Genomic DNA, 115343 nt, shown 5'->3' with positions numbered 1-115343 from the left:
CGGCCGGTGGCGACAGCCTCACGGCCGGTGGCGACAGCCTCACGGCCGGTGGCGACAGCCTCACGGCCGGGGACGACAGCCTCACGGCCGGGGGCGATGGCCTCGCGGCCGGTGGGATCGGTCATCGGTGGCGTCGCTCAGAGCTGACCGGTGGCCTCACGCCACTTGCGTTCCTTCTGGATCCACTCGTTGTCCTGCGGGAACTCGTCGATGGTGGTGACCCGGCGAATCTCGGTCTTGAAGCCCGGACCCGTCATCGGCGACCGCTTGGCCCATTCGATGGCTTCCTGCTTGGAGGCCACATTCAGAATGTAGAAGCCGCCGAACAGCTCCTTGGTCTCGCCGTACGGGCCGTCGGTGATCACGGGCGTCTCGGACGAGAAGTCGATGACCACGCCCTCGGCCGGATCGTCCAGGCCCTCGGCGGCAAGCAGTACGCCGGCACGGATCATCTCGTCGTTGTAGGCGCCGACGCTGTTGATGACCTCGTTGAAGTCCGCGGTCATCATGCTCCCCAGCGCCTCGTCGGTGGCCCGGAAAATCAGCATGTACTTCATCGCTCTGTCTCCTCATGTCGACGGGTCACTCTCGGACCCTTTCATCACAAGGTCGAATGGGGAAGGACGCGGATCGACACGGCCGGTGAAGTTTTTCGGAGAATTTTTTTCCCGGACCCGAACGGCCCGGAAACGCCGGAAGCCGGCTCGCCCGCAGGCGAACCGGCTCCCAGTTCGAAAAGTGTTGCCGGAAGGCAGGACTCAGAAGTCCATGCCGCCCATGCCACCGGTCGGGTCGCCCGCGGGGGCGGCCTTCTCCGGCTTGTCGGCGACAACGGCCTCGGTGGTGAGGAACAGCGCGGCGATGGACGCGGCGTTCTGCAGCGCCGAGCGGGTGACCTTGACCGGGTCGGCAACGCCGGCGGCCAGCAGGTCCTCGTACTCGTTGGTCGCGGCGTTCAGGCCGTGGCCGTCGGGCAGGTTGGTGACCTTCTCGGCGACAACGCCGGGCTCCAGGCCCGCGTTGAAGGCGATCTGCTTCAGCGGCGCGGACAGCGCGACGCGAACGATGTTCGCGCCGGTGGCCTCGTCACCGGTCAGGGACAGCTCGTCCAGGGCCGGAGCCGACTGCAGCAGGGCCACGCCACCACCGGCGACGATGCCCTCTTCAACGGCGGCCTTGGCGTTGCGCACGGCATCTTCGATGCGGTGCTTGCGCTCCTTGAGCTCGACCTCGGTGGCGGCACCGGCCTTGATGACCGCGACGCCGCCGGCCAGCTTGGCCAGCCGCTCCTGCAGCTTCTCACGGTCGTAGTCCGAATCCGAGTTCTCGATCTCGGTGCGGATCTGCGCCACGCGGCCCTTGATGGCCTCCGGGTCGCCCGCGCCCTCGACGATGGTGGTCTCGTCCTTGGTGATGACGACCTTGCGGGCCTGGCCCAGCAGCTCGATGCCGGCGGTCTCCAGGGAGAGGCCGACCTCTTCGCTGATGACCTCGCCACCGGTGAGGATGGCGATATCGGCCAGCATGGCCTTGCGACGGTCACCGAAGCCCGGCGCCTTGACGGCGATGGACTTGAAGGTGCCACGGATCTTGTTCACGACCAGGGTCGAAAGCGCTTCGCCCTCAACGTCTTCGGCGATGATCAGCAGCGGCTTGCCGGCCTGGATGACCTTCTCCAGCAGCGGCAGCAGGTCCTTGACGGTCGAGATCTTCGAGCCGACGAGCAGGATGTAGGGATCCTCCAGGGAGGCTTCCTGACGCTCCGGGTCGGTGACGAAGTAGCCCGAGATGTAGCCCTTGTCGAAGCGCATACCCTCGGTCAGCTCCAGCTGGAGCCCGAAGGTGTTGCTCTCCTCGACGGTGATGACACCTTCCTTGCCGACCTTGTCCATGGCCTCGGCGATGAGCTCACCGATGGACGAGTCGCCAGCCGAGATACCGGCGGTAGCGGCGATCTGCTCCTTGGTCTCGACCTCCTTGGCGGTGGCGAGGAGGCGAACGGTGACGGCCTCGACGGCCTTCTCGATGCCACGCTTGAGACCCAGCGGGTTCGCACCGGCCGCGACATTGCGCAGGCCTTCGCGTACCAGCGCCTGGGCGAGCACGGTGGCGGTGGTGGTGCCGTCGCCAGCGACGTCGTCCGTCTTCTTGGCAACTTCCTTGACGAGCTCCGCGCCGATCTTCTCGTACGGATCCTCGAGCTCGATTTCCTTGGCGATGGAGACACCATCGTTGGTGATGGTGGGGGCGCCCCACTTCTTCTCCAGCACGACGTTGCGGCCCTTCGGGCCCAGCGTCACCTTGACAGCGTCGGCCAGGGCGTTCAGACCCCGCTCGAGACCGCGGCGAGCCTCTTCGTCGTACGCAATTGTCTTGGCCATTGCGTTGAGATCCTCCAGATCAGGGGATTGACACGATCTGGCCAGGCGCGGTGCCCGCGACGGACGACCTTGTTGGGCCTCACCGTCCCGACCTAGCACTCACAGGTCAGGAGTGCCAAAGCCATTTCTAGCACTCACACCCGGCGAGTGCAAGGTCGGGGAGGGCGCTGACGCTAGGTCTCGGGGGCTTCGCCCCCGAACCCCCTTAACGCACCAGGCGGTCGTCGACGCGTAGGAGCAGTGCGATCAGGGCGTCGGTGCGGCGTTCCTCGGGGGTGCGCGGCTCGCCCTGATCGATGGTGACGAGTTCGGCGTCGTTCAGCAGGAGTTCGGCTTCGATGCGCATGATGGCCCGGACGAAGGCCGGGGCGATGTCCGGTGGGAGGTCGCCGTTGACGATGGTGCCACCGTCGGGAGCGTCTTCCATGGAGACATAGGAGAGCGCGCGCACCAGGTCGCTGCGCTTTTCCCCGGCAACCAGGTCGGAGATTTCCTCGTCCGCCATACCCACATGGTATCGGGCGAGGCCACTGGGACGGGTGAGGCGGGGTTTATTGCGAGTCTTCGGCGGGAGCGGGCAATGAGGCGAGCAGTTGCGCGAGGTCTTCGGACACGGCCTCCTTCTCCAGACCCAGACCGGACAACACGCCGCTACCGGCCTCCACCTCGAGCAGGGCGAGCAGCAAGTGTTCGGTGCCGACGTAGTTGTGGCCCAGGCGAAGTGCCTCGCGGAAGGTGAGTTCCAGAACCTTCTTGGCCTGAGAATCGAAGGGAATCAACGCCGGAATGGTGTCCGCGCTCGCGGGCAGGGCGGCGGTGGCGACCCGGCGGACGGCGTCGATACTCACGCCCTTTCCCTGAATGACATGCACGGCAAGGGATTCCGGCTCGTGCAGCAGGCCCAGGACGAGGTGTTCGGGGGTGATCTCGGCATTGCTCGAATCGCGGGCTTCCTCCTGTGCGCCGACCACGACCTTGCGGGCGCGCGGGGTGAAGCGGGCGAAACCGGCGCTCGGATCCATGGTCGCGGCGTCGCCCGGGCCCTTCGGGACGAAACGTTTCTGCGCGGCCTGCTTGGTGACACCCATGCTGCCGCCGATATCGGTCCAGGAGGCGCCGGAGCGGCGGGCCTGGTCGACGAAATGGCCGATGAGATGGTCGGCCAGGTCACCGAGGTGACCGGCGAGCACGACCGCGTCGGAGAGCTGCTCCAGGGCGTTGTCGGGGCGGGCTTTCTTGATGCCGTCGATCAGATCGTCGAGGCGGAAGGGATTCGTCATGCGTCAACTGTAGGTTGACCACACAATGGTGGTCAACCTTTGGTTGACGAATATTTCGAGGAATTCAGGGCTGCGCCGCCATGCGGATCGCACCGTTGACGATCTGCTCCTTGACCCAGGCCCCGGTCCGGCCGGTCAGCACCGTGCGAGCCGGGGAATCATCGGCGCGGACGAATTGGACGACCCCGTCGCGGCGGCCCAGGCTGATGCACTGCAGGTGGTAGCGGAAACTCCACGGCGCGGGCGTCTTACCGGCCAGGCGGGCGGTGAGCGCGGTGGCCGCGTACTTCCCGGTGGGCAGCGCGGTGGCGCACGCCATGCGCAGATCGCGCTCGGCGGGACCGGCGACGACCGCGGCATCGCCCGCGACGTAGATCTCCGGATGCGACCGGGAGCGAAGTTCGGCATCGACCAGCACCCGGCCGCGGGCGTCCACCGCCAGACCCGAATCCGCCGCGACCGCGGGAACCGCGAAACCCGTTGTCCAGAGCACCGTTTCGGCGGGCAGCTCGGTGCCGTCGACCAGCTCGAGACCACGCGCGGTGACCGCCGCGACCTTCGCACCGGAATGCACCCGCACCCCGAGCCGATCCAGCACCGCGCGAATGTGCTTGTGCGCCTTGGGCGAAAGCCAGGCCCCCGGCTCCTCGGCGCTGACCAGGAGCACGTCCAGATCCGGGCGGGCCTCGGCCAATTCGGTGGCGGTCTCGATACCGGTGGAGCCGCCGCCGACCACCGCGACACCGCCGGACAGAGCGGGGATGCGCGCCACATCCTCCGGGGTCGCGATCGGATAGGCGTATTCGGTGGCTCCGGGGACCGCGCCGGTATCGGCGTGACTGCCCAGGGCATAGATGAGCGAGTCGTAGGACAGCGACCAATCACCGTCGAGACGCACGACGCACTCCGCGGTGTCGACGGTGCGCACCCGCGCCCGCACGAACTCGATCCCCTTGCGCTCCAGCAGTTCTCCGAGATCCCACCGCGCGATGTCCTGCCCGGCCAGCGCCTGATGCAGCCGCACGCGCTCCACCAGTTCCGGGCGCGCGTCGATGACGGTGACGCGCACGCCCTTCGCCTTCGCCGCCCGGCGGGCCGCCGACAGGCCCGCGTATCCCGCGCCCAGGACGACGATTCGATGTGCTCCGGTCATGAGAGTGGCCCCTTCTCGTGCTGGACCGGCACTTTCGCCGATCCGACACCCTCTAGACCGGATAGGGACGCGATTCCTGACAACTCCGGGATGTGTGCCGCGTCACCGGGGTCAGGCGGTGCGTGAGGTGATGTGGTCGGCGCGCTGGAAGTAGGCCAGTTTGTCGGGGTTGACGACCAGGTGGAGGGCGGACACCCGGTCGTCGGTGATGTCGACGCCGACCACGCCGATGACGGTGTCGGCGGCGCGGGCCACCAGGGCGGGAGCGCCGTTGACATCCTCGGCGGTGAGGGACAGGCCGGGCAGGTCGCGGGAGAGCAGGCCGACCAGGTAGCGAGCCACGCGACCCGCACCAACCACCGCGCGGCGGGCGGCATTGATCTTGTCGCCGCCGTCGGCGACCGAGACGATATCGGCGGTGAACATCGCTTCCAGGGCCGCCACATCACCGGATTGCGCTGCGGTCAGGAACTTTTCGATGAGGGCGTAGGCGTGCGCCGGCGCCGGGTCGAAGCGGGTGCGGTCCTCGCGCACATGCTGGGCGGCGCGACGGTAGAGCTGCTGGGAATTGGCCTCGGACAGCTCCAGCATGTCGGCGATCTCGCGGTGCGCGTAGCCGAAGGCCTCACGCAGGACGAAGACCGCGCGCTCGGCGGGGGTGAGGCGTTCGAGCAGGGTGAGGAAGGCCAGCGAGACCAGCTCGCGCTGCTCCACCGATTCCAGCGGGCCGAGTTCACCCGCACCGGTCGCCACAGGTTCCGGAAGCCACGAGCCGACATAGGTTTCGCGGCGGGCGCGCGCCGAATCCAGTGCGTTGCGGCAGATATTCACCAGGATGGTGGTCAACCAGGCCTCGGGGGAACGGATTTCGGCATTGGCGCTGGTGGCCCAGCGCAGGTAGGTCTCCTGGACGGCGTCCTCGGCCTCGCTCGCGGAGCCGAGCATGCGGTACGCGAGCGCGAACAGCCGCGGCCGGTGCCGCTCGAACTCCACCACTACACCGGCGTCCATCCGCCCACCTGTCCTCGCCCAAACGCACTTGGTCCGGGACATTACGCCTGCGCGAAAACCGAACGGTGGTGACTGTCCACACCCGGCCGCCCCGCAATGCGGGACGCACCGCTCATCGGTGCTCCACCGACCGCGATCGACCTGCGCGAATTCCAGACGCGGCAACCGAAGTCAGCAACCTCGAGATCGATCGAGAGACGGCACGAATATGGCCGTCAGGAGTCGACCGACTCGGCTCGAGGCAGGTTCGCGCCGGAGTTACTTGGCCGCTCCGATCGCGTTGGCGACCGGGGTATCGGTGTAGGCCTGGGCCAGGCAGGCGAGTTTGGCGGTGCCGAGGGCGACATTGGGGCTACCGTCGAATTTGCCGCCCGGGTTGGCGGCGAGGACCTGCTGGATGACCTGCTTCTCGGTGTCGCCGTCCAGGTTCCGGAATTCGCCGCAGGTGGTCTTCGCGCCATTGGGGGCGGTGGTCTGTTTGACCGCGGCGGTGCTCGCGGGAGCCGCGGTGGGCGGCTCGACCGGGGCGGCGGCCGGGGTGGAGGCTATCGGGGCGGCGGATTTGACCGCGGCGGAGGTGGACGTTTCCTTGCGTAGCTCGCTCGCGTCGGTGGACTTGTCCGATCCACACCCGGTGAGGCCGAGTACCAGCGCGCCCGCGGCGAGGGCGACGATCGCAATCTGTTTCATAACCCTTTTCCGAGACCGTTCGCGCACCGGTCCGGCCCGGCGCTCGCAGCAGAGTACCCGGACACGGCGGTGCGGCGCACCGGGGTGCGAGACAATCCGGCAGCATCGGCGATAGCCGTCACGTATCGTCATTACGAGGCGAAATGAGACGAATTACCTTCAACCAGAGGAGGTCTCATGCCCGCACCGAAAACCCCCATCATCTTCGTGCACGGTCTGTGGATGCATAGCGACAGCTGGACCCCGTGGCTCGAATACTTCGACCGCGCGGGATTCGCGACCGTCGCACCCGGCTGGCCCGGCGACGGACCCGATCCGGAGGCCACCCGCGCCGATCCGGGCGCACTGGCGAATCGCGGCATCGCCGAGATCACCGACCAGTACGCGAAATACATCGCCGACCTACCCGCACCGCCCATCGTGATCGGCCATTCCTTCGGCGGACTGATCGCGCAGCGACTACTGGCGCAGGGCAGCGCCATCGGCTGTGTCGCCATCGCACCGGCGCAGTTCAAGGGCGTGTACGTGCTGCCGCCCGCGCAATTGCGCAGTGCCGGGCCGATTCTCGCGCAGCCGTGGCTGCGGTCCAAGACCTGGTCGCACACCGCGGACAGCTATCACCGCTTCTTCGCCAATGCGGTACCGCGCGCGGAATCCGATCAGCTGTTCGCGCAGTACGCGATTCCGGCTCCGGTGAAGCCGCTGTTCCAGGCGGCGCTGGCGAACGCCACGCCCAAGTCCGAGGCGAGCGTCGACGTGCTCGCACCGCGCGGTCCGCTGCTGCTGATCGCGGGCACCGAGGATCGCACCGTTCCCGCGGCGATCGTGGAATCGGAATACAAACTCCAGCAGAAGAATTCGGGGATCACCGAGTTCAAGCTGCTGGAGGGGCGGTGCCATTCGATGGCGGCCGACCACGGCTGGCACAGCGTCGCGGATCTGGCGCTGGAATTCCTGACCGAACAGAAACTCGCACCGCAGGAATGAGGCCGCCGCCGAAGTGATGGACAAAGCCCCCGGGAGTTATTGCCTCCCAGGGGCTTTCACATGCGACGGAACTCAGTTCAGGTGGCTCTGCCAGTCCGCGGGCACCCGCTCGCGCGGGCCGGGTACCGTCTGCGCGACCGGATGATGGTGCGGCGCGGCCAATTCCGGCCCGTCACCGTACATATCCTCGGTCTCGTAGTTGTAGAACCAGGTCTCGCCGGGCTCGTAGCTCTGCGCGAACGGATGCCCGCTGCCGGCGGCATGCTTGGAGGCGTGCTGCGAGGGCGAGCTGTCACAGCAGCCAACGTGCCCGCACTGCGCGCACCGGCGCAGGTGCAGCCACCAGCCCGCGTTGGCATCGCATTCCACACATCCGGCGCCGCTCGGCGGTACCCCCGGCTCGATACCCTCGATCTTGTCCGACATCATTGTCCTCCTGTATCAGCTTGCCGGGCTTGCTGTTTCGATGTTCTCGGGCGCGACCGCATCGGATGATCCCTCCAGCGGCAGGCGCACGATGAAGCGGGTATCGCCCGGTTCGGACTCCACCCGGATATCGCCGTGATGCTTGTTCACCACGATGCGGAAGGAGATGTCCAGACCCAGGCCGGTGCCCTCACCGACCGGCTTGGTGGTGAAGAACGGTTCGAAGATGCGGGTGCGGATCTCCAGCGGCACGCCCGGCCCGGTATCGCCGATTTCCACTGCGGCACAGTCACCTTCGCGATAGGTGCGAATGGTGAGCGTACCGTGCCCGGACATCGCCGAGATGGCGTTGTCGATCAGGTTGGTCCACACCTGATTCAGCTCCGCCGCGTAGCAGGGCACCGCGGGCAGGGCGTGGTCGTACTCCTTGACCACCTGGATATCGTCACCGATCTTGCGGCCCAGCATGACCAGTGTGCTGTCCAGCAGGTCGTGGATGTCCACGACCTGGAAGGGCGCGCGATCCATCTGCGAATACTGTTTGGCCGCGTTCACCAGCGTGGAGATGCGGGTGGTGGAGTCCGCGATCTCGTTCATGAGCAGTTCGGTTTCGACGGTGTAGTTGAGCCAGCGGATCGCGCCCTCGAAAACCGCTCCCTCACAACCGGTCAGGGTGCCGTGCACCTTCTCCAACCAGTCGATATCGAATCCGGCCTGCACGAAGGTCGGCGCGATATCCCAGCCGTTGCGGATATCGTGCGCCTCGAGCCAATCGCCGAGTTCGTCCTCGCGGTCGGCGGCCTCCATGGGCGTGAGCGTGGGGGCCTTGGCGACCTGCGCGGCGGCCTCCTCCTGCAATCCGGCCAGTGCGTCCATGGTCGCGGAGTCGAACTTGCCCTGCGACATCATCTTCAGCTTGTGCCGCATCCCGGCCACGCGTTCGCGCAGTGCGGAGGTGGCGCGCACCGCGGCGGCGGCCGGATTGTTCAGCTCATGCGTCAGGCCCGCCGAGAGCGAACCCAGCGCCAGCAGTCGCTCGCGCTGTCCGATGCGCTCATTGGCATTGCGATTGCCGAAGAAGACGCCCTCCAGCAGGTGCACCGCCATCGGGAACCATTCCTGCATCATCTTGGAGAAGACGCCCGCGTCCAGCACGAAGAATTTGGACGGTTTGGTGACGTAGAACGATCCGGCGTAGTGCTGGTCGACCTTGTCACCCATGTACGCGGTCCACGCGCCCGAATAGGACCCGTGATGATCGGTGCGGACGAGTTCGATCTCCTCGCCGCCCGACATCTTGGTCAGCCGGACCTCGCCCTCCATGAGCACGTAGAAGCAGGTGCCCGGATCACCCTCGCGGTACACCAGACCGGGTTCGAAGCGTTCGACGCGGCCGTCCTTGCAGAGCCAGGCCAGCTGTTCGTCGTTCAGCTTCTCGAACAGGAATAGGTCCCGCAGTTCCTCGGGATCGCAGATCAATGACTGTCCCACGGTTCAACTCCTACTGTTTCGCGATCCAGCGGTGCACCAGCATGACGGCCATCGCGCCCTCGCCCACGGCCGATGCCACTCGCTTCGCCGATTCCGACCGTACGTCGCCCGCCACGAAAACTCCGGGAACGCTGGTCTCCAGATGTTGCGGCGACCTGGTCAGTTCCCAGCCCGCGGGCTTGGTGCCGTCGATCATGAGATCGGGTCCGGCGAGTACGTAGCCCTTGTCGTCGCGATGCACCACGCCGTCCAGCCAATCGGTTTCCGGCGCGGCGCCGATGAACAGGAACAAACGCTCGGCGTCGACCTTTTCTTCCACCCCGGTCGCGTTATCGCGCAGCACCAGGCGTTCGAGGTGATCGTCACCGTCGGCGGAGATCACCTCGGTGCGCGCGTGCACCTTGATGTTCGGGATCTGCTCGATCTGCTGAATCAGATAGTGCGACATGGAATCCACCAGCGATTCCGCCCGCACCAGAATGTGCACGGTGCGTGCGTGCCGGGACATGTAGACCGCCGCCTGCCCGGCCGAATTCGCGCCGCCGACAATGTAGATGTCCCGATCGGTGCAATCGGAGGCCTCGGTCATGGCCGAGCCGTAGTAGACGCCGCGACCGGTGAAATCATCCACGCCGGGGGCCGGGTGGTGCCGGTAGTTGACGCCGGTGGCGATGAGCACGCTGTGCGCGGAGATGCTGCCGCCGTCGGCGAATTTCACCACCCGCGCCGAACCGCACGGTTCGAGCGAGACCACTTCGCGCGCGGTGATGAGTTCGGCCCCAAATTTCACGGCCTGCCGCCGGGCGCGATCCGCGAGCTGCGCGCCGGACAAACCGTCCGGGAAGCCGAGGTAGTTCTCGATGCGCGAACTCTGGCCCGCCTGGCCGCCGGTCGCGGTGCGTTCCACCAACACCGTGCGCAGGCCCTCGGACGCGCCGTAGACGGCCGCGCCCAGTCCGGCGGGTCCGCCGCCGACCACGATGAGGTCGTAGAACTCGTCGACGGGCGCGATATTCAGCCCGACCGCCTCGGCCAGCTGCGCGTCGGTGGGCGTGCGCAGCACCTCACCGCCCTGGTTGATGATCACCGGGCAGTCGTCCTCGGTGGCATCGGCGGCGGTGAGCAGGCGCGCGCCCTCGGGCTCGTCGACCTGGTACCAGCGGTAGGGCAACTGGTTGCGCGCCAAGAACTCCCGCACCTCGGAGCAGCGGGCCGACCAGCGGTGCCCGACCACCTTGGTCTCGGTGACGGGCTTGTGGTCATCGCTGCGCCAGGCGTCGAGCAGCGCGTCGATCACCGGGTAGAGCTTCTCCTCCGGCGGATCCCACGGCTTGAGCAGATAGTGATCCAGGTCGACCACATTGATGGCCTCGATGGCGGCATCGGTGTCCGCGTACGCGGTGAGCAGCACCCGCCGCGCGTACGGGTGCAGGTCCATGGCCTGCTCCAGGAATTCGACGCCGTTCATATTCGGCATGCGGTAGTCAGCGATCAAGACCGCGACCGGCTGGCCGCGCAGTTTCAATTCGCGAAGCACCTCGAGCGCGTCCGCGCCCGACTCCGCCCGCAGAATCCGGTAATCGGCCCCGTACCGGCGGCGCAGGTCACGGACCACGGCACGTGAGACGCCCGGGTCGTCGTCCACGCTGAGGATGGCCGGCTTGGCGGCAGCTGGTGAAGTCACCTAACGAGTATGAGCCGCGTTGGCAAGTCGGATCGGTCCTGTATGTCCGCCATGCGCGAACGGTGCCGCCGGGCGGGGCTGCGCTCGAGGGTGCTCACCCGGTCAAATCCGGTGATGCTGAACCAGATCCAGCTCATTGGGGGTGAGCAGTCGTTCCAGTCGTTCTTCCGACTGACCATTCGGTTTGGATCGTCCGGATCGCCGGGGAAGCTGGGAGGCATCGCGCTCATCGGAGGGCAGGAGCGGGACCGTCTCGGCATTTCCGCCGGAGACTCTGGTCTTGCGATGCAGGAGCGAACGCAGTTTCACGGCCGATCACCTCACGTTTCGCATCGGAAGCTGGTGGCCTTGTCTGTTATTTCGTCTATCCCACATTGTGCGCTGCCCATTACATTCGCCAGTACGGCAACACCGGAATGTGATCTAGTTGATTTTCAGTGTTCGGATGGTCGCCCGATGTTCGATTGACCCGATATGTCGGTACAGAACTAGGATTCCCAGTACTGACAGTCACATCTTCTCGGAGGCAGCGTTGCCGAACACTCTCGAAGCCACCATCGACATCGCCGCGGCGCCCGAACAGGTCTGGAACGTCGTCTCCGACCTCAAGCGCATGCCGGAATTCAGCCCCGCGACCGTGCGCATGCAGCCGCTGGGCAAGACCAAGACCGGCACCTGGACCCTCAACCTCAATCGCGACGGGGCCAAGTTCTATCCGACCACCTCGCGCATCGTGCGCTTCGAGCCCAATCGCGCGATCGCCTTCCGGATGAACGAGAACCGCACCATCTGGAGCTTCACCCTGGAGCCCACCGCGGACGGCGGCACCCATCTGGTGCAGCGCCGCGATATCCCCAACGGCGTCAATCCGATCGTGCGCAAGATGATCGACGCGGTGCTCGGCGGGGAACAGGTATTCGAGGCCAATCTCGTCACCGGCATGAACGAAACCCTCGGCAGGATCAAGCAGACCGTCGAGAAGTGATGTGCGTGTTTACCCCTCGACCGCGGGCCTGATGCGTAGGTTCGCGTTATGCGACGACGTATAGGGATCTGCGCCGCGGCCACCGGACTCGCGCTGCTGCTCACCGGATGTGGTTCCGACGGCGACCGTTCGGTGACGGTGGTCGGCAACGGCAAGGTGTCCGGGGTGCCGGACGTGCTCAATGCCGACCTCGGCGCGGAAGTCACCGCCGCCGATGTGTCCACCGCGGTCGACGGGGTGAACGGCAAGGCCAAGGCGATGACCGATGCCATGGTCAACGCCGGGGTCAAGCGCGAGGACGTGAAGACCAGCGAGCTCTCCGTGCAGCCCACCTACGGGCCCGAGGGACGCACCGTAATCGGTTACAAGGCAAGCAATTCCGTGCATATCGCGGTGCGCGATCTGCCCAAGGCCTCGGCCATTCTGGACGCGGCGGTCAAGGCGGGCGGCAATGACACCCGCATCTCCTCGGTGGCGTTCGGGCTCGAGGACAATACGAAACTGCTCTCGGACGCGCGGGCGCGCGCCTTCGACGATGCCAAGGCGCGGGCGCAGCAGTACGCGGATCTGGCCGGGCTGAAATTGAAGAGCGTCAAGACGATCAACGAGGGCAGCAGCGGCGGACCCACCCCGATGCTGCGCCAAGCCGCCCCGAGTGCGGGCGACTTCGCGCTGGAACCGGGCCAGCAGACGGTGACCTTCGATGTCACCGTCGTCTGGGAACTCGGTTAGCTCTCCTGTGTGCTCAGTTCGGCTGGCTCCGCCAATTCGGCAGTGTCACAACCTGTGCCGCGTAGGACAGGCCCGCGCCGAACGCGATGAGCAGGGCGGTGCCGCCGGGTTTGGCATCGCCCTCGCGCAGTAGCGCCTCCATGGCCAGCGGAATCGAGGCGGCCGAGGTGTTGCCGGTCTCCTCGATGTCATTGGCGAGGGCGCAATGGTCCGGCAGGTGCAGCACCCGGGCCATGATCTCGATGATCCGGCCGTTGGCCTGATGCGGGATCATGGCGTCCAGCTCATCGGGCGTCAGGCCCGCGCGGTCGATGGCGTCCCGGCAGACCTTCTCCAAAGAGTGTGCGGCCCAGCGGAATACGGCCGTACCCTCCATGGCGAGATACGGGCGGACGGCATCGAGGCCCTTCGCGTCGATCTCGCGGAAGAAGTCCATCCAGTCCTTGTCCTGGCGGATGGCGTGGTGCTGGGTGCCGTCCGATCCCCAGACCGTCGGCCCGATGGCGGGTTCCTCGGACGCGCCGACGATCACCGCGCCCGCGCCGTCCGCGAACAGGAACGCGGTGCCGCGGTCGGCCGGATTGATGGTGTCGGTGAGCCGCTCCACGCCGATGACCAGGACATTGCGGGCGGTGCCGCCCTTGACCAGGTCCGAGGCCACCGCCACCGCGTGACAGAACCCGGCGCAACCGGCCGAGATGTCGAAGGCGGCAATGCCGTTGAGGCCGAGCTCGGTGGCGATCTGCGGCGCTGCGGCCGGGGTGAGTAGCAGCCAGGTCGAGGTGGCGACGATGACGCAGTCGATCGTGCTCGCGTCGATCTCGGCCGCTTCGATGGCGTCGCGCGCGGCGGCGGCGCTCATGCTGATGATCGTCTCGTCGTCCGAGGCGAATCGGCGGTTTCGGATTCCGGAGCGCGTCCGGATCCACTCGTCACTGGAATCGATCGGCCCGGCGACCTCATCGTTGCTGACGATTCGAGCCGGGCGGTACACGCCGAGCCCGAGCATTGCGGTGTGCTCTACCCCGCTGATCGAGGCAATTCGAGCAGCCATGGTGCATCTCCTATGTACTGCGCGTCGAACATGACCTTCATCGGGTTCCCCACCCCCCGCGGGACGCGAATGCCGCAGACATGAGGCCCCCTCATATTAATCGGAACAGCCTCTCATGGTTGTGCGTTCCCTCACAATTCGCCGACGATGCCGGACCGGTCACCATGGTGTAGGGGACGGAGAACGCGAGTGCTGGGCCACCTTCCCGTATCGTGTGAGCGCGGTGCGCACAACGGGAATATCGCGGTGCGCAACCCACCTACCCGCGCATGAAAGAGGAGCTTGTGGCCCGCCGTCCCACCCCGCCCGGCACTCCCGAAACCACCGGTATCGGCCACGTCGCCGACCTGGTCCGCTCCGCCATTCCGCCGCTGCACCCGGCCGGTCTGCCCTTCGTGGCCGCCCCGCTCGCGGTAGCCGTGCTCGGTTTCCGGCGTAAGTGGGTGCGGCGCACGGGATTGTTCGCGGCCGCGGCGACCGCCACCTTCTTCCGGCATCCACATCGGGTGCCGCCGAATCGCCCCGGCGTGGTCGTCGCACCCGCCGATGGTGAAGTGGCGCTGGTGGATACGGCCGTACCGCCCGCCGAATTGAACCTCGGTGATCAGCCGCTGCCGCGGGTGAGCATCTTCCTGTCGGTGCTGGACGTGCACGTGCAGCGGATGCCGATCTCCGGCAGCATCGACAACATCGTCTACAAGAAGGGCGAGTTCCTCTCCGCGGACCTGCCCGAGGCCAGTGACGCCAATGAGCGCAACTGCATGGTGGTGCTGACCGAGAACGGGCAGCGACTGGTGGTCGTGCAGATCGCCGGACTGCTGGCGCGGCGCATCGTGTGCGAGCCCAAGATCGGCGACAAGCTCTCCATCGGCGAGACCTACGGGCTCATCCGGTTCGGCTCCCGCGTGGACACCTATTTCCCGGCCGGGACCAAACTGCTGGTCGTGCTCGGGCAGCGGACCATCGGCGCGGAAACGGTACTGGCCGAACTGGATTCATGATGGAACAACTCGCGCCGACACCGGCGCTGCGCCGCTCGGCTCGCAATCGCACCGTGCGGCTGCTGCCGAGCATGGTCACCATTCTGGGACTGTGCTCGGGGCTCTCGGCGGTCAAGTTCGCCATGCAGGGTCAGCTCGCCATCGCACTGGCGCTGGTCGGGGCGGCCGCCATCTTCGACATGCTGGACGGGCGCATCGCCCGCATGCTCGACGCCACCACCAAGATGGGCGCGGAACTCGATTCGCTCTCCGATGCCATCGCGTTCGGTGTCGCGCCCGCGCTGGTGCTTTATGTGACCTTCCTGCACGCGGACAGCATCGGCTGGATCGTGGCGCTGATGTTCGCGGTCTGCATGGTGCTGCGCCTGGCCCGCTTCAACACCCTGATGGACGATGACAGCCGCCCGGATTGGCAGCGCGAGTACTTCACCGGTGTGCCCGCGCCCGCGGGCGCGCTGATCGCGCTGCTGCCGATCGCGCTCTCCGAGCAGTTCGGCGATGGCTGGTGGGTGAGCTTCCCGGCCGTGGCGGTGTGGGTGGTGCTGACCGGGCTGCTGTGCGTGAGCACGCTGCCGACGCTGGCGATCAAATCGGTGTCGGTGGCCCCGCGCACCGCGCCGGTACTGCTGGTGCTGGTGGCGCTGGCCGCCGCCCTGTTGGTCACCTACCCGCTGATACTGATGATGGCGCTGGTGGTGCTGTACCTCGGGCATATCCCGTTCGCCGTGCATTCGGCGCGCTGGGTGGCGGCCCGGCCGGAGACCTGGGATCACAAGCCCGCCGAACGCCGGGCGCAGCGACGCGCTCAGCGCCGCAGGCCGATTCGCAGCATCTCCACCGCGCGCCTGCGCCTGCGCCGCCCGGGCGGGCGGCTCTAAAGCCTTCGCCGTCATCCCGGCGCGAGCCCTCTCCGTCATCCCGGCGCGCTTTTGGCCGGGATCCTTCGCCTGAATGGTGTGGATCCCGGCCAAAAGCATGCCGGGATGACGGGGAGGTTATGCCGAGGACGGGTGCTTGCCCGCGCGGTTCCTACACAATGGGTGGCGTGCCCGAACTCTCGTTGACCGCACGACTCAATATTTCCGCCGCCGACGCCCGGAGGGGGTTGGTGCGGCTGCATCCCGAAGCGCTGGCGGCGCTGGGGTTGCGGGAGTGGGATGGGATAGCGCTGATCGGGGCGCGGCGGACGGCCGCGGTGGTCGCCATCGCGCCCGCGGGTACGCCGACCGGGGTCGCGCTGCTCGATGATGTGACGCTGTCGAACGCCGGCGTGCGCGAGGATTCGATGGTCACCGTCGCGCCCGCAACCGTGTTCGGGGCCAGGCAGATCTCGGTGACCGGTTCGACCCTGGCGACCGGATCGATTCCGGAGACCACGCTGCGGCAGGCCCTGCTGGGCAAGGTGGTGACGGTCGGGGACACGGTCTCGCTGCTGCCCCGCGATCTCGGTCCGGGCACCAGCACTTCGGCTGCGGCGCAGGCGCTTTCGCGTGCGTTCGGAATCGCCTGGACCTCGGAGTTGCTGACCGTGACCGCGACCGACCCCTCCCCCGGGCCGGTGAGCGTGCAGCCCAATAGCGCGGTGGTGTGGGGTCCGGGCATCGCGGCGACGGATTCGCCGCGCTCGCTCATGGGCGATACGGCGGCGCAGGCCCCGGATCGCCGCGATCGGCCCGCCGCCCCGAATCGCGCGGCCTCCCCCGCACCGGTGACGGCGGTGGCGGTGGCCGACCTGGCGGGTGTGCAGGCCCAGGCGGCCAAGCTGACCGAATGGCTGAATCTCGCGCTCGATGAGCCGGAGCTGTTGAAAACCCTTGGGGCGTCCTCACATCTGGGTGTGCTGGTGACCGGCCCTGCCGGGGTCGGTAAGACCACCCTCGCGCGCGCGGTGACGGGTTCGCGGCGGCTGGTGGAGTTGGACGGCCCGTCGGTCGGGGCGACCGAGAGCGGTACCCGGCTGCGCGAGGTGAATCTCGCGGTGTCCGATATCTGTTCGGGTGCGGGCGGGGTCCTGCTGATCACCGATATCGACGCACTGCTGCCCGCCACGGCGGAGCCGGTGGCCACCCTGATCCTCGATCAATTGCGCGCGGCGGTGGCGTGCCCGGCGGTGGCCCTGCTCGCGACCACCTCGCATCCCACCGAGGTGGATGCCCGGTTGCGCGGGCCGGAACTGTGCGATCGCGAGGTGTCGCTGCCGCTGCCGACGGCGGCCGTGCGCGCGGCGCTGTTGGAACAGCTGCTGCGCCGGGCGCCAACCGCGGATTTGCAGTTGGACAAAATCGCCGCGCGCACACCGGGTTTCGTGGTGTCCGATCTGGCGGCACTGGTGCGCGAGGCCGCGCTGCGGGCGGCCTCGCGGGCGAGCCGGGAGCATTCGGAACCGATGCTGCGGCAGCAGGATCTCGAGGGCGCGCTGGAGGTGATCCGACCGCTGTCCCGTTCGGGTTCGGAGGAATTGGCCATCGGCTCACTGGGTCTCGATGATGTCGGGGACATGGTGGAGACGAAGCAGGCGCTCACCGAGGCCGTGCTGTGGCCGTTGCGGCATCCGGATTCGTTCGCGCGCCTGGGTATCGATCCGCCGCGCGGTGTGCTGCTGTACGGTCCGCCGGGCTGCGGTAAGACCTTCCTGGTGCGCGCGCTGGCGAGCACCGGCCAATTGAGTGTGCACACCGTCAAGGGCGCCGAGCTGATGGATAAGTGGGTCGGCTCGTCCGAGCGCGCGGTGCGTGAATTGTTCCAGCGCGCACGCGATTCCGCGCCCTCGCTGATCTTCCTGGACGAGGTGGACGCGCTGGCCCCGCGGCGTGGCCAGAACAGCGATTCGGGCGTGACCGATCGGGTGGTGGCGGCGCTGCTCACCGAACTCGACGGCGTGGAGCCATTGCGCGATGTGGTGGTGGTCGGCGCGACGAATCGGCCGGAATTGATCGATCCCGCGCTGACTCGCCCGGGCCGGTTGGAGCGCCTGGTTTTCGTGCCGCCGCCCGATGCCGCGGCGCGCGCGGAAATCCTGCGCACGGCCGCGAAATCGGTGCCGTTGGCGAAAGAGGTGGATCTGCGCAAACTGGCGAAGGATTTGGACGGTTATTCGGCTGCGGATTGTGCGGCGCTGCTGCGGGAATCGGCGTTGTCGGCGATGCGGCGCGATGTGGACGCGGCGGATGTGACCGCGGCGGATGTGGCGGCCGCGCGCGCGGCGGTGCGGCCGTCGCTGGATCCGGTGCAGGTGGAGGCGTTGCGGTTGTTCGCGGCGCAGCGGGCGGCCTCGGGGTAGCTGGAATTATCGGTTTCCAGCAATTAGCGACCACACGGTTTGGTAACTGGATCTTCCACCCGAATTATTAATTAGGCGAGTCGGACTGGTCGGTACGCGATAGCACGGTATTTTCTCCCAGGTGAGGCCGTATCAGGTAGCGACCGAGACGATCACCGCACTGGTCGCGACGACGGTTGCTGGACTTTCACTAGCCATGCCGATCGATTTCGGCTGGACCTCCAATACCTCCGCGCTGCAATTGGATCTGATGGCCTATACGCTGCCGCGCGCCATCGGCGCGGGCGTACTGGTCGCCATGATCTCCGCGGTGCTGATCACCACCCTCGGCAGCATTGTCATCGCCTGGTCCACCGCGCTCGGCGGCCTACTCGCGCTGACCGTGAACCACATCTTCGGGCATGAGAGCCCGCCGGTCGGCGCGCTGTCCACCATGAATTTCATCGACGCGCTGGCGGGCGGATTGGTGCTGGGCGCACTCGGTGCGGCGGTGCTGCATCACCGGTTGCCCGCGTACGGCTGGACCCTCGGCGTCATCACCAGTGTGCTGCTCGGCTCGGTCAGTCCGATCCCGCATCTGGGCGGGGTGCTCAAGGACGGCTCGGGCGACAGCGCCTGGGAGGCGATGGATATGCCACCGCTGTGGATGCTGGAGACCGCGCTGGTGCTGGTCGCCATCGGCACGCTGAGCAATCGCAATCGCAAACCGGCCGAGCGCCCCTCGATCGAATTGCCGCTGGCGCCGATTCTGGCGGGCGTGGTGCTGGTGCTGGTCACGGTGGCCAGTGCGGAGTGGCTGTCCCGGCACGGTGACAGTTTCGCCGGGGTCGGGCTGGCGGTGCTGACCACGGTGGCGACCGCGCTCATCGCGGCCATGCTGCTGCCGGGTCGCGATGGTGAATTGGTGCTGGTGATCGTGGGTTTGGCGGCGGTGGGCTCATCCGCGCTGGCGGCGGAGTTGCCGGCCTGGACCATTCCGGTCGCGGTCGCCATCACGGTGTTCGGCATGTGGTACGGCACCCGCCGGGGTGCGCCGATGACCTGTCTGGTGCTGATTCTGCTGCTCGGGCTGTTCACCGCGATGACCGCGGATTCGGACTGGGCGGTGCTGACGGTCGGCGGTACCGCGGTGCTGGCCTGGCTCACCGGCTACGGATTGACCTCGGCGAACCCGCGTTTCGTGCCGAATCGGGTGCTGGCCACCCTCATCGTGTTCATTCCGTCGGCGGTGCTGGGCCTGCGCGACTACGTGGCGCGCGGGCACTACGCCATGCAGGATTCCAGCCGGGCGGTGGTGTGCACGGTGGTGTCGGAGGACACGTCCGCACCCGCGTGGACGGCGAGCCTGATCGTCATCGGCTGCATCGTGGGCCTGTACGCGCTGCGCCGCAATCGTTCCGGGGCGACCACCGAGGCCGAGGCGAGCGCGGCCGGTACGCCGGTTACGGAACCACCGGGTTCAGCGGCAGCGGGTTGACCGCGGGTTCGGTCGCGAACCAGGTGCGATAGAACAGCGTGACGTATCCGGCGAGCAGGCCCAGGATGACCACTCCGGCGGGTACCGGGTTCTGCGCGATCTCCAGCGACAGATAGCGGTAGCCGAGCAGCAGCAGCGCCACCAGCGCCGCACCGCCCGCGACCAATTGCACGCGGGCGCGATCCCAGCCGCGCTCGGGTTCGCGCAGCGCGGATTCGATGGCCAGGCACAGCACCGCGCCCGCGACCAGATCCGCGCCGTAGTGGTAGCCGAAGCCGAGGGTGGCCGAGAGCGTGGCGATGAGCCAGAAGGTGCCGCCCCAGCGCAGCCAGGTGGGTGCGGGCGCGCCGTCGGCGTCGCGCCGGGAGTGGATGAAGATGGTCAGGGCCCACGCGGTGTGCAGCGACGGCATGCAGTTGCGCGGTGCGAGATTGCCGAACGGGAGCGCGCCGGGGTGAAGATCGATGGGCGGCACCACATTCGGCCAGTAGTCGCCGAGCGCGAAGCCCTTGCCGTCCGCGCCGTAGGCGAAGATGGGGCCGACCACGGGGAAGATCACGTAGAACAGCGGGCCGATGAGCCCGACCACCAGGAAGGTGCGAACCAGGTAGTGCCCCGGCCACTTTCCGGTGGTGACCACGCCGCGCAACTGCCAGATGGTGACGATCATCGCGCCGACGGGCAGTTCGATGTAGACCCAGTGCAGCACGAAACTGGCTATCGGCCCGAGGAATTCGAGCACCTGCCCCATGATCCAGGACGGATTGCCGAGGGCGTGGTCCACCAGCACCACGTGTTCGTCGAGCACCTTGGGCCCGGCCATCATGGTGACCATCAGCCAGACTTCGGCGACCTTGCTGGACAGGGTGAGCAGGATGCCGAGCGCGGCGGCGTGCAGGGCATTGCGCTTGTCCGTGCCCTCCCAGCCGAAGTTCGCGATCAGCACGATGGCGGTGAGCACGATGACCGGGCCGTTGCCCAGGGCCAGCGGTCCGCCGCTGAGAGTGCGCACCACCTGGTAGACGAGGTCGATGCCCGCGGCCGCGCCGACGGCGATGAAGCGCCGCCGCCAATTCAATCCGATGAGGGCCAGGCCCAGTCCGGCCCACGGCACGGTGACCGATTTCGGGGTGCCGGTGTAGTCGGCCCAGAGGCTTTCCAGGGGTCCGAGGAAGTCATTGCGGGCCGCGACGATCTGCAGTGCGATGAGCAGCACCGGGACGGCGGTCAGCAGCGCCGTGAGCTGGAGGCGCCGCGAGGGCAGCCACGAGGTCCGGCGTGCTCCACCCACCGTTTCGGGACGCGGACCGTCGAGCAACACCGGACCATAGTAAACGCCGTGTGAACGCCAGCCCCCGAGCCCGTTGAACACGTGCGGTCATCGCCGCCACACCACTCCCGGTCGGGCCTGGCCAGCGCATACGCCGTTCAACCGGGCGTAACCGAAATCACACCCGCCCGAAACGGAACGGGGCCACGCGAAACCTACTGCGCGAGCTCCTTGACGAGCGAGTCGACGACGCTGACCAGATCGCCCTGATTGGCCGCGGCGACCCGACGCTGCCGCTGATACGAGGCCCCGCGCTTGGGGATGTCGGCGACCAGGGCCAGCTCGTTCTCACAGCCCAGGCTCTTGGCGGTCGGTTCCAGCCGGTTCAGCAGTTCCATCAGGTCGTCGGTGACCAGGCGTTCATTGCTCGCGGCGTCGGTGATGATGATGGCGTCCAGCCCGTAGCGGGCGGCACGCCACTTGTTCTCCTGCACGTGCCAGGGCGGAATGGTCGGCAGCGTCTCGCCCGCTTCGACGCGGCGGTCCAGATCCACGATGAGGCAGTGGATGAGCGCCACGATGGCGGAGAGTTCGGATCGGCTCGGGGTGCCGTCGCAGATCCGGACCTCGATGGTGCCCCATTTGGGTGCGGGCCGGATATCCCAGTGCATGCCGCCGATCTGTTCGAACACACCGGTTTTCATCTGGTCGTGCGCGAAAGCCTCGAACTGCGTCCAGTTTTCGAATTGGAAGGGCAGTCCGGCGGTGGGCAGCTGCTGGAACATGAGCGCGCGATTGCTGGCGTAGCCGGTGTCCACGCCCGCCCACATCGGCGATGAGCTCGATAGCGCGAGCAGGTGCGGATAGGACAGCAGCAGGCTGTTCAGAATGGGAAAGACCTTCTCCGGGTGCGAGATTCCCACGTGCACGTGCACGCCCCAGATCAGCATCTGCCGGCCCCACCACTGGGTGCGCTCGATCAGTTCGTCGTAATGCGGACTGCGCGTGAGCTGTTGGGTGGACCACTGCGCGAACGGATGGGTGCCCGCGCAGAAGAGGTCGACGCCCAGCGGATCGGCGGCACGGCGCACGGCATCCATGGTGGCGTGCAGTTCGTCCACCGCCTCACCGGCGGTGTCGTGTTTACCGGTGACCAGCTCGACGGTATTGCGCAGCAGTTCCTTGGTGATCTGCGGATGGCCGTCCCACGAGCGGAGATCGCCGCACGCCTCGAAAACCGCTGCGGCCGTGTTGGAAAGGTCGCGCGTCTGCTTGTCGACGAGCGCGACCTCCCACTCCACGCCGAGCGTGGGCCGAGGCGAACTGTTGAAGTGGACCTTCGAAATGCCTGCCCCGGCCATGGTTCACCTATGGGTTATGCGATCACGCCGCAGGCGACGCGGGCGCCAGCGTCACCGGTCGCCAGTGTTTCGGCGTCCGGCCCGGCGGCGCCACCGGCCTGGGTGTATCGACTCGGAATATTGCCGAAGTTGTCCGAACCCGCGTGGATGATCAGGGCCTTGCCCTTGAGCTCGTCCAGGGTCACGGAGTCGGTGGTGGTGACCAGCTTGGCCGTACCGTCGTTCTTGACCTCGAGCGAGGTGAGGTCACCGCTGGCCGGATGGGTATTGGCGTCGCCGGCCTGGAAGTGTCCACCGGCGGAGAGGAAGTCACCGGCAGCGCCGCCGGTGGGTGCGACGGAGTTCGGCTCGCACTTGCCGACCTGATGCACGTGCAGCCCGTGGAAGCCCGGCTTGAGGCCGTGCGCCTCGACCGTGACCTCGAGGTGGTTGCCGACCTTGCCGAAGGTGACGGTGCCGACGGTCTGGCCGTTCGAATCCTTCAGCGTGGAGCTGACGGAATCGGTGGGCGGGGTGGTGAGCCCCCCGTGCGCGGCGCCCGCCGGTGCGGGAGAGCTGGTGAAGACCGGCGGGGTCGTCCCCTTGACGTCACTCGATTCCTGGCCGTTCGAGCATCCTGCGATGCCGAAGACCGCGACCGCGAGCACCGGGGTCACAGTCCACCAGGACGGGCGACGAGTTGTGGACGGGGCCATCGGGGAACTCCTTTACGAGTCCGAGTTTACGAAAAGCTGGACGGACATGATTACTACTCGGACAAGATGATGCCAGAGCCGTGACCCACTCCCCCGCAGGGGCTGGCGGGGTGTTCGAGCGCCGTGCGGTTGCCGCCGGCACGCAGGTAATTTGCCCGTGACCCAGCAGGTCAGTTGCCCGTGACTATGACGATGACGCCGGGCGGGCTGTCGATGATGCCACCGAAACGCGGTTCCGCGGAGACGCCGAGCTGCGCGGCGATGGCCTGCGCGGCGGCCTTCTCCCCGGCCGAAGTGCCGTAGTACACAGTGGTTTTCGGGATGACCCCGGAGCCGTAGTTACCGGTCTCGGCGACGTTCCAGCCGTTCGCGACGAGATCACCGGCGGTTTTGGCGGCCAGGCCCGCGACCATGCTGTTGTTGAAAACCCTTACGGGAACGGTCTTGTCGACCGCGCCCGCCGGCGGGGTGGTGGTCACCGGGGGCGGGGTGGTGCCGGGCGGCGTGGTCGCCGGGGCGGCGCTGCTCACCGGCGGCGTGGTCACCACCGGCGGCAATGATGATGAAAGTGCCGGTGCGAGTGTGGTACTCGGCACAGTCGTGGAGGGGCCGGTCGAGGCCGAGGCGTCGGAGGAGTCCGAACTCGACAGCGACATCGCGCCGATTCCGGCGAATACGATGGCCAGCGCGATCAACACCATGGCCAGCGCCCGCAGCGGCGGACCGCCGGACGGCGAATTCGGAGTGCTCACGGCGTGGAGCCTAATCGCTGCATCGACTCGGGGCGGTTCACACCTGGAATCCGAGACGGCGTGCGGCCCTGGTCTTCTGACGACTGGCGCGCAACCGGCGCAGACGCTTCACCAGCATGGGGTCCGCGGCCAGGGCTTCGGGCTTGTCGACGACGGCGTTGAGCACCTGGTAGTAGCGGGTGGCGGAGAGGTCGAACAGCTCCCGGATGGCTTCTTCCTTGGCGCCGGCGTACTTCCACCATTTGCGCTCGAAATCGAGGATGTCGAGTTCGCGGCGCGAGAGGCCGTGTGCGCCATCCTCGCTCATCGCCGTGGTACCGGCCGCGATGTCCGCGCCAACGGAAGGGCCGTCCCCGCTTGCGGAAATGTTCCGGGCCGCTGCGCTGTCCATAGTGCTCCCTCGCCGAGTGGTCACCAGACGAATATGGTGCTTGTGTCCGCCGCCCATTCAACCACGCGGCGCAGACTTCCCGGCGCGTACCGTTCGGCGTGTTTTGGTGAACAAACCCCCGGCGTGTCGGGGTGTTCACAGGTCATTTCAGGAGGCCCGCAACCTCCCGGTAGGGTGTTCTACATGGCTATTCTCCCGATCGTCATCGTCGGCGACCCGGTTCTGCACAACCCGACCGAGAAGGTCGAGCAGACACCCGAGGAACTGGCCGAGTTGATCGCGGACATGTACGAAACCCTCGATGCCGCGCACGGTGTCGGCTTGGCCGCCAATCAGGTCGGCGTCCCGCTGCGGTTGTTCGTCTACGACTGCCCCGACGAGGGCCCGGACGGCAAGATGGTGCGCCGCCGCGGTGCGGTGATCAATCCGGTGCTGGAGACCTCCGCGCTGCCCGAGACCATGCCCGATCCGGATGACGACGAGGAGGGCTGCCTCTCGGTTCCGGGCGAGCAGTTCCCCACCGGGCGCGCCGACTGGGCCCGGGTCACCGGCATCGACGAACACGGCGAACCGGTCGACATCGAGGGCGAGGACTTCTTCGCGCGCATGCTCCAGCACGAGGTCGGCCACCTGGACGGCTTCCTGTACGTGGACGTGCTGATCGGCCGCAACGCGCGCGCCGCCAAGAAGGCCATCAAGCGGAACGGCTGGGGCACACCGGGTTTGAGCTGGATCCCGGGCACCGTCCCGGATCCGTTCGGGCATGACGACTGACCCCCCGACACCCGATCCCACGCTGCCACCACTCGGACGCCGGGTGGTGGTGCGCTATCGGCTGCCCGAGGGTTATCCACAACCGCTCACAGATGTGATCGGTGAACTCGTCGCGACCGATCCCCTCACCGTGCGCACCGGCGACGGCCAGGTGGTGTCGGTGGCGTGGGATCGCGTGGTGGCGTGGAAGGAATTGGGCCCCAGGCCCATTCGGACCAGCGAGATCCGCGCGCTGGAGGCCGCGGCCGCCGACGGCTGGCCCGGGGTGCGGCGCGCCTGGATCGACGGCTGGCTGCTGCGCGCCGGGGACGGTTACACCGGGCGCGCGAACTCGGCTGTGCCGCTGGGCGGTTCGGACGGTCCGGCGCTGACCTCCACCGAGACCGTGCACAAGATCGGCGAGTGGTACACCGCACACGGACTGCCGCTGCAATTGCTGCTGCCGGATCGACTGGCGCTGGTGCCCGCGGGCTGGCGCACCTGGAGCGAAACCCAGGTGCTGGCGGTCGATATCGCGACCATGGTGCTGCCGACCGGTCCGCGCATGGTGCGGATCGCGGATGAACCGGATGGCGCGTGGCTGTCCATGCACCGGCACCGCGGCGGCGACAACGCCATCGGCTCGACGCCGACCGTGGATGTGCTCACCGCCGTGCGCGACGGTGAATTGGGTTTCGCGACACTGGGTTTGCCGTCGCCGCTGGCCATCGGCCGGGCCGCGGTCACCACCGCGCCGGACGGCCGCCGCTGGGTGGGCCTGACCTGTCTGACGGTCGCGGCCGAACATCGCAGGCACGGCCTGGGCGCACTGGTGTGCGCCGAGTTGATCAGATGGGGTCAGGCGCGCGAGGCGACGCACGCGTACGTTCAGGTGGAGGCCGGAAATGAACCGGCGCTGGCGCTGTACCGCGAGCTGGGTTTCATCGACCATCACCGCTACCGCTACGCGGCACCCTGAAATCTCCCGAAAGGCTTTGCTGTGCGTCTCGCGACCTGGAACGTGAATTCGATTCGCTCCCGGCAGGATCGGGTGCTGGCCTGGCTGGATCGCTCGGATATCGATGTGCTGGCCATGCAGGAAACCAAGTGCAAGGACGAGCAGTTCCCGTTCGAGGCGTTCGAGGCCGCCGGGTACGAGGTCGCGCATGTGGGCTACAACCAGTGGAACGGGGTGGCCATCGCCTCGCGCATCGGTCTCGACGATGTCGAGATCGGTTTCCCGGATCAGCCCGGCTTCGATAAGGACGCGGGCGAATCCCTGCTCAGCACACCGGTTGTGGAGGCCCGCGCCATCGGCGCGACCTGCGGCGGCGTGCGGGTGTGGAGCCTGTACGTGCCCAATGGCCGGGCGCTGGAAGACCCGCACTACACCTACAAGCTGGAATGGCTTGCGGCGCTGCGCAATGCGGGCGCCAAATGGCTCACCGAGGATCCGGACGCGCGGATCGCCCTGGTCGGGGACTGGAATATCGCGCCCACCGACGCGGACGTCTGGTCACCGGAGTTCTTCGAGGGCAAGACGCACACCTCGGCTCCCGAGCGTGACGCCTTCGAGGCCATGACCGAGGCGGGTTTCACCGACGTCATGCGGCCGTACCACCCCGGTCCGGGCGTGTACACCTACTGGGATTACACGCAGCTGCGCTTCCCCCGCAAGGAGGGCATGCGCATCGACTTCATCCTCGGCTCACCCGAGCTGTCGTCCCGGGTGAGCGATGCCAACGTGGACCGCGAGGAGCGAAAGGGTAAGGGCGCGAGCGATCACGCGCCCGTCGTCGCCGATATCGCGGACTAGCCCGAACCGGCTAGGCCGGGCGCGTCTTGATGGCGTCCCGGGAGATGAACACGTCATAGCTGCCGCCGGTGGCGATGACGGCATTGCCGTAGGCCGACCGCACGAACGGCTTGGTGTACCAGGTCTGATCCTTCATATCCTTGAAGAAGTCGCCGTCGCCGCCATTGAGGAAGATCTGGTTCTGCTTGGTGGCGATGCCGTCCAGGCGCTGGCCGTAGAGCCGGGTGACCTTGTAGCCGGAGTTGAAGCCGAGCGCGTTCACCCACGGTTCGAGTTCGACGATATTGGCCTGGAGCACCCACATATCGCCCTCCACTTGGTATTTCAGGTGCTGCTCGTCGTGATCCTTGTCCCCGTAGAGGGTGAGGTCGACGTCCATCAGGTGCTCCTGCCCGGCGACGGGCGTGGTCACGATGTGTGCCGCCTTGATCTCACCGGTCAGGCCGAGGAAGGTTTGCAACAGGGTGGTGATCCAAAGGATCACCACCGCAACGAGAATCAGCGAGATCGCGCCCGCGCCGCGCCCGGCGATGACTTTGAAGCCCACCTTGCGTGCCTTGAACAGCGCAGTAATCAACAGGGCGATCGCACCGATCGCGAGCACGGCAATCAGGATCTGAATCCAGCCGAAGGACACCGGGAAGACCATGCGGTAGTTGTACCCGGTAATACCGACACATCACAGCAGGTAGGGCAGAGAAATGGCGTGTTGCGTCGGCGAGTCGTCAAACCCGCCGCAACAACACGCCATTCAGGATTAGAAAGCCGCTTCGTCCAGCTTCATGATGTCGTTGTCCAGGGCCTCGACGACGGCGCGCACGCCCGTGATGAGGGGCAGCTTGTTCTTGGCGAAGAACGATGCCACCGCGACCTTGCCGGTGTAGAAGTTCTTATCCTTCTCCGCCGCACCGGCATCCAGCGCCGCCTGCGCGATGGCGGCGTGCTCCAGCAAACGCCACGCGATGACGAGATCGCCTACGGCGTACAGGAATCGGACCGAACCGAGGCCGACCTTGTACAGCTCCTCCGGATTCTGCTGCGCCGCCATCAGGTACCCGGTGAGCGCGGCCGCCATGGCCTGCACATCGGTGAGGGCGGTGCCGAGGAAGCCGCGCTCGACCTTGAACTGGTCCGGGCCGCCCTCGACGAACTTCTGGATGAGCCCGGCGACGTGCGCCAGCGCCACACCCTTATCGCGAATGATCTTGCGGAAGAAGAAGTCCTGCGCCTGGATGGCGGTGGTGCCCTCGTACAGCGAGTCGATCTTGCAGTCGCGGATGTACTGCTCGATCGGGTAGTCCTGCAGGTAGCCCGAGCCACCGAGGGTCTGTAGCGATTCGGTGAGCGTCTCGTACGCGCGATCGGAGCCGCAGCCCTTCACGATCGGCAGCAGCAGATCGTTGACCCGCTCGGCGGTGTCGGCGTCGATACCGTAATTCGCCTGTGCCACATCGGCGTTCTGGTAGGACGCGCAGTACATGTACAGCGCGCGCAGGCCCTCGGCGTACGCCTTCTGGGTGGCCAGCGAGCGGCGCACGTCCGGGTGGTGGGTGATGGTGACGCGCGGTGCGGCCTTATCGGTCATCTGGGTCAGGTCCGCACCCTGGACGCGCTGCTTGGCGTACTCGAGGGCGTTCAGGTAGCCGGTGGACAACGCGCCGGTGGCCTTGGTGCCCACCATCATTCGCGCGTTCTCGATGACCTTGAACATCTGCGCGATGCCATTGTGCTTATCGCCGACCAGGTAGCCGACGGCCGGGATATCGCCGCCGAAGGTGATCTCACAGGTGGGCGAGGACTTGATGCCCATCTTGTGCTCGACGCCGGTGACCAGCGCGCCGTTCTTCTCGCCGATCGCCATGGTCTCGGGATCGAAGTGGAAGCGCGGCACGATGAACAGCGACAGGCCCTTGGTGCCGGGTCCGGCACCCTCGGGGCGGGCCAGCACCAGGTGGAAGATGTTGTCGGCGGTGTCGCCGACGTCGCCGCCGGAGATGAAGCGCTTCACGCCGTCGATGTGCCAGGTGCCGTCGGCCTGCTGGGTGGCCTTGGTGCGGCCCATACCGACATCGGAGCCGGCGTCGGGCTCGGTGAGCACCATGGTGCCGCCCCAGCGGTTCTCCCAGGCGTGCGCGGCCCAGCGCTGCTGCTGTTCGGTGCCCTCGTCGAAGATCACCTTGTGCATGAGCGGGCCCATGTTGAAGAAGCTGGCCGAGTTGTTGGCGGCCACGATCATTTCCTGGATGCCCCAGATGAGCGCGTTGGGCGCGGGCACGCCGCCCATGTCCTCGGACATGCCGAGACCGGAGTACCCGGCGTCGTTGACCGCGGCGACGGTCTTGCGCAGCAGGTCCGGCACGATGATGGTGTTGTTCGCGGCATCGAATTCGACCGGGGTGCGGTCGCCTTCGACGAAGGATTCGGCGACCGGGCCCTCCGCGAGCCGCAGCACCTCGGTGAGCATGTCGCGGGCGGTCTCGCCGTCGAGATCACCGTAGGCGCCCGTATCGAGCAGCGCCCCGATTCCCAGTACTTCGAACAAGTTGAACTCGATGTCTCGCAGGTTCGCCTTGTAATGGGACACGGGAATGGCCTCCTCGCCTAGGTCTTCTGGATCAGAGCGAAGTTTGCCGTACGGCCGTTCGGCTACGCCACCGTAGCTATGAGTGCCGCCGGTCACGTCTTGCTTTTTCGAGAATTGGTCACCTGATCAGCGGGAACCGGTCGCGAAGCGTCCCCGGCCGGTTCCCTTTGATCTCGGTACAGAGGTTACGCGGTGCCCCGCGCGGCACGGCCGTACAGTGCGCGTGCCTGTTCCGGAGTCACCGTGACCGGGTTGGCCGGGACGCCCGCGGCGATGTGCTCGCGGAGCAGGCGGCCGGTCATGGGGCCCAGGACGCCGTGGGCGACACGGACTTTGAAGCGGTCGCTCTTGAGCATGGCCGTCACCAGCCGGACGGCGCGCGGGTAGGCCTTGTCGAGAATGCCCGGCTGATCGAAGCCGCCGGTCTCGCGCATCCACTTGGGCAGTGACGCGATGGCCGCCGGGGCCACGATGCGGCTGCCGATCCACAGCTTCACGCCCTTGGCGCGCGGGGTGAAGAGCAGGTAGTGCATGCCTTCGCGCGCCCGCTCCGAGGTGCACAGCTTGGGCCGCATCATGGCGAAGTACTCGCGCACTTCATCCCGCGAGGTCGGCACATCGGCGGGCTTGCAGGTCTGCAATTCGGCCGCGGTGACGCAGTCGGCCCAGTACTGCCGCTCCTCCGCCGGGGTCAGTTTGCCCGGCCCGTACATCTCGTAGCATTTGAGCACCGAATGCCAGCCGGTGACGTGGATCCACAGCTGCGAGTCGGGATTGTTTGCGCTGTAACGCTTTCCGCTGATCGGCTCGATGCCGTTCGCCTTCGCGTGCACCTGCATGAGGTGTTCGGACGCCTCGATGCACATGCGGCTGTCGCCGACGGCGGCGATCAGGAAGTACGCGAAGGTGTGGTCGAGCCGCCCGCGCGGATCGCTGTAGATACCGCCGACATCCGCGACCGCGGCGGTGAGCGCCGGATCGAAATGCTCCAGGGTGACCGCCCGCTGGAATCCGATGATCGCGGTCGGTGCGGTCCACACCTTCCAGGTGGGCGAGTCCGGCCCGAAGAAGCCGTAGTCGACCTCCCGGATGGTGCGGGCGGGTGCGTCGAACTGGGGACGCTCGTTCACCGTCATCGTCTGCTCCTTTGCAGCGCTCAGGGGTTCATCTCATACTGCCCTGCGAGGGCTCTGACCTGCTTCAACACGGACTCGAAGCGGGTCGCGTCCGCGATCGGCCGACGGACCAGATCGAGGGCGCGGGTCTGTTGCGCCTTGGTGGCCGACGGCTTGGCGCTCAGCGCGACCGCGTGCTTGGAGAAGTCGCGCACGAAAATGTCGAAGAGCTGATCGAGGACCTCGGAGTCCGCTCCGGCGATATCGGCCTGCTCCAGGATGAGCTGGGCGTACGGGATCATCGTGAAAAGTTCGCCGAGGCCGAAGAGGAAGTCGACATCCGCCTGCTGCGCACGAGTCGGGGTGGCGGCGGCCAGCAGCGTCTGGAGACCGAGGGCCTGCTCCAGGAAGACCGCGACATTCGGGATGTGCGCGAACTTCTCGAAGACCGGACGCCAGTCCGCGAAGCGAATCCGGCCCAGACCGGAGCTCGGTCCCTGCCGCCACAGGAATTCGTCATCGGCCGCGTCGCGCCGGGTGGGGACGGGAGCGTATGCGGCACTGGACAATTCATCGCGCAGCTTGGGCACCAGGCCGCCGGCGCGCGGGGTGATGCGACGGCTGGTCCAGCTCAGCGCCTCCGCGGCGGCGCGGGCCGCGCCCTTGGGGGCCGCGCCGGGCAGGTAGCGCAGCGCGGCCAGCGCGGCGTCGGAGGGATGGAACATGTAGTTGGGCATGAACTTCAGCGACAGCGCCATGTTCACGTGCACGGTGCCCTCGAGCCGGGGCAGGCCGAACATGCCGACCATGGCCATCGGGAAGTACATATCATTCTCGAAGCCGCGCGCGGCGATGACATCGGCGAGATCCTCGTAGATCTTCTGTCCGGTGCGGGTGACCGACATCTTCTCGATGGCGCTGACCAGCAGGTAGCGCCGGTCGTTCGGGTTGGCCGAGCGCATGTAGTCGATGGCGCGCTCGCTGTAGAGCTTCATGCCGATCAGCCGCGCGAAGCTGTCCGCGAGCAGCGATTTCACCTGCGGGAACTCGGTGACCCTGTGCCCGAACAGGATTCGGTTCTCGGCGTGGGTTACGGCCTCGTACATGGCGTGCTCGCACGCGCCGACCGCACCGAAGCCGAGGTTGAACTTGCCGACGTTGACGGTGTTCATGGCGGCGTCGAAGGCGGCGCGGCCGGTGTGCAGGATGTCCGCCTCGGCGACCGGGTACTTGTCGAGTTCGAATGCGGCGACGTACATCTGGGAGTCGACGACGTTCTTCTGCAGCTTGTAGTTCTTGTGCCGGGAGTCCGCGGCGAAGAAGAGGTAGCCCGAGTATTCCTCGTCGGTCATCTTCCGCTGGAAGTCGGCGGAGTCGATGATCGGCTTGTCGGCGCGGCGGCCGAACACCGAAACCATCGCCGCCGCATTGCCATTGCCGATGTAGTACTTACCGCCGGACGCGGTGAAGCCGCCGCCGCGGGTCTTCGGTTCCAGGATCATGTCGGTGGAGTACACGTCCGCGCCGTGCGCCTGTTCGGACAGGCCGAAGGCGAAGATCTCACCGGAGTCCAATGCGGCGGCCGCGCGGGCCTTGGCCTCGGCGTTCGCGCTCTGCCAGATCGGCCCGAGGCCGAGGATGGTGACCTGCCAGACGTACCAGTACTGCATGCCGTAGAAGCCGAGGATCTTGCTCATCATGGCGATGCGCGCGGTGTCCCAGCGCTTGTTCGGATCGCCGTTGCCCTCGGCGGCCGGGGTCAGGAAGGTCGCGAAAACCCGTTCGCTCTTGATGAAGTCGAGGAAGTCGGAGTACCAGATCCGGTCGCGGCTGTCGGCGAGCAGCCGGACCTTGCCGTGGCTCTCGAACCAGTTGACGGTGGCGCGCAGCAGCCGACGGGTCTCCGCGTCGAACTCCGCGAACTCGTGGGTCTTCGGGTTGAACAGGGTCTCGGTCATCTCGTCTTCCTCGGAGCGGCGGGCGCGGGCGAACCACGGCTTTCCTTCGTGAATGTAGCATTATTATTCACACCTGTAGGAAATGATCTCGCAATCGCCCCGGCGCGGGAAGTTCACATACCGGGCCACCACCCGCGGATGCCCCGCGACCAGCCGTTCACCTGCCCGTGCACGCTGCTATGGTCGGTGCTCATGGGCACCGAATCGGCTGTACGACCCCGCCAGCGCGCGCGGCATCTGGGGCCCGAACGCCGCCGTCCGCAGGTGCTCGACACCGCGCTCCAGATCGCCGCCGACGACGGCGTCGCGGCGGTCACCATCGCCGCGGTCGCCGACCGCATGAAGGTCACCCGGCCGGTGGTCTACGCCTGCTTCGCCGATCGGGTGGAACTCATCGAGGCGCTGCTGCGCCGCGAGGAGGATCTGATGCTGGCGGGTGTCATGGACGCGCTGCCGCGCCGCCGCGTCGAAGCCGATGAAGCCGTTTTCGTGGAGGGCTTCCGCGCCCTGCTGCACACCACCAGCGCGCGCCCGGACGGCTGGCGGCTGCTGTACGGCAATCCCGATCCGGCCGTGGCCAGTTCGTTCGGGCGGGCACGCGAATTGGCGGTGGAGCGCTGCACCCGCAGGCTACGTCCGACGCTGCGCGCCTGGGGCACCGTCGATGCCGAGCGCAAACTCGCCGCACTGGTCGAATTATGGGTCTCCGCCGGGGAGGGCGCGGTGCGCACCATGCTCACCGACCCGGGCGACTGGACCCCGGACACGCTGGGCGAATTCGTGGGCGCGGCGGTGTATCGAGCACTCCGCAACGCCTGAGCAATTCTCCAGCCGCACCGGCAATTCGGTGGCTACGATGGGCAGGGGACCATCAGTCAGCGGGAGGCTCGGCGATGACGTTCTATCGACAGGTCGGGTCGGTGCCGCCCAAGCGGCACACCCAGCACCGGAACACCGAAGGCAAGCTCTACTACGAGGAGCTGATGGGCGAGGAGGGCTTCTCCGGCGACTCCTCACTGCTCTATCACCGCGGATTGCCGCCCGCCATAGTGGATTCCAGCGTCTGGGCGCTGCCGGATCAGACGCTGCATCCGAATCATCCTCTGCGACACCGGCATTTGAAGCTGCATGAGCTGTTCCCCGCGGGCAAGCCCGCCGAAACGGATATGGTGGACGGGCGGCGGCTGATCCTCGGCAATGCCGACGTGCGCATCTCGTACGTGGCGGCGCTGCGTGAATCCCCGCTGTACCGCAATGCCATCGGCGATGAGCTGGTCTATATCGAATCCGGCGGCGGTGTGGTCGAGACGGTGTTCGGGACCTTGCGGGTGCATCAGGGACATCAGGTGCTGCTACCCCGCGCCACCACGCATCGCTGGCTACCCGACGGTCCGGAACCGTTGCGCGCCTACGTTATCGAGGGCACCCGGCATATCACCCCGCCCAAACGCTACCTGTCCAAGTACGGGCAGCTGCTGGAGCACGCGCCCTATTGCGAGCGCGATCTGCACGGTCCGGACGAACCCTTCGAGGCCACCGGCAGCGATGTCGAAGTGCTGGTCAAACATCGGCCCGCCGGTGAAATCGTCGGCACCCGCATGATTTACGCATCGCACCCGTTCGATGTGGTGGGCTGGGACGGCTGCCTGTATCCATTCGTCTTCGATATCGCCGATTTCGAACCGATCACCGGGCGCGTGCATCAGCCGCCGCCCGCGCATCAGGCGTTCGAGGGCAGCAATTTCGTGATCTGCAATTTCGTACCGCGCAAGGTCGACTATCACCCGCTGTCGATTCCGGTGCCGTACTACCACTCCAATGTGGACTCCGACGAGATCATGTTCTATTGCGGCGGAAATTACGAGGCGCGCAAGGGATCCGGGATCGGACAGGGTTCGGTGTCGGTGCATCCGGGCGGGTACGCGCACGGTCCGCAGCCCGGTGCGTACGAGCGCAGTATCGGCCTGGAGTTCTTCGACGAATTGGCCGTCATGGTCGACACCTTCCATCCGCTGCGACTCGGTACGGCCGCGCTGGCCTGCGAGGACACCGGATATGCCTGGACCTGGTCCGGACGCGGACCGTCGGAATGGATTTGAGGCGACTTGACCGATACGAGAGGTGGATATGAATAGCCGGGTGCGGATCGATATCCCCGAGGGCTCCGGATTCGGCCTGACACATCTGCCCTACTGCGTATTCCGTCCGCTGGGCGAGGAGCCCCGGGTGGGTGCGCGTTTGGGTGACAGCCTCATCGATCTGGCGGTGGCGCTGGATGATCCGATGTTCGCCCAACCCAGCCTGAACGCCTTCATGACGCAGGGGCCGCAGTGCTGGCGCGAGGTGCGGGAACTGGTGCGGGCCGCCGCCGAGGCCGAATTGCCCAATACCGCAGTGCATTCGGTATCGGCGGTGCAGTTGGATCTGCCCGTGCGCATCGGCGACTACGTGGACTTCTACGCCAGCATCGATCACGCCACCGCCATGGGCCGCATCTTCCGGCCCGATGGTGAAGCGCTGCTGCCGAATTGGCGGCATCTACCGGTCGGATACCACGGTCGCGCGGGCACTGTGGTGGTGTCCGGCACCGAGATCCACCGGCCCGAAGGGCAGCTCCGGACCGATTCCGGCACACCGGATTTCGGGCCGAGCCGCCGCCTGGACATCGAAGCCGAGCTGGGTTTCCTGGTCGGCGCGGGCTCACCGCAGGGTGCGCCGATCCGCACCGAGGACTTCGCCGACCATGTCTTCGGGGTCGCGCTGGTGAACGACTGGTCGGCGCGCGATATCCAGGCGTGGGAGGCACAGCCGCTCGGGCCGTTCCTCGGCAAGTCCTTCGCAACCACCCTGTCGGCCTGGGTGACACCGTTGGAGGCCCTGGAACAGGCGCGGATCGCGGTGCCCGAACAGGATCCTGAGCCACTCCCCTATCTGCTGGAGCAGGCGCCGTGGGGTTTGGATATCGATCTCGAGGTGCGATGGAACGGGCAACTCGTCTCGACACCGCCGTTCCGCCGGATGTACTGGTCGCCCGCGCAGATGCTCGCGCATATGACGGCCAATGGCGCGTCCACCCGCACCGGGGATCTGTTCGCCTCCGGCACCATCTCCGGACCCGAACGCGATGAGCGCGGTTCGTTCATGGAGATGAGCTGGGGTGGCACCGAGCCCATCGAATTGGACGGTGTGCAGCGCACTTTCCTGGAGAACGGGGACGAGGTGGTCATCACGGCCACCGCGCCCGCGGCCGAGGGTGGCCGTTTGAGCCTGGGTGAGGTGCGGGGTCGCATCGCGGGCTGAGGCCGGTCGTTTTGCCGATCAATAGCTGATGGACATGGCCATGACCATGGTCACTGTCCATCGCTTCGGCAAGATCTGGAACGCTACCGTTCCGAGGTCCAGACCTCGGAGGATGTGCGTCAATGTTGACCAGTCTCGCCCGGTTCGCCATGTCCCGGCCCCGCGCCGTCCTGGTGGCCGCCCTGTTGCTGATGATCGTGTGCGGTGGCTTCGGCGCCACCGCCAAATCGCATATGGTCGGCGGCGGCTACCTCACGCCCGAGCTGGAATCGGTGCGGGCCAATGACTTCATCGACGATCACTTCCCGGGCGGCAATCCGAATCTGATCGTCATGGTGACCTCCGACGGCGGCGTCAACAGCCCGGAGTCGCGGCGCGAAGCGCAGAGCATCGCCGATGTACTCGGCCGGGACTCGAATGTGACCGGCGTGCAGTCCTATTGGACGAACCTCACCGCGCGCCCGGATCTGGCGACCGCGCTGCGCAGCACCGACGGTAAACGCGGTCTCATCATGGCGACCGTGCTCGGCACCGATAACGAGGTGCAGAACCGGGCGGTGGCGCTGAGCGCACGGCTGGACGGTGATCGCGACGGCGTACAGGTGCGGGTCGGCGGTATGGCGGGCACCTTCGCCGATATCAATCATCAGGTCGAGCGGGATCTGATTCTGGCCGAGGCCATCGCGGTGCCGGTCTCGGGCATCCTGCTGGTGCTGGTGTTCGGCAGTGTCATCGCGGCGTCACTGCCGCTGCTGGTGGGCTTCTTCGCCATTGCGGCGACGCTCGGCATTCTGCGGCTCATGACGCTGTTCATGGACGTATCGATCTTCGCGCTCAATATGACCAGCGCACTGGGATTGGCGCTGGCCATCGATTACAGCCTGTTCATCGTGAGCCGGTACCGCGAAGAGCTCGGCAATGGCCTTGATACCCGGGCCGCCATCCAGCGCGCGGTGCAGACGGCCGGGCGGACCGTGGTGTTCTCCGGGCTGACCGTGGCCCTCGCCCTGGCGGCGCTGGCGGTGTTCCCGCAGCCGTTCTTCAAATCGTTCGCCTACGCCGGTGTCGCGGTGGTGGCGGCCGCCGTCGGCGCGGCGGTGCTGCTGTTGCCCGCGGCGCTGATCCTGCTGGGCGATCGCGTCAATGCCTGGGATCTGCGCAAACCCCTGCGGCGCCTGCTCGGTCGCGGCGAGAAGACCGCGGTGCGGCCGGAGGACAGCGGCTGGTACCGGCTGGTGTCCGGGGTGATGAAGCGGCCGCTGCCGGTCGCCGTCGCCACCACCGCCATTCTGCTGCTGCTCGGAACCCCTTTCCTGTCAGCGCATTTCGGCACCCCGGACGATCGGATGATCGGCACCTTCGCCTCCAGCCGCCAGGTCGGCGATGCCGTGCGCGAGGATTTCAGTGCGAATATGGCCTCCAGCGCGGTGGTGGTACTGCCGGGATTCCACGGCGACACCACCGAAATCCGCAAGTACGCCATGGAATTGGCGGCCGTGCCGGGTGTGCCCGCGGTGCTCTCCAGCGACGGCGTCTACGCCAATGGCGACACCGGCGTGCACAAGGTGGCGGCGGGCGTCGCGCAGATGGCCGGACCGGACGGCGCGTACCTGTCGGTCGGCACCAAGGAAGCGCCCTTCACCGAACCGGGCAAAGCCCAGCTCCGCGCCCTGCGCGCGGTACCGGCTCCCGGTCCGGTGCTCTTCGGCGGCGCGGCGGCGCTGAACGAGGACACCATGGATTCGGTCATCTCCCGAATCCCGTTGGCGGCGAGCCTGATCGCCGTGATCACGTTGATCCTGCTGTTCCTGTTCACCGGCAGCGTGGTGCTCCCCGTGAAGGCACTGCTCCTGAACGTGCTCTCGCTGACGGCGACCTTCGGCGCGATGATCTGGATCTTCCAGAACGGTCACCTCGCCGGTGTACTCGGCTTCACCCCCACCGGCAGCCTCGACCTGTTCATGCCGATCCTGATGTTCTGCCTGGCCTTCGGCATGTCCATGGACTACGAGGTCTTCCTGCTCTCCCGCATTCGCGAAGAGTGGCTCGCCTCGGATCGCAGTACCGCGGCCAATACCCGCTCGGTCGCACTCGGCGTCGCCCGCACCGGCAAGATCTTCACCGCCGCGGCGGGTTTGATGGCCGTAGTGCTGCTCGCGGTCGCCACCTCCGAGGTGACCGCCATGAAGTTGTTCGGCATCGGCCTCGCACTCGCGGTCATCGCCGATGCCACCGTCATTCGCGGCCTGCTCGCCCCGGCGCTCATGCGTCTGATGAGCACCGGCAACTGGTGGGCTCCGAAACCGCTCGCCGCGCTGCACCGGCGGATCGGACTGGAGGAGGAACCGGCGGAACCCCCTGCCGCTCAGGCTGTTTCGACCCCGGTACTGGTCGACTGAATCGTCCGGCCGGTGTGCACGACGGTGATGAATCTGGTCAGATCCTCGGTGAGGGTTTCCACCGAATCCTGATCACCGCCGTCGTCATGGTGGTGCAGCCAGTCCGCCACGAGTTCGAACATGCCGCCGATGGTGGCCAGGCAGAGCGCCAGCCCCTGCCGCTCGGTGAGCGAATCCCCCTGCGGCCATTGCTGATTCAGGAATGCCGCACCCCAGCGCCGGTTGCTGCGGCGCTGGGCTTCGACGGCGGGTGAGATGCCGCCCGCCTCGCCGAAGGTCACCTTGGCCAGGCGGGGATCGTCGGCGATGGCGTGCACGAAGGCCGCCACCAGGGCGCGCATGCGCTCACTCCAGTCCCGTCCGGCGGTTTCCGCGGCCGCCGACGCGACACGTTGCTGGATCTGTTCGGTGATCTGGGTCAGCAGGGCGGTATAGCAGGCTTCCTTACTCTCGAAGTGGTCGTAGAAGCCTTTGGTGCCGACGTATGCCGCCTGGCAGATCTGTTCGATCGATGTCCCCGAATAGCTTTGCCGGGCAAAGAGTTCGGTGGCGGCGGCGAGCAGTTGGCGGCGGCGCTGGGCGCTGCGCTCGTCCGCGTCGAGGCCGCGGATCCGGCGTCGCGCGGGGGTTCGGTCCGGCGCCGCGGCTGGTTTGCTGCGGATCATGCCCACACGATAGCCGTCAGTGTTTCAGAAAGGCATCTTGTTGGTAACTCGGCATCGTGTTGTAATCGTCGTCACGTCGATGAAAGGGAATGGACGTGGCTATCAATGGGGATCGCCGAACGAGGGGGTGGCGGCGCTGGACCGCCGCCGCGCTCGCGACGGCAATGACGGCATCGGTCGCGGTACTGCTGGGGAGCGTCGCGGCCGGACCCGCTGCGGCGCAACCACAACCGGTGAATGTGGATCCGTTCTACAGCGCGCCGGACGGATTCGAGGCGGCCGATCCGGGCAGCATTCTGCGCTCGCGCCCGGTGCAGTTGGCGGTGCTCACCGTACTGCCGGTGCACATTCGAGCCTGGCAGCTGCTGTATCGCACCACCGATCTGTTCGGGCAACCGGCCGTCGCGGCGACCACGGTGGCAATTCCGGAGGGGGCCAACACTTCTCACGGTCGACCACTGGTATCGCATCAGTTCTTCTACGACAGCACCTCGCCGAATTGCGCGCCGTCGTACATCCTGCAGCAGGGCGGCGGGCTGCCCGCGCTGGAAGGCATTCACTCCACCGCCGAGTACCTCGAGCTCGCGGCATCCATCAGCCAGGGCTATGCGATCAATATCCCCGACTACGAAGGGCTTTACGGCCATCTCGCGGTCGCCAAGGAACCGGGGTACATGATCCTGGACAGCGTTCGCGCCGCCGAGGCGTTCGAACCACTCGGCCTGGATGGCGCGAATACCCCTGTCGCACTGTGGGGTTACTCCGGCGGCGGCATGGGCAGCGGCTGGGCGGCGGAGATGCAGCCGAGCTACGCGCCCGAGTTGAATATCAAGGGCATCGCCATGGGCGCGCCCGTCTCCGACGTGGAATCGCTGCTGCACGTTAATGGTTCGATGTTCGCGAGCTTGATCGGCGTAGGTATCGCCTCACTGCGCAACGCGTATCCCAAGTTCGCCGACGCCACCGAGCGCTATCTGACACCGGAAGGCAAGGCGGTGATGGATCGCACCGCCAACCAGTGCCTGGTGCGCAATGTGCTGAATCTGATGTTCACCGACTACCAGCGCCTGCTGACCATTCCCATCGCCGATTTCCTGGCGCTGCCGGAGGTGAAGGAGGTCTTCGATTCGACAGTGCTGGGCGACAATCCGCCCACCGCGCCGACCATGGTCTATCAGGGCGTCTACGACGAGGCCGTGCCCTGGTACACCAATGACCGCATGGTGCAGCGCTGGTGCGACGGCGGCACCTCGGTCTACTACAAGCGCGATCACCTCAGCGAGCACCTCACCCTGACCACCCTCGGCATGGCCGACGCCTTCAACTGGATCAAGTCCCGGTTCGTCCCCGGCGCACCCGATCCGGTGGGCTGCCGCACCGAGAACGTGGTCACCATGCTCGCGAACCTGGACGCTCTCGCCACCCAGACCGAGATCAGCCTGAACGCCACTTTCGGGGCGCTCGGTTGGCCGATCGGACCACAGGAACGCTGATCGGGCGGTCCAGGACTGTGTGAATCCACGCCTCGCGGGATTCGGCTACCCGGTAAGGTCGGCGACGGTAATCAACCATTTTGCCAACGGGGGCTCGCACCAGCGGGCTGAGAGGACGGCTAGCCCTATCGGGCGGAGCAGGGCCGTCGACCGTATGAACCTGACCGGGTAATGCCGGCGTAGGGAGGATTCACATGTCATCGAGTTCTGTCGTGTCCACGGGCGGATCCGCTCCGGTCGACACCGTGACAACCGGCCCCATCCAGGGCAGCGTCAAGCACTACGAACAGGTGGAGGCCGACGGCACCACACTGCGGATTCCGGTGCGGCGCATCAACCTCACCAATGGCGAGAAGTTCGACGTGTACGACACCTCCGGGCCGTACACCGACGACGCCGCGGTCATCGATCTGGAGGCGGGGCTACCCAAGCTGCGTGACTCCTGGACCAAGCCCGATGTGCCCGGACCGCGCACCCAGCTGGCGTGGGCGCGGGCGGGGATCATCACCCCGGAAATGCGCTTCATCGCCGCCCGCGAAGGCGTCGACGTGGAGCTGGTGCTGGCCGAGGTCGCCGCGGGCCGCGCGGTGATTCCGGCCAATCACAATCACCCCGAGGCCGAGCCGATGATCATCGGCAAGAAGTTCGCGGTGAAGATCAATGCCAATATCGGCAATTCGGCGGTGAGCTCCTCCATCGCCGACGAGGTGGAGAAGATGGTGTGGGCGACCCGCTGGGGCGCGGACACCATCATGGATCTGTCCACCGGTAAGAACATTCACGAGACCCGCGAATGGATTCTGCGGAATTCGCCGGTTCCGGTCGGCACCGTACCGCTGTATCAGGCGCTGGAGAAGGTGAACGGCGATCCCACCAAACTGACCTGGGAGCTGTACCGCGACACCATTATCGAGCAGGCCGAGCAGGGCGTGGATTACATGACCGTGCACGCGGGCGTGCTGCTGCGCTATGTGCCGCTCACCGCCAAGCGGGTCACCGGCATCGTCTCGCGCGGCGGGTCCATCATGGCCGCGTGGTGCCTGGCGCATCATCGGGAATCGTTCCTGTACACCAACTTCCGCGAACTCTGCGAAATTCTCGCGAAGTACGACATCACCTTCTCGCTCGGCGACGGCCTGCGCCCGGGGTCCATCGCGGACGCCAATGACGAGGCCCAGTTCGCCGAATTGCGCACCCTCGGCGAACTCACCACCATCGCGAAATCCTATGGCGTGCAGGTGATGATCGAAGGCCCCGGCCACGTGCCGATGCACAAGATCGTGGAGAACGTGCGGCTGGAGGAGGAGCTGTGCGAGGAGGCTCCGTTCTACACCCTCGGACCGCTGGCCACCGATATCGCGCCCGCGTACGACCACATCACCTCGGCCATCGGCGCCGCCATCATCGCGCAGGCGGGGACCGCGATGCTGTGCTACGTCACGCCGAAGGAACACCTGGGTCTGCCCAATCGCGATGACGTGAAGGTCGGCGTCATCACCTACAAGATCGCCGCGCACGCCGCCGATCTGTCCAAGCAGCATCCGCGCGCACAGGAACGCGATGACGCGCTGTCCAAGGCGCGCTTCGAATTCCGCTGGCACGATCAGTTCGCGCTGTCGCTGGATCCGGATACCGCGCGCGAATATCACGATGAGACGCTGCCCGCGGAGCCCGCCAAGACCGCGCACTTCTGTTCCATGTGCGGTCCGAAGTTCTGCTCCATGCGCATTTCCGCGGATGTGCGCGAATACGCGGAGAAGCAGGGGCTCACCGATGTCGCCGCCATCGAGGCGGGGATGGCGGAGAAGTCGGCGGAATTCGCGACGACCGGCAATCAGGTGTATCTGCCCGTCGTTTCCTGATTCCGATCGTTCGAAATGGTGCGGGCGGCGACCGCCGCCCGCACCGGTTTTCCGGAAACAGCGCAGCTCGCGAATGACCTTGCTACCGTCATTGTGCAAACGCACCACGGTAGGGGGACTGGTTGTGGGCGAACGCTTTTCGCATTTCTCGGTAAACGGACATAACACCGCGGCAGGCCGGTTATGACCCCGGCCGCGACCGCCACCGACGAGGCCACGCGCTATCTCGCCTCGGCGGTACACCTCGATGACCGGCTCGCCGACGACCTCATCGACGAGCACATCAGCGAACCGCTGCGCGCGATACCGCCGACCACCGGGCTGCGCTCGGAATTGGTGCTGCGGGAGGCGCTCACCGCGCGGGTGCGGCGCGTCATCACCAACGCCGTACTCCTGCTGCTGCTCATCCTGCTCGCGATCCTGTCCCCGCCGGTGGCGGCGCTCTGGCTGGCCTCGGCGCTGGCCTGGAAACTCGCATCGGCCGCGGTGACCCTGCTCGCCTGGAAAATGCTCGGCGACGATCGCGGACGGGTCCCCCGCTGGGTGCACTGGTGGCTGACCTATCTGCTGTGGGGCATCGCCTTCCTGCTGGTGGGGATCGCCATGCTCGGCCCCACCCTGCTCGCGAGCGGCGGCGCGGATACCGGACTGTCCTCGGACGGTGTCGGCATCGCCACCGATGACGCCGTGTTCGGGGCGGTGATCGTGGTGCAGGTCATGCTGTTCGGCGTCCTGCTCACCCAGGCGCTGCTGCGCCGCCTGGTGCTGGACAATCACTTCCGGTTCGGCGTATTCGATCCCGACGCGACCCCGCGTCCGGCAGTGCAGCGCGCCTGCGGGCCGTTCACCGATCGGCTGCGACGCTACGGCGAGGCCGATGCCCGCGCCGGATCGTTCGGCCCGGCCGAGCTGGTGGTGTATCGCGGCTACGATCCGTTCGTGGGCAGCGGGATTCACCTGCCCAAATGGTCCTGGTCCATCACCCTGGAGCTGTACCCGGCGGACCGGTCCGGCGGCAATGGCAGTGCACCCGAGGTGCCCGTCTTCGCGCCGATCGCACTGCAGGACTACGTCACCGCCGATCTGATGGCGCTGCGGCAGACGCCGATGCTGACGCCGGGCTGGCGTTTCCAGGATCTGCACATCGCGCACTGGGCGGTGCTGTCCTCGGATTTCCTGCTGCACTATCCGGCCGCCGAACCACTGCGGCGGCAACTGCTCGAACATACGAATCCGCAACTGAGCCTGACGGATTGGGCGACACTGGCGGACAGTTCACCGGAGTGGCTGCGCTACTACCGGTGCTTCCGGGTCGAGGGCTGGGAACGGCAATTGGGCGTCTCCGGATTCCTGCACGTCGGATATCAGCAGCGCACCCTCTATCTGGAATGGCAGACCTACGCGCTGCCGCCGATCGATCCGGCGCATCGCGCGGTGGACACCATTCGCCCGCTGCTGCTGCCCGAACTGTGGCAGGCGCTGTGCGAGTTCGCACTGCTACCGCTCAGCGCACCGGGGCGAATCGCCATGCTGTGGCGCTGGTTTCGGGATATGACCGGTATGGGGCGCGGGAATTGGCGCACGCCCGGTGAGGCGTCGTTCGCGTTCGGCACCGATCGCAATGTGCGCGAGGCCGGGGCCGGAACCGAATACACGCATTTCTTCGAAGCCGCCGATGTGGAGCGATATCACCGCATCATGCAGAGCCGCATCTTCGACGCGGTACAGCGCTTCCTCGGCGAAAAAGGCATTGCCACAGCGGGATTCGAATCCGCCGTGGTGCAGATCAACAATTCGACCCATGTCAGCGGCGGCACGTTCGTCGGCAGTGCGGTGGGCGGACAGAACCACACCGCGGGGGTCGGCAATGCCGTCGTCGGCGCGCCCGCGCCCGCGCACACCTAGAAGGAGCACCTCATGCCGGACAATCTCGCGGGCGGAACGAATGTATCGGGCGGAACCTTCATCGGTTCCCCGGTCGGCGGATCCGGCCACACCAGCGCCATTCAGGGGCCGGTGACCGTGCATACCGGGATGGATTCCGAGCAGCTGGTCACGGTGCTGGCGCAATTGCGGTCCGAACTCGACCGATTGCGCGCCCAACTGCCCGCCACCGCGGGGCCGGACGCACATCCCGACGAGGTGGCCGACCTCATCGAGGAGCTCGACCGGCCCGAGCCGAATGTGGCTCGGGCCGCGAGCAAATGGGAACGCCTGGCACGGCGCATCCCACCCGCACTGCGCAGCGTCGAAGGCATTTCGCGCATCGTGACGCTGTTCGGTCAGGTGCAGGAACTCACCAGCTGACTATTTGTCGGCGGTGAGGGTGCCCCCGATGGCCCAGCTGTCGGTGGGCACCTCCTGAATCCACACCTGGACGGCCTCGGCCGGAATCTGCAGGGCGTCGACGAAGGCGTCGGTGACGCGGCGCACCAGGTCGCGCTTGAGTTCGACGGTGCGGGGACCCTGCTGAATGGTGACGATGGGCATGACTGTTCTCCTCGATACGCGGTGGTGAATTCGATTGGCCGCCTCCGGTTTTCCGGATCTTCCGGCGGCCTGAGAACAGTTCACCGCAGTGCGCGCGCCCGGCCAATGGCCAGTGCGTCAGCGCTGCGATAAGCGATCCTTATCGTGAATCAGCTCGACGAGCAGGTTCAATTGCGGCGAGACGGCGTCCGCGCGCACCGCGAGCCCGATGGGCAGGCTCATACCCACCTCGGCGAAGGGGCGGAACACCACGCGCGGGTTGTGCACAAGTCGCGCATTGGACGCGTAAACCACTGTCCACATGGGGATTCCGGTGCCGACGGCCGCGAGCGTGTCCTGCAGATTACCGGCGGCCGGTGCGGGCGTCGGCTCGAAACCCGCACGCTGACAGGCGGATAACACCAGATCGACCAGCGCCGGATGGTTCCGCCGTTCGGTCATCCGCAATGGCAGTGCGGCCAGATCGGCGATCCGCACCACCTCCCGCTCCGCCAGCGGATGCCGCGCGGGCAGCGCCACCACCAGCGGATCCTCCCAGGCGGGCAGGAAATCCAGCTCCGGACTCTCCTGCGGCGCGGGCGAACGCACGAACGCCACATCCAATCGCCCGTCCGCGACCTGCCGCATCCGTTCCTGCACCGGCACGGCGATCAACTCCACCCGCACCTGCGCCGCCCGTTCGGCGAACCCGTCGAGCACGGCATCGAGCCGCTCCCCCAGCCCGCTCACCGTCCCGATCCGGAAAACCGTCGCCCGCTCCCCCGCCAACTCCGCGACCGAGGCCCGCGCCTGATCCGCCGCCGCCAACACCGCCCGCGCCCCGGGCAGAAACCTGAGCCCCGCCTCGGTCAGACTCACCCGGCGCGGAGAACGTTCCAGCAGCTGAACTTTCAGCTTCCGCTCCAACCGCTGCACCTGCTGACTCACAGCCGGCTGCGCGATATGCAACCGCTCCGCCGCCCGCCCGAAATGCAATTCCTCGGCAACGGTCACGAAGTACCGCAGTTGCCGCAACTCCACGCCGAACCCTCCCGAACCTCTACCCGTGCCGAATCACACTCCGAGTCGCCGCGACCTTACCGGCTGCCGGGTTGCCAGCGGTGGGCGAATTCGCCGGGGGCGGGCGGGGGGCCGGGGAGGTCGCTCGAGCTGGCGAGGCCGTCGATGAGGAGGGTGAGGACGCGGCGGCGGAGTTGGGCGGTGCGGGCCGGGTCGGGGAGGGTGATGGCGGCGCAGGATTCGAGGATGAGGCCGAGGTCGGCGGTGGTGATCTCGGGGCGGAGGCGGCCGGATTCGCGGGCGCGGCGGATGATCTCGTCATTGAGTTCGCCGGCGCGCAGGACCGCGGGGAGGATGGCATCGTCGGGGGTGAAGGTGCCCGCGAGATGTGTGGTCAGGGAGTGCACGTCGGCGTCGACCACGCGCTCCAGGAAGCCGACGAGGCCCTGCCAGCCGTCCGGATCCTCCAGGGCGGCTTCGGCTTCCGCGTTGTAGCGGTTCAGGCCCGCGTAGCAGAGGGTGCGGAGCAGGTCCTCCTTGCCGGGGTAGCGGCGGTAGAGGGCGCTGATGCCGACCCCGGCGCGCTCGGCGACCGCGGCGATGGGGGCCTTGGGATCGGCGAGGAAGACATCGCGGGCGGCGGCGAGGATGAGTTCGTCATTGCGGGCGGCCTGCGCCTTGCGACCGGGCAGGGCGCGCTGAGCTGGGGCTTCGACTGACTTCGGCATGAATTCAGATTACCACTTGAACGGAATGATCCCTTCCGCTATGGTTGGTAACAGAACGAAACATTCCGTTCCAACAAGGAGAGAATGATGAACGCCATCCGCCCCTTCCGCATCGACGTCCCGCAGACCCAGCTCGACGACCTGACCGACCGTTTGCGTAAGGCGCTGTGGCCCAACGAACTTCCCGGTGTCGCCGACGCCTACGGTGTCCCCAACGGCCGCGTCCGCGAACTCGCCGAGTACTGGGTCGAGAGCTTCGACTGGCGCGCCCTGGAAGCGAAGTTGAACGCGTACCCGCAGTTCACCACCGAGATCGACGGCGAGGACATCCACTTCCTGCACATTCGCTCCGAGCGCGCGGACGCCACCCCGGTCATCCTGACCCACGGCTGGCCGGGCTCGATCCTGGAATACCTGGATGTCATCGCCCCGCTCACCGCACCGGAATCGGCCGAGGATCCGGCCTTCCACCTGGTCATCCCGTCGCTGCCCGGTTTCGGATTCTCCGGCCCGACCCGCAGCACCGGCTGGAGCCGCTACCGCACCGCCCGCGCCTGGGTCGAGCTGATGGATCGGCTCGGTTACCAGCAGTACGGCACCATCGGCAATGACGGCGGCTCGATGGTCGCCCCCGAAATGGGCCGCATCGCGCCCGATCGGATCGTGGGAGTCCATGTGACGCAGCTGTTCTCGTTCCCGTCCGGCGATCCGGCCGAAATGGCGGACCTGTCCGAGGAGGACATGGCGGGCCTGGCGCAACTGCAGTGGTTCTACGAGAACAAGATGTCCTTCAACACCCTGCACAGCCAGCAGCCGCAGACCATCGCGTTCGCGCTCGCGGATTCCCCGACGGGTCTGCTGGCGTGGAACTCGCAGCTGTTCGGCGAATCACTGGACCACGACTTCGTCATCGGGAACGTGGCGATCTACTGGCTGACCGGCACCTCCGGTTCGGCGCTGCGTTTCTACTACGAGGACGCGCACACCGAACAGCATCCGACCGAGCCGACCACCGTCCCGACCGGGCTGGCCATGTTCAAGGGCGATTTCCAGTCCATCCGCCGGTTCGCCGACCGCGATCACAAGAACATCGTCAGCTGGAACGCCTACGACGTCGTCTCCACGCATTCGACCAGCGCGAACGACGCGGCCGGCCATTACGCCGCGCATGAGGCGACCGATGTGCTGGTCGCCGACATCCGCCGGTTCTTCGCCCAGCTGAGCTGATCGAGTTCGCCGGTGCGTCAGGCGTGTTCGTGCGCCGCACCCCAGTGCGGGAAGGGATCCGGGAGTGACAGCCAGGCCTGTCGCCCGGATTCCATTTCCGCGTCGGTGAGCAGGGCCGAATACAGCAGGTCGCGGACGTGCGGGCGGTCCAGTTTGATGCCGATGAAGACGATTTCCTGACCCGGCGGCATATCCAGCGCCGTCCAGTACGCGCCCGCCTCGAAGGTGAGATTCGGCCCAGCCTGCGACCAGATGGCGGCCAGGTCCGGGCGGCTCGCCAGCCAGAAGAAACCCTTGCTGCGCAACAGTCTTTGCAGCTGCGCCAGTGCCGCCTCCAGGCGTTCGGGATGGAAGGGACGATCGGCGGTGAAGGTGATGCTGCTGATCCCGTATTCCTCGGTCTCGGGGGTGTGCCCGCCCGCGAGTTCCTCATCCCAGCCGTCGAATTGGGCGGCGAGATCCGGATTGTAGAGTCCGGTGCCGAGCACCTCGGCCAGATCGACCACCCCGTGCGCCGAATGCACCAGGCGCGCGGTGGGATTGAGCCGCTTGAGCGTAGCCTCCACCGTCCCAACGGCTTTCGCGCTCACCAGATCGGTTTTATTGAGCACCAGCACATTCGCGAACTCCACCTGATCCACCAGCAGATCGGCGATGGTGCGGGCGTCGCCCTCGCCCGCCTGCATATCGCGGTCGGCGAGCGCCTGACCCTTCACCACCTCGGCGAGGAACGTGGAGGCGTCGACCACCGTCACCATGGTGTCCAGCTTGGCCACGTCACCGAGCTTGAACCCGTCCTCGAATTCCCATTCGAAGGTGGCGGCCACCGGCATCGGCTCCGAGATGCCCGTGGATTCGATGACGAGCTGATCGAACCGCCCCTCCCGCGCCAGCTTGCCCACCGATTCGATGAGGTCCTCGCGCAGCGTGCAGCAGATGCACCCGTTGGTGAGCTCGACCAGTTTCTCCTCGGTCCGATCGAGATGCCCCTGCCCCGCGACCAGCGCCGCGTCGATATTCACCTCGCTCATGTCGTTGACGATCACCGCCACCCGGCGGCCGTCCCGATTCGCGAGGATGTGATTGAGCAGGGTCGTCTTGCCCGCGCCGAGGAACCCGGACAGCACGGTCACGGGCAGCTGGGCGGGACGCTGAGCTGAAGTCATACACAAATGATAATCGTTTTCATTAATGAGGGAAGGGTCGGGTCCCGCACACGGCGCGGAGATCGTAGGGTCGTCTCGTGAAGTTCTTGCCGCTGGCCCCGAATGGGCAGACCCCCGTCCGCGCGCTCACCATCGCGGGCACCGATTCCGGCGGCGGCGCGGGCATTCAGGCCGATTCGCGGACCATGGCCATGTGCGGGGTGCACGCGTGCGTGGCCGTTGCCGCGGTGACCGTGCAGAACACGGTGGGGGTCAGTGGTTTTCACGAGATTCCGCCGGAGATCGTGGCGGGGCAGGTGCGGACCGTGGTGAGCGATATCGGGATCGGGGCCGCCAAGACCGGGATGCTGGCCTCCACCGGGATCATCGAGGCCGTCGCGGCGGTGTGCGCGGAGGTCGGGATCGGGCGCAACGGGCATATTCCGCTGGTGGTGGATCCGGTGGCGGCGTCCATGCACGGCGATCCGCTGCTGCACGCCTCGGCGCTGGATGCCCTGCGGGACACGCTGATTCCGCTGGCCACCGTGATCACGCCGAATCTGGACGAGGTGCGGCTGCTCACCGGGATCGAGGTGGTCGACGATGCGACCGCACGCAAGGCCGCGCAGGCCCTGCACGCGCTCGGGCCGCAGTGGGCGATCGTCAAGGGCGGGCATCTGCGCACCTCCTCGGTCAGCACCGATCTGCTGTTCGACGGGGACACCTTCCACGAGCTGACCGCGCCGCGCATCGCCACCGGCAATGACCACGGCGGCGGGGACACCCTCGCGGCGGCCATGGCCAGTGCCTTCGCTCACGGGTATTCGGTGCCGGACGCGTTCGCGTTCGCGAAGGAGTGGACGCGGCGGTGCCTGGAGGCGTCGTACGACCTGGGCGCGGGACACGGGCCCGTATCGCCGCTGTGGCGACTGCACGAAGGTCCTCGATAGCGAGGGTGTGGATCCCGGCCAAAAGCATGCCGGGATGACGGGGGTGGCTCCCGGGATGACGGGGGTGGCTCCCGGGATGACGGGGCGGTAGCTCCCAGGAACCTCCCAGCTCCGCCGCAGGGGCGGCCCAGCGTACCGGACGACCGTAGTGATCATGTCCGACACCGTGACCGCCGTCCGGGCGGCGGAACCAGCCGAGTCCGTGACCACGCCCGTTATCGACGTGGTCGTACCCGTCTACAACGAGGAACGCGATCTCGGTCCGTGCGTGCAGCGCCTGCACGCCTTCCTCAATGACAACTTCCCCTTCACGGCGCGAATCACCATCGCCGACAACGCATCCACCGATGCCACCATGCAGGTGGCGGAGTATCTCGCCGAGCAGCTCGACGGGGTGCGGGTGGTGCATCTGGATCGCAAGGGCCGCGGCCGCGCACTGCGCGAGGTGTGGCAGGGGTCGGACGCTCAGGTCGTCGCGTACATGGACGTCGACCTGTCCACGGATTTGAACGCGCTGCTGCCACTGGTGGCGCCGCTGGTGTCCGGACATTCGGATCTGGCCATCGGCACCCGGCTCGCCTCCTCCTCGCGGGTGGTGCGCGGACCCAAGCGGGAGATCATCTCGCGCTGCTACAACCTGATCCTGCGCACCTCGCTGCAGGCCAAGTTCTCCGACGCGCAATGCGGTTTCAAGGCCATGCGCAGCCAGGTGGCGCGCATGGTGCTGCCGCTGGTGGAGGACGGCGAATGGTTCTTCGACACCGAACTGCTGGTGCTGGCCGAACGCATTGGGCTACGCATTCACGAGGTGCCGGTGGACTGGATCGACGATCCGGACAGCCGCGTCGATATCGTCGACACCGCGCGCAAGGATCTACAGGGCATCTGGCGGGTCGGGCGCGCGCTGGGATCGGGGCGACTGCCCATCAATGAACTGCGCGCCGCCATCGGACGCGAACCGCTGGTGGAGGGCGTACCGCTGGGCATGGTCGGGCAGCTGGTGCGATTCGGCATCGTCGGCGTCGGGTCCACGCTCGCGTATCTGCTGCTTTACGTTGTGCTGCAATCGATTACCGGTGCACAGGTCGCCAATTTCCTGGCGCTGCTGATCACCGCCGTCGGCAATACCGCCGCCAATCGCGCCTTCACCTTCGGGGTGCGCGGATCCTCGCAGGCGGTATCGCATCAGTTGCAGGGCCTGTTCATCTTCGGCATCGGGCTGGCGCTGACCAGCGGATCGCTTTTCGCACTGCATCATTGGGCACCGGATTCGGCCGTGCACGTGGAGCTGCTGGTGCTGGTGATCGCGAATCTGATCGCCACCCTGATTCGCTTCGTCGGGCTGCGCTGGGTATTCCGCAAAGCGGGAGCGCATGATTCGGCGGGCAGCCGGTGACGGCGGCCGACGGAAAGGCCGCGCAGGTCCCACCGGTTTCGGACCGCCCGGGTGGATCCCGGCCACAAGCACGCCGGGAGGACGGGGGAACTCGGCCGCGATATGGCCATGGGCTGCTGGCCCGCTGGGATGCGCTCACCCACAACCACTCTCACGAACCGCACGGCGGAGGAGGTGCACGATGACCGCGACATTGACCGAGCGACAGGTGGTTCCGCCGCCCGAGCGGGATACCGCTTCGAAGCCGCGCTGGGAATATCCCGCGGTGGCGGCACTGCTCATCGGCACCGCGATCGCGTATCTGTGGAATCTGTCGGTGAACGGCTGGGCGAATTCGTTCTATGCCGCCGCCGTGCAGGCGGGTTCGGTGTCGTGGAAGGCGTTCTTCTTCGGCTCCTCCGATGCCGCCAACTCCATCACGGTCGACAAGACGCCATTGTCGCTGTGGCCCATGGAGATCTCGGTCCGCGTCTTCGGGCTGCACAGCTGGAGCATGCTGCTGCCGCAGGCGCTGATCGGCGTGGCCTCGGTGGCGCTGCTGTGGGCGACGGTGCGGCGGGTGTTCGGCGCGCATGCCGGACTGCTGGCCGGGCTGGCCCTGGCCGTGACTCCCGTTGCGGCACTGATGTTCCGGTTCAACAATCCGGACGCGCTGCTGGTGCTGCTCATGATCGCGGCAGCCTGGGCCATGACCCGCGCCGTCGAGGACGGTCGCTGGCGATGGCTGCTGTACACCGGATTGTTCATCGGGCTGGGCTTCCTCACCAAGCAGTTGCAGGTGCTGCTGGTGGTGCCCGCGCTGGCGCTCACCTACCTGGTCGCCGGGCCGCCGAAGCTGGGCAAGCGCATCGCGCAGCTGTTCGCGGCGGGCGCCGCCATGGTCGCGGGTGCGGCCTGGTGGGTGCTCATCGCCGAATTCTGGCCGGTCGACGATCGGCCGTACTTCGGTGGCTCACAGCATAATTCGATTCTCGAACTGACCTTCGGCTACAACGGCCTCGGCCGGTTGAACGGCGATGAGACCGGCAGTGTCGGACCGGGCGGGGAACTGCCCGCCGGTGGTAACGGCATGTGGGGCACGACCGGCATCACCCGCATGTTCGAACCGCAGCAGGGCGGGCAGATCGCCTGGCTCATCCCCGCGGCGCTCGTGCTGATGGTCGCGACACTCGTCTTGCGCGGCAAGGCGGCTCGCACCGATCAGCGGCGCGCCGGGCTCCTGCTGTGGGGCGGCTGGCTGCTGGTGACCGGACTGGTCTTCAGCTTCATGAAGGGCATTTTCCACCAGTACTACACCATCGCCCTGGCTCCGGCGATCGCCGCATTGGTCGGCATCGGCGCGGTAATGCTGTGGCAGGAACGCGAAAAGCGCTGGGTGCGCGTGGCATTGGCGCTCGCCCTGGGCGTCACCATCGCCACGGCGTGGATGCTGCTGTCCCGCAGCAGCTCCTTCCAGCCCTGGCTGCGCTGGACCGTGGCGGCGGTAGGCGTCGTGGTCACCCTGGCGCTGCTGGTCCGACTGCCCCGCAAGGTGGAAATCGCGGCCGCGAGTGCCGCGGTGCTCATCGGCCTGGCCGGACCGATCGCCTACACGGTCGACACCCTCGGCACCGGCCATGAGGGACCGATCCCCAGCGCGGGCCCGAATGTGCGCGGCGGCTTCGGTTTCGGTGGCGGCGGACGGCACGGCGGCGGTGGCGCGCCCTGGCAGAACGGCGGCACCGCACCCGGACAGAACAGCGGTATGCACGGACAGAACGGCACCGCACCGGGCCAGAACGGCGGCATGCCGGGCATGAACGGCGCAACGCACGGCGGCGGAGCCCGGAACGGCGGCGGTATGCCCGGTGGCGAAATGGGCGGCGGCGCGGGCAATTTCATGATGGCCAGCAAGCCGAGCGCGCAGGTCACGGCGCTGCTGTCCGCCAATGGTGATCAGTTCACCTGGGTCGCGGCGGCCATCGGGTCGAACAGCGCCGCGGGTTTCCAGCTCGCCACGCAGCTGCCGGTCATGCCGGTCGGCGGGTTCAACGGCAGTGATCCGTCGCCGACGCTGGAGCAGTTCCAGCGGTACGTGACCGATGGGGATATCCACTACTTCATCGGCGGCGGCGGTATGGGTGACGGCGGTGAGGGCCGGATGGGCGGTGCGAACCGCTCCGGTTCGCACAGTTCCGAGATCACCAAGTGGGTGCAGGAGCATTACACGGCGCAGGAGGTGGACGGGGTGACCCTCTACGACCTGACCGCGCCGAAGCCCGCCTAGCCCCGCATACGAAAGAGCCCGTCCCGCGCGATTGCGGGACGGGCTCTTTCGTTTGCTACGCCTGGCTCAGGCGAGGCACAGCGCCTGGATCAGGCGAGGCCCCACGCGTGCAGCAGGTAGGTGATGTTCGACGCGATGCTGGTGACAACGTTCGCGAGATTCAGTGCGGCAGAGCCGAGATCGATGATGGGCACAACAATGTCCTTCGCGGATCGGGTTCAATTCAACCCTCGACGCTAGGCTCCCGGACAAGCGTCCAGCAATGATGTAGTTCACGTATTGCCGAAGGTGGGCCGAGATACCGCGCACCCCAAAGCAATACTGTGACCCGCGCCACTCCCCTACCCTGAAATCGGCACCCGGCAATCCGATCCAGGGACTGTCACCATGAACGATCCACTCCCCCTCAGCGATGAACGCCGCGAGGCCTTCTGGCGGCGAGCCGGTTGGGCGCCCGAGCTCCCCGATCCGGAACGCGAGCGCATCGAACACCGCTGGGATGACGAATCCATCGATATCGCAGAGGTTTACGGCTGGTAGACGGCGAATCGGTGATCAGCGCACGGGAATTCAGCGCGGCGCGTGCAGCGCCATATGCAGCGTGGCGGCCCACTGCTGCACGATCTCCTTGCGGCGCAAGGAATCGTCGGTGAGGATATCGGCCAGTCCGAGCCCGCGCGCCAGGTCCAAAGTGGCCTGCACCAGGTGGTGCGCGACGGGATCGGAGTCGTCCACGCCCAGCGCCTCCACCGCCATGCGGTGTGAGACGCGGCCGAAGCGCGCCTCCATCGGCACAATGCGCTCGCGCAGCGCCGGATCGGCGGCGGCATGGGTCCACACCTGGAGCGCGGCCTTGAAGAACGTGGTGGTGTAGCCCTCCACCAGGGCGGTCACCACGGCCTCGGTGCGCCCCTGCCCCTCGGCCACCTCACCGATGGCCTGGGCGTCGGCCAGCGATTGCGCCATGCGGGTGTCGAACATGTAGTCCAGCGCGGCGGTGATCAGTTCCTCGCGGGTGGGGAAGTGATGCTGTGCCGCACCGCGCGACACCCCGGCGCGTTCGGCGACCACCGCGACCGTGGCCGCCGCCCAGCCGGTCTCGGCCAGGCAGTCGATGGTCGCCTCCAGCAGCCGCTGCCGGGTGGCCCGGCTGCGGTCCTGCTTGGGTTCGTGGGGTGTAGCCATGAGTAGCTATTCTGCCCAGCTCGGCGGGCGGCGCTGAAAGAAGGCCGTCATGCCCTCGATCACATCCGGGGTGCCGAAGAAGCTGCCGGACCGCTTGGCCAGGGCCTGGGCCGAGGTGTCGACCTCGGCGAGGATGGCGGCGGTGACGAGTTTCTTGCTCTCCGCCAGCCCCTGCGGGGACGCCTTGCGCAGCTCTCCCACCAGGCGTTTCACCTCGGCATCCGGGTCATCGACGGCAATGCTGATGAGGCCGGTGCGCTCGGCCTCGGCGGCGTCGAAGGTCTCACCGGTCTGGAAGTAGCGGGCCGCCGCGCGCGAGGTCAGCCGCGGCAGCAGGGTCAGCGAGATCACGAACGGCGCGAGCCCCAGCCGGGCCTCGGTGAGGGCGAAGCTGCTGCCGCGACCCGCGACCGCGATATCGCACGCGCCGACGATGCCCATACCGCCCGCGCGCACATTGCCGTCGATCTGCGCGATGACGGGCTTGGGGAGTTCGAGGATGTCGCGCAGGACGCGCACCATCCAGCCGGTGCGGATATCGGCGGCGGCCGCCGGATCGGCGTCCAGCGCTTCCTTGAGATCCGCTCCGGCGCAGAAGGTATTGCCGGTGTGGGTGAGCACCACCCCGCGCACCGCGGTGTCCGCGGCGGCCTGTTCCAGGCCCGCGAGCAGCTCCGTCACCAGTTTCGAGGACAGGGCATTGCGGTTGTGCGGGGAGTCCAGGGCCAGGACGGCGAATCCGTCCCGTACCTCGTAGCGCACGTACGGTGCGTCGGGGGTGGCGTCACTCATCGAATTTCCTTACAGGTCAGTCGGATACGGCTCAGTACGACCGGGGCAGGCCGAGCGAGTGCTGCGCGACGAAGTTCAGGATCATCTCGCGGCTGACCGGTGCGACGCGCGCGATGCGCGAGGCCGCCAGCATGCCCGCCAGACCGACGTCGGAGGTGAGACCCGCACCGCCGTGCGTCTGAATGGCCTGATCCAGCGCCTTGATACTGGCTTCCGCCGCAGCGTATTTCGCCATATTGGCGGCCTCGGCGGCCCCGAAGTCGTCGCCGGAGTCGTAGAGGAACGCGGCCTTCTGCATCATGACCTTGGCCAGTTCCAGTTCGATCTTCACCTGCGCCAGCGGATGCGAAATACCCTGGTGCGCACCGATCGGCACGCCCTTCCACACCGCGCGCTCCTTGGCGTAGGTCACCGCGCGATCGATGGCGTAGCGGCCCATGCCGATCGCCATGGCCGCGCCCATGATGCGCTCCGGGTTCAGGCCGGCGAACAGCTGCGCGATGGCGGCATCCTCCTGGCCGACCAGGGCGGTCGCGGGCAGGCGCACATCATCGAGGAACAGCGTGAACTGGTTGTCCGGCTCGATGATGTCCATCTCCTGCTTCGTCTTCACGAAGCCGGGGGCATCGGTCGGGACGATGAACAGGGCGGGCTGCAGATTGCCGGTCTTGGCGTTCTCGGTGCGGGCCACGATGAGCACGGCCTCGGCCTGATCGACACCCGAGATATAGATCTTGCGGCCGTTGAGGATCCAGTCCTCGCCGTCCTTGCGGGCGGTGGTGGTGATCTTGTGCGAATTCGAGCCCGCGTCCGGTTCGGTGATGCCGAACACCATCTTGCCGGAGCCGTCGGCGAGCTTGGTCAGCCAGTGCTGCTTCTGCGCCTCGGTGCCGTACTTGGTGATGATGGTGCCGCAGATGGCCGGGGAGACCACCATGAGCAGCAGCCCGCAGCCCTGTGCGGCGAGCTCCTCCTGCACCAGCGCCAGCTCGTAGATGCCCGCGCCGCCACCGCCGTACTCCTCCGGCAGGTTCACCCCGAGGAAGCCGAGTTTGCCCGCCTCATCCCACAGTTCGTCGAACGGCTCACCCTTGCGGGCCTTGGGTCCGGCGTAATCGCGGAAGTTGTATTTGGCGGCCAGCTTGGCCACGGCCTCGCGCAGGGCCTTCTGCTCATCGGTTTCGATGAAGCTCATCGTCTACTCCTGGTTTTCGCTGTCATCGGACTGGACCACGGCGAGCAGGGCGCCCACTTCGACCTGCTGACCGACCGTCACATTGAGTTCGGTGAGCACACCGGCGGCGGGCGCGGCGATGGTGTGCTCCATCTTCATCGCCTCCAGCCACAGAATCGGCTGGCCCTTCTCGACCCGGCTGCCCAGCTCCGCACCGAGGCGGATGACCGCGCCCGGCATGGGGGCGAGCAGTGAGCCCTCGGCGACCTGATCGGCCGGATCCTCGAAACGCGGCAGGCGGCGCACCGAGACCGGGCCGAGCGGGGAATCCACCGCCACCAGATCGCCGTAGCGGGCGATCTCGAAGCGACGGCGCACCGCACCGCGCTCACCCGGGACCAGCAGGATCACCAGATCCGGTGTGGCCTCCACCAATTCGAGGCCCGGATGGCCCTCGACATCGAGACCGGCTCGCGTGATGCGGTAGCGCACCTCATGCTTACCGCTCACACGGCTCTCGTAGGACTTGGACTGCGGTTGCGACGGCAGATTGCGCCAGCCGCTCGGCACACCGAAACCGACCTTGGCGTTCCTGCGGTTCGCGGCCGAATCCGCCAGTGCCGCGGCAACGATGGAGAGCTGCTCGGACTCTTCCGACACCAGGGGCGCGGACAGCTTGTCCAGGCCGTGCGTGGCGAAGAAGGCGGTATCGGTGTCACCGGCCAGGAACGCCGGATGCCGCAGCACCCGCACCAACAGATCGCGATTGGTGACCAGACCGTGAATCTTGGCGCGCTGCAACGCCGAAGCCAGGATGTGCGCGGCCTCATCGCGGGTCTCGGCGAACGAGATGACCTTGGACAGCATGGGGTCGTAGTGCACACCGACCACGGAGCCGTCCACCACGCCGGTGTCCAGGCGTACGCCCGGTTCGGTCAGCACGGTAAATTCGCCCGTGGTGCCGGGGATTTCGAGCTTGTGCACGGGACCGCTCTGCGGCTGCCAGTCATGCGCCGGATCCTCGGCGTACAGGCGGACCTCGATGGAGTGGCCGCGCAGACCGGGCTGGATCGCGGGCAGCGGACGGCCCGCCGCCACCTGCAATTGCAGGCGCACCAGGTCCAGGCCGGTGACCTGCTCGGTGACCGGATGTTCCACCTGGAGACGGGTATTCATCTCCAGGAAGAAGAAGTCGCCCTTCTCGTCGGCCAGGAATTCGACGGTGCCCGCACCCTCGTAGCCGATGGCCTCGGTGGCGAGCTTGGCGGCTTCGAAAAGGCGGGCGCGCATTCCGTCGATCTTCTCGACCAGCGGGGACGGGGCCTCTTCGACGACCTTCTGATGCCGGCGCTGGATCGAGCACTCGCGCTCGCCCACCGCCCACACCGTGCCCTGGGTGTCGGCCATGACCTGCACCTCGATATGGCGGCCGGTCTCCAGGTAGCGCTCACAGAACACGGTCGGATCGCCGAAGGCCGATTCCGCCTCGCGCCGTGCGCCTTCCAGCTGTTCGGTGAGGTCGGCGAGATCGCGCACCACGCGCATACCGCGACCGCCGCCACCCGAGGACGCCTTGATGAGCACCGGGAGCATATCCGCGGTGACCTCGGCCGGGTCCAGCTCGGCGAGCACCGGGACACCGGCGGCGTCCATCATCTTCTTGGACTCGACCTTGGAGCCCATCTGCTCGATGGCGGCCACCGGCGGGCCGATCCAGGTCAGGCCCGCATCGATTACCGCACGCGCGAATTCGGCGTTCTCGGAGAGGAATCCGTAGCCGGGGTGGATGGCGTCGGCACCGGCGGCCAGCGCGGCCTCGATGATCAGTTCACCGCGCAGATATGTCTCACCCGGGGTGTTGCCGGGCAGCCGAATGGCCGAATCCGCTTCCGCCACATGCGGTGCGGCGGCGTCGGCGTCCGAATACACGGCGGTGGTGGCGATTCCCATGCGCCGACAGGTGGCGAATACGCGCCGCGCGATCTCACCGCGGTTCGCGACCAAGACGTTCGTAATGTCCATACCGGCACTCACATTCGGAAGACGCCGAAGCCCTCGGCGCCCTTGATCGGGGCATTGTGGATGGCGGACAACGCCATTCCCAATACCGTGCGGGTGTCGCGCGGGTCGATGACGCCGTCGTCGTACAGGCGGCCCGACATGAACATGGGCAGCGATTCGGCCTCGATCTGCGCCTCGATCATGGCGCGGATACCGGCGTCGGCCTCCTCGTTGAACGGAATGCCCTTGGCCTCATTGGCGGCCCGGCCCACGATGGAGATGACGCCCGCCAGCTGCGCACCGCCCATGACGGCGGATTTGGCGCTGGGCCAGGCGAATACGAAGCGCGGATCGTACGCGCGACCGCACATGCCGTAGTGCCCCGCACCGTAGGACGCGCCCATGAGCAGCGAGATGTGCGGCACCTTGGAATTCGACACCGCGTTGATCATCATCGCGCCGTGCTTGATGATGCCCTTCTGCTCGTACTCCTTGCCGACCATGTAGCCGGTGGTGTTGTGCAGGAAAAGCAGTGGCGTGTTCTTCTGATTGGCCAGCTGGATGAACTGCGCGGCCTTCTGCGCCTCCTCGGAGAACAGCACGCCGCGCGCGTTGGCGAGAATGCCGACCGGGTAGCCGTGCAGTTCCGCCCAGCCGGTGACCAGGCTGGAGCCATACAGCGGTTTGAACTCGTCGAAATCGGAGCCGTCCACCACGCGGGCGATGACCTCGCGCGGATCGAACGGAATCTTCAGATCCGTCGGCACGATGCCGACCAGCTCCTCCTGATCGAACAGCGGCTCGATCACCTCGGCCACCGGGCGCGGGGCCGGACCCTGCTTCTGCCAGTTCAGGCGGCGAATAATGGAGCGGCCCAGGCGAATCGCGTCCTGCTCGTCCGCGGCCAGGTAATCGGCCAGACCTGAGACGCGGGCGTGCATTTCCGCACCGCCCAGCGATTCGTCATCGGACTCCTCACCGGTCGCCATCTTCACCAGCGGCGGGCCGCCCAGGAACACCTTGGAGCGCTCCTTGATCATGACCGTGTAGTCGGACATGCCCGGGATGTACGCGCCACCGGCGGTGGAATTGCCGAAAACCAGTGCGATGGTGGGAATTCCGGCCGCCGACAGGCGGGTGAGATCGCGGAACATGCGACCGCCCGGAACGAAGACCTCCTTCTGCGTCGGCAGATCCGCTCCGCCGGACTCCACCAGGCCGATGACCGGGAGCCGGTTCTCCAGCGCGATATCGTTCATGCGCAGGTTCTTACGCAGCGTCCACGGGTTCGAGGTGCCGCCGCGCACGGTCGGATCCGGCGCGACGATCATGCATTCGACGCCCTCGACAATGCCGATACCGGCGATGACGCTCGCGCCCACGTGGAAGTCACTGCCCCAGGCGGCCAGCGGGGCCAATTCCAGGAATGGCGAATCCTCGTCGATGAGCAGTTCGATGCGCTCGCGCGCGGTCAGCTTGCCGCGCTTGCGATGCCGCGCCATCTTGTCCGGGCCGCCGCCCGCGACATTCTTGGCGTATTCGGCCTCGACCTCGCCGAGCTTGGTCGTCATGGCCTCGGCGGCGGCCCGATAGTCCGCCGACTTCGAATCAACAGAGCTGCGCAGAATACTCAAGACTGGAACCCCAATCGCTTTGCCGCCAGGGCGGTCAGGATCTCATTGGTGCCGCCGCCGATACCGAGGATGCGCACATCCCGGTACTGGCGCTCGACCTCGGACTCGCGCATGTAGCCGAGCCCGCCGAACAGCTGAACCGCCTGGTGCGCAACCCATTCGGCGGTCTCGACGGCGGTGTTCTTGGCGAAGCACACCTCGGCGATGAGATCGGTCTCGCCCTGCGCCGCGCGCTCGGCGATATGCCGGGTGTAGACACGGGCCACATCGATGCGCCGCGCCATCTCCGACAGCGTGTTCTGCACGGACTGGCGGCTGATCAGCGGGCGGCCGAAGGTCTCCCGATCGCGCGTCCATTGCAGGGTCAGATCGAGGCAGCGCTGCGCCTGCGCGTACGCCTGTACCGCCAGGCCCACCCGCTCACTCACGAAAGCATTGGCGATCTGGGCGAATCCGGAGTTCTCCGCACCGACCAGGTTCGAAACCGGCACGCGCACATCGACATACGAGAGTTCGGCGGTATCGGAGGCCAGCCAGCCCATCTTCTCCAGCTTGCGGCTGACGGTGAAGCCGGGCGTGCCCTTCTCCACGATGAGCAGCGAAACACCGCCCGCGCCACTGCCTCCCGTGCGCACCGCCGTCACCACGTAATCGGCGCGCACCCCGGAGGTGATGTAGGTCTTCGAGCCATTGACGATGAACTCGTCACCGTCGCGCACCGCGGTGGTGCGCAGATGCCCCACATCGGAACCGCCACCGGGCTCGGTGATGGCGAGCGAACCGATCTTCTCACCCGCCAGGGTCGGCTTGGCGAAACGCTCGATATGGTCGGCATTGCCCGAGGCGATAATGTGCGGCACCGCGATACCGCAGGTGAACAGCGAGGCGAACAGACCGCCCGAACCACCCGCGTAATGCATTTCCTCGCACACGATGGCGGCGTCGATGGGGTCGCCGTCCGAACCGCCGCCCGATTCCGGGAACTGGATGCCCAGCAGGCCCAGCGCGCCCGCCTTCTTGTGCAGTTCGCGCGGGATCTCACCGTCCCGCTCCCACCCGTCCAGATACGGGAGCACCTCGCGCTCGGCGAATCCGCGCACGGTGGCACGCAATTCGCGCCGCTCCGGCGTCTCCCAGGGGTTCACAAAGGCAGTGCTCATGGCAGCAGCTCCACAGGAATCTCGATGTGCCGAGCCCGAAGCCATTCCCCGAGCCCCTTGGCCTGCGGATCGAAACGCGCCTGATAGGCCACGCCCTCCCCGAGCAGACCCTCGACAATGAAGTTGATCGCGCGCAGATTCGGCAGCACGTGCCGGGTGATCGGCAGTTTCGCGGTTTCGGGCAGCAGCAGGCGCAGCTCGTCCACGGTGAGCGCGTGCACCAGCCAGCGCCACTGCTCATCGGTGCGCACCCAGACGCCGATATTGGCATTGCCGCCCTTATCGCCACTGCGCGCCAGGGCGATGGTGCCGAGCGGGACGCGCTTGGTCTCACCCCGCGGAAGCGGTTGCGGTAGATCGGGTTCGGGCACCTCGGCCAGTTCCAGGGTCTCCCCCGCCGGTGCGATATCCACCGTGCTGCCGTCGGGCAGCACCGCGATATGTGGAACTTCCTTCGCGTCCACATAGCCCGGTGTGAAGACGCCGTACGGACCGCCGTTTCCGGGCGGCGCGGTCAGCGAGAAGCCCGCATAGCTCGCGAGGGCCAATTCCACTGCCACGCTGGAGAATCCGCGCCCCACCTTATTCGGGTCCGGATCGCGCACCACACAGCGCAGCAGCGCGCTGGCCTGCTCCTCGGTCTCGGCGTCCGGCCGGTCCAGGCGGGCCAGGGTCCACTCCAGCTCGGCGGGCCGCACCGGCAGCCAGGCCTCCAGCTGTCGTTGCGCCAGTTCGGCTTTGGCCTCGATATCGAGGCCGGTGACAATGAACTCCATCTCATTGCGGAAGCCGCCGATGGTGTTCAGCGAGACCTTGGTGCGCGGCGGCGGCGCTTCACCCTTGACGCCGCTGATGAGCACCCGATCCGGGCCGTCCTGGGTGAGTGCGATGCTGTCCAGGCGCGTGGTCACATCCGGTCCGGCGTAGCGCGCGCTCTGGATCTCGTACATGAGCTGGGCTTCGACGGTATCCACGGTGACCGCGCCACCGGTGCCGTCATGCTTGGTGATGACGCTGCTGCCGTCCCGGCGCACCTCGGCGAGCGGGAAGCCCGGCCGGTTCAGATCCGCGATCTCGGTGAAGAAGGCGAAATTGCCGCCGGTGGCCTGGGTACTGCATTCGATGACGTGCCCCGCCACCACCGCGCCCGCGAGCGCGTCGTAATCGGTTCGGCCCCAGCCGAAGTGCGCGGCCGCCGGGCCGACCACCAGGGCGGCGTCGGTGACGCGCCCGGTCACCACGATGTCCGCACCCGCGTTCAGGCTTTCGGCGATACCCCACGCGCCCAGATAGGCATTGGCGGTCAGCGGCGCGCCGAGCCCGAGTTCACCCGCGCGCGGCAGCAGATCATCGCCGGTCACATACGCGACCTTCGGTGTCAGACCGAGCTTTTCGGCGACCTCGCCGACCCGCTGCGCGAGTCCGGCCGGATTCAGCCCGCCCGCGTTGACGACGATCTTCACGCCCTTGTCCAGGGCCAGGCCGAGATTGCTCTCCAGCTGCCGCACAAAGGTTTTGGCGTAGCCGAGGTTGGCGTCCTTCATGCGATCCCGCCCCAGGATCAACATGGTGAGTTCGGCGAGATAGTCGCCGGTGAGCACATCGAGCTGCCCGCCCTCGAGCATCTCGCGCATGGCGCTCATCCGGTCCCCGTAGAAGCCGGAGCAGTTGCCGATCCGAATGAGGTCCGGATCGTCGCCGAGCTGACTCATTACTGGGCCTCCCTGTGCCACCCGCATGGCGCAGCGCCATCGCTGCGGTCGGTTACAGGGTCACATCGGGCCAGAAAAAAATCAAGCCTGCGTGCTTGTTAATTGCCTGAGACTTCGGGCGGAGCCCCCGAGACCGGCCAGAACCCCACCGGGCAGACTGGTGGGGTGTCCAAAGAAGTCGCCATGATCGTGCTGCTCGCCCTGGCCGGATTCCTCTACGGCGGGGCCTACTCGACCTGGAAGACCGCACGCCCGCTCGCCATCGCGCTCGGCGTGGCCGGAGTGCTGGCGACAGCGGGCGCTGTGCTCTATCTCTTCTAGCCGTCCCCTACTTACTCCGCCTCCAGGCGGAAGATGCGCAGATCCTCCGGCACACCGCTGAGCGGGGCCGCGAAGAAGCTGCGGCGATAGGGCCGCACACCGAAACCGAGCTCCTCGAGCGTCTCGGGCTTCAGCGAATCCAGGGTGACCGCCGACATCATGGTGTTGCCGTTGCCGCCCGCCGCCATCACCCGCGCGGCGATGGTGACATCCACGCCCAGCCAATCGCCGCCGATCTCGCGCGGGGTGCCGGTGTGCAGGCCCATGCGCATCTGCGGGCGATAGCCGTTGACATTCACATTGGTGAGATTCTCCTTGGCCGCCACCGCGGCTCGCACCGCGCGATCGGCGGACGGGAACACCGCCATCAGACCGTCACCCATGCGCTTGATGACCTGACCGCCCCGATCGGCGATCGGCGGCTCGATGGCCTTGGCCACCCGGCGCAACAGTTCCAGGGTCTGTTCATCACCCGCGGCCAGCGACCAGCTGGAGAAGGCCACCAGATCGGTGAACATGATGGTGATCTCCTGGGTGCCCCGGCCCTTGCCGACGCGCTCCAGCATGGCCTGCCAGACCTGCAACGCACCCAGACCCAATTCGCGTGCGGCACTGGGCGAATCGCCGACCAACTTATCCGCCGCGCGCGCCACGGCCCGCGCGCCGCCCGGTCCGGAGACCGAGAGCGGATCGCCGAAAGCCGGATCGCCGGGCAGGTTTTCGCGGGCCTTGCGGACCAGGCCGATCAGATCGCCGCGCTGATTCGCGGCATTGACCAGTGCCGAAAGCTGCCCGCTCGGGAAGCGGCGACGGCCGTTGGCGGGGTCGTTCTCGTCCAGGGAATCATCGACCGATTCGGTCGGGACCAGCGGAATCACCACGTCGGGGTCGATGCGGGGTGCACGCGGCTCACGAGCGCGGGCTCCATTCGCCTCCCGCGACCGCTTGCGATCGGTTCCCAGTCCTTCCGAGCGGGGGGCGTCGGATGCGCGCTCGCCGCCGTCGGAGGGTCGTTCGCTCACGCCCAGAGCGTATCTCAGCGCTTGATCTCCGGATGGATTAATGACTGCCACCTGACACCTTCCGATCGGTCCGAGCGGCCACATCATTGGACCCGCCGATGTACGAGTGTTTTGGTTGCTGGGCCGATGCTACCCAGGCCCGGAGGGGTCCGCCAGACGCTTCTCACCCGATTCGACGGTTTTCATACAGTGTTTCCCGGCACACCCGCGAGACAGCCCCGCGGACCACCGGAAACGACATCGGCCCGATACGGATTTCTCCGTATCGGGCCGATATTCGCCGCCGAACCGGGCAGTGGCCGGCGGCATCCCCGGGCAGGGTCTATGCGTCGCGCTTATTGACTACGAACAGCGCGGCTCCGAAAACGATTCCGACGAACACGGCGAAGTACAGCAGGCTGCCCCACGGGCCCCAATGCCAGTTGGAACCGGCCGCGTCCGCACCCGCCGAATAGAAGTGGCCGGCGTTCGCGAAAGGCATGAACGCGCCCACATTCCGGCCGAAACTACCGAATGCGCTGAGCAGCGACTCCAGCACGGTCGGCCACAGGATGATCAGCGAGATGGCGGCCGCGGTCTGGCGCACCAGCACACCGACGCCGACGGCCAGCACCACGGACAGGAAGGCGTAGATCGGGACACCGTAAATGGCGCGTGCGTTGTCCGCGTTGGACAGCACCAGGGCCGCACCGCCCTCCGAACCGCTGATCGCCTTTGCCAGCACGAAGGACAGCAGGGTCAGCACGCCGATGAGCACCGCGCCGAAGACACCGATCAACAGCGCTTTGGTGATCAGCACCTTATCCCGAGCAGGGGTTGCTAGAAATGTGCTGCGAATGGTGCCGAACCGATACTCGCTGGTTACCGCGAGCGCCGCCAAGATCATCAGGATCAGCACGCCGAAGCCGCTGACACCGCCGACCACGGTGGTCACGTGCAGGGGTGGGGTATCGGCCTTCGGGTTCCGGTTCACCGCCGCGATCAGCACCGCGAAGCCCAGGCCCAGCGCCACGATGATCGCCGAGCACCACCACGGAGACCGGGTCGAGGTGAGTTTGATTCGTTCCGCCGCCAGTACGCCCATCAGAGCGCACCTCCCATCACCTGGTCGAAGCCTTCGCCGTGGTACTCCACCGCACTACCGGTCATCCGCATGAACGCCTCCTCCAGCGAAGCGCGCTGCGGCGACAGCTCGAAGAGCGTTATGTCGTTGGCGCCGGCCAGTTTTCCGACCGCGTCCGAGGAGACGCCCGCGACCACCAGGGCCGCGCCGTCATTGTCCGCGCCCGCCTCGCGCACCGTCATGCCGTTGGAGGTGAGCAGGCCGCGCAACTGATCCAGCTGCGGACTGCGCACGCGCACAGACTGTTCCGACGCCTTCTCGATGAAATCCTTCGTGGTGGTGTCGGCCATCAGCTGGCCGCGGCCGATCACGATGAGATGCTCTGCGGTCTGCGCCATTTCGGACAGCAGGTGACTGGAGACCAGCACCGTGCGGCCCTCCGACGCCAGCCGCTGCATGAAACGGCGAATCCACAGGATGCCCTCGGGATCGAGGCCGTTCACCGGCTCGTCGAACAGCAGCACCTTCGGATCCCCCAGCAGCGCGCCCGCCAGGCCGAGCCGCTGCGACATGCCCAGCGAGAAACCGCCGGCGTTCTTATTGGCCACCTCCGCGAGGCCGACCAGGCGCAGCACCTCCTCCACGCGGGCCGCCGGAAGGTCATTCGATGCCGCCAGCCAGCGCAGATGCGCACGCGCCGAACGGTTCGGATGCACCCACTTGGCATCGAGCAGCGCGCCGACCTCGGTCAGCGGACGCTGCAAATCGCGATACGGCTTACCGTCGATGAGCGCGGTACCGGACGTCGGTTCGTCCAACCCCAGAATCATCCGCATGGTGGTCGACTTACCCGCCCCATTCGGGCCGAGAAAGCCGGTCACCAACCCCGGACGAACCGTGAACGACAGATCCGACACCGCGACGGTCTGCCCGTAGTGTTTGGTCAGGCCCCTCAGTTCGATCATGGGGACCAGTCTTCCCGAAGAACCGGTCCCGCACTATCGACCAGAGGTCGCGCGTCCCCTCAACCTCGAGGATGACCTGCTCTACCCCCTTCCAGGGGACTTCCCCCCGGACAATCCGGACTCGGCGGCACGCCGAAACCCTCGGACGCCGGGTCAGAGCGCGGGCGAAGAGGCTTGTGCCCAGAAACGTTTCGGGATGCGGCCCGCCTGTCGCGCCAGCCAACCGGCGTTGACGGCATTCGCCATGGCGGTGGCCATCAGCACGGGCTGCCGGGCGCGAGTGACCGCGGTGGCGAGCAGGACTGCGGCGCAACCCAGTTCCATCGCCAGGGCGGCATCGCTCGCGGTGCCGATGCCCGCGTCCAGGATGACCGGGACGCCCGCGGCGGCCACGATCATCTCGATATTGTGCGGATTTCCGATGCCCAGACCCGTGCCGATCGGCGAGCCCAGCGGCATGACCGCGGCGCAGCCCGCATCCTCCAGGCGGCGCGCGAGCACCGGATCGTCGGTGGTGTACGGCAGCACGGTGAAACCGTCGTCCACCAATTGCTCTGCGGCATCGACCAATTCGATGGCATCCGGGAGCAGGGTGCGCTCATCGGCGATGACTTCCAGCTTCACCCAATCGGTTTCGAGCGCCTCGCGGCCCAGGCGCGCGGTGAGCACGGCCTCGGCGGCGGTGCGGCAACCCGCGGTATTGGGCAGCGGGGCGATCTCCAGGCGTTTGAGCAGATCCAGCACGCCGGTACCGCCCGCGGCGTCGACGCGGCGCATGGCGACCGTGGTCAGTTCGGTGCCCGAGGCGATCAGGGCCTCCTCCAGCACCGCGAGATTCTCCGCGCCACCGGTGCCCATGATGAGCCGCGAACCGAAACTGCGACCCGCGATCACCAGCGGATCGATGCCGCTAGCCACCCTGCACCGCCGTCAGCACCTCGAGCTCCCAGCCGCGACCGACCTGCTCATCCCAGCGCGATTTGGGGAACAGCGCGCCGTCCACCGCCACCGCCACACCCTGACACGGCAGGTTCAACTGCTCGAGCACCTGACGCACCGTCGGGGCCTCGGCGAATTCGTGGTCCTCACCGTTGACGGTGATACCGACCGGAACTGCGGTCATCGGACTCCTCCTGAAGAGATGGGGGCGGAAGTGCGGAAGCGTCCCGGATCGGCGGATCGCGCCTCGGGGAGTTGAGCGTCGGCGAGCAGGGACAACACAGCGTCAACCGTCACCGGGGTATCCAGAATTCCATTGCGGCCGTGGCCCGTTGCCGCGATCACGCGATCGTCGAGGTAGCCGATGAGCGGCAGATTGTCCGGCGATCCGGGCCGCGAACCCGCGATGGCCTCGGCGAATTCGTACTCCCCGATACCCGGCAGGATGGCCTCGGCGTCGGTGATGAGATCCCGAACCCCCGCGACCGTGACGGCGGTATCGAACCCCTGCTCGTATTGCGTTGCGCCCAGCACGATTCCGTCACTGCGCGGCACCAGATAAATGGGCCGCCCATGCACCCGAGCGCGAATGACACTCGCCGGCGGCGTCGGCGCACTCGGCCGCCGCCGCAACCGCAGAATCTCACCCTTCACCGGCCGAACCGGCAGCCCCGGCCATAATTCGGCGGCCGCGGCCCCGGCCGCGAGCACGACCCGATCGTGCGGCAGATCGGCGAGAGCGTTCACCCGCTCGGCGCGAAATTCAACGCCACCCGCCGCGCAGGCGGACCGCAGCGCGTTCACCAGCGCGCGATTGTCAACGGCGGGTTCGGAATTCGAGAGCAGCCCGGCCCGCACGGTCCGAGCCAGGCCCGGTTCGAGCGCGCGCACGCCGCCGCGATCCAACAGCCGCAGATGTTCACCACCGGATCGCGCGTCGCCGGACGCGTTCAGATCTCGCACACCGTCCGATGTGGGCAGCGGCTGGGCATTCACCCAGTCGGCGATGGTGCGCAAGTCCGCCGCATCGGCGGTGTCGAGGGCGACCGTGAGGGTGCGGGTTGCGGTGAAGAGTTCGGTAGTCGCATGGGCTTGCAACCGAGCCGCGAATTCAGGCCACCGAGCCAGCGAGGCAGCCCCGAACGCGAGCGCCGCCTCCTCCCCCGGCCACCCCTCGGACAGCGGCGCGAGCATCCCACCCGCCACCCACGAGGCCCCCGACCCACTCGCCGGATCGAACAGCGTGACCGCCCACCCCGCCTCGGCAGCACGCCATGCCACCGAAAGCCCGATCACACCGCCGCCCACGACGGCCAAGGTCCGCACTACATCCACCTAACTGTGTCCTGTCACACCGCTCGCACGCAGGTCACACCGTTCGTTTCGCCTCACCACGGTAGCGCGACTAGCGTCGGGGACGTGCAGCCCTCCCACCCGAACCGGCCCGCCACACCGCGCGAACGCCTGGCCAGCGCACGCCTTTACCTGTGCACGGATGCCCGCCGGGATACCGGCGACCTGGCCGCCTTCGCCGACGCGGCCCTGGCCGGGGGCGTCGACATCATCCAGTTGCGGGATAAGGGGTCGCCCGGGGAGAAGGAGTTCGGGCCGCTGGAGGCCAAGGCCGAATTGGGTGCGCTCGCCGAGTTGAAGGCCGCCGCGCGCCGGCACGGGGCCCTGGTGGCCTGCAATGATCGGGCCGATATCGGGCTGGCGGCGGGGATCGACGTGCTGCATCTGGGGCAGGGGGATCTGCCGCCCTGGTACGCCCGCAAGATCCTGGGGCCGGATGTGGTGATCGGACGGTCCACCAATAACCGGGCGCAGGCGGGGCTCGCGGCCATCGATGAGCACATCGACTACTTCTGCACCGGTCCGGTATATGCCACGCCGACCAAGCCGGGTCGCCAGCCGTCCGGGTTGGAACTGGTGCGCTCCACGGCCGAATCGCATACCGCGCGGCCCTGGTTCGCCATCGGCGGCATCGACGATCAGCACCTGCCGGAGGTGCTCGCGGCGGGCGCGACCCGAGTCGTGGTGGTGCGGGCCATCACCGCGGCACGTGATCCGGAATCGGCGGCGCGTGCGCTCAAGCAGCAGGTGCTGGACAACCTCGCGAACTGACCCTCAGCTCGACGGCACCGGGTCCAGGCGGATGGCGACACCGTTGAGGTGGGACATGCCCGCGAGGCGTTCCACATCGGCCGGATCGGTGGACATGAGGTCGTTGGGGTTGGCTCCGCCCGCGGCATTGGCTCGCCGCCAGCCGCCGTTGTGGCCCCAGCCGTGCGGAATGGCCACCGCGCCTTCGGTCATATCCTCGGTGAGGTGGGCGGTTACCTCGATGGAGCCGTGCGGGGAGGTCACGCGGCAGCGGGAGCCGTCCGAAATGCCCGCCACGGCAGCGTCTTTGGGGTTGATGCGGGCGGCCTGGGCGCGGTCGCCGCGCATGAGGAGTTCGGAATTGTGCATCCAGGAGTTGTGCGATTTGAGTTCGCGCATGCCGATCACGCGGAGCGGGTAGGAGGGGTCCGCGGGGGCGGCATCCAGATCGCGCAGTTCGCCGAGGATTTCGGCGGGTGCCAGCTGGACTCGGTTGCCCTTGTGCTGCACCACTTCTCGAAGAACTCCTGTGGTGATGGAATCCGCGAGCACCACACCGTGCGGGTGGCGGCGGAGCATCTTCAGGCTGAGGCCGCCGCGGCGCAGGCCGAACAGATCGCCGTAGGGGCCGGTGCGAACGGCCAGATCGACCAGCAGGCGCGGGGTGGGGCGGGCCGCGCGGCCACCGGGGAGACCGCGCAGGCGGCTGAGCAGGCCACCGGCGGCCTTCGGTCCGATGACGAAGGGCTGCACGCCGATTCGGGTCGCGATGGCGTCGATGATCCGCCATTCCTCGCGGGCCTCGCCGTACGGTTCCAGCACCCGCTCGGTGTACTGGGTGTACGGGGTGGGCGAGAGCGCGGTGAACGGGAGCGGAATGTCATCACGCTCCAGGAAGGTGGTGGCGGGCAGGATGTAATCGGCGGTGCGGTTGGTCTCGTTCATGTAGAGGTCGATGGAGACGTGCAGATCGAGTTGCGCCAGCGCGGCGGCCAATTCGCGGCCGTTGGGCACCGAGGACACCGGATTGCCCGCCGAGGTGAACAGGGCGCGCAGCTGCCCGAGGCCGGGGGTGGTGATCTCCTTGGCCATGATCGCGGCCGGGAAGGTACCCAGCACATCGGGGAAATCGCCTATGCGGGAACGATTCTTGCCGTATTTGATCAGGCCCAGCTGCGCATTCAGTTTGGAGACCGCGACCAGCTCTTTGCCGAATACCGAGCCGCCGGGCCGGTCCAGATTGCCGGTGACCAGGGCCAGCACGTCGATCAGGAACGCGACCAGGGTGGCGTGACGACCCAGGCAGGTACCGGTGCGGCCGTACACGGCCGCGGCATCGGCGCGGGCCAGATCACGCGCGAGGGCGCGCACGGCATCGGGTTCCAGACCGGTCACGGCCGCGGTCGTCTCCGGCGTGAATCGAGCTACGGCGGTACGCAATTCGTGCGCACCGGCGGATTGCCGTCGAACCGCGTCCGCGTCCTCCAGTCCCTCGGCGAAGATCACCTGGAGCAGGCTCGCGAGCAGCCAGGCATCACTGTCGGGCCGCACCCCCACGTGCTCGAACAGCTGCGCGGTCTCGGTGCGGCGCGGGTCGACCACGACCACCCGCCCGCCACGCTTGGTGATCGCGGTGAGCTTCTCGCGAATTCGCGGCATGCTCATCGCGCTGCCGTGTGACACAACGGGATTCGCGCCGAGCATGAGCAGGAAATCGGTGCGGTCCAGATCCGGGACCGGTACCGAGGTCAGCGATCCGTACAGCAGTTCGCTCGCGACGAAACGATTGTTGATGTCCTGCGAGCCCGCCGAATACACGTGCCGCAGTCCGGCCGCGAGCTGAAAACCCACCAGCCACAACGTATGTGAATAGGAGAACGAGGAGGGGTTGCCGAAATACCAGCCGAGACTCTCGCGCCCGTGTGCGCCGATGATCGCGCGCAATCGCGCCCCGATATCGTCCAGCGCCTCGTCCCAGCTCACCCGCTCGAATCCGGTCGCGGTGCGCCGCAGGGGATACAGCACCCGATCCGGATCGTTCTGTATCTCGCTGAACGCGATCCCCTTCGGGCACGCGTTCCCCTTGGACAGCGGATGCGACCTATCGGCCCGCAGCCGCACCAATCGCCCGTCCTCGACGGTGGCGATCAGCCCGCAGAGTGGTTCGCAGATCCGGCAGTACGTGGGAATCTCACGCTCGCTCACGCCTCAAGACAACACCTGGGCCAGCGTGAGGTACAACACATTTCCGGCCAGATCGGCGTCCGGAGCACCCGCGCCGATCCGGGCATCTCGGGCATTGCCATTGCCGTCCGTACGCAGCCAGAGGAACTCCGCGTCGGGTAGCTCCAGGGTGCGTGGCAATGCGGCCGCCACCGCTTGCGGATCATCCAATCCGTCCAGACTGACCCGGGCCGGGGTGGCGCGCAGCAGCGGCCAGGCGGCCTCGAAACCCGGATGCAGCGGGCGGGCGTCCACCTCACCCTCGGGCACCCACGCCAATTCGGTGCTCTCCAGATTCGCCTCGGTGCGCAGCCGGGTGGCCGCGTCGGCGATGACCGTGGTGTACGTCCAGCCACTGGCGGCGGTGGCCGTCACCCGCGAGGCCCGCACCCGGATGGATCCGGCGGTGATGCCCGCCTCCTCCTCGGCCTCGCGGACGGCGGCGTGCACGCTCGTCTCATGGCTGTCGCGGGCGCCGCCGGGCAGCGCCCAGGTACCGCCCTGATGACTCCAGGCCGCGCGATGCTGCAGCAGTACGGCCGACCCGCCATCGGCGAGCGGGGCGCGCAGCAACAGTCCGGCAGCTCCGAATCGACCCCACTGACGGGTGCCATCCGGACTTTCCGCCCAACCGTCGCCGTCACCACGCATGCTCGCATCCCATCCTCGGACCCGTGCCGTACAGAGATCCGGGTGTTCCCGCGTCACGGCACAGGTACGTCCACAATAAGCTCATCCGAGTGCTACAAGTCGATCGTCCGGTTTCGGTCAGTGGGAGGTGAACATGGTTCGCACCGAGCAGTTGCGGCTCGACGAGCTGTCCCCTCGCGCGGCCGCGGCGGCCGTGCGCGAACGGCTCTCCACCACCGAGATGCGGCTGTTCGCGCAGTCCTCACCGGCCAAATTGATCGCCGTCGGACTGGTGCTGCTGGGTATGTGCCTGGCGGCGGGTGTGGTCACCGCGGGCGCGGTGAACAATCGGCAGCACGCGCTCGATGTGCTTTTGGATCAGAGTGAGCCGGACGCGTATTCGGCACAGCGGCTGTACACCGCGCTGTCGGTGGCGGACGCCTCGGCTGGCACCGCGTTCATCTCCGGCGGACTCGAACCCAAAGCCGTGCGCGACCGCTACAACCAGGCGGTCGGCGAGGCCGCGGCCGAATTGGTGACGCAGTCCAATCGCAGTGGCGGCGACGCGGATACGCATCTGCGCACCGGTATCTCCACCGGGCTGCCGGTGTACTGCGGCATCGTGGAGACCGCGCGCGCCAACAATCGCAGCGGACTCCCGGTCGGCGCGGCCTACCTCAGCGAGGCCTCGAACCTCATGCAGGGCACCGTGCTGCCGATGGCGCAGGAATTGCAGGAGCATCGCGCCGCCGCCATCACCAGCACCCAGCGCAATCACGTGCGGCCGCCGTGGCCCGCCATCGTGACGCCACTGCTGGCGGTCGCGGTACTGGTCGCCGCGCAGCTGTTCCTGTTCCGGCGCTGGCATCGGGTGCTCAATGCCGGACTACTGCTGGCCACCGGGACCATGGTGGTGCTGCTGGGCTGGACGGTCGTCGCCGGATTCATCTCCGCCGTCGACACCACCGACTCCCGCGACTCCGGCAGCATTCCGACCGCGGCGCTCACCGAGAGCCGCATCCTGGCCCAGCAGGCCCGCACCGCGGAAACCCTGAAACTGGTGCGGCGCGATACCAGCGCCGAATACGACAAAACCTATGACCAGGCCGTCGCCAAATTGCAGACCATCCTGGCCGGTTACGCCACCGACGCACCCGGTGCGGACGAGGTGAAGACCGCGAGCTCGGCGCTGGATCGCTGGCGCGCCGCACATCAGCGCATGAACGACGCGCTCTCCAAGGGCGATTTCATCGGCGCGGGCGCGGTCGCCACCGGACCGGGCGCGAATGAGGCCACCGCCCAGGTCGACGCGCTCGACAGGGCGCTCGGCAACGGCATCGGCGATACCCGGAACGAATTGCGCGCCAACACCTCCCACGCAGCCCGCACCCTCGACCTGCTCGCCCCTGGCGCACTGGTGCTGAGCACCGCCGCCGCGGTCTTGGTCGCGGCGGGACTGTGGCCGCGACTACGGGAGTACCGATGACGCGACACTCCACGCTACGAACCATCGGCATGATCGCGGCCGCGCTCGCGGTGGTCAGCGGTTGCGCGGACGGGGCCGCACCCGCGCCGTCCAACCATGTGCCCAGCTATATGGAACCGCCGCTGCCCTCGGGAGCCATTGCGGCACAGACGCAAACGCCGCTGCCGCCGGCGGTGGACAACTGCGGTGATCCGACCGCGAGCCTGCGACCGGCGACCACGGGCGGCCCGGGCGTGGATGCCATTCGGGCGCGCGGGCGACTGCTGGTCGGACTGGACCCGGGCAGCAACCTGTTCAGCTTCCGCGATCCGACCAGCGGGGCGCTCACCGGCTTCGACGTCGATATCGCGCATGAACTCGCACGGGATCTGCTGGGGAATCCGGATGCCATCGAATACCGCATTCTCGGATCGGCCGATCGCGAGCGCGCGCTGCAGGAGCACACCGTCGACGTCGTGGTGAAGACCATGACCATCAATTGCGAACGGCGGCAACGGGTCACCTTCTCCACCTCATATCTGCAAGCGCATCAGCGGGTGCTGACCGTGCGCGATTCCGGCATCACCGGGCTCGCCGACTTGGCGGGCAAACGGCTGTGCGTGGTGCGCGGCACCACCTCGCTGGATCTGGTGCGCAGTCAGCAGCCCGCCGTCTCCATCCTCACCGTGCCGAGTTGGGCGGACTGCCTGGTGGTGTTGCAGCAGCGGCAGGTCGACGCCATCAGCACCGATGACACGCTGCTGGCGGGACTCGCGATCCAGGATCCGGCCATCGAGGTGGTCGGGCCGAATCTCAGCACCGAGCAGTACGGCATCGGAATGTCCCAGGGCTCGGACGATCTGGTGCGCTTCGTGAACGGCACCCTGGAACGCATTCGCGCCGACGGCACCTGGAACCGCCTCTACCGCCGCTGGCTGGCCACCCAACTCGGTGACGCCGCCATCCCGCCCGCGCCGAGGTACCGCGACTGATGCACACCCCACAGGAGCCCGACCCGACCCAGGCCACCGAGCGCGTGGCCGACCCCACCCAGGCCACCACCCGCCACGATGACGCCGAATCCGCTGCCACCCAGCAGCATTCGGCGTCCGGCGCGGCGGTGAGCACCGGGCGCACGCCCACCCGGCCGTCCCAGCGGACCGCGCGCATGGCGCGAACGCGGCCCGTGGTGCGGCGGCTGGGAGCCGGACTGGTGCCCATTCCGACGGTGGAACAGGTGGATCCGGAGAAGGCGGTGCTCGCCGACCCGATGGTCGCGGAGGGCCGCAGATTCTGCTGGCGCTGCGGCAAACCGGTGGGACGCGCCACCGCGACGCATGCGGCCGCCACCGCGGGCACCTGCGAAACCTGCGCTGCGCCTTACGATTTCCGCCCGTCGCTGCGACCCGGGGATCGGGTGGCCGGACAGTACGAGATCCAGGGCTGTATCGCGCACGGCGGCCTCGGCTGGATCTACCTGGCCATCGACCGCAATGTGAGCGACCGCTGGGTGGTGCTCAAGGGCCTGCTGCACGCCGGTGACGCCGAGGCGCAGGCGGTGGCCGTGGCCGAACGGCAATTCCTGGCCGAGGTGGTGCATCCGAGCATCGTCAAAATCCATAACTTCGTGGAACATCCGAGCCCGGACGGCTCCCCCGTCGGCTACATCGTGATGGAGTACGTCGGCGGGCATTCGCTGCGCGATCTGCTCGAACAGCACACCCGGCCCGAGCGCATGCCGGTCACCGAGGCCATCGCGTACCTGCTGGAAATCCTTCCGGCACTGGACTATCTGCATTCGGTGGGCCTGGCCTACAACGATCTCAAGCCGGACAACATCATGGTCACCACCGACCGGGTGGAACTCATCGACCTGGGCGCCACCGCACCCTTCGAAGCGTACGGAAACCTGTACGGCACCAGGGGATTCCAGGCGCCGGAGATTCCGCAGACCGGTCCCACCGTGGCCTCGGACATCTACACCGTCGGCCGCACCCTGGCGGTGCTGACCCTGGACCTGCCCATGGAGAAGGGCGCGTACGTCGAAGGCATTCCGGCGGCGAAGGATCAGCCGGTGCTGGCCCGGCATCAGTTCTTCCACCGGCTGCTGCTGCGCGCCACCGATCCGGATCCGGACCGCCGCTTCGCCTCGGCGCGGCTGCTCAGCGGTCAGCTCACCGGGGTGCTGCGGGAGATCCTCGCGGTCGAGACCGGTAATGAACATCCGCAGCTGTCAACGCTTTTCAGCCCGCCGCGCACCAGCTTCGGCACCGCGGAATTCGTGGCGCAGACCGACGGCCTGATCGACGGAATCGAACGCGGCACCCTGCTGCGCCCCAGCGATGTGGTGGCCGCGCTGCCGGTGCCGCTGGTGGATCCGGCCGATCCGTCCGCGGCGCTGCTGGCCGGGGCCGCCCATCCCGAAGCCCGGCACGCGCTGGACGAACTGCGGCACGCCCGCCAGCGCGCGGCGGCCGAACCCGGCGGCGCGCCCGAGACTTTCGAGCTCGAGGTGACCCTCGCGGAGGCGCGCGCCCACCTCGATCTGGCCGAACCCGCCGCGGCCCGCATGCTGCTGCGCCGCCTCGCCGACACCGGGGAACCGCCCTCGCGGGATTGGCGCGCGGACTGGTACCTGGGCATGATCGAACTGCTGGAACAGGATTACGAACGCGCCTTCGCCCGCTTCGACGCCGTACTCCAGGCCATCCCGGGAGAGATCGCGCCCAAGCTCGCGCTCGCCGCCACCGCGGAACTCATTCTGCAACATTGGGATTCACCCGAACCCGAGGAATGGCGCGCCTACGCCGAGAACTACTACGCCACCGTCTGGCGCACCGATCGCGGTGTGGTCAGCGCGGCCTTCGGCCTGGCCCGCCAACTCGCCGCCGCCGGTGACACCGCGGCCGCCGTGCACGCGCTGGACGAGGTGCCGCCCGCCTCCCGGCACTACTCCGAATCCCGGATGACGGCGGTGCTGATGCTGCTGGCCAGCGCGCCGGTCGCGCGACTCGACGAATCCACCCTGCACGTGGCCGCCGCGCGCGTGCAGGCGCTGCCGCCGGGCGAGAGCCGCACCGCGCAATTGCGCATCCTGGTGCTGGGCACGGCGCTGGGCTGGTTGCAGGCCGGAAACGCCCCGAAAACGGGCGATGCCAAGATCTTCGGCGCACCGTTCACCGAACGGGAGCTGCGCCGGGGCATCGAGACCGGGCTGCGCGGCCTGGCCCGCTTCGCGCCCGGCCGCACGCACCGCTACGCGCTGGTGGATCTGGCCAACGCGGTGCGCGCCAAGTCCTGGTTCTGAGCGAACCGGATTCCGAGCGCCGGGCGTGGCGCTGCGAGACCGGAGGGCCCCGTGCCGCACTGCGGACCTTCGGAGGCAGCCGAGAGGACGCGGGTACCGGCGAGGGAGGGTCGGTACCCAGCGCAGTTGTGCGTTGGGCGGCACGGGTTCCGGTGGATCCGCGCTCGGGGGGAACCGGATCCGAACATCACTCTGGCAGACCGATCGTGATGTTTTGGTGAAGTGCCCGAACAGCGCTCCGACGCGCTGGTCAGCCCACCAACCGGGCGGCCGCACGCGCGATGGCGAGCTCCTCGTTGGTCGGCACCACCAGCACCGCGACCTCCGCGCCCGCGGGTGAGATGTACCGGGCGGAGCGGTCTTTGGCGGTATTGCGGGCCGGATCCACCTGAATACCGAAGCGCTCCAGCTCGGCCAGCGCGGCCGCGCGGACGGTGGCGGCGTTCTCACCGACACCGGCGGTGAAGGTGATGGCGTCGACGCGACCCAATTCCACCAGGTACGCGCCGATATAGCGGCGCAGGCGGTGAATGTAGACATCGAAGGCCAATTGCGCGGCGGCGTCCCCGGTGTCGATGAGGCGGCCGAGTTCGCGGAAATCGTTCACCCCGGACAGGCCCTTGATGCCGGACTGCCGATTGAGCAGGGCATCCACATCGTCCACATTCATATCCGCGGTGCGAATCAGATGGAAGATGATCCCCGGATCCAGATCCCCGGACCGGGTTCCCATGACCAGGCCCTCCAGCGGGGTCAGGCCCATGGTGGTGTCGACCGCCTTGCCGCCGCGAATGGCGGAGGCCGAAGCGCCGTTACCCAGGTGCAGCACAATCTGATTCAGCTCGGCCGGGTCCTTACCGAGGAATTCGGCGACCTGCCCGGAGACGTATTCGTGCGAGGTGCCGTGGAAACCGTACCGCCGCACGCCGTGCGCGGCGGCGACCTTCGCGTCGATGGCGTAGGTTTTGGCCGCGGCGGGCAGCCCGTGGAAGAAGGCGGTGTCGAACACCGCCACCTGCGGTACATCCGACAGCAGTTCGCGGGCGCTCTCGATGCCCACCACATTGGCCGGATTGTGCAGCGGCGCAAGCGAGGACAGGTGCGCGATGGCCTCGACCACCTCATCGGTGATCAGGGTCGGCTCGTAGAACACCTCACCGCCGTGCACCACCCGGTGCCCGACCGCGCGCAAGCCCTCATCGGCCAGGTCGTGGCCGCTCTCGGCGAAGATATCGAAGACCAGGCGCAATCCGGCGGCATGGTCGGGCACTTCCCCGTCGTGCTCGAAAGTCTTTCCGTCACTCTGGTGTTCGATGCTCGGCGAGCCCTCCGCGACCGGTTCACCGATCCGCTGCACCATCCCGGCCGCGACCACATCGGCCGATTCCGGGTCCAGCAGCTGGTATTTGATCGACGACGACCCGGAATTGATGACCAGGACCTTCACTTCGCCTCCTGCTGCGCCTGAATGGCGGTGATGGCAACGGTATTGACGATGTCGGCGACCAGCGCACCACGCGACAGATCGTTGACCGGCTTGCGCAGACCCTGGAGCACGGGGCCGATGGCCACCGCACCGGCGCTGCGCTGCACCGCTTTATAGGTGTTGTTGCCGGTATTGAGGTCCGGGAAGATGAAGACCGTCGCCTGCCCGGCCACCGCCGAATCCGGCAGTTTGGTGCGCGCCACCGTGGGCTCGATGGCGGCGTCGTACTGGATCGGGCCCTCCACCAGCAGCTGCGGGGCCCGCTCGTGCACGAGTTTGGTTGCGGTGCGCACCTTTTCGACATCCGCGCCGGAACCGGATTCACCGGTCGAGTAGGACAGCATCGCCACCCGCGGATCGATACCGAACTGGGCGGCGGTGCGCGCCGACGAAATCGCGATGTCCGCCAGCTGATCCGAGGTCGGGTCCGGCACCACGGCGCAGTCACCGTACGCCAGCACGCGATCCGCCAGGCACATCAGGAACACGCTGGACACGGTGGAGACGCCCGGTTCGGTCTTGATGATCTCGAAGGACGGGCGAATGGTGTGCGCGGTGGTGTGCGCCGCACCCGACACCATGCCGTCGGCGACACCCATGTGCACCATCATGGTGCCGAAATACGAGATGTCCGCGAGGTATTCGCGGGCGCGGTCCACCGTCATGCCCTTGTGCGCGCGCAGTCGCGCGTACTCCTCGGCGAATTCGTCACGCAGCGGACAGGTGCGCGGATCGAGCACCTCGGCGGCCTCGATATCCACCCCGAGTTCGGCGGCACGACCGCGCACCGCCGCCTCGTCACCGAGAATGGTGAGATCGGCGATCTTGCGCTGCAATACCCGGCCCGCCGCGCGCAGAATGCGATCGTCATCGCCCTCGGGCAGCACGATGCGCTTGCGATCATTGCGGGCGCGTTCGATGAGCTGATACTCGAACATCTGCGGCGTCACGATATTCGGGATGGGAATCTCGATCTGCTGCAACAGCTCTCGCGCGTTCACCCGCTCCTCCATGAGCGCGAGCGCGGTATCCACCTTGCGAATGCTGGACAGCGACACCCGGCCGCGGGTGCGCGCGGCGGCCTTGGCGGTGGCGAAGGTGCCCAGATCCGTTTGCAGGATGGGCAGTTTCGGCTTCAGGCCCGCCATCAACCGCGCGATGGACGGCGCGGGCAGCATGTCACCGTTCATGATGATGCCCGCCAGCGACGGAAAGCCCTCCGCCTCATGGGCGTTCACCAGCGCCAGCAGCACGTCCGAACGATCGCCGGGCGTGATCACCGCGACGCCGTCGGTGAGCCGCTCCAGAATGTGCTCGGTGGTCATGCCGCCGATGATCACGTCGAGCGCCTCGCGGTGCAGCAATTCCGGGTCGCCGCTGTAGATTTCGCCGCCGATGGCCTGGCACAGCTCCTCCATGGTGGGGGCCTGCAACAGCGGCACCTCCGGCAGCGTCCAGGACGGCACCGCGGCGGCCTTGGCCAGCGCGGCGGTATCGGCCTCCAGCTGATCGGGATCGCAGCGGTTGGCGATCACCGCCACCAGCTTGGCGTGCTCGGCCACCAGTTCGGTGCGGCACAGCTCCACCAGTTGCCCCAGTTCGGCGGGCGTGCGCTCGGAGCCGCGCACCACGAGCAGCACGGGCGCACCGAGATTCACCGCGATGCGGGCATTGAAGCGCAGTTCGCTCGGGCTGGCGACATCGGTGTAATCGCTGCCCAGGATCAGAATGGCATCGCACTGCTTGGCCATGGCGTGATACCGCATGACGATCTCGCTGATCGCGGCGTCCGGATCGGCGTGCACCTGTTCGTAGGTGACGCCGATGGACTGGTCGTAATCGTCATCGGCGGTGGAATGTTCGAGCAGCAGCTCGAGAATGTAGTCGCGTTCGGTCGCGGATCTGGTGATCGGCCGGAACACTCCGACTCGCGGTGTCGTCGCGGCCAACGCCTGCAGGACGCCGAGCGCCACCGTCGACTTGCCGGTGTCACCCTCGGGCGACGCGATGTACACACTGGAAACCGGTGAGGCCATAAATCAAGAGCGTACCGACCGGAATATAAAGATTTCCCGGGTGCGGCACCGACGTGCCGAACATCATGCGCCGCCGGTGACGCACCGCACCCGGAAGCGAACTACAGCGCGCGCAGGCGCGGGGCCAGATCGCGCTTGAACAGATCGAGGAAGCGCAGCTGATCGTGGCCCGGGGCGTGGAAGACCAGGTGGTTCAGGCCCGCGTCCAGGTACGGCTTGATCTGCTCCACGGCCTCATCCGGATCGCTCGCCACGATCCAGCGCTTGGCGATCTGCTCGATCGGCAGGGCGTCGGCGGCGGCCTCCATCTCGATCGGATCGGTGATGGAGTGCTTCTGCTCGGCGGTCAGCGACAGCGGGGCCCAGAAACGCGTGTTCTCAAGGGCCAGTTCGGGATCGGTGTCGTAGGAGATCTTGATCTCGATCATGCGGTCGATATCGTCGACCGTCCGGCCGACCTTGGCCGCACCCTCGGCGACAGCGGGCATGAGCTTCTCGGTGTACAGGTCCATACCCTTGCCCGAGGTACAGATGAAACCGTCACCCGCGCGACCCGCGTACCGGGCCACCAGCGGACCGCCCGCCGCGATGTACACCGGGATGCCACCCTTGGGCACGTCGTAGATGGACGCGCCGACCGTGCTGTAGTACTCGCCTTCGAAGTCGACGCGATCGCCGGTCCACAGCGCGCGCATCAGATCCACCGATTCGCGCAGGCGCGCGAAACGCTCCTTGAACTCCGGCCATTCGCCCTTGTATCCGGTGGCGATCTCATTGAGCGCCTCGCCCGAGCCGACACCCAGCATGACGCGATTCGGGTACAGGCAGCCCATGGTCGCGAACGCCTGCGCGATCACCGCGGGGTTGTAGCGGAAGGTCGGGGTCAGCACCGAGGTGCCGAGCAGAATCCGCTCGGTGCGCTCACCGGTCGCGGCCATCCAGGCCAGCGAGAACGGGGCGTGCCCGCCATTGTGCCGCCACGGCTGGAAGTGATCGCTCACCGTCGCGCTGTCCAGGCCGTGCTGTTCGGCCGCGACCGCGATCTCCACCAGTTCTCGCGGACCGAACTGCTCCGCCGACGCCTTGTATCCGAGTTTGAGGTCTGTCACCGCGCCACTCCTTCGCCTTGTGCGCTTGGTCATGCGGGCCAACCTCCCGCGCCGCCGTTCGGATTCCCGGTTTACGGCTCCCTTCGCACCCTAGTCAGCCATGTGGCGGGGGTCGCACCCACCCGACACAACGGGGATAGCGGACAATTGGCCCGTGACCTCTTCCGAAGAACCGATCCTGTCCTACCTCACCGACATGGACGGGGTTCTCGTACACGAGAACCACATGGTGCCCGGAGCCGACCAGTTCCTGGCCGAATTGCGCGATAACAACATCCCGTTCCTCGTGCTGACCAACAACTCCATCTACACCGCGCGCGATCTGCAGGCCCGGCTCCGGCACACCGGACTGGACATCCCGGTCGAATCGATCTGGACCTCCGCGCTCGCGACCGCCACCTTCCTCAAGGAGCAGCGGCCCAACGGAACCGCCTATGTCGTAGGCGAATCCGGGCTCACCACCGCGCTGCACGAAATCGGATACGTGCTCACCGACAGCGATCCGGACTACGTCGTGCTCGGCGAGACCCGCACCTATTCGTTCGAGGCGATCACCACCGCGATCCGATTGATCTCGGCGGGTGCGCGATTCATCGCCACCAATCCGGACCCCACCGGACCCTCGCGTGAGGGCATTCTCCCGGCCACCGGTTCGGTCGCGGCGCTCATCACCCGCGCCACCGGCAAGGAGCCGTACTACGTGGGCAAGCCCAACCCGCTCATGATGCGGTCGGCGCTGCGCCGAATCGGCGCGCACTCGCAGTCCACCGTCATGATCGGCGACCGGATGGACACCGATGTCATCTCCGGTCTGGAAGCCGGTATGCGCACCATCCTGGTGACCACCGGCATCTCCACCCAGGCCACCGTCGAACAGTATCCGTACCGGCCCACCGCCGTACTGCACTCGGTCGCGGAACTCGTCGGCAAGACCAAGGCCCCGTTCGACGCCTGAAAGACGCTGCGATTACTCGGATTCGATGGCTTCGAGCGCGGCCGACAGGTCGGTGAGCGAATCCACGATCCGGGTGAAGCGCTCGATACCCAGCTCGGCCACCAGCCGCGCGGACATCTCGGCGTGCTGCGGATTGATGCGCCGCACCGCCGCATGACCCGCCGCGGTACCGGCCACCAGCTTGGCACGCTTATGCTGCGGATTCGGGCGGTACTCGGCAAAACCCTTCTCCACCAGCAGATCCGCGATGCGCTGCACGCTCTGCCTGGTGATGCCCATCTCGCGGGCGATGCCCGCCACCGGCAGCGGCTCGTGCAGCACCGCGCCCAGCACCTGCCACCAGGCCGCGGTGAGCCCGGCCGGACCGGCCAATTCCTCTGCGATGGCCAGGAATTGGCCGTTCAGCTTGAAAGACGTGATCGCCGCCGTACTGAAGAGATCCTGTTCGGTGCGGGTCATGCCGTCGCCACCGCGCGGCTCTCCTCGTATTCGGCCAGCGCGAAGAAGCCCGCCGGATCGTTCTTGCCATAGAGCAGATACCAGGCCTCGAGGATGTGCGGTTCGAAGATATCCAGCCGGCCCAGAATGGCGCGGGCGAAATCGACCGGCAGGGTGCCGCTGGCGGTGATGAGATCACCGTCGGTCACGGCGGGCTCGTAGACGAAGTCCGCGCCACCCGAATATCCGCTCATGGCAAGGTATTCCGCCGCATTGCTGGTGTGCCTGCGGCCGTCCAGCAGACCCGCGCTCGCCAGGCCGAAGGTCGCGCCGCAGATGGCGGCGACCGGGACACCGGCGGCGAGGAAATCGCGCGCCTTATCGGCGAAGGCATTCAGCGCACCGGCTTCCCAGGTGGCCGAGCCGGGCAGGATCAGCATGGCGCTGTCGGACGGGGAGAGTTCGTCGAGGGTCAGATCCGGCGTGACCCGCACACCCCCCATGGAGACGACGGAATCCTTTGTGGCGCCGACGGTTCGGACCTGCCACTCCCCCGGCTCGCGATGCCACAGCGGGCGGTTGATGTGCGCGGTGGCGAAGCCGGGCTCCCAATCGGAGAAGGTGTCGTACACGGCCAGGTGAACTGTTTTCGTCATGACAGCATCCTGTCATGTTTGACAGCAAGCTGTCAATAGCCGCAATCCTTCGGACTCCGACCGAAACGACAAAGGGCCGGAACCGTCGATGACGGTTCCGGCCCTCGGGGCTTCCTATCAGGCCAGTGCCCGGCCCAGATCGTTCAGCAGATCCTCGACATCCTCGAGACCGATCGAAATCCGCAGCACACCATCGGAAAGACCGATGGCCGCACGGCCTTCCGGACCCATGGCGCGATGCGTCGTGGTCGCCGGATGCGTGATCAGCGTCTTGGAATCACCGAGGTTGTTCGAGATATCGATGATGCGCAGGCCGTTGAGGACCTCGAAGGCGCGCTTCTTGGCCGCTTCGGCCTGCGCCTTCAATTCGAAGGTCACCACGGTGCCACCGCCGGACATCTGACTCCGGGCCAGCTCGTACTGCGGATGCGACTTCAGGAACGGGTACTTCACCCAGGCCACGGCCGGATGCAGTTCCAGGAACTCGGCAATGCGCAGCGCCGACTCGGTGGACTGGCGCACGCGCAGCGGCATGGTCTCCAGACCCTTGAGCAGCGTCCAGGCATTGAACGGGCTCAGCGCCGGACCGGTATGGCGCATAAGGGTTTTCACCGGGCCGTCGATGTACTCCTTCGACCCGAGGATCGCGCCGCCGAGCACCCGGCCCTGACCGTCGATGTGCTTGGTGCCGGAGTAGACCAGCACATCCGCGCCGAGATCGAAACCGCGCTGCAGCAGCGGGGTGGCGAAGACGTTGTCCAGCACCACCTTCGCGCCCGCCTTATGCGCGAGATCGCAGACCGCGCGCACATCGACCAGCGATTGCATTGGATTGGAAGGGGTTTCGAAGAACACGGCCTGGGTCGGCACCGACAGCGCCTCTTCCCACTGCGCCAGATCCTCACCGTCGACGAACACGGTCTCCACGCCCCAGCGCGGCAGAATCTCATTGGCCACCACGAAACACGAGCCGAACAGGCTGCGCGCGGCCACCAGGCGATCACCCGCGGCGAGCAGCGCACCCAGCGCCGTGAACACCGCGGACATACCGCTCGCGGTGGCGAAGCACGCCTCCGCGCCGTCGAGCAGGCGCAGGCGCTCCTCGAACATGGCGACCGTCGGATTGCCGTAGCGCGAGTACACGAAGTGCTCGATCTCGCCGGTGAACGCGGCCTCGGCGGCCTCGGCGCTCTCGTAGACGAAACCCGAGTTCAGGAACAGCGCCTCGGAGGTCTCGTCATAGCCGGAACGGCGCGTACCACCGCGCACGCCCAGCGTGGCCGGGCCGACGCCCTCGGGCAGCGGCCGCTCGAATGAACCACCGGTGATCATGACTGCCTCCACGGAAGCCCATCGGCGCGCCAGCCTTCGCTGCCGCGGTGACCCTGCGCGTCCAGCGCGCCTTCGAAACCCTCGAGGACATTGAAAGAAGGGGAGATGCCGATCGCCGTGGCGGCGGTGGCCGCGCCGATGGAGCGCTGACCGGAGCGACAGATGAAGATCACCGGCGCTTCCGAATCCGCGGCGCGCTCGGCCAGGGCCTGCTGAAGTTGGTCCGTGAAGCGCGAATTGGGGGTGCCGCTGGTGTCCACCCACTCGATCAGCGCGGTCGGCCGCCCGATGCCATTGGTGTCGGGGACCCCGACGAAGCGCCATTCGGCTTCGGTGCGCACATCGACCAGCACCGCATCCGGATTGTCCCGCAACAATTCCCACGCCTGCTTCGGCGAGATATCGCCCGCGTAGCTCACTTGTCGACCTCCTGTGAATCCGCACTTGCCGCACCGTTGCCCGATGCGCGGCCAGGTCGTCACCCGGAGCACCCCGCCGCGGAGGAGGGTTGCCGACCAGCCAGCCGGGGCTTGGCGCTGGTACTCATGACCTGGGATGAGATTGACCGAAAAAAGGCCCACCTGTCAAACCGTGCAGAGTGTCGCGGCGGGTCAGGAATCGCAGACCAGCCACAGACTGCCGGAACGGGTGAAGTGCCAGGTGGAGGTTGATTCCTTCCCGGCCGTATCGAAGGTGACCTGCGCGGTGGCCCGGTCCCCGGTCACCGCCGGATCGCCGAGTTTCACGAAGTCGAAGGCGGTACCGTCACCCGCCTTGGCGGGGGCGAGCGGGGAGCGTTCCTCGGTGAATCCGTCGCAGACCACGCGGGGGTCCAGTGTGCCGGTGGCGCTGCGGGATTGGAGGAACTTGCGGGAGGCCAGCTCGAGCCGGTCCGAATCTGTGACATTCTTCTCAACCGGCGAAACCAGGGCGGCGACCACGATTCCCACGATCACCAGCACCAGGACGCCCGCGGCGACCAGGAATGGCAGCATGCTGCGCGCACTGCTCTGATCGATCGGTATCTGCTGGTCGTCGGCATCTTCCATGACTCGATCATGCCCGGTCACGGCGGTGCGATCGGGCGCGACACCGGCATTTCACGCTGCTGGGCGTCCGCACAGTTGCGCGGCACCGGCGCGGGCGGGGGCTTCCGCCCACCGATAGAATCAGCAGAATTTCCGGTTGAAAACGGAAATAGCAGGACCACGCAGCAACGCTGCAGCTTCGGGGATTCCAATGAAGGGCACCCCGGGGCGAGGGCGTCAACTTAGCCTAAGCTAAGAAAGACGGCTGAGACTTGACGGCAAGATAGTTCAACCAAAGGGTGCGCCAAGAATGACCGAACAAGCAGCGACCCGCCCGCTTCGTATAGCGATCGTGGGCGCCGGCCCGGCCGGAATCTACGCGGCGGACGCGTTGATGAAATCCGACGCCGACGTGAGCATCGACCTGTACGAGCGGATGCCCGCGCCGTTCGGCCTGATCCGCTACGGCGTCGCCCCGGACCACCCGCGCATCAAGGGCATCATCACCGCCCTGCACAAGGTGCTGGACAAGCCGCAGGTGCGCCTGCTCGGCAATATCGACTACGGCGTCGACATCAACCTCGAAGATCTGCAGCGCTTCTACGACGCGGTCATCTTCTCCACCGGCGCCAACGCCGACCGCGCGCTCGAGGTCCCGGGCATCGAACTCGACGGCTCCTACGGCGCCGCGGACTTCGTCTCCTGGTACGACGGCCACCCGGACGTGCCGCGCGAATGGCCCCTCGAAGCCGAGAAGGTCGCGGTCCTGGGCGTCGGCAACGTGGCCCTGGATGTGGCGCGCGTGCTCGCCAAGACCGGCGACGAACTGCTGCCCACCGAGATCCCGCCGAACGTGTACGACGGTCTCAAGGAGAACAAGGCCCTGGAAGTGCACGTCTTCGGACGTCGCGGCCCGGCGCAGGCCAAGTTCACCCCGCTCGAGCTACGCGAACTCGATCACTCGCCGACCATCGAGGTCATCGTCGATCCCGAGGACATCGACTACGACGAGGGTTCCGAGGCCGCGCGCCGGCACTCCAAGCAGGTCGACATGATCTGCAACACCCTCGAGCAGTGGGCCATCCGCGACGTCGGCAACCGCCCGCACAAGCTCTTCCTGCACTTCTTCGAGAACCCGGCCGAAATCCTCGGCGCGGACGGCAAGGTCGTCGGCCTGCGCACCGAGCGCACCGCGCTCGACGGCACCGGAAACGTCAAGGGCACCGGCGAATTCAAGGATTGGGACGTCACCGCCATCTACCGCGCGGTCGGCTACCTGTCGCAGAACATCCCCGCCCTGCCGTTCGACGATCAGGCGGGCACCGTGCCCAACGAGGCCGGTCGCGTCCTCATCGACGAGAACGCCGACGGTGCGGCGCGTTTCATGCCGCAGACCTACGTCACCGGCTGGATCAAGCGCGGACCCGTCGGCCTCATCGGCCACACCAAGGGTGACGCCAACGAGACCATCGCCTGCCTGCTCGACGACGCCGCGAAGTTCACCGCGGCCGCCGAGCCGGAACTCGATGCGGTCACCAAATTCCTGGAGGACAAGGGCGTCCCCTTCACCACGTGGGCCGGTTGGTACCGCCTGGACGCGCACGAGCGCGCCCTCGGCGAGCCCGAAGGCCGCGAGCGGGTCAAGGTCGTCGAGCGCGAGGACATGCTGCGCGCCAGCGAACCGGACAAGGTTTCCTGATCAACCTGGTTCCCCTCGACTGACCTGGCCCAATCCGACAGGTGGACAAGGTTTTCCGCACTTGTCACCGTTGTGAGGCATGCTGATCACGTGTTCGATGCCCATCTCCACATCTTCGACCCGCGGTTCCCGCTGGCCGAGAACGAGGGCTACCTGCCCGACCCGTACACCGTCGCCGATTATCGACGCCGCATGCAGCGCTTCGATATCGACGGCGGCGCGGTGGTCAGCGGGTCGTTCCAGGGCACCGATACCAGTTATCTCCGGGCAGCCCTCGCCGAATTGGGTGCGGGCTGGGTCGGCGTCGTCAATCTGAACGAGGACGCCACCGACGCCGAGATCCTGGAATTGAACCGCGCGGGCGTGCGCGCGGTCCGGTTCAATTTCAAGCGCGCGGGCGGCGATATCGTCGGGCTCACCATGCTGGCGCGGCGGGCCTACGAGCTGGCCGGATGGCATGTCGAGCTGTACATCGACGGGTCCATGCTGGGATCGCTGGAACCGGTCATCACCAAACTGCCCAAGCTGTCCATCGATCACATGGGCATGTCCGACGACTGCCTGCCCTACCTGCTGAATCTGGTCGATCGCGGGGCCAAGGTGAAGGCCTCCGGCTTCGGGCGGGTCGCCATGAATGTCGGGATGGCGCTGCGCAAGGTGCACGCGGTGAATCCCGAGGCGCTCATGTTCGGGTCCGATCTGCCCGGCACCCGCGCCGGGCGGCCGTTCCTGGACTCCGATATGCGGATCATCTCCGATTCGGTCGGTAGTGACCTGCACAAGGTGCTGGACGACAACGCCCGCGCCTTCTACGGGCTGCCCGCCAAGGAACGCCGCATCGAGGATCCGACACCGACCGTGCCGCTGTTCGGACCGGAATCACCGACGCTGCGCCTGCACCGCTCCGAACTGCCGGCACCGGCGGACACCTTGCCGCTACCCAGGATCGACCCTAGGTCGCGATAGCGGCGATCAGCCAAACACCCGCTGCCAGTAGCGCACCCAGCAATTCCACCAGCATCGACAGCCCGACGCCCTTGAGCGCGTGCACCGTCGACCGCCAGGCCGGAGTCTGTTCGCGCAACCGCTGCAACTCCGAAACATAAACGCCGAGAACGAATCCCAGAATCAACCCGATCACCGGCACCACGAAGAAGCCGATGATGCCCAGCACCGCGCCCAAGAGCAGCGACCGATTCGGCACCCCCGCCTCGCGCAATTTCCGGCCCGGCCAGGTGTACTTGATGACGCCGCTGATCACCAAAAGCGTTGCGCAGGCGGCGAATACACCCCACGCCGTCGCACCCCCGGTCATGATCGCCCACACCAGAATGGCCACCAGAATCAGGATCACGCCGGGCAGAATCGGCACGATCACCCCGAGCAGTCCGACAAGTATCGCGAGGCCGACCAAGACCTCGCCCGATGCACTCACCGCTGTTCCTCCCACACTGCCGACTTGCACGCATTGTCGCCCACCCGGGCGAATTCCGCTCACACCTTCGGTGTCGCGCACGACATCGGCGGATGTCTTCGTGCACATCGCCAAGACCCGCGCGCGCGGCCGGACGGCCTTGCCGCGGGGCCGGGGTGTCACGTTATTGTCGTAGCGTCAACACCGGTGTTGTGGCCGGTGCGCTGGAACGATGAACCGAGGTAGGGCGTGAGCACTCCATCCACCGCCAAGCAGGGCCCGCTCGCGGGGGTCCGGGTAGTTGAACTCGCCGGAATCGGCCCCGGACCGCATGCGGCGCTGCTGCTCGCGGATCTGGGCGCGGACGTGGTGCGGGTGCAGCGGCCGAACCAGCTGCCCGGCTTCATGGAGCGGCCGCAGTGGCGCGGGCGCACCATCGTCGAGGCCAATCTCAAGGATCCGGCCGATATCGAGAAGGTGCTCGGGCTGATCGAGAAGGCCGATGTGCTGCTCGAGGGCTTCCGACCCGGCGTCACCGAGCGCATGGGACTGGGACCGGACGTCGCGCTGGAGCGCAATCCCAAACTCGTCTACGGCCGCATGACCGGCTGGGGCCAGTACGGTCCGCTCGCCGATCGCGCCGGGCACGACATCAACTACATCTCGCTCACCGGCGTGCTCAATGCCATCGGGCGCAAGGGCGAGCGGCCGGTGCCGCCGCTGAACATGGTCGGCGACTTCGGCGGCGGGTCCATGTTCCTGGTGTTCGGCATTCTGGCCGCGCTGGTGGAACGCCAGTCCTCGGGTAAGGGTCAGGTCATCGACTCCGCCATGATCGATGGGGCGCTTGCCCTTTCGCACATGATCTGGGGCATGAAGGGCGTCGGACTCTGGTCCGATGAGCGCGGCACCAACCTGCTCGACACCGGTATGGCGTTCTACGACACCTACGAGACCTCCGACGGCAAGTACATGGCGGTCGGCTGCATCGAACCGCAGTTCTACGCGGAAATGCTGAAGGGCCTGGAGATTTCGCCGGAGGGCCTGCCGTTCCAGATCGACCCGAACGGTCAGGAAGAACTGCGCAAGATCTTCACCGAGAAGTTCAAGACCAAGACCCGCGACGAGTGGTGGGCCATCTTCGAACACACCGACGCGTGCACCACCCCGGTGCTGACCTTCACCGAGGCGGAACAGAACCCGCACATCCAGGCACGCACCGGACTGATCGAGATCGACGGCATCGTGCAGCACGCCCCGGCCCCGCGTTTCTCGCGCACCCCCGCGGGCATCCCCACCCCGCCGCCGAACGAGGGCACCCCGATCGAAACCGTTTGGGCGGACTGAGCGATACCCCCTTCGCGGGGTAGGCGGTGGCATTCGAATCGAATGCCACCGCCTTTTTTCATAGCCGGTTCGCATGAAAAGCGTGATAGCGGTGGCAGATCACAGCAGCTGGGCAGCTATTTAGCTTGAGTATCGACCTCGCCACCCGATAGCTTCAACAGCGCCGGAGCCCACTGTCCCAGTCGGCTTCGCTCCACAGTCTGAAGTCGTCAATCATCGGGGGAAATACCGTGCTGTCTCGTCGCTCCACCATGCTCGCAACCCGCATCGCCACCCTGTGCGCGCTGCCCGTCGCCGCCGCCGTGATGCTCTCGGGCACCGCTCAGGCCGCGCCGATCGCCCAGCCCGCCGCGATCACCGCACCGGCGGCAATCGACCAGCTTCCGGCCGCCGCCGCCGTCTCCGCACCGGTCCCGGCCGCGGCGATCGACGCTCCGGCGGGCCCGGACCTGACCAAGGTCGGTAATGCCGCCCTCGTCGGCGCGGGCATCGGCGCGGTGGCGGCGGGCGTTCCGGCCGCGGTCATCGGCGCGGCGGGCGGCGCGGTCGCCGGTGGCGTCGTCGGCGCGGGCGTCGGATTCCTGATCGGCATCGGCGCTCCCGCCCTCGCCACCCTGACCGCCGCCGCCGTCGGCTGCGCGACCACCGGTTGCGTCATCGATGTCCCGATCTTCGTGGCCGGTCTGGCCGCCGAGGCCGCGGGCGCGGCCGGTGGCATCGCGCTCGGCGCGGCGATCGGCGCGGTCGGCGGCGGTGCGCTCGGCGCGGCCGCTCTCGGCCTGCCCGCCGCGGCGGTCGGTGCGGGCATCGGTGCCGCCATCGGCGCGGGCGCGGGTGCCGCCGGAGTAGCGGGCTGATCCACGAGTCGCACGCTGTCCGGCAACGGCGGCGCTGAGCGAAATACGAAGCGGCGGCACCCGATTGGGTGCCGCCGCTTTCATATGGGTCGGAACTGCTGCCGACTTCCGTCGTTGGCGATCGGCTTCCGGCCGGGAAGCCGATGAACCAAATCAGGCGGAGGGCTCGACCAGCTGGATGTCCAGCTCGATGGCGATCTTGTCGCCGAGCATGGCGGTCGGCAGGCCGGAGGCGATATTGAACTCGCTGCGCTTGATGGTGCCGGTGGCGGTGAAGCCGGCGTGCTGCTTCTGGTCGCCGGGGAACAGCTGGACGCCGCCCCACTCGACATCGAGGGTGACGGGCTTCACGACGCCGCCGAGGGTGACCTCACCGGTTACCTCGAACTCTTCGGCGATGTCGACCGGCTCGGTGACCTTGAAGTGCAGGGTGGACAGGTTGGCGGTGTCGAGGATGTCGGCACTGCGGACGTGGCCGTCGCGGGCCTCGTTGCCGGTGTCGAAGGAGTCGAGGTAGATGGTGGCCTCGATGGTGACGGCCTTACCGGCCTCGTCCACCACGAAGGCGGTCTCGAACTTGTTGAAGCGGCCGCGCACCTTGGAGATGCCCAGGTGGCGAGCGGTGAAGTTCACCGAGGAGTGGTTGGCGTCGAGGTCCCAGGAACCGGAGGCCAGGCGGGTCTGCTCAGAAGTCGTCATGTCCACTATTCAAGCGGACCCCAGTCCGGTTAGCCACACCGTCTTGATCCTGGCACTGGCAGGGCTGGGATAACGAGGCTTGGAACAGGCACTATGGATATGTGTCCAGATCCGAGTTCGCCGAATTCCTGATCGCGCGCCGCGCGCAATTGCAGCCCGAAGACGTCGGCCTGCCCGCGGGGCGGCGTCGCCGCACCCCCGGATTGCGCCGCGAAGAGGTCGCCGCACTCGCCGGTGTCAGCTCGGATTATCTGGCCAGACTGGAACAGGGCCGGGACAGCAACCCCTCCAGCTCCGTTCTCGGCGCGATAGCGGATGCCTTGCGGCTCAACGAAGTTGAGCGCCACCACTTCGGCAGGCTGGCCATGAGCATGGAGCAGAAGGCCAGCTGCCCCTCGGCCGGGCAGTCGCGCGAACAGGTCTCCGACACCATGCGCGCGGTACTGGACGCATTGCACCCCACCCCCGCCTTCATGCTCGGGCGCTGGCTGGACCTGCTGGCCTGGAATCCGGCCTGGCAGGATTTCGCCGAACCGCTCGGCATGCTCGACGAATCCGTGCACGGCAATTTCGGCACCTACGTGTTCGCCCATCCGGACGCGCCGAAATACATTCGGAACTGGTCCGATGCCGCCGATATGGTGGCCTCCGCGCTGCGCGCCAAGCAGACCCAATTCCCCGACGATCGCAGTCTGGAAGCCCGTATCACCGCACTGCAGCGCTATCCGGAATTCGAGCGACGCTGGCGCGAGCACCTGGTCATCGACTACCGCACGCACGTGCTGATCATCGAACATCCGCAGCGCGGGCAGGTCGAGGTGGAGATCGAATCGATGGATCCGCTCGCCGATCTGACCATTCAGATCTGGCTGGTCGACCGCCGCAAGGCGCATGCGCCGGGATTGCGGCTGGTCAACGAATAAACCCTCACATTTCAGGCTATTTCGTTCCTCCCGCTCACGAAGGGCGAGCGAACTACAGTTGAAGCCATGGCTCGGAATTGGCCCATGGTCGAACGGGAGAGCGAGCTCGAGGCGATCACCGCGGCGCTGACCGGCGACGAATTCGTCGGCGCGGTGCTCACCGGCGACGCGGGGGTCGGCAAGACCACCCTCGCCCGCCTGGCCACCTCGGCGGTGCACGGCGGCACCGGAAATATCCGCTGGGTGGCGGGCACCGAATCGGCGCGCAGCATTCCGCTCGGGGTCTTCGCCCATATGGTCGGGGTGTACACCGCGCACGATCCGGTCACCTTCATGGCCGCCGCGCGCGAGGCGCTGCTCGCGGACGGGCACACCATCATCGGCGTCGATGACGCGCATCTGCTCGATCAGCTTTCCGCCACACTGCTTTTGCAGCTCGCCATCGACAAGGCCGCGCATATCGTGGCCACCGTGCGCAGCGGGGTGCCGGTGCCGGACGCGGTGACCTCGCTGTGGAAGGACGGGCATCTGCTGCGCATCGACCTGTCGCCGTTCACGCAGCGGCAGAGCGTCGAGCTGGTGGAGAACATGCTCGGCGGGCAGCTGGAGGGGTTCACCAGCAATCTGATGTGGGAATCCTCCGGGGGGAACGCGCTTTTCCTGCGGCACCTGGTCGAGGGCGCACTGGAGGCCGGGACGCTGCGACAGGTCAACGGGGTCTGGCAGTTGCGCGGAAGGGCCGCTGTCACTTCGCAATTGGCGGCGCTGCTGGAGGATCGGGTGGAACAGCTGCCCGAACCCGTGCTGCGGGTGCTGGAACTGCTCACCTTCTGCGAACCCATCGACCTGGACGTACTCGCCGAACTGACGGGCGAGCAGGCCGTGGAGACCGCCGAATCACGCGGTGTCATCAGGATTGTCGAGCACGGGCGGCAACTGCTGGTGCGATACAACCATCCGCTGTTCGGGGAGGTGATTCGGCGGCGGCTCGGCATCGCCTCGGCGCGGCGACTGCGCGGACGGCTGTTCACCTCGCTCAAGGAACGGCCGATCAATTCCGCCTCCGATCGCATCCGGCTGGCCGAATTGGCTTTGGACAGTGACAAATCCGCGGATCTGGAACTGTTCGAGGCGGCCGCCGCCGATGCCATCGGATTGGCGAATCTGCCACTGGGAGAACGTTTCGCACGCGCCGCCGTGGAGCGCGGCGGCGGAGTCGAGGCGGCGGATCTGCTGGCGCGGGCGCTGCTGTGGCAGGGGCATCGCATCGAAGCCGAACGCACCCTCGCGGCCTTCGATCCGGACCAGTTGAACGAGGTACAGCTGGCGCGCTGGGGCTCCACCCGCGTCTCGAATCTGCTGTGGTCCATGGGCGATGCCGATCGGGCCGACGAGGTGCTGGCCTCGGTGCGCAGCCGGGCCACCCATCCCAAGATCGTCGCCATCCTGGACGGGGTGGCGTCCGCGTGCGCGGTCAACGAGAACAAGCTCGACGAGGCGTTCGCGTTCGCCGAACCCGTCATGGCGGCGAATGACGTTCCGCCCTGGGCTGTTTGGTGGGCGGCGTTCGGCGGCGGCCTGGCCCTGGCGCTGATGGGGCGCGGGGAGGCGGCGCGACAGTACGCCGAACGCGGGCACGCCATCGAATCGCATATCGACGGATTGAACCGGTTCATGTCCACGCACGCGGAGGTGCTGGCGCTCACCTTCACCGGCGATATGGATGCCGCGCGACGTTGTGCCAGCAGCAATTACACGTACTCATCGCCGGGGCAGTATCTGGCGTGGGGCATGACCAAGATTTTGCAGGGCACCGTCGATGTGGCGCAGGGACGATTCCCCGAGGGCATCGACAACCTCGAACAGGCGCTCGCCGCGCTCACCACCGAAGGCAAGGCCGCCTGGATGTTCCCCGCCAGACTGCAACTGGCGGAAGCGTATTCGGCGCTGGGCCGGGCCTCGGAGGCGGCCGAATCCATCGCGGCGGCCGAGGAACGCGGCGGCAGGCACAGTGCGGTGTACGAACCCATGCTGGAGATCGCCAAGGCCTGGCAGGCGGCGGCGGAAGGCACCGCGACACCGGCGATTCGGCTCGCCCTGGGTGCGGCCGACGCGGCGGCGCGATCACATCAGCACGCCATCGAGGCGATGGCGCTGCACACCGCGGCGCGGTTCGGCGATCATTCGGTGGCGGGACGGCTCGCCGATCTGGCCGCGCGGGTGGATGGGCGACTGGTTCAGGTGCAATCCCGGCACGCGGTGGCGGTCGCCGCCCATGACGGGGCCGGATTGGACACCGCCGCAGCCGAATTCGAGGCCATGGGGGTGTTGCTGTCGGCGGCCGACGCCGCCGCGCAGGCCGCGTCCGCGCATGAACGGTCCGGTGATCGGCGGCGGCTGCTGGAATCGGCCGCCACCGCGAATCGGCTCGCGGCCGCGTGCGGCGGGGCCAGCACGCCCGCGCTGCGGCAGTCCGCGCAACCGCTGCCGCTCACCGCGCGCGAACGCGAGATCGCGAACCTGGTCGCGGCGGGGCTCTCGAACCGGCAGATCGCGGATCGGCTGACCGTATCGGTGCGCACCGTGGAGGGGCATCTGTACCGGGCGTGCATCAAGCTCGATGTCACCGATCGGGAGGCGCTGGCCGAGCTCATGCGCGGCGGGTCACCTTCCGGCAAATCAGAGGCCTGAACCGGCGGCAGCATCTTGAAACCGCCTCTACCAGCAAGTGTGGGATATATCTCGAGCATCACCGTCAGGTAACGAATCGATTGATTCACATCTGGAATCACCCGTTTCCTTTCAGCTAACATCCCGCCGAGTGGCCGCTCCCGGCCACGGGGACAGTTCCAATCTGATGAGGGTGGTTTTCGGCGTGACTCGTCGGCATGACATGAATACCGGCGTTCGACGCGCCATCCGGCCCGCCCTCGGCGCACTGCCGCTGGCCTTCGCCATCGCCTGCGCGGGCGTCGCCCAGGCCATTCCGCAGCCCGGCGTGACCACCGGCCCCGCGCAGCCCGCCGCACCGAGCGTCGACACCACGCGCCAGCCCGGCACCACGGTCGAGCCGCCCGCACCGCAGGTCAATTACGCGGTGCCGCAGAACCATCGGCCGGTCCCGGTCGAGACCGAGCCCGCGCCCGCCGTGAACTGGCAGCAGCTGCACGCGCCCGAACCGGTCGCACCGGTGGCCCCGATCGCGCCGCCGCCGCGCACCGTCCGCATCGGCGACTTCACCACCCCCGCACCCGACGCGCTGCCGGACGCCATCCTGAACCCCGTCAATGACGCGGCCGCGGGCACCGAAGCCGCGCTCTCCACCGGCCTCCAGTCGGTCGGCATCAACCCCTCCCGCTCGGACAAGATCGCCGCGGGCACCGCGGGCGGCGCGGTCCTCGGCGCGGCCATCGTCGGCATCCCGTCCGCCATCGGCGGCGCGATCGGCGGCGGCCTCATCGGCGCGGGTGTGGGCGCGGGCATCGGAGCCGGTATCGGCGTCGCCATCGTCGCCGGAACGGCCGTCGCGGCGGGCGTTCCCACCGGCGGCCTCGGCGCGGTCATCGCCGCCCCCGCCGCCGTCCCCGTCATCGGCGGCGGCGCGCTCATCGGCGCGGGCGTCGGCGCGGCCGCGGGCGCGGCCCTCGGCGCGGCGGCCATCGGCATCCCCGCCGCCGTCCTCGGCGGCGTCGCGGGCGGAGCCGCCGGCGCCTTCCTCGGCGGCGCGTTCTAACCCGAACCGGAGATTCCGACCGCTCGCGCCCACCGGCGCGGGCGGCCCCGAATTCGCCTGGCGGACAACATGGATCGGTCCGGCACAGCGGCGGTCGACGTCCAACCGGGTGCCGATGGCACCGCAGCGCGACACACGAATTGCGCGGCCCAGCGGGCAGCACAGAGCTCCGATCCGGCCCGATCCACGGCCGCCCTGCACGGAAACGGCCGCGCTGCCGGTACCGGCAGCGGGTGTTCCGCCCGCCGCCGCGCGGGACACGGGGCCGGTAGGTGACGGACAACCGGCCTTCGACACGCGGTCCGAAAACTGCGGAGCACCAGCGTGTCTCGGCGTGCCGGGGTGCGAGGTTTTCAAGTCGCGATCGGATCCGGTGCTCGGCGCGCACGATCGAACCAGCTGCTCAGCGGGTATGGGGGCGTGGGGATCCGGTGCTGGAGCGCTTGGCGCGGCGGCCAATTTCATATCGCTTGGTTAATCGATTCAATCTGATGAGGGGTGGTGGTCCGGCGTGAACCGTCGGCAGCTCGTGAGGAAAACCGCGGTTCGCCGCGCCATGATCGTCGGCACGCTGCCGCTGGTATTCGCCGTGGCGTGCTCCGGCGCCTCCGAAACGCCCAGCGCGGCACCGGCATCCAGTGCTTCCGGCAGCTCTGGCACGGATACGCAGCCGGGCGTGCTGCCGCCGGGTACCGCCCCCGGCGGCGATGTCGTACCGGGCGCGGTACCGGGAATCACGCCGGGCACCCTGACCCCGGGTGCTCCTGGCACGCAACCCGGTGTGCAACCGGGGCCCGGAACCGCGTTCCCCACCCCGCAATTCGGTGCCGGACAGTCCCAGCCCGGCGTCACCTACCCGGCCGCTGACCGCGCAGGCGCGCGCCCCGGTCCTGTTCAGCCGGGCGTGACCACCCCCAATCGCCCGCCCGCACCGGCTCAGTCGCAACCGCAGGCGGATTACGCGGTCCCGGCCAACTTCCGGCCCATCCCGCAGATCGCACCGGCCCCGCCGGTGGACTGGCAGACCCTGCACGCCCCGACCGTGGTGCAGCCGGTAGCCCCCATCGCCCCGCCGCCGCGCACGCTCCGGCTCGGCGACTTCACCTCCCCCGTACCGGATGACATGCCCAACCAGACCCTGGATACGGTCAACAATGTCGCCGCTGGGGCCGAGGCCGCCATCGCCACCGGCTTCAATTCCATCGGTATCAACCCGAGCCGCTCCGATCGCATCGCGGCGGGCACCCTCGCCGGTGTCGCGGCCGGTGCGACGATCGGCGCGATCGGCGCGGGCGTCCCCGCCGCCATCGCGGGCGCGATCCCCGGTGCGGTGGTCGGCGCGGTCATCGGCGGCGTCGCGGGCGGAGCCCTCGGCACCATCGGCGCGACCGTCCTGCCCTGGACCGCCCCCATCGACATCCCCGGCGGCATCGCGGGCGGAGCCCTCATCGGCGCGGCAGTCGGCGGCGCTGCCGGAGCCGCCGCAGCGGGCATCCCGGCGGCCGCCCTCGGCGGCATCGCAGGTGGCGTAGCAGGCGGCGCTGTCGGCGGCTTCCTGGGCGGCGCGTTCTAACCCATTCCGCGAGCTAGTGCTACCGAAATGGGTATCCGCACAGACGAAGTCGCCGGATTCATCATCGGGTAAGACCCATGAATCGCCCGTGCCATACGAATTCGTATGGCACGGGCGGTTTTTCGTAGGCCAGCTGCCTAAACTCACATCGCGCTGAGGGAGCGAGCGTAGTTGAGCTGGTACACGATTGTCGGGAAGGTCTGCTGGTCCAAGACCGGGATCATTGTGGTGTGGAAGCGTCCACCAGCGGTGACCGTGACTTGGACGAAGCCCGTGATGACTCGTTCCTTGATGAGGAGGAAGAACAGGCCTAAGAAACAGAGCGGGAGGAACAAGATGGTCAGCACCACCGCGTAGGCGGGAATGCGATCTGCAGCGTGCGACATATCGGTCGCGGTCCAGATTGCACCGCGCAGCGGCAGCGTTCCCGAAGGTGTGACCACTGCGCCACCGACTACCGCGATATCACCGATGGCAATCAAGAGATTCGGCGCAGGCTGCGCGATGGGTGGAGTCCACACCGGTTGCGACACAAGCGGTCCGACGGATTGAGTGAACGGCATACCGGAGCCCGTATCAGGTGCGCCCAGCCGCGCGGGATCGTAGAACGGTTGGTGCTGATACGGATCTGCCATGTGCGCCCTCCCTGGTTTCACGCGAGTTCCCTGGCTGGGTTGCTCGCACAGATCACGAAATCACCGACGCCCCGCGCGATCCAAATTATTCTCATCCCGAATCCTCGAACGCGTGTGGTGTTCGCAGATCAGAAGAGGGTGGGTTCGCCGAAGCCGGGGGTGCGTTCTATTTCGAGGAGGCGCTGTTTGGTGTTGATGCCGCCGGGGGCGGAGAAGCCGTGCAGGGCGTGGTCGGCGGTGAGGACGCGGTGGCAGGGGACTATGAGGGGGATGGGGTTGCGGCCGAGGGATTGGCCTACGGCTTGGGCGCCGCCGGGGGCGCCTATGCGGTTGGCTATGTCGCCGTAGCTGAGGGTGTGGCCGGGGTGGATGGCGCGGGTTACGGCGTAGACGGCGCGGTCGAAGTCGTTGAGGGAGTTGATGTCCAGGGGGATCCAGTCGAGGTCGTCCAGGTCACCGGCGAGGTGGGCGCGGATCTTCTCGATGGCTGCCGCGATTTCGGGGGTGGGGTCAGCTTCGCGGATGTCGTAGACGCGATGCTTGCGCAGGATGTAGGCACGCGTGTCTTCCGGATCCGCCTCGGGGAGGGCGAAGCGCAGCACACCGGCGGCGCTCCAGGCGAGGGCACAGGTGCCGATCGCGGTATCGAAGAGCGCCGCCGAGGCGAGCGGGCGGTCCGGATGCGACATGGAGCCAGTGTGCACCGCGGTACCGACAAGTCCAGTTCCGGATGGCCGGTAGCCGCCAGCGCCAACCACTTCAGACCAGTTATCTAGAACTGGACTGTTTCTTCCCGGCAGGGGATGCTGGCCAGATGCGGCAGCGGCGAGCCACCGCGCCGCACCAGCCGGGTGCGCCGAGTGTGCCGCGCGACCAGGACGGCCGGTGGCTCATCCTGATGCGCATAGGCGGCGGCGAGGTCGGCATACTGCCTGGCCCCGTCATATTCCGAGACTGACCAGTCCGACATCGGCGCATGCGGCCGGTAGCGCTCCAGCAGTGCGCCCCAACGCTCATCCGGCGTGGGAGCGAACCGGTACACGATTCCGGCGAAGGCCGCGACAACCAGCAGGGAGATGAGCATTGCGATCATTATTCGATGGTGGCCCCCGCTGGACTTGAAGAAAATATCCAGTACCCGGATACTGGCCTTTATGGCGATACGAGTGATCGGGGCAGCCAGCCTCACCCGCGACCTGGGCCGCTGGCGGCAGGACGAGCCCGGCTCCCCCGCGGGCGAGAACAAACGCAGCACCAGGCCCGCGTACGTGGCACTGGCCGAGAGCATTCGACTGCTCATCCACGACGGCCGCGCACCCCTGGGCGTGGCACTGCCCAGTGAGCGCGATCTGGCCACCAGCCTGCATGTCAGCCGCACCACCGTCACCTCCGCGTACGCGCTGCTGCGCGAACACGGCTACCTGATCAGCAGGCAGGGTTCACGCAGTACGGTGGCGCTGCCGCCGACGGTCGTGCACGACGGCACCAAACCCGCGCGCAGCCTGCTCGCCATGATGGCGCAACCCGAACTCCCGACCATCGATATGACGTACGCGGCCATGTCCGCGCCGATCGAGATGACGGACGCGTACACCACTGCGCTGCAAGGACTTCCGACGTATCTGGGTACGCACGGCATGGATCCGGTCGGCATGCTCATGCTGCGCGAGGCGCTGGCCCGCCGCTATACCGAGCGCGGTCTGCCGACCGATCCGGATCAGATCCTGGTCACCCTCGGCGCACAGCACGGGCTGCGACTGCTGCTCAATGTGCTCACCACCCCGGCCGAGCGGGTGCTGATCGAGCATCCCTCGTACCCGAACGCCATCGAGGCCATCCGCGATGTCGGCGCGCGCCCGGTTCCGGTGCCGCTGCGCCCGGACGGCTGGGATCTGGATGGGATCCGCAGCGCCGCAAGACAAACCGCCGCCAGCGTCGCGTATCTGGTCCCGGATTATCACAATCCGACCGGCCTGCTGCTGCCCGCCGAGGGTCGCGCCGAACTGGCCGCCATCGCCCGCGAGACCCGCATGACGGTGATCGTCGACGAATCCATGGTCGACCTGCACCTCACCGATCACGAAATCATGCCGCCCGCAGCGTCATTCGCGCGCGGCTCGGAGATCGTCACCATCGGTTCGGCGTCGAAATCCTTCTGGGGCGGTCTGCGCGTCGGCTGGGTGCGCGCCAACCAGTCGCTCATCACCAAACTGCTCGGCACCCGCTCCACGGTGGACCTGGGCACCCCGGTCATGGACCAGCTGGCCACGGTGCACCTGCTCCAGCACGAGGACGAAATCCTCACCGTGCGAAGGGAACAACTGCGTTGCCGCCGCGCGGCGATGCTCGAGGCGTTGGCCGAGGACCTGCCCGATTGGCGGGTCTCCCCCGGCGCGGGCGGCATGTCGCTGTGGGCGCAACTCCCCGCCCCGGTCTCCACCGCATTGGCCGCGACAGCCCCGAATCACGGCGTATTGCTCGCCGCCGGACCACGTTTCGGCGTGCAGGGCGCGTTCGAGCGATTCCTGCGCCTGCCATATACGCACGAGGAAGCCGACATTCGCGTTGCGGTGAAGTCTCTCGCGGCGGCCTACGCGTCACTGACCCCGCACGCCGCGGAACCGCTCGCCCCGCTGACCTGCTACTGAAGAACCCCCGCTGAAATGAGTCACCCCCCGTTGCGTTTTCACGCAACGGGGGTGGAATTCTCAGACAGCGAAACGATCTCGGGATCTACTCCCGCGCTCTCAACTCAGGATGTCGTGGCGAACGATGGTCTGATCGCGGCCCGGGCCGACGCCGATGCAGGACATCCGCGCGCCCGAAAGCTCTTCCAGCCGCAGCACGTACGCCTGCGCGTTCGGCGGTAGGTCCTCGAACTTCCGCGCCCCGGAGATGTCCTCCCACCAGCCCGGCATCTCTTCGTAGATCGGCTTGGCGTGGTGGAAATCGGTTTGCGTGGTGGGCATTTCGTCGAACCGCTCACCGTCGATCTCGTAGGCGACGCAGATCGGGATGGTGTCCAGGCTGGACAGCACGTCGAGCTTGGTGAGGAAGTAGTCGGTGATGCCGTTGACGCGGGTGGCGTAGCGGCCGATCACGGCGTCGAACCAGCCGGTGCGGCGAGCGCGGCCGGTGGTGACGCCGACCTCGCCGCCGGTCTTGGCCAGGTACGCGCCGGACTCGTCGAAGAGTTCGGTCGGGAACGGGCCGGAGCCGACGCGGGTGGTGTACGCCTTCAGGATGCCGAGCACGGTCTCGATCTTGTTGGGGCCGATGCCCGAACCGACCGCCGCGCCGCCCGAGGTCGGGTTGGAGGAGGTGACGTAGGGGTAGGTGCCGTGGTCGACGTCCAGCAGGGTGCCCTGCGAACCCTCCAGCAGCACAATCTCTTCGCGTTCGAGAGCCTGGTTGAGCAGCAGGCGGGTGTCGGAGATGCGGTGCTTGAAGCCTTCGGCCTTTTCGAGCACCTCGTCGACGACCTGCTGCGGGTCGAGCGCGCGCCGGTTGTAGATCTTCACCAGCACCTGGTTCTTGAATTCCAGTGCGGCCTCGACCTTCTGGGTGAGGATCTTCTCATCCAGCACGTCGGCGACGCGGACGCCGACGCGGGCGACCTTGTCCTGGTAGCAGGGGCCGATACCGCGGCCGGTGGTGCCGATCTTCTTATTGCCGAGGAAGCGCTCGGTGACCTTATCGATGGCCACGTGGTACGGCATGATCAGGTGCGCGTCGGCGGACAGCAGCAGGCGGGAGGTGTCCACGCCGCGCTGTTCCAGGCCCGCGAGTTCGGTGAGCAGGACGCCCGGATCGATCACCACGCCGTTGCCGATGACGTTTGTCACACCGGGGGTGAGAATGCCGGACGGAATCAGATGCAGTGCGAAGTTGTCGCCATTGGGCAGCACCACGGTGTGGCCCGCGTTATTGCCGCCCTGGTAGCGCACAACCCATTGGACGCGGCCACCGAGCAGGTCGGTCGCTTTGCCCTTGCCCTCGTCGCCCCACTGGGCGCCGATCAGCACGATTGCCGGCATTAGAAGACTCCTACGGGTTCGACGCGCAGCATCGGTGATGCTGCAGCTACCCGCCGTCAGAAGGCGGTGGCCGGAGGGTCAGTCTAGTAGATGCTCGAATACGCCCAGGTTCGCGACCCGGCACGGGACGAAACCGACGTAACGGGTGGGCTTCGAAGGCGGCGCCGCAAATGAAGCGGGGCTATGGTGGCACGGGGAGTCGGGCCGGTAAGACGGCCCGCAGGAGCGCAGCGAGGCGATGGTGTTGTCAGGTCAGAGGAGGGTGTACGGCAGTTGAGTACCCATGTTCTCCGCTGCGACGGCGCACCCGTACCGATCGCGCTCGCTTCGCTACCGCTCACCCAGACTTCCGCCATACCGGACACCAATGTGCTGGACGAGTTGCTGCCGGTGATGGCCGCCGACAGTCTGCCGCGGCTCATCGTGCTCGGTGAGGACGCCGGACTCGCGGCGGTGCTCACCCATTTGATGCGCACCGAACGCCTCGGCGTGGAAATCGGTTACGTCCCCGTCGACCGCACCTACGGTTCGCGCGCCTACGAGACCGGCACCGGATCCGCCGCCGCCAAGCGCGCGCTGGAAGGTAAGCCGACCGAGACCCCGCTCATTCGCGATGACACCGGCAAGGTGCTGATCGGCCGCGCCACCCTGGTCGGCGAGAACGGTGAGAAGCTCGAAGGCGAAGCGTACGTGGACGACACGCGGTTGTTCACCGGTAAGGTCTCGGCGCTGCTGGTGTCACCGACACTGGAGATGCCGGGTCTGCACGCCAGCGCGCAACGCGGAATTCTCGGCAAGAAACGCTGGGCGCAGGGGCGTGCCATGCAACTCGGCACCCGCGGCGCGATCGTCACCCGGGACGGCATCACCACCGATAAGCCGGTGCGGCGATCCACGTTCTACCGGCATCATGAGCCGTGGTTGCTGGTCCGTTGATCTTCACCCGGTGAATCCGGGGTCCATTCAAGGAGTCCGATGAGTAGTCCTCGCGCGATCGGCCGTGCCTCGGGGGCGGTGCGCCCGAGCCCGGTGTTCCTGCTCGTCGTCGCGATCGCGGTGGCGGGCGGAGTGGTGGCCTGGACTGCGGATCTGCTATCCAATCAGGCGAAATTCGGAGTTTTCCTGATGGTGGTGGCGGGCTGGGTGGTGTCCATCTGCCTGCACGAGTTCGCTCATGCTTTCGTCGCGTATCGCGCCGGGGACCGCGAAGTCGAGCTACGCGGATACCTCACCTTGAACCCGTTGAAATACAGTCATCCGCTGCTGTCGATCGGGTTGCCGCTGCTGTTCATCGCCATCGGCGGGTTCGCGCTGCCGGGTGGTGCGGTGTATGTGAACTCGAACAGCTTCAGCGCGAAGGTCCGGCGGATTCTGAGCGGCGCGGGTCCGGCCAGCAATCTGCTGTGCGCGATCGTGCTGTTGATCATCGTGAAGCTGTGGGGCAGTTCGTATTCGCATGCCGCGTTCTGGTTCGGGCTGAGCTACCTGGCCTTCCTGCAGATCATGGCTACCGTGCTCAATCTGATTCCGGTGCCGGGCACGGATGGCTACGGGATTCTGGAACCGTCGCTGAGCTATGAGACGCGGCGGTCGATGGATCAGATCAAGCCGTACGGAATTCTGATCCTGATCGCGCTGCTGTTCGTGCCGCAGATCAATATCGCGTTCTTCAACGGGATTCGGGCGCTGTTCGAACTGTCGGGCGTGCCGTCGATCTGGTCCGATTTCGGTTCGACGCTGACGCGTTTCTGGCGCTGAGCCGAATCAATCCACCGGCGTCACATAGGGATTCGGGACGGTCGGCGGGAGCATGGCGATCGAGGAAAGCCTGCGCATCCCGCACACCTGCATGAGGTCGACCACGATCGAGCGGATCTGCGCGAACACCACGTGCGCGGAGATGCCCGCACCGTCAACCAGATCCTTGGTCGCGCCCTTGGCGACCGTGCGCAGTACACGGGTGGCCTCGGCGGCATCGGGTTTATCGCCCGGGTCAGCTAGCACCATCTGGCGCACGATATCCACGGCCTGGCCGAGTCGTTCGACTTCGAGAGTCAGTCGCGGATCCAGGATTTCGTCATCGCGCACCAGGGACAGGGCGCGGCGCAACAGCACTCGCGCATTGCGGACGGCATTGTCGAGCGGGTCCGCGACCTCGCGCAGGCGTTCCAGGCGGGCACGCGAATTCCAGTACAGCGGTGAGATTCTGCTGATTTCGCGGCCGCCCTCGAGGGTGCTGCGCAGGGTGTCGAGATTGCTCTGGGTGCCGCGCACGGCCTCCAGCGCGACCTTGATCTTCTCCGCGTCATGCTCCAGCAGCCCCGCGGCGCACTCGGTCAGCGAGGTGCCCATGACGCCGAGAATGTCCGCGGCCTGCTGCCGGGCGCGGCGCACCGGATGCAGCGGGATCGCCGCCACCACCACGATGCCGACCATGCCGCCGACCAGTGCGTCGATGATGCGCAGATTCGAATTGCCGCTCGCCGGTGGCAGCAATGTCGCCACCAGCACCGCCGAGGACGCGGCCTGCATGGTGATGACCGGGCCGCCGTCCAGGAATACGGCCGTGCACATGGCGAAGATGACCAGCACCGAGATCTGCCAGATGCCCGTGCCCGCCCAGGAGACGAACAGATCGCCGATGCCGATGCCGACCGCGACGCCCACGATCAATTCGACCGCGCGGCGCAACCGTGCGCCGAACGAGACGCCGATCGAGATCATGGCGGCCATCGGCGCGAAGAACGGTTGCGGATGCCCGACGATATTGTGCGCGATGAACCAGGCCACGCCCGCGCCGACCGCGCACTGCACAATCGGCAGCAGCGAGGACCGCACCCGCTTCGCGGCGGTGCGCATGCGCGCGACGCCGCTGTCCTTGGCGGCGTCGAAGGTCGTGCCTAGGCCACTGCTCAAATCAGTCGAGACCGAGTTCGGCGGCGGCGCGCGGGTCGCAGTCCTCGAGCAGATCCAGGCAGCGCGCGAACTCGTCGGTCTCACCGATGGTGCGGGCCGCGCGGGCCAGCGCGCCGACGCTGCGCAGGAAACCCTGATTGGGTTCGTGGCTCCACGGCACCGGGCCGAAACCCTTCCAGCCGTTGCGGCGCAACAGGTCCAGGCCGCGGTGGTAGCCGGTGCGGGCGAACGCGTACCCGGCGAGGGTGTCGGCGTTCACCTCGTTATTGCCGCGCTCGAGGGCGCCTTCGGCCAGATGAGCCCAGGCGATGGACGCTGTCGGATGCGCGGCCGCGACCACTACCGGGTCCTGCTTGTTCAGCAACGCGTCCTCGGCGTCGGTGTTTTCCGGAAGCAGTACCGGCTGGGGTCCGAGCAGATCACCGAAGGAGGTCATGCCGATCATTCTGCACCGACCGCGCGAATGCTCAGTAGGCTGACCGTCGAATCACAGTTCCGCCGAACCGAGGGGTAGCGCGTGTCCGACTCGAACGACGACCAGCAGCCACAGGACTCTGCCCGCCAGGCAGCTCCCGGCAAGGGCGCCGACAAGGACACACCCGCCGCCCCCGAAACCGCGGCCACCGAGGTGATCCGCACCGCCAAGCCCGGCTTCGCCACCATCAAATACGAGCCCGCCCAACCGGTCTCCGACGGCCCCACCACCCGAATCCCCACCACCCCCCGCCCGGAAACAACCCCGGGTGGGCAGAGTCCGTCGGCTCCTCAGGGTGGCCCCACGCAGTCGGGCGCGCCGCAAGGCGGACCGGGTTCGGCCGCCTCGGGCAATGCCGCCGAGGCCGCGAAGCAGGGCGAAGCCGACCGACCGGGCGCACCCGACCAACCTGGCGAAATTTCCCAGCGCGGGGAAACAGGCCAGCAGTCCGGCACGGCGAACCAGCAGGGCGCGGCACAGCAAAGCCGTCCGGCCGACCAGCAAGGCGCGGCGCAGCAGGGTGCACCCGCCCCTCAGGGTGGCGCGCAGCCGAGCGGAGCGGCCAAGGTCTCGGGTGGCGGCGCCAGCGCGGCGGACTCCGGAAACCCCGCGCCCTCGGCGGACGCCACCACCGTGTTCAAGGTCGTTTCCCGCCCGGATACGGCAGCTCCGCAAACCGATGCCGCACCGGCGAATTCCGTGCAGCAGCCCCCGGCCGCCGTTACGGACGCCGCGAAAACCGCACCCGCACAGGACGACCCGAAGAAATCGGCCGACACCCCGTCCGTGCCGGATGCGAAAAAGCCCGATGCGAACGACGCCACCGAGCAGCCCGGCGCGGATGCCGGATCGCCGGATTCGAAAACCGTTGTGATGAAGCAGGTTCCGGCGGGGTCCGAGGATGCCACCACCATGTTGCCGGTGGTTACACCGGATCAGGCGACGGAGAAGATGCGGGTGTCCGGGCCGCAGGGGCGGGCCGTGAGTAAGCCGCCCGCTTCGCCTCGGATGAATCAGGGGCCCAGGAATGTGGGGCCGCGCGGGGGTGCGCCGGATCAGGATGGGGCGGTCGAGGAGACTCGGCCCGCGCCGCCGCGGCCGCCGCACGCGCCGCGCCGGCCCGCCAGTGCGCCCTCCCCCGCCGATATGCAGCCGACCGCGCCCGCCGTGCCGATTCGCGGGCCGCGCGCCATGCCGCCCGGCCCGCAACGGGTCGGACCCGGCGCGCCGCCGCAGGGACCGAACGGACAGGGCGGACCGCAGGGCGCGCCGCAAGGGCCCGGCGGACCTGCGCAAAGCGGACCCCAGGGTCCGGGTGGACCGGGACAGCGCGGGCCTCAGGGACCCGGCGCTCCCATCCCGAGCGGACAGGGACAAGGCGGGCCGCAGGGACAAAGCGGACCCGGACAGGGTGGACCGCAAGGCCAGAACGGACCCGGACAGGTCGGGCCGCAGGGCCAAGGTGTACCCGGACAGGTCGGGCCGCAAGGTAAGGGTGGACCTGCCCAGGGTGGACCGGGCGGTGTGCCGATGACCAAGCCGGGTGGGGTGGGGGCGCCGGGGTTGGCGGGAGCCGTGGCGGGTGGAGCCGTTGGTGCGCAGGGTGTCGGGGGTGTTCAGGGGGGCGGACAGCGGCCTCAGGATGCTCAGCGGGCGCAGGAGCCGCAGCGGCCACAGGATGGGCAGGGTGGGCCGCGGACCATTGCCGCACCGCAGCGGGTGCCCGCGGCGGGTGAGGGTGACGCCGCGCCCGCGAAAGCCGGTGGGGGAAGCAAGAATCGGGTGTTGCTGCTGGCGGGGATCGCGGCGGCGGTGGTGATCGCGGTGATCATCGGCATTGTCGTGATGGTCGCCGGCGGGTCGGACGATACGCCGGAGGCGCAGGTCAAGGTCGCTATTTCGACCTATACCGATGGGCTCGCGAATGGCGATCTGGAGAAGTTGCGCGGGATCACCTGCGGTGCGCAGCACGATTTCTATCAGAAGATCTCGGCCGATCAGTTCGCCGGTGTGTATCGAACCTCCAAGGAGCAGAAGAGCATTCCCGTGGTGAAGAGCGTGGATGCCATTCGCATCACCGGGGATGCCGCGCTGGCGCAGGCGACCGTGTACACCGAGGCGGATCCGTCGAAGCAGTCGGCGCGCACCTTCGACCTGCAGCGCACCGCCGATGGCTGGAAGGTCTGTGATCCGGCCAACGGATAGCGGCTTTCGACTAACGGATAGGGGTCCCGCGCAGATGTTCTGATCGGGCGGGTGGCGCATTAGCGCCCCGGCCCGCGACGAACATCACAAACACCTGGTCAACAGTCCGACTCGCCAGTAATATGGCGCAGATTGTCTGGGCCAGCCACGATGGGGTGTCGGCGCCTCCGCGGGCTGTATGCCGTGGTTCTGTGCTGACACCGATCGGGCGCGGTCCTACCGGGTTTCGATTGCGCAGGGAGCTGAACCATGCCGGAGACGGCCGAGGCGATTGCCGCCACCACCGCCACCGATCTGGTCGGTCGGCATTTTCGCGTGCGTGACCACTACGACGTGGGCCGCGAGAAGATCCGCGAGTTCGCACGCGCTGTGCGCAACCACCACCCCGCCCACCACCACGAGGACGACGCGCTCGCGCTCGGCTACGCCGGCCTGCTGGCCTCGCCGACCTTCGCGTCCGTCATCGGCGCCGCCACCACCCGTTCGCTGATCGGTTCCGTGCTCACCGAGTACGACGTCTCGCAGTTCATGCAGACCGATCAGATCTTCGAATACCACCGCCCGATCCTGGACAACGACCTGCTCTCGGTCGATGTGCTGATCGAGCAGATCCGCTCGTACGGCGATAACGACTTCCTCACCGTCAAGGTGACCATGAGCGATGCCGACGCGCTGCCGGTGCTGGTCGCGACCACCACCATCGTGGCCCGCAAGGGCGTCGAGATCGATCCCGCCGCCGTGGAGACCGTTTCGGGCGTGCTCATGCACGGGCATGTCCCCGAGGATCACATCTCCGATCCGACCGGGCTCATCCTGCTCGCGCCGGAGGATGTCGCCGAGCTGCGCGATCCCGCTCCCGCACTGCCGGTGCAGACCACCCCGACCGCCGCGACCCTGGCCGCCGGCACCGAACTTCCGCCCGGCAAGGTGCCCGTCACCCGCGGCGATCTGGTGAATTACGCGGGCGTCTCGGGCGATCCGAACCCGATTCACTTCAGCGATGCCGCCGCCCAGCTGGTCGGCCTGCCGACCGTGGTCGCACACGGCATGCTCACCATGGGCCTGACCGCCAGCTACCTGGTGAACTGGCTGGGTGATCCGGCGGCGCTGAGCAAGTTCAGCGTGCGCTTCTCCGGCTTCGTCCCGGTGGAGCCGACCGCCCCGACCTTCGTCGATTTCACCGGCAAGGTGAAGTCGGTGGACGCCGAAACCGGTTCCGCCACCATCGTTCTCGGTGCCACCTCGGAGGGCAAGAAGCTCTTCGGCCGCGCCGTAGCCGAGGTCCGGCTCTCCTGACGCACTCAAACCGTCTGGGCGGCATCGCGATTCGATCGCGGTGCCGCCTTTCGCGTCAATTCAGGGTGGCGTGCATCAGGTAGACGTTGTAGTCGCTCCAGGTCGACATGGTGAAGTAGAGCTCGTTGCCGGTCGACCAGGGGTGGATGAAACCGCCGTAGAGTTCCGGAAATTGCATGGCGCTCACCGTCGCGGCACCGGGCGACCACACACCCTGCGGTGAATCCGATTCGCGCACAACGAGAGCCGCTTTCGCGGTGTCCAGGTAGCTCATCTGCCAGATCTTGCGCACCGCGTCGTAGCGCACGGACAGCTCCGCCACCGGGGCGTCGACAATCGGTGTGGCGGAGGTGTATCCGCCGACCGGGGTCCATTCACCATCGCGCCAGTACTGGTACGCGGTGGTGTTGAGCACCTGATCCTTCGGCACCCGCGCCAAGCCCACCGAGGCCAGCCGGGTGTTGGGCGTGCCGAACATGTAGACGTAGTCGCCCGCCGGGACCATGGCCGAGACCTGGAAGTTGGATACGCCGAAGATGTTGTCCCACTTGGCGTGTGCGTCCTTGGTCCAGGTGCGGCCGTGATCGTCGGAGTAGGCGATGCCGCCGTAGTTGGTGTACCAGGTGCCCGGAATGCTGTTCCAGGTGCGAATGGACATGTAGCTCATGTACTGCCGGTCGCCGAGCGCGAAACCGGAGGTCGGGATGGTGGTGATCTCGATATTGTCGAGCTTCTTGCTGGACAGCAGTTCGGTGGCGTGACAGCGCGAGTCGGTGACCATGCTGTCGAAGGTGACGCCGTCCGCGAGGTTCTTGTCGGTGCTGAAGGCGAGCAGATTGCTGCGCCAGTCCTCGCCCATACCGCCGGGCGGATGGAAGTCGTGCCCGACGGTGTCGCCGAAGGCGATGGCGATCTCGCCGGGCTCGCTCTCCCACATGATGCCCAGGTCGGTGCCCTGCACCTGCCAGCGCTTATCGGTGCGGTTGATGGAGTTGGCCCCGGTCAGCTTGGCGACCTCGCGGACGTCGGTCACCTGCGGCATGGCCCGGGCGGGCGTCAGCGGCGCGGTTTCGACCCCGGGATGCGCGGGTTCGGGACCGGGCGGCACGGCGGGCGGGTTCGGGTTGGGGAAGGCGAAATTGAACGGCTGCGGATGCAGGATGAGGCGCGGAATGCCAAGCTGCTCATTGAGACTCGGCGGCGGCGCGGGCAGATCGGTGAGGTCCGGGCACGGATTGACGCACGGATCGCTCGGCAGCTCCATATCGATGCGCTTGGTGTTCTCCACCGGCGGTCCGGGGTCGACGGTGACGACCGGGTAGGTGATCGGCACCTCGAGGGTTTTGGGCACCAGCGATTCGTGCACCGGGGCGGGATCGGTATGACACGGCCCGATACCCGGAATCGCTTCCACCGCACCGTGTTCCGCGGGGGCTGCCAGGGCGGTCGCGGGGTGCGCGCCGACCAGCGCGCCGGCCCCGAACACCATTGCTCCCACCGCGGCGAGCAGCCGTTCGGCCATGCACCAACCTCTCGCCATTCGGGCTCTTCGGACACATCCGGCAGGAGACCCTACCCGCGGAGACCGGCGAACAGCGGGCACTCGCCCAAGATCAACCGAATCGATATCCGGCGAGCCGCGACCGCGGATCTCCGCGAACCGAAACCAACTGGGCAGCAGCGTAATACAGTGGGGTGGTGTACGTGCAGGACGTGACCCTGACCGGGACCATCAGCGCCGAACTCGCCGAGGAGCTGGCCTACCTCACCAGTAGACACACCTCGCACATCATCCTGACCTGCAAGGAACACCGGCTCTTCGTCGGCCTGCTACCCATGTGCCTGGACGATCTGCAGCTACGCGCGGGCGACATCGTCACCGTCACGGTCAGCGGCGGTTACAAGCCGCCCGACACCGAGGATCGGCAGGCGCTGCGCGAGGCCGTCGAACTACTCGCCAAGGCCGGGGCCTGAACCTCAGCGCACCGCCTGGAAGACGAACACCGTCGCCCCGATCCGGATGGCGTCACCGTCGGCGAGCACCGCGGCGCTCTCGATGGCCTGCTCATTGATGTAGACCCCGTTCGCCGACCCGAGATCCTTGATCAGCAGTCCGGCCCGGCTGGGCGTGATCTGCGCGTGGTACCGGCTGGCCTTGGGATCGTCGAGCACCAGATCGTTGTCGGTCATGCGGCCGATCTTCATACCGCCCACCGCGATCGGAATCATCCGGCCCTCGGCGGTCAGCAATTGCCCGGCCCGCACCGCGCGCGGCATCTCGGTGACGGTCTCGGTCATGGCCTTGGCCATCCGCTCGACCTCGGCGATCTGCCCGGTCTGCAAGGGTTCCTGGCGCAGCACCTGCTGTTCCAGCGCGATGATCGCCGGACCCGGATCGATGCCGAGCTCATCGGACAGCACCCCGCGCACCCGGCGGCACGCCTCGAGCGCGTCGGCCTGCCGCCCGGACAGGTACAGCGCCGTGATCAACTGCGCCCACAGCGGTTCGCGCAGCGGATGCGCGTTGGTCATCGCGACGAGTTCACCGACCACGGCGGACGCACGCCCGCAGGCGATTTCGGCGTCCACCCGCGCGGAGGCGACCAGCAGTCGCTCCTCATCCATTGCGGTGGCGAAACTTTCGGCGAACGACAGCCCGGACAGATCGTCCAGGGCGCGACCGGTCCACTGCGCCAGCGCATCCGCGTACAGCCGTGCCGCCCGCTCGTGGTCGCCCTGATTCGCGGCCTCGGTGCCCGAGCGCCGAATGCTCTCGAAACGCCCGAGATCGCAGTGCTCATCGGAGATTTCGAGTCGATACCCCGACGACTCGGTCCGCAGCACCGTGCCCGGATCGACACCGGCGTTGCGCAGCGTCTTACGAATATTGGAGACGAACACCTGCAGGCTGGCCTGATAGGAGTCCGGCGGCTCGTCGTTCCAGACGATATCCGCCAGCGCCTGCGACGACACCGCACGCCGCCGGTTCACCGTCAACGCGGCCAGCAGTGCACGCGGCTTGGGGCCGCCGACCAGCACTGGACGGCCGCCGACCAGCACTTGCACAGGCCCGAGGACCCGCACATCGAGAGTCATTGCGCTGCACCTCGTATAGAAAAGCGAACCGCCGCGGCAGCACCTGGCCACCACGGCGGGCTCTGCTCACTGGACCGGATTTTCCCGGCCTCCGGAGCTACCTTACTTGGCGCTGATGGAGCGACCAGCCGACTTGAGGTCGTTGCACGCCTCTTGTACGCGCGCGGCCATGGAGGTTTCGGCCTTCTTCAGGTAGCTGCGCGGGTCGTACACCTTCTTGTTGCCGACCTCACCGTCGATCTTCAGCACGCCGTCGTAGTTGGCGAACATGTGACCGGCGACCGGGCGGGTGAACGCGTACTGGGTGTCGGTGTCGACGTTCATCTTCACCACGCCGTAGCGCAGCGAATCCTCGATCTCGGACTTCAGCGAGCCCGAACCGCCGTGGAAGACGAAGTCGAACGGCTGCGCGTCCGCGCCCAGACCCAGCTTGGCGGCGGCGACGCGCTGGCCCTCGGCGAGCACCTCGGGCTTGAGCACGACATTGCCCGGCTTGTAGACACCGTGCACATTGCCGAAGGTGGCGGCCAGCAGGTACTTGCCGTTCTCGCCCGCGCCGAGCGCGTCGATGGTCTTCTGGAAGTCCTCGGGGGAGGTGTAGAGCTTGTCGTTGATCTCCGCCTCGACACCGTCCTCTTCACCGCCGACGACGCCGATCTCGACCTCGAGAATGATGTTCGCGGCATGGCACTGCTTGAGCAGTTCCTTGGCGATCTCCAGGTTCTCGTCGATCGGAATCGCGGAGCCGTCCCACATGTGCGACTGGAACAGCGGGTTCAGACCGGACTTCACGCGCTCCGCCGAAATGGCGATCAGCGGCCGAACGAAGCCGTCCAGCTTGTCTTTCGGGCAGTGGTCGGTGTGCAGCGCGATGGTGATGTCGTACTGGGCGGCCACCACATGCGTGAATTCGGCGAGCGCGACCGAGCCGGTCACCATGCTCTTCACACCCAGGCCCGAGCCGAATTCGGCTCCGCCGGTGGAGAACTGGATGATGCCGTCGCTGCCCGCGTCGGCGAAACCCTTGATCGCGGCGTTGATCGTCTCGGACGACGTGCAATTGATCGCGGGGAACGCGAAGGAGTTCTCCTTGGCCCGAGCAATCATCTCGGCGTAGATCTCCGGAGTCGCGATGGGCACAATGACCTCCGTAAGTGGTGTGCTGTGTACAACAAATTCTGTCAGGGCACACCCTAGGGCAGACGGCTTTTCGCCTGGCAATGGCCTCGGAATCCTGACAAGTTCGTGAGGTTGCTTCGACGTTCGGTGTCACATCGCAATGACCGGTAGGGTGGTGGCCGTGACCTTGCTGGCCGTGTCCGATGCCGTGACGACCAACGTCGCGCTCCCCGCGATTCTCGATCCCATGCATCTCCTGACGGAGACCTGGCTGAAGAACGCGGTGCTCCCGGCGATCTTGGTGATCGTCTTCATCGAAACGGGATTGCTGTTCCCGATCCTGCCCGGCGATTCGCTGCTGTTCACCGGCGGTCTGCTGTCGGCGCAGGCGAACCCGCCCGTCTCCATCTGGGTGCTGCTGCCCGCTGTGGTGCTGATCGCATTCCTCGGTGATCAATCCGGGTATTGGATCGGCCGGGCCATCGGGCCCGCGCTGTTCCAGAAGGAGGACAGCCGCTTCTTCAAGAAGAAGTACGTCACCGAGACGCACGAGTTCTTCGAGAAGCACGGCCCCAAGACCATCATCCTGGCTCGCTTCGTGCCCATCGTGCGCACGTTCATGCCGGTGCTGGCGGGCGTTTCGAAGATGGACTACCGCAAGTTCGTCACCTTCGACATCGTCGGCGCGATCCTGTGGGGCGGCGGCGTGACCGTGCTGGGCTACTTCCTCGGCAATGTGGAATTCATTCGTAAGAATGTCGAGGCGATCTTCCTGCTCATCGTGCTCGTCTCGATCCTGCCGGGCATCCTCGCGGTGCTGAAGAACCTGCGCAATCGTGGCGCCGAGGCGGAGCTGGCCGCCACGTCGAACGAGCCGAACCGCTAGAGCCATCGGTGTCGACCACCCCGCTAACCCACGCTCTGAGCGCCTTCGGGCCGCTCGAGACAGCTGGGCCGGTGCTCGTGTGGACCGTCGTCCTCACGTTTGTCTTCCTCGAATGCGCGCTGATCATCGGGCTGTTCCTGCCCGGTGATTCGATGCTCATCACCGCCGGTGTCGTGCTGGCCTCGCAGGTCACCGGCGAGATGCACGTGTGGGCGCTGGCGGTGGGCACCATGATCTCGGCCATCGCCGGTAATCAGGTCGGCTATGTGATCGGGCAGCGCACCGGACATCACCTGGTGGCGCGTAAGAACGGCAAATACATCAACACCCGGAATCTGGCCCGGGTGGCCGAGCTACTACATCGCCACGGATTCCTGGCGGTGCTGGTGGCACGCTGGATTCCGTGGGTGCGCACGCTGTGCCCGCTGGTGGCGGGTGCGGCCGGTATGG

Annotated in this window: 106 protein-coding genes and 2 riboswitches (2 of these 108 only partly in view); of the genes, 45 read left to right on the top strand and 61 right to left on the bottom strand. The window is 67.2% G+C overall.

The window, feature by feature from the left end; all coding sequences use genetic code 11:
• The 8 genes from ACFVUS_RS23525 to ACFVUS_RS23490 all read right to left on the bottom strand — a co-directional run.
• On the bottom strand, positions 1-125 hold the 5' end (the start) of the coding sequence (locus tag ACFVUS_RS23525) for a DUF6596 domain-containing protein (RefSeq protein WP_387769860.1). The gene continues 1327 nt to the left of window position 1, outside the view; only the first 125 of its 1452 coding nucleotides appear in the window; it begins with the start codon at positions 123-125; its stop codon lies beyond the left edge, outside the window.
• Positions 126-137: 12 nt separating this feature from the next.
• The gene (locus ACFVUS_RS23520; protein ID WP_387769857.1) at positions 138-557 is read right to left on the bottom strand and encodes a YciI family protein; all 420 of its coding nucleotides are present in this window, start codon (positions 555-557) and stop codon (positions 138-140) included.
• Between the two features lie 201 nt (positions 558-758).
• Positions 759-2381 (bottom strand): chaperonin GroEL, encoded by a 1623-nt coding sequence (gene groL / locus ACFVUS_RS23515; RefSeq protein ID WP_375960820.1) that lies wholly within the window; start codon positions 2379-2381, stop codon positions 759-761.
• A gap of 205 nt (positions 2382-2586) precedes the next feature.
• Positions 2587-2886 (bottom strand): hypothetical protein, encoded by a 300-nt coding sequence (locus tag ACFVUS_RS23510; RefSeq protein ID WP_364649566.1) that lies wholly within the window; start codon positions 2884-2886, stop codon positions 2587-2589.
• Between the two features lie 46 nt (positions 2887-2932).
• Entirely contained in the window at positions 2933-3661 is a 729-nt protein-coding gene (locus ACFVUS_RS23505; protein ID WP_387769852.1) for a Clp protease N-terminal domain-containing protein, read from the bottom strand.
• Positions 3662-3725: 64 nt separating this feature from the next.
• Positions 3726-4814: an NAD(P)/FAD-dependent oxidoreductase gene (locus ACFVUS_RS23500; RefSeq protein WP_387769849.1), complete on the bottom strand. Its 1089-nt coding sequence runs from the start codon at positions 4812-4814 to the stop codon at positions 3726-3728.
• A gap of 111 nt (positions 4815-4925) precedes the next feature.
• A complete protein-coding gene (locus ACFVUS_RS23495) occupies positions 4926-5825 on the bottom strand; it encodes an RNA polymerase sigma-70 factor (protein ID WP_387769846.1) in 900 nt (299 codons plus the stop codon).
• Between the two features lie 258 nt (positions 5826-6083).
• Positions 6084-6515: a hypothetical protein gene (locus ACFVUS_RS23490; protein WP_387769842.1), complete on the bottom strand. Its 432-nt coding sequence runs from the start codon at positions 6513-6515 to the stop codon at positions 6084-6086.
• 177 nt (positions 6516-6692) lie between these two features.
• On the opposite strand from ACFVUS_RS23490, the gene ACFVUS_RS23485 reads away from it, so the two are divergent.
• The gene (locus ACFVUS_RS23485) at positions 6693-7502 is read left to right on the top strand and encodes an alpha/beta hydrolase (protein ID WP_387769839.1); all 810 of its coding nucleotides are present in this window, start codon (positions 6693-6695) and stop codon (positions 7500-7502) included.
• A 72-nt stretch (positions 7503-7574) separates the two neighbouring features.
• On the opposite strand, the gene ACFVUS_RS23480 is transcribed toward ACFVUS_RS23485, so the two are convergent.
• The 4 genes from ACFVUS_RS23480 to ACFVUS_RS23465 all read right to left on the bottom strand — a co-directional run bounded on the left by ACFVUS_RS23480 (position 7575) and on the right by ACFVUS_RS23465 (position 11412).
• Positions 7575-7928 carry a UBP-type zinc finger domain-containing protein gene (locus tag ACFVUS_RS23480; protein ID WP_387769836.1) on the bottom strand — a complete coding sequence of 118 codons (354 nt, stop codon included), beginning with the start codon at positions 7926-7928 and terminating at the stop codon, positions 7575-7577.
• A gap of 15 nt (positions 7929-7943) precedes the next feature.
• Positions 7944-9419, bottom strand: coding sequence for an ATP-binding protein (locus tag ACFVUS_RS23475; protein ID WP_387769833.1), 1476 nt, complete (start codon positions 9417-9419; stop codon positions 7944-7946).
• Between the two features lie 10 nt (positions 9420-9429).
• The gene (locus tag ACFVUS_RS23470) at positions 9430-11103 is read right to left on the bottom strand and encodes an FAD-dependent oxidoreductase (protein ID WP_387769830.1); all 1674 of its coding nucleotides are present in this window, start codon (positions 11101-11103) and stop codon (positions 9430-9432) included.
• Between the two features lie 102 nt (positions 11104-11205).
• Positions 11206-11412, bottom strand: coding sequence for a hypothetical protein (locus ACFVUS_RS23465; protein ID WP_387769827.1), 207 nt, complete (start codon positions 11410-11412; stop codon positions 11206-11208).
• A 223-nt stretch (positions 11413-11635) separates the two neighbouring features.
• Here ACFVUS_RS23465 and ACFVUS_RS23460 point away from each other — a divergent pair, with 223 nt between their 5' ends.
• Entirely contained in the window at positions 11636-12088 is a 453-nt protein-coding gene (locus ACFVUS_RS23460) for an SRPBCC family protein (RefSeq protein WP_387769824.1), read from the top strand.
• A gap of 48 nt (positions 12089-12136) precedes the next feature.
• On the top strand, positions 12137-12820 hold the full coding sequence (locus ACFVUS_RS23455; RefSeq protein ID WP_387769821.1) for an SIMPL domain-containing protein: 684 nt from the start codon (positions 12137-12139) through the stop codon (positions 12818-12820).
• Between the two features lie 13 nt (positions 12821-12833).
• On the opposite strand, the gene ACFVUS_RS23450 is transcribed toward ACFVUS_RS23455, so the two are convergent.
• The gene (locus ACFVUS_RS23450; protein ID WP_387769818.1) at positions 12834-13874 is read right to left on the bottom strand and encodes a beta-ketoacyl-ACP synthase III; all 1041 of its coding nucleotides are present in this window, start codon (positions 13872-13874) and stop codon (positions 12834-12836) included.
• Positions 13875-14158: 284 nt separating this feature from the next.
• Between ACFVUS_RS23450 and ACFVUS_RS23445 the strand changes: the two genes are divergently transcribed.
• From ACFVUS_RS23445 to ACFVUS_RS23430, 4 genes are all read left to right on the top strand, one after another.
• On the top strand, positions 14159-14875 hold the full coding sequence (locus ACFVUS_RS23445; RefSeq protein WP_387770172.1) for a phosphatidylserine decarboxylase: 717 nt from the start codon (positions 14159-14161) through the stop codon (positions 14873-14875).
• On the top strand, positions 14875-15753 hold the full coding sequence (pssA, locus tag ACFVUS_RS23440; protein ID WP_375963719.1) for a CDP-diacylglycerol--serine O-phosphatidyltransferase: 879 nt from the start codon (positions 14875-14877) through the stop codon (positions 15751-15753). The genes ACFVUS_RS23445 and pssA overlap by 1 nt, the downstream gene beginning before the upstream one ends.
• 167 nt (positions 15754-15920) lie before the next feature.
• Positions 15921-18155, top strand: a complete 2235-nt coding sequence (locus ACFVUS_RS23435) for an AAA family ATPase (protein ID WP_387769815.1) — start codon at positions 15921-15923, stop codon at positions 18153-18155.
• Positions 18156-18276: 121 nt separating this feature from the next.
• Positions 18277-19632, top strand: coding sequence for a hypothetical protein (locus ACFVUS_RS23430; RefSeq protein WP_387769812.1), 1356 nt, complete (start codon positions 18277-18279; stop codon positions 19630-19632).
• On the opposite strand, the gene ACFVUS_RS23425 is transcribed toward ACFVUS_RS23430, so the two are convergent.
• The 5 genes from ACFVUS_RS23425 to ACFVUS_RS23405 form a co-directional block, all read right to left on the bottom strand.
• Positions 19598-20953 carry a DUF5933 domain-containing protein gene (locus ACFVUS_RS23425; protein WP_387769809.1) on the bottom strand — a complete coding sequence of 452 codons (1356 nt, stop codon included), beginning with the start codon at positions 20951-20953 and terminating at the stop codon, positions 19598-19600. The genes ACFVUS_RS23430 and ACFVUS_RS23425 overlap by 35 nt on opposite strands.
• A gap of 164 nt (positions 20954-21117) precedes the next feature.
• On the bottom strand, positions 21118-22263 hold the full coding sequence (locus ACFVUS_RS23420; protein WP_376072145.1) for a glutamate--cysteine ligase: 1146 nt from the start codon (positions 22261-22263) through the stop codon (positions 21118-21120).
• A gap of 14 nt (positions 22264-22277) precedes the next feature.
• A complete protein-coding gene (locus ACFVUS_RS23415) occupies positions 22278-22958 on the bottom strand; it encodes a superoxide dismutase family protein (protein ID WP_387769806.1) in 681 nt (226 codons plus the stop codon).
• 170 nt (positions 22959-23128) lie between these two features.
• On the bottom strand, positions 23129-23710 hold the full coding sequence (locus tag ACFVUS_RS23410) for a LytR C-terminal domain-containing protein (protein WP_387769803.1): 582 nt from the start codon (positions 23708-23710) through the stop codon (positions 23129-23131).
• A 37-nt stretch (positions 23711-23747) separates the two neighbouring features.
• A complete protein-coding gene (locus tag ACFVUS_RS23405) occupies positions 23748-24101 on the bottom strand; it encodes a DUF3263 domain-containing protein (RefSeq protein WP_387769800.1) in 354 nt (117 codons plus the stop codon).
• 183 nt (positions 24102-24284) lie between these two features.
• Here ACFVUS_RS23405 and ACFVUS_RS23400 point away from each other — a divergent pair, with 183 nt between their 5' ends.
• Genes ACFVUS_RS23400 through ACFVUS_RS23390 form a run of 3 tightly spaced genes read left to right on the top strand, consistent with a single transcriptional unit; the run spans position 24285 to position 26670 of the window.
• Positions 24285-24875, top strand: a complete 591-nt coding sequence (locus ACFVUS_RS23400; protein WP_364649630.1) for a peptide deformylase — start codon at positions 24285-24287, stop codon at positions 24873-24875.
• Positions 24865-25833: a GNAT family N-acetyltransferase gene (locus ACFVUS_RS23395; protein ID WP_387769796.1), complete on the top strand. Its 969-nt coding sequence runs from the start codon at positions 24865-24867 to the stop codon at positions 25831-25833. Before ACFVUS_RS23400 ends, ACFVUS_RS23395 begins: the two co-directional genes overlap by 11 nt.
• A 21-nt stretch (positions 25834-25854) precedes the next feature.
• On the top strand, positions 25855-26670 hold the full coding sequence (locus ACFVUS_RS23390) for an exodeoxyribonuclease III (RefSeq protein WP_387769793.1): 816 nt from the start codon (positions 25855-25857) through the stop codon (positions 26668-26670).
• A gap of 10 nt (positions 26671-26680) precedes the next feature.
• Here ACFVUS_RS23390 and ACFVUS_RS23385 read toward each other — a convergent pair whose 3' ends face one another.
• From ACFVUS_RS23385 to ACFVUS_RS23370, 4 genes are all read right to left on the bottom strand, one after another.
• Positions 26681-27319, bottom strand: a complete 639-nt coding sequence (locus ACFVUS_RS23385) for a hypothetical protein (protein ID WP_387769790.1) — start codon at positions 27317-27319, stop codon at positions 26681-26683.
• A 108-nt stretch (positions 27320-27427) separates the two neighbouring features.
• Positions 27428-29254 carry an acyl-CoA dehydrogenase gene (locus ACFVUS_RS23380; protein ID WP_387769787.1) on the bottom strand — a complete coding sequence of 609 codons (1827 nt, stop codon included), beginning with the start codon at positions 29252-29254 and terminating at the stop codon, positions 27428-27430.
• 185 nt (positions 29255-29439) lie between these two features.
• A complete protein-coding gene (locus ACFVUS_RS23375) occupies positions 29440-30390 on the bottom strand; it encodes an oxygenase MpaB family protein (RefSeq protein WP_387769784.1) in 951 nt (316 codons plus the stop codon).
• Positions 30391-30410: 20 nt separating this feature from the next.
• Entirely contained in the window at positions 30411-32327 is a 1917-nt protein-coding gene (locus tag ACFVUS_RS23370) for an acyl-CoA dehydrogenase family protein (RefSeq protein WP_387769781.1), read from the bottom strand.
• Positions 32328-32519: 192 nt separating this feature from the next.
• Here ACFVUS_RS23370 and ACFVUS_RS23365 point away from each other — a divergent pair, with 192 nt between their 5' ends.
• The 4 genes from ACFVUS_RS23365 (at position 32520) to ACFVUS_RS23350 (ending at position 38026) form a co-directional block, all read left to right on the top strand.
• Complete coding sequence (locus ACFVUS_RS23365) at positions 32520-33146, top strand: TetR/AcrR family transcriptional regulator (protein ID WP_387769778.1); 627 nt, start codon at positions 32520-32522, stop codon at positions 33144-33146.
• Between the two features lie 74 nt (positions 33147-33220).
• A complete protein-coding gene (locus ACFVUS_RS23360) occupies positions 33221-34426 on the top strand; it encodes a homogentisate 1,2-dioxygenase (protein ID WP_387769775.1) in 1206 nt (401 codons plus the stop codon).
• A 28-nt stretch (positions 34427-34454) separates the two neighbouring features.
• Positions 34455-35627 (top strand): fumarylacetoacetase, encoded by a 1173-nt coding sequence (gene fahA / locus ACFVUS_RS23355; protein WP_387769772.1) that lies wholly within the window; start codon positions 34455-34457, stop codon positions 35625-35627.
• Positions 35628-35749: 122 nt separating this feature from the next.
• Positions 35750-38026, top strand: coding sequence for an MMPL family transporter (locus ACFVUS_RS23350; protein WP_387769769.1), 2277 nt, complete (start codon positions 35750-35752; stop codon positions 38024-38026).
• On the opposite strand, the gene ACFVUS_RS23345 is transcribed toward ACFVUS_RS23350, so the two are convergent.
• On the bottom strand, positions 37993-38691 hold the full coding sequence (locus ACFVUS_RS23345) for a TetR/AcrR family transcriptional regulator (protein WP_387769766.1): 699 nt from the start codon (positions 38689-38691) through the stop codon (positions 37993-37995). The two genes, ACFVUS_RS23350 and ACFVUS_RS23345, sit on opposite strands and share 34 nt — an antisense overlap.
• Positions 38692-38786: 95 nt before the next feature.
• On the opposite strand from ACFVUS_RS23345, the gene ACFVUS_RS23340 reads away from it, so the two are divergent.
• The 4 genes from ACFVUS_RS23340 to ACFVUS_RS23325 all read left to right on the top strand — a co-directional run bounded on the left by ACFVUS_RS23340 (position 38787) and on the right by ACFVUS_RS23325 (position 44353).
• Entirely contained in the window at positions 38787-40184 is a 1398-nt protein-coding gene (locus tag ACFVUS_RS23340; protein WP_387769763.1) for a lipase family protein, read from the top strand.
• Positions 40185-40260: 76 nt separating this feature from the next.
• Positions 40261-40387, top strand: a riboswitch (TPP riboswitch).
• Positions 40379-42046 (top strand): phosphomethylpyrimidine synthase ThiC, encoded by a 1668-nt coding sequence (thiC, locus tag ACFVUS_RS23335; RefSeq protein WP_387769760.1) that lies wholly within the window; start codon positions 40379-40381, stop codon positions 42044-42046. Its footprint overlaps the riboswitch before it by 9 nt.
• A 183-nt stretch (positions 42047-42229) precedes the next feature.
• Positions 42230-43951, top strand: a complete 1722-nt coding sequence (locus tag ACFVUS_RS23330; protein WP_387769757.1) for a hypothetical protein — start codon at positions 42230-42232, stop codon at positions 43949-43951.
• Positions 43952-43963: 12 nt separating this feature from the next.
• Positions 43964-44353 carry a hypothetical protein gene (locus ACFVUS_RS23325; protein ID WP_387769754.1) on the top strand — a complete coding sequence of 130 codons (390 nt, stop codon included), beginning with the start codon at positions 43964-43966 and terminating at the stop codon, positions 44351-44353.
• Here the strand turns inward: ACFVUS_RS23325 and dmpI are convergent, their stop codons facing one another.
• From dmpI to ACFVUS_RS23310, 3 genes are read right to left on the bottom strand one after another with little or no spacing between them, the layout of a single operon-like run.
• Positions 44354-44620: a 4-oxalocrotonate tautomerase DmpI gene (dmpI, locus tag ACFVUS_RS23320; protein WP_364649677.1), complete on the bottom strand. Its 267-nt coding sequence runs from the start codon at positions 44618-44620 to the stop codon at positions 44354-44356.
• Between the two features lie 33 nt (positions 44621-44653).
• Positions 44654-45556 (bottom strand): LysR substrate-binding domain-containing protein, encoded by a 903-nt coding sequence (locus ACFVUS_RS23315; RefSeq protein ID WP_387769750.1) that lies wholly within the window; start codon positions 45554-45556, stop codon positions 44654-44656.
• Positions 45557-45612: 56 nt separating this feature from the next.
• Positions 45613-46263: a TetR/AcrR family transcriptional regulator gene (locus tag ACFVUS_RS23310; protein WP_387769747.1), complete on the bottom strand. Its 651-nt coding sequence runs from the start codon at positions 46261-46263 to the stop codon at positions 45613-45615.
• 87 nt (positions 46264-46350) lie between these two features.
• Here ACFVUS_RS23310 and ACFVUS_RS23305 point away from each other — a divergent pair, with 87 nt between their 5' ends.
• On the top strand, positions 46351-47490 hold the full coding sequence (locus ACFVUS_RS23305) for an epoxide hydrolase family protein (protein WP_387769744.1): 1140 nt from the start codon (positions 46351-46353) through the stop codon (positions 47488-47490).
• Between the two features lie 17 nt (positions 47491-47507).
• Here ACFVUS_RS23305 and ACFVUS_RS23300 read toward each other — a convergent pair whose 3' ends face one another.
• A complete protein-coding gene (locus tag ACFVUS_RS23300) occupies positions 47508-48656 on the bottom strand; it encodes a GTP-binding protein (RefSeq protein ID WP_387769741.1) in 1149 nt (382 codons plus the stop codon).
• Between the two features lie 77 nt (positions 48657-48733).
• On the opposite strand from ACFVUS_RS23300, the gene thiD reads away from it, so the two are divergent.
• The 4 genes from thiD to ACFVUS_RS23280 all read left to right on the top strand — a co-directional run bounded on the left by thiD (position 48734) and on the right by ACFVUS_RS23280 (position 53787).
• Entirely contained in the window at positions 48734-49585 is an 852-nt protein-coding gene (thiD, locus tag ACFVUS_RS23295) for a bifunctional hydroxymethylpyrimidine kinase/phosphomethylpyrimidine kinase (protein ID WP_387769738.1), read from the top strand.
• Positions 49586-49739: 154 nt separating this feature from the next.
• The gene (locus ACFVUS_RS23290; RefSeq protein ID WP_387769734.1) at positions 49740-50981 is read left to right on the top strand and encodes a glycosyltransferase; all 1242 of its coding nucleotides are present in this window, start codon (positions 49740-49742) and stop codon (positions 50979-50981) included.
• 181 nt (positions 50982-51162) lie between these two features.
• A complete protein-coding gene (locus ACFVUS_RS23285) occupies positions 51163-53247 on the top strand; it encodes a glycosyltransferase family 39 protein (protein ID WP_387769731.1) in 2085 nt (694 codons plus the stop codon).
• Between the two features lie 387 nt (positions 53248-53634).
• Positions 53635-53787 carry a hypothetical protein gene (locus tag ACFVUS_RS23280; protein WP_387769728.1) on the top strand — a complete coding sequence of 51 codons (153 nt, stop codon included), beginning with the start codon at positions 53635-53637 and terminating at the stop codon, positions 53785-53787.
• Positions 53788-53817: 30 nt separating this feature from the next.
• Here ACFVUS_RS23280 and ACFVUS_RS23275 read toward each other — a convergent pair whose 3' ends face one another.
• The 7 genes from ACFVUS_RS23275 to ACFVUS_RS23245 are packed head-to-tail and all read right to left on the bottom strand — an operon-like array spanning position 53818 to position 62905.
• Complete coding sequence (locus ACFVUS_RS23275) at positions 53818-54432, bottom strand: TetR/AcrR family transcriptional regulator (protein WP_387769725.1); 615 nt, start codon at positions 54430-54432, stop codon at positions 53818-53820.
• A gap of 6 nt (positions 54433-54438) precedes the next feature.
• Complete coding sequence (locus ACFVUS_RS23270) at positions 54439-55224, bottom strand: enoyl-CoA hydratase family protein (RefSeq protein WP_387769722.1); 786 nt, start codon at positions 55222-55224, stop codon at positions 54439-54441.
• Positions 55225-55255: 31 nt separating this feature from the next.
• Positions 55256-56419, bottom strand: a complete 1164-nt coding sequence (locus ACFVUS_RS23265) for an acyl-CoA dehydrogenase family protein (RefSeq protein ID WP_387769719.1) — start codon at positions 56417-56419, stop codon at positions 55256-55258.
• 3 nt (positions 56420-56422) lie between these two features.
• Positions 56423-58420: an acetyl/propionyl/methylcrotonyl-CoA carboxylase subunit alpha gene (locus tag ACFVUS_RS23260; protein WP_387769716.1), complete on the bottom strand. Its 1998-nt coding sequence runs from the start codon at positions 58418-58420 to the stop codon at positions 56423-56425.
• Positions 58421-58428: 8 nt separating this feature from the next.
• Positions 58429-60033 (bottom strand): acyl-CoA carboxylase subunit beta, encoded by a 1605-nt coding sequence (locus tag ACFVUS_RS23255; RefSeq protein WP_387769713.1) that lies wholly within the window; start codon positions 60031-60033, stop codon positions 58429-58431.
• Positions 60030-61178, bottom strand: a complete 1149-nt coding sequence (locus ACFVUS_RS23250; protein WP_387770168.1) for an acyl-CoA dehydrogenase family protein — start codon at positions 61176-61178, stop codon at positions 60030-60032. Before ACFVUS_RS23250 ends, ACFVUS_RS23255 begins: the two co-directional genes overlap by 4 nt.
• Before the next feature lie 11 nt (positions 61179-61189).
• Complete coding sequence (locus ACFVUS_RS23245; protein ID WP_387769710.1) at positions 61190-62905, bottom strand: acyclic terpene utilization AtuA family protein; 1716 nt, start codon at positions 62903-62905, stop codon at positions 61190-61192.
• 165 nt (positions 62906-63070) lie between these two features.
• Here ACFVUS_RS23245 and ACFVUS_RS23240 point away from each other — a divergent pair, with 165 nt between their 5' ends.
• Positions 63071-63226 carry a hypothetical protein gene (locus ACFVUS_RS23240; RefSeq protein WP_387769707.1) on the top strand — a complete coding sequence of 52 codons (156 nt, stop codon included), beginning with the start codon at positions 63071-63073 and terminating at the stop codon, positions 63224-63226.
• 11 nt (positions 63227-63237) lie between these two features.
• On the opposite strand, the gene ACFVUS_RS23235 is transcribed toward ACFVUS_RS23240, so the two are convergent.
• From ACFVUS_RS23235 to ACFVUS_RS23210, 6 genes are all read right to left on the bottom strand, one after another.
• Complete coding sequence (locus ACFVUS_RS23235) at positions 63238-64065, bottom strand: adenylate/guanylate cyclase domain-containing protein (protein ID WP_387770165.1); 828 nt, start codon at positions 64063-64065, stop codon at positions 63238-63240.
• Between the two features lie 505 nt (positions 64066-64570).
• Positions 64571-65332 carry an ABC transporter permease gene (locus ACFVUS_RS23230; RefSeq protein WP_387769704.1) on the bottom strand — a complete coding sequence of 254 codons (762 nt, stop codon included), beginning with the start codon at positions 65330-65332 and terminating at the stop codon, positions 64571-64573.
• The gene (locus tag ACFVUS_RS23225; protein ID WP_387769701.1) at positions 65332-66276 is read right to left on the bottom strand and encodes an ABC transporter ATP-binding protein; all 945 of its coding nucleotides are present in this window, start codon (positions 66274-66276) and stop codon (positions 65332-65334) included. Before ACFVUS_RS23225 ends, ACFVUS_RS23230 begins: the two co-directional genes overlap by 1 nt.
• A 153-nt stretch (positions 66277-66429) precedes the next feature.
• A complete protein-coding gene (locus ACFVUS_RS23220) occupies positions 66430-67182 on the bottom strand; it encodes a thiazole synthase (RefSeq protein ID WP_387770162.1) in 753 nt (250 codons plus the stop codon).
• Positions 67183-67186: 4 nt separating this feature from the next.
• Entirely contained in the window at positions 67187-67399 is a 213-nt protein-coding gene (thiS, locus tag ACFVUS_RS23215; RefSeq protein WP_364649737.1) for a sulfur carrier protein ThiS, read from the bottom strand.
• Positions 67396-68541 carry an FAD-dependent oxidoreductase gene (locus tag ACFVUS_RS23210; protein ID WP_387769697.1) on the bottom strand — a complete coding sequence of 382 codons (1146 nt, stop codon included), beginning with the start codon at positions 68539-68541 and terminating at the stop codon, positions 67396-67398. The genes thiS and ACFVUS_RS23210 overlap by 4 nt, the downstream gene beginning before the upstream one ends.
• Before the next feature lie 93 nt (positions 68542-68634).
• Between ACFVUS_RS23210 and thiE the strand changes: the two genes are divergently transcribed.
• On the top strand, positions 68635-69339 hold the full coding sequence (gene thiE / locus ACFVUS_RS23205; RefSeq protein WP_387769694.1) for a thiamine phosphate synthase: 705 nt from the start codon (positions 68635-68637) through the stop codon (positions 69337-69339).
• 3 nt (positions 69340-69342) lie between these two features.
• Here thiE and ACFVUS_RS23200 read toward each other — a convergent pair whose 3' ends face one another.
• A complete protein-coding gene (locus tag ACFVUS_RS23200) occupies positions 69343-71523 on the bottom strand; it encodes a molybdopterin-dependent oxidoreductase (protein ID WP_387769691.1) in 2181 nt (726 codons plus the stop codon).
• Between the two features lie 3 nt (positions 71524-71526).
• Entirely contained in the window at positions 71527-72192 is a 666-nt protein-coding gene (locus ACFVUS_RS23195; protein ID WP_387769688.1) for an NUDIX domain-containing protein, read from the bottom strand.
• 133 nt (positions 72193-72325) lie between these two features.
• Here ACFVUS_RS23195 and ACFVUS_RS23190 point away from each other — a divergent pair, with 133 nt between their 5' ends.
• From ACFVUS_RS23190 to ACFVUS_RS23180, 3 genes are read left to right on the top strand one after another with little or no spacing between them, the layout of a single operon-like run.
• Complete coding sequence (locus ACFVUS_RS23190) at positions 72326-73657, top strand: hypothetical protein (protein ID WP_387769685.1); 1332 nt, start codon at positions 72326-72328, stop codon at positions 73655-73657.
• Positions 73654-74628, top strand: a complete 975-nt coding sequence (locus tag ACFVUS_RS23185; protein ID WP_387769682.1) for a glutamate ABC transporter substrate-binding protein — start codon at positions 73654-73656, stop codon at positions 74626-74628. Before ACFVUS_RS23190 ends, ACFVUS_RS23185 begins: the two co-directional genes overlap by 4 nt.
• On the top strand, positions 74628-76943 hold the full coding sequence (locus ACFVUS_RS23180; RefSeq protein ID WP_387769679.1) for a tetratricopeptide repeat protein: 2316 nt from the start codon (positions 74628-74630) through the stop codon (positions 76941-76943). Before ACFVUS_RS23185 ends, ACFVUS_RS23180 begins: the two co-directional genes overlap by 1 nt.
• Positions 76944-77193: 250 nt before the next feature.
• Here ACFVUS_RS23180 and ACFVUS_RS23175 read toward each other — a convergent pair whose 3' ends face one another.
• The 3 genes from ACFVUS_RS23175 to fgd all read right to left on the bottom strand — a co-directional run bounded on the left by ACFVUS_RS23175 (position 77194) and on the right by fgd (position 81607).
• Entirely contained in the window at positions 77194-78390 is a 1197-nt protein-coding gene (locus ACFVUS_RS23175) for an acetate kinase (protein WP_387769676.1), read from the bottom strand.
• A complete protein-coding gene (pta, locus tag ACFVUS_RS23170; RefSeq protein WP_387769673.1) occupies positions 78387-80465 on the bottom strand; it encodes a phosphate acetyltransferase in 2079 nt (692 codons plus the stop codon). The genes ACFVUS_RS23175 and pta overlap by 4 nt, the downstream gene beginning before the upstream one ends.
• Before the next feature lie 101 nt (positions 80466-80566).
• Positions 80567-81607 (bottom strand): glucose-6-phosphate dehydrogenase (coenzyme-F420), encoded by a 1041-nt coding sequence (fgd, locus tag ACFVUS_RS23165; protein ID WP_387769670.1) that lies wholly within the window; start codon positions 81605-81607, stop codon positions 80567-80569.
• A 163-nt stretch (positions 81608-81770) separates the two neighbouring features.
• On the opposite strand from fgd, the gene ACFVUS_RS23160 reads away from it, so the two are divergent.
• Positions 81771-82529 (top strand): HAD-IIA family hydrolase, encoded by a 759-nt coding sequence (locus ACFVUS_RS23160; RefSeq protein ID WP_387770159.1) that lies wholly within the window; start codon positions 81771-81773, stop codon positions 82527-82529.
• Positions 82530-82541: 12 nt separating this feature from the next.
• On the opposite strand, the gene ACFVUS_RS23155 is transcribed toward ACFVUS_RS23160, so the two are convergent.
• The 5 genes from ACFVUS_RS23155 to ACFVUS_RS23135 form a co-directional block, all read right to left on the bottom strand.
• Positions 82542-82988, bottom strand: coding sequence for a MarR family winged helix-turn-helix transcriptional regulator (locus ACFVUS_RS23155; protein ID WP_387769667.1), 447 nt, complete (start codon positions 82986-82988; stop codon positions 82542-82544).
• Positions 82985-83623, bottom strand: coding sequence for a type 1 glutamine amidotransferase family protein (locus tag ACFVUS_RS23150; protein ID WP_387769664.1), 639 nt, complete (start codon positions 83621-83623; stop codon positions 82985-82987). The genes ACFVUS_RS23155 and ACFVUS_RS23150 overlap by 4 nt, the downstream gene beginning before the upstream one ends.
• A gap of 117 nt (positions 83624-83740) precedes the next feature.
• Entirely contained in the window at positions 83741-84955 is a 1215-nt protein-coding gene (locus tag ACFVUS_RS23145; protein ID WP_387769661.1) for an O-succinylhomoserine sulfhydrylase, read from the bottom strand.
• Positions 84952-85374, bottom strand: a complete 423-nt coding sequence (locus ACFVUS_RS23140; RefSeq protein ID WP_387769658.1) for a rhodanese-like domain-containing protein — start codon at positions 85372-85374, stop codon at positions 84952-84954. Before ACFVUS_RS23140 ends, ACFVUS_RS23145 begins: the two co-directional genes overlap by 4 nt.
• Before the next feature lie 16 nt (positions 85375-85390).
• Positions 85391-85506: riboswitch (SAM riboswitch) on the bottom strand.
• A gap of 60 nt (positions 85507-85566) precedes the next feature.
• The gene (locus tag ACFVUS_RS23135; RefSeq protein ID WP_387769655.1) at positions 85567-86004 is read right to left on the bottom strand and encodes a hypothetical protein; all 438 of its coding nucleotides are present in this window, start codon (positions 86002-86004) and stop codon (positions 85567-85569) included.
• Between the two features lie 289 nt (positions 86005-86293).
• Here ACFVUS_RS23135 and ACFVUS_RS23130 point away from each other — a divergent pair, with 289 nt between their 5' ends.
• Positions 86294-87682 carry an FAD-dependent oxidoreductase gene (locus tag ACFVUS_RS23130; RefSeq protein ID WP_387769653.1) on the top strand — a complete coding sequence of 463 codons (1389 nt, stop codon included), beginning with the start codon at positions 86294-86296 and terminating at the stop codon, positions 87680-87682.
• Positions 87683-87772: 90 nt separating this feature from the next.
• A complete protein-coding gene (locus ACFVUS_RS23125) occupies positions 87773-88648 on the top strand; it encodes an amidohydrolase family protein (RefSeq protein ID WP_387769650.1) in 876 nt (291 codons plus the stop codon).
• Here the strand turns inward: ACFVUS_RS23125 and ACFVUS_RS23120 are convergent.
• Complete coding sequence (locus tag ACFVUS_RS23120) at positions 88635-89117, bottom strand: DUF456 domain-containing protein (RefSeq protein ID WP_387769647.1); 483 nt, start codon at positions 89115-89117, stop codon at positions 88635-88637. The two genes, ACFVUS_RS23125 and ACFVUS_RS23120, sit on opposite strands and share 14 nt — an antisense overlap.
• Positions 89118-89345: 228 nt before the next feature.
• Between ACFVUS_RS23120 and ACFVUS_RS23115 the strand changes: the two genes are divergently transcribed.
• A complete protein-coding gene (locus ACFVUS_RS23115) occupies positions 89346-90443 on the top strand; it encodes a CaiB/BaiF CoA transferase family protein (RefSeq protein ID WP_387769644.1) in 1098 nt (365 codons plus the stop codon).
• A 230-nt stretch (positions 90444-90673) separates the two neighbouring features.
• Positions 90674-91300, top strand: coding sequence for a hypothetical protein (locus ACFVUS_RS23110; RefSeq protein ID WP_387769641.1), 627 nt, complete (start codon positions 90674-90676; stop codon positions 91298-91300).
• Positions 91301-91453: 153 nt separating this feature from the next.
• Here the strand turns inward: ACFVUS_RS23110 and ACFVUS_RS23105 are convergent, their stop codons facing one another.
• Positions 91454-91999 (bottom strand): YceI family protein, encoded by a 546-nt coding sequence (locus ACFVUS_RS23105; RefSeq protein WP_387769638.1) that lies wholly within the window; start codon positions 91997-91999, stop codon positions 91454-91456.
• A 101-nt stretch (positions 92000-92100) separates the two neighbouring features.
• Between ACFVUS_RS23105 and ACFVUS_RS23100 the strand changes: the two genes are divergently transcribed.
• The 4 genes from ACFVUS_RS23100 to ACFVUS_RS23085 all read left to right on the top strand — a co-directional run bounded on the left by ACFVUS_RS23100 (position 92101) and on the right by ACFVUS_RS23085 (position 98228).
• Positions 92101-92922 carry a helix-turn-helix transcriptional regulator gene (locus tag ACFVUS_RS23100; protein ID WP_387769634.1) on the top strand — a complete coding sequence of 274 codons (822 nt, stop codon included), beginning with the start codon at positions 92101-92103 and terminating at the stop codon, positions 92920-92922.
• Between the two features lie 66 nt (positions 92923-92988).
• Complete coding sequence (locus ACFVUS_RS23095; RefSeq protein ID WP_387769631.1) at positions 92989-95613, top strand: LuxR C-terminal-related transcriptional regulator; 2625 nt, start codon at positions 92989-92991, stop codon at positions 95611-95613.
• Between the two features lie 184 nt (positions 95614-95797).
• A complete protein-coding gene (locus ACFVUS_RS23090; RefSeq protein WP_387769628.1) occupies positions 95798-96655 on the top strand; it encodes a hypothetical protein in 858 nt (285 codons plus the stop codon).
• Positions 96656-97184: 529 nt separating this feature from the next.
• Positions 97185-98228 (top strand): hypothetical protein, encoded by a 1044-nt coding sequence (locus tag ACFVUS_RS23085; protein WP_387769625.1) that lies wholly within the window; start codon positions 97185-97187, stop codon positions 98226-98228.
• Positions 98229-98371: 143 nt separating this feature from the next.
• On the opposite strand, the gene ACFVUS_RS23080 is transcribed toward ACFVUS_RS23085, so the two are convergent.
• The 3 genes from ACFVUS_RS23080 to ACFVUS_RS23070 form a co-directional block, all read right to left on the bottom strand.
• The gene (locus ACFVUS_RS23080; protein WP_387769621.1) at positions 98372-98863 is read right to left on the bottom strand and encodes a hypothetical protein; all 492 of its coding nucleotides are present in this window, start codon (positions 98861-98863) and stop codon (positions 98372-98374) included.
• 128 nt (positions 98864-98991) lie between these two features.
• On the bottom strand, positions 98992-99552 hold the full coding sequence (locus ACFVUS_RS23075) for a methylated-DNA--[protein]-cysteine S-methyltransferase (protein WP_387769618.1): 561 nt from the start codon (positions 99550-99552) through the stop codon (positions 98992-98994).
• An 83-nt stretch (positions 99553-99635) separates the two neighbouring features.
• Entirely contained in the window at positions 99636-99956 is a 321-nt protein-coding gene (locus ACFVUS_RS23070) for a hypothetical protein (protein ID WP_387769615.1), read from the bottom strand.
• Between the two features lie 61 nt (positions 99957-100017).
• Between ACFVUS_RS23070 and ACFVUS_RS23065 the strand changes: the two genes are divergently transcribed.
• Entirely contained in the window at positions 100018-101511 is a 1494-nt protein-coding gene (locus ACFVUS_RS23065; RefSeq protein WP_387769612.1) for a PLP-dependent aminotransferase family protein, read from the top strand.
• A 99-nt stretch (positions 101512-101610) separates the two neighbouring features.
• Here the strand turns inward: ACFVUS_RS23065 and ACFVUS_RS23060 are convergent, their stop codons facing one another.
• Positions 101611-102900 carry an adenylosuccinate synthase gene (locus ACFVUS_RS23060; protein WP_387769609.1) on the bottom strand — a complete coding sequence of 430 codons (1290 nt, stop codon included), beginning with the start codon at positions 102898-102900 and terminating at the stop codon, positions 101611-101613.
• A gap of 273 nt (positions 102901-103173) precedes the next feature.
• Between ACFVUS_RS23060 and ACFVUS_RS23055 the strand changes: the two genes are divergently transcribed.
• Complete coding sequence (locus ACFVUS_RS23055) at positions 103174-103836, top strand: hypothetical protein (RefSeq protein WP_364649832.1); 663 nt, start codon at positions 103174-103176, stop codon at positions 103834-103836.
• Positions 103837-103875: 39 nt separating this feature from the next.
• Complete coding sequence (locus tag ACFVUS_RS23050) at positions 103876-104658, top strand: site-2 protease family protein (RefSeq protein ID WP_387769605.1); 783 nt, start codon at positions 103876-103878, stop codon at positions 104656-104658.
• 6 nt (positions 104659-104664) lie between these two features.
• On the opposite strand, the gene ACFVUS_RS23045 is transcribed toward ACFVUS_RS23050, so the two are convergent.
• Both ACFVUS_RS23045 and ACFVUS_RS23040 read right to left on the bottom strand, forming a co-directional pair.
• Positions 104665-105759: an aromatic acid exporter family protein gene (locus ACFVUS_RS23045; RefSeq protein ID WP_387770156.1), complete on the bottom strand. Its 1095-nt coding sequence runs from the start codon at positions 105757-105759 to the stop codon at positions 104665-104667.
• A 58-nt stretch (positions 105760-105817) separates the two neighbouring features.
• A complete protein-coding gene (locus tag ACFVUS_RS23040) occupies positions 105818-106252 on the bottom strand; it encodes a DUF3151 domain-containing protein (protein ID WP_387769602.1) in 435 nt (144 codons plus the stop codon).
• 81 nt (positions 106253-106333) lie between these two features.
• On the opposite strand from ACFVUS_RS23040, the gene ACFVUS_RS23035 reads away from it, so the two are divergent.
• Complete coding sequence (locus ACFVUS_RS23035) at positions 106334-108496, top strand: hypothetical protein (RefSeq protein ID WP_387769599.1); 2163 nt, start codon at positions 106334-106336, stop codon at positions 108494-108496.
• Positions 108497-108745: 249 nt separating this feature from the next.
• The gene (locus ACFVUS_RS23030) at positions 108746-109792 is read left to right on the top strand and encodes a fused (3R)-hydroxyacyl-ACP dehydratase subunits HadA/HadB (RefSeq protein ID WP_387769596.1); all 1047 of its coding nucleotides are present in this window, start codon (positions 108746-108748) and stop codon (positions 109790-109792) included.
• Positions 109793-109847: 55 nt separating this feature from the next.
• Here the strand turns inward: ACFVUS_RS23030 and ACFVUS_RS23025 are convergent, their stop codons facing one another.
• Positions 109848-111314, bottom strand: coding sequence for a DUF4185 domain-containing protein (locus ACFVUS_RS23025; protein ID WP_387769593.1), 1467 nt, complete (start codon positions 111312-111314; stop codon positions 109848-109850).
• 176 nt (positions 111315-111490) lie between these two features.
• Here ACFVUS_RS23025 and ACFVUS_RS23020 point away from each other — a divergent pair, with 176 nt between their 5' ends.
• Positions 111491-111766, top strand: a complete 276-nt coding sequence (locus ACFVUS_RS23020; RefSeq protein WP_364636198.1) for a hypothetical protein — start codon at positions 111491-111493, stop codon at positions 111764-111766.
• A 3-nt stretch (positions 111767-111769) separates the two neighbouring features.
• Here the strand turns inward: ACFVUS_RS23020 and ACFVUS_RS23015 are convergent, their stop codons facing one another.
• Together ACFVUS_RS23015 and fbaA are read right to left on the bottom strand one after the other, a co-directional pair.
• Positions 111770-112888, bottom strand: a complete 1119-nt coding sequence (locus tag ACFVUS_RS23015) for a BTAD domain-containing putative transcriptional regulator (RefSeq protein WP_364636201.1) — start codon at positions 112886-112888, stop codon at positions 111770-111772.
• Between the two features lie 102 nt (positions 112889-112990).
• Positions 112991-114028, bottom strand: coding sequence for a class II fructose-bisphosphate aldolase (gene fbaA, locus ACFVUS_RS23010; protein ID WP_387769588.1), 1038 nt, complete (start codon positions 114026-114028; stop codon positions 112991-112993).
• 175 nt (positions 114029-114203) lie between these two features.
• Between fbaA and ACFVUS_RS23005 the strand changes: the two genes are divergently transcribed.
• Together ACFVUS_RS23005 and ACFVUS_RS23000 are read left to right on the top strand one after the other, a co-directional pair.
• Positions 114204-114893: a DedA family protein gene (locus ACFVUS_RS23005; RefSeq protein WP_387770153.1), complete on the top strand. Its 690-nt coding sequence runs from the start codon at positions 114204-114206 to the stop codon at positions 114891-114893.
• Positions 114894-114901: 8 nt separating this feature from the next.
• Positions 114902-115343, top strand: the 5' portion of a protein-coding gene (locus ACFVUS_RS23000) for a DedA family protein (protein ID WP_387769585.1). It continues 269 nt past the right edge of the window; the window shows 442 of its 711 coding nt (coding positions 1-442); its start codon is at positions 114902-114904; its stop codon lies beyond the right edge, outside the window.

Source organism: Nocardia sp. NPDC058058 (assembly GCF_042885355.1).
Lineage (GTDB): Bacteria > Actinomycetota > Actinomycetes > Mycobacteriales > Mycobacteriaceae > Nocardia.
This window is presented reverse-complemented; position numbering and strand designations above follow the sequence as displayed.

What these genes read in the sequence shown, in the direction of transcription:
- ACFVUS_RS23520 (WP_387769857.1), bottom strand. Translation starts at nt 557, where the DNA reads ATGAAGTACATGCTGATTTTCCGGGCCACCGACGAGGCGCTGGGGAGC.
- groL (WP_375960820.1), bottom strand. Translation starts at nt 2,381, where the DNA reads ATGGCCAAGACAATTGCGTACGACGAAGAGGCTCGCCGCGGTCTCGAG.
- ACFVUS_RS23510 (WP_364649566.1), bottom strand. Translation starts at nt 2,886, where the DNA reads ATGGCGGACGAGGAAATCTCCGACCTGGTTGCCGGGGAAAAGCGCAGC.
- ACFVUS_RS23505 (WP_387769852.1), bottom strand. Translation starts at nt 3,661, where the DNA reads ATGACGAATCCCTTCCGCCTCGACGATCTGATCGACGGCATCAAGAAA.
- ACFVUS_RS23500 (WP_387769849.1), bottom strand. Translation starts at nt 4,814, where the DNA reads ATGACCGGAGCACATCGAATCGTCGTCCTGGGCGCGGGATACGCGGGC.
- ACFVUS_RS23495 (WP_387769846.1), bottom strand. Translation starts at nt 5,825, where the DNA reads ATGGACGCCGGTGTAGTGGTGGAGTTCGAGCGGCACCGGCCGCGGCTG.
- ACFVUS_RS23490 (WP_387769842.1), bottom strand. Translation starts at nt 6,515, where the DNA reads ATGAAACAGATTGCGATCGTCGCCCTCGCCGCGGGCGCGCTGGTACTC.
- ACFVUS_RS23485 (WP_387769839.1), top strand. Translation starts at nt 6,693, where the DNA reads ATGCCCGCACCGAAAACCCCCATCATCTTCGTGCACGGTCTGTGGATG.
- ACFVUS_RS23480 (WP_387769836.1), bottom strand. Translation starts at nt 7,928, where the DNA reads ATGTCGGACAAGATCGAGGGTATCGAGCCGGGGGTACCGCCGAGCGGC.
- ACFVUS_RS23455 (WP_387769821.1), top strand. Translation starts at nt 12,137, where the DNA reads ATGCGACGACGTATAGGGATCTGCGCCGCGGCCACCGGACTCGCGCTG.
- ACFVUS_RS23450 (WP_387769818.1), bottom strand. Translation starts at nt 13,874, where the DNA reads ATGGCTGCTCGAATTGCCTCGATCAGCGGGGTAGAGCACACCGCAATG.
- pssA (WP_375963719.1), top strand. Translation starts at nt 14,875, where the DNA reads ATGGAACAACTCGCGCCGACACCGGCGCTGCGCCGCTCGGCTCGCAAT.
- ACFVUS_RS23420 (WP_376072145.1), bottom strand. Translation starts at nt 22,263, where the DNA reads ATGGCCGGGGCAGGCATTTCGAAGGTCCACTTCAACAGTTCGCCTCGG.
- ACFVUS_RS23415 (WP_387769806.1), bottom strand. Translation starts at nt 22,958, where the DNA reads ATGGCCCCGTCCACAACTCGTCGCCCGTCCTGGTGGACTGTGACCCCG.
- ACFVUS_RS23405 (WP_387769800.1), bottom strand. Translation starts at nt 24,101, where the DNA reads ATGGACAGCGCAGCGGCCCGGAACATTTCCGCAAGCGGGGACGGCCCT.
- ACFVUS_RS23400 (WP_364649630.1), top strand. Translation starts at nt 24,285, where the DNA reads ATGGCTATTCTCCCGATCGTCATCGTCGGCGACCCGGTTCTGCACAAC.
- ACFVUS_RS23395 (WP_387769796.1), top strand. Translation starts at nt 24,865, where the DNA reads ATGACGACTGACCCCCCGACACCCGATCCCACGCTGCCACCACTCGGA.
- ACFVUS_RS23385 (WP_387769790.1), bottom strand. Translation starts at nt 27,319, where the DNA reads ATGGTCTTCCCGGTGTCCTTCGGCTGGATTCAGATCCTGATTGCCGTG.
- ACFVUS_RS23375 (WP_387769784.1), bottom strand. Translation starts at nt 30,390, where the DNA reads ATGACGGTGAACGAGCGTCCCCAGTTCGACGCACCCGCCCGCACCATC.
- ACFVUS_RS23370 (WP_387769781.1), bottom strand. Translation starts at nt 32,327, where the DNA reads ATGACCGAGACCCTGTTCAACCCGAAGACCCACGAGTTCGCGGAGTTC.
- ACFVUS_RS23365 (WP_387769778.1), top strand. Translation starts at nt 32,520, where the DNA reads ATGGGCACCGAATCGGCTGTACGACCCCGCCAGCGCGCGCGGCATCTG.
- ACFVUS_RS23360 (WP_387769775.1), top strand. Translation starts at nt 33,221, where the DNA reads ATGACGTTCTATCGACAGGTCGGGTCGGTGCCGCCCAAGCGGCACACC.
- fahA (WP_387769772.1), top strand. Translation starts at nt 34,455, where the DNA reads ATGAATAGCCGGGTGCGGATCGATATCCCCGAGGGCTCCGGATTCGGC.
- ACFVUS_RS23350 (WP_387769769.1), top strand. Translation starts at nt 35,750, where the DNA reads ATGTTGACCAGTCTCGCCCGGTTCGCCATGTCCCGGCCCCGCGCCGTC.
- ACFVUS_RS23345 (WP_387769766.1), bottom strand. Translation starts at nt 38,691, where the DNA reads ATGATCCGCAGCAAACCAGCCGCGGCGCCGGACCGAACCCCCGCGCGA.
- thiC (WP_387769760.1), top strand. Translation starts at nt 40,379, where the DNA reads ATGTCATCGAGTTCTGTCGTGTCCACGGGCGGATCCGCTCCGGTCGAC.
- ACFVUS_RS23330 (WP_387769757.1), top strand. Translation starts at nt 42,230, where the DNA reads ATGACCCCGGCCGCGACCGCCACCGACGAGGCCACGCGCTATCTCGCC.
- ACFVUS_RS23325 (WP_387769754.1), top strand. Translation starts at nt 43,964, where the DNA reads ATGCCGGACAATCTCGCGGGCGGAACGAATGTATCGGGCGGAACCTTC.
- ACFVUS_RS23310 (WP_387769747.1), bottom strand. Translation starts at nt 46,263, where the DNA reads ATGCCGAAGTCAGTCGAAGCCCCAGCTCAGCGCGCCCTGCCCGGTCGC.
- ACFVUS_RS23305 (WP_387769744.1), top strand. Translation starts at nt 46,351, where the DNA reads ATGAACGCCATCCGCCCCTTCCGCATCGACGTCCCGCAGACCCAGCTC.
- ACFVUS_RS23300 (WP_387769741.1), bottom strand. Translation starts at nt 48,656, where the DNA reads ATGACTTCAGCTCAGCGTCCCGCCCAGCTGCCCGTGACCGTGCTGTCC.
- ACFVUS_RS23290 (WP_387769734.1), top strand. Translation starts at nt 49,740, where the DNA reads ATGTCCGACACCGTGACCGCCGTCCGGGCGGCGGAACCAGCCGAGTCC.
- ACFVUS_RS23285 (WP_387769731.1), top strand. Translation starts at nt 51,163, where the DNA reads ATGACCGCGACATTGACCGAGCGACAGGTGGTTCCGCCGCCCGAGCGG.
- ACFVUS_RS23280 (WP_387769728.1), top strand. Translation starts at nt 53,635, where the DNA reads ATGAACGATCCACTCCCCCTCAGCGATGAACGCCGCGAGGCCTTCTGG.
- ACFVUS_RS23275 (WP_387769725.1), bottom strand. Translation starts at nt 54,432, where the DNA reads ATGGCTACACCCCACGAACCCAAGCAGGACCGCAGCCGGGCCACCCGG.
- ACFVUS_RS23270 (WP_387769722.1), bottom strand. Translation starts at nt 55,224, where the DNA reads ATGAGTGACGCCACCCCCGACGCACCGTACGTGCGCTACGAGGTACGG.
- ACFVUS_RS23265 (WP_387769719.1), bottom strand. Translation starts at nt 56,419, where the DNA reads ATGAGCTTCATCGAAACCGATGAGCAGAAGGCCCTGCGCGAGGCCGTG.
- ACFVUS_RS23260 (WP_387769716.1), bottom strand. Translation starts at nt 58,420, where the DNA reads ATGGACATTACGAACGTCTTGGTCGCGAACCGCGGTGAGATCGCGCGG.
- ACFVUS_RS23245 (WP_387769710.1), bottom strand. Translation starts at nt 62,905, where the DNA reads ATGAGTCAGCTCGGCGACGATCCGGACCTCATTCGGATCGGCAACTGC.
- ACFVUS_RS23230 (WP_387769704.1), bottom strand. Translation starts at nt 65,332, where the DNA reads ATGGGCGTACTGGCGGCGGAACGAATCAAACTCACCTCGACCCGGTCT.
- ACFVUS_RS23225 (WP_387769701.1), bottom strand. Translation starts at nt 66,276, where the DNA reads ATGATCGAACTGAGGGGCCTGACCAAACACTACGGGCAGACCGTCGCG.
- thiS (WP_364649737.1), bottom strand. Translation starts at nt 67,399, where the DNA reads ATGACCGCAGTTCCGGTCGGTATCACCGTCAACGGTGAGGACCACGAA.
- ACFVUS_RS23195 (WP_387769688.1), bottom strand. Translation starts at nt 72,192, where the DNA reads ATGCGTGGTGACGGCGACGGTTGGGCGGAAAGTCCGGATGGCACCCGT.
- ACFVUS_RS23190 (WP_387769685.1), top strand. Translation starts at nt 72,326, where the DNA reads ATGGTTCGCACCGAGCAGTTGCGGCTCGACGAGCTGTCCCCTCGCGCG.
- ACFVUS_RS23185 (WP_387769682.1), top strand. Translation starts at nt 73,654, where the DNA reads ATGACGCGACACTCCACGCTACGAACCATCGGCATGATCGCGGCCGCG.
- ACFVUS_RS23180 (WP_387769679.1), top strand. Translation starts at nt 74,628, where the DNA reads ATGCACACCCCACAGGAGCCCGACCCGACCCAGGCCACCGAGCGCGTG.
- pta (WP_387769673.1), bottom strand. Translation starts at nt 80,465, where the DNA reads ATGGCCTCACCGGTTTCCAGTGTGTACATCGCGTCGCCCGAGGGTGAC.
- fgd (WP_387769670.1), bottom strand. Translation starts at nt 81,607, where the DNA reads ATGACCAAGCGCACAAGGCGAAGGAGTGGCGCGGTGACAGACCTCAAA.
- ACFVUS_RS23160 (WP_387770159.1), top strand. Translation starts at nt 81,771, where the DNA reads ATGGACGGGGTTCTCGTACACGAGAACCACATGGTGCCCGGAGCCGAC.
- ACFVUS_RS23155 (WP_387769667.1), bottom strand. Translation starts at nt 82,988, where the DNA reads ATGACCCGCACCGAACAGGATCTCTTCAGTACGGCGGCGATCACGTCT.
- ACFVUS_RS23150 (WP_387769664.1), bottom strand. Translation starts at nt 83,623, where the DNA reads ATGACGAAAACAGTTCACCTGGCCGTGTACGACACCTTCTCCGATTGG.
- ACFVUS_RS23145 (WP_387769661.1), bottom strand. Translation starts at nt 84,955, where the DNA reads ATGATCACCGGTGGTTCATTCGAGCGGCCGCTGCCCGAGGGCGTCGGC.
- ACFVUS_RS23135 (WP_387769655.1), bottom strand. Translation starts at nt 86,004, where the DNA reads ATGGAAGATGCCGACGACCAGCAGATACCGATCGATCAGAGCAGTGCG.
- ACFVUS_RS23130 (WP_387769653.1), top strand. Translation starts at nt 86,294, where the DNA reads ATGACCGAACAAGCAGCGACCCGCCCGCTTCGTATAGCGATCGTGGGC.
- ACFVUS_RS23105 (WP_387769638.1), bottom strand. Translation starts at nt 91,999, where the DNA reads ATGACGACTTCTGAGCAGACCCGCCTGGCCTCCGGTTCCTGGGACCTC.
- ACFVUS_RS23095 (WP_387769631.1), top strand. Translation starts at nt 92,989, where the DNA reads ATGGCTCGGAATTGGCCCATGGTCGAACGGGAGAGCGAGCTCGAGGCG.
- ACFVUS_RS23080 (WP_387769621.1), bottom strand. Translation starts at nt 98,863, where the DNA reads ATGGCAGATCCGTATCAGCACCAACCGTTCTACGATCCCGCGCGGCTG.
- ACFVUS_RS23075 (WP_387769618.1), bottom strand. Translation starts at nt 99,552, where the DNA reads ATGTCGCATCCGGACCGCCCGCTCGCCTCGGCGGCGCTCTTCGATACC.
- ACFVUS_RS23070 (WP_387769615.1), bottom strand. Translation starts at nt 99,956, where the DNA reads ATGATCGCAATGCTCATCTCCCTGCTGGTTGTCGCGGCCTTCGCCGGA.
- ACFVUS_RS23065 (WP_387769612.1), top strand. Translation starts at nt 100,018, where the DNA reads ATGGCGATACGAGTGATCGGGGCAGCCAGCCTCACCCGCGACCTGGGC.
- ACFVUS_RS23060 (WP_387769609.1), bottom strand. Translation starts at nt 102,900, where the DNA reads ATGCCGGCAATCGTGCTGATCGGCGCCCAGTGGGGCGACGAGGGCAAG.
- ACFVUS_RS23050 (WP_387769605.1), top strand. Translation starts at nt 103,876, where the DNA reads ATGAGTAGTCCTCGCGCGATCGGCCGTGCCTCGGGGGCGGTGCGCCCG.
- ACFVUS_RS23045 (WP_387770156.1), bottom strand. Translation starts at nt 105,759, where the DNA reads ATGCGCACCGCCGCGAAGCGGGTGCGGTCCTCGCTGCTGCCGATTGTG.
- ACFVUS_RS23040 (WP_387769602.1), bottom strand. Translation starts at nt 106,252, where the DNA reads ATGACCTCCTTCGGTGATCTGCTCGGACCCCAGCCGGTACTGCTTCCG.
- ACFVUS_RS23030 (WP_387769596.1), top strand. Translation starts at nt 108,746, where the DNA reads ATGCCGGAGACGGCCGAGGCGATTGCCGCCACCACCGCCACCGATCTG.
- ACFVUS_RS23025 (WP_387769593.1), bottom strand. Translation starts at nt 111,314, where the DNA reads ATGGCCGAACGGCTGCTCGCCGCGGTGGGAGCAATGGTGTTCGGGGCC.
- ACFVUS_RS23015 (WP_364636201.1), bottom strand. Translation starts at nt 112,888, where the DNA reads ATGACTCTCGATGTGCGGGTCCTCGGGCCTGTGCAAGTGCTGGTCGGC.